Annotated in this window: 89 protein-coding genes, 5 tRNA genes and 1 riboswitch (2 of these 95 cut by a window edge); of the genes, 23 read left to right on the forward strand and 71 right to left on the reverse strand. The window is 46.8% G+C overall.

The window, feature by feature from the left end:
* From gap to uvrA, 7 genes are all read right to left on the reverse strand, one after another.
* Positions 1-720, reverse strand: partial view of a type I glyceraldehyde-3-phosphate dehydrogenase gene (gap, locus tag ACN084_RS04800; protein WP_419101770.1) — the 5' portion only. 285 nt of this gene lie to the left of the window's left edge; the window shows 720 of its 1,005 coding nt (coding positions 1-720); the start codon lies at positions 718-720; the stop codon falls past the left edge of the window.
* A 382-nt stretch (positions 721-1,102) separates the two neighbouring features.
* Positions 1,103-2,071 (reverse strand): DNA-binding protein WhiA, encoded by a 969-nt coding sequence (gene whiA, locus ACN084_RS04805; protein WP_419101771.1) that lies wholly within the window; start codon positions 2,069-2,071, stop codon positions 1,103-1,105.
* 63 nt (positions 2,072-2,134) lie between these two features.
* The gene (locus tag ACN084_RS04810) at positions 2,135-3,169 is read right to left on the reverse strand and encodes a gluconeogenesis factor YvcK family protein (protein ID WP_419106070.1); all 1,035 of its coding nucleotides are present in this window, start codon (positions 3,167-3,169) and stop codon (positions 2,135-2,137) included.
* 8 nt (positions 3,170-3,177) lie between these two features.
* Positions 3,178-4,077: an RNase adapter RapZ gene (gene rapZ / locus ACN084_RS04815; protein ID WP_419101773.1), complete on the reverse strand. Its 900-nt coding sequence runs from the start codon at positions 4,075-4,077 to the stop codon at positions 3,178-3,180.
* 106 nt (positions 4,078-4,183) lie between these two features.
* Complete coding sequence (uvrC, locus tag ACN084_RS04820) at positions 4,184-6,187, reverse strand: excinuclease ABC subunit UvrC (RefSeq protein ID WP_419106071.1); 2,004 nt, start codon at positions 6,185-6,187, stop codon at positions 4,184-4,186.
* A gap of 24 nt (positions 6,188-6,211) precedes the next feature.
* Positions 6,212-6,898 carry a lysophospholipid acyltransferase family protein gene (locus ACN084_RS04825; protein ID WP_419106072.1) on the reverse strand — a complete coding sequence of 229 codons (687 nt, stop codon included), beginning with the start codon at positions 6,896-6,898 and terminating at the stop codon, positions 6,212-6,214.
* Between the two features lie 169 nt (positions 6,899-7,067).
* Positions 7,068-9,938: an excinuclease ABC subunit UvrA gene (gene uvrA / locus ACN084_RS04830; protein ID WP_419106073.1), complete on the reverse strand. Its 2,871-nt coding sequence runs from the start codon at positions 9,936-9,938 to the stop codon at positions 7,068-7,070.
* Between the two features lie 228 nt (positions 9,939-10,166).
* Between uvrA and ACN084_RS04835 the strand changes: the two genes are divergently transcribed.
* Positions 10,167-10,850: an MBL fold metallo-hydrolase gene (locus tag ACN084_RS04835; RefSeq protein WP_419101777.1), complete on the forward strand. Its 684-nt coding sequence runs from the start codon at positions 10,167-10,169 to the stop codon at positions 10,848-10,850.
* A 99-nt stretch (positions 10,851-10,949) separates the two neighbouring features.
* Here ACN084_RS04835 and ACN084_RS04840 read toward each other — a convergent pair whose 3' ends face one another.
* From ACN084_RS04840 to ACN084_RS04850, 3 genes are all read right to left on the reverse strand, one after another.
* Positions 10,950-12,659 (reverse strand): formate--tetrahydrofolate ligase, encoded by a 1,710-nt coding sequence (locus ACN084_RS04840; RefSeq protein ID WP_419106074.1) that lies wholly within the window; start codon positions 12,657-12,659, stop codon positions 10,950-10,952.
* Between the two features lie 102 nt (positions 12,660-12,761).
* On the reverse strand, positions 12,762-14,507 hold the full coding sequence (locus ACN084_RS04845) for an ABC transporter ATP-binding protein (protein ID WP_419106075.1): 1,746 nt from the start codon (positions 14,505-14,507) through the stop codon (positions 12,762-12,764).
* Positions 14,500-16,098, reverse strand: coding sequence for an ABC transporter transmembrane domain-containing protein (locus ACN084_RS04850; RefSeq protein ID WP_419106076.1), 1,599 nt, complete (start codon positions 16,096-16,098; stop codon positions 14,500-14,502). Before ACN084_RS04850 ends, ACN084_RS04845 begins: the two co-directional genes overlap by 8 nt.
* 234 nt (positions 16,099-16,332) lie before the next feature.
* Here ACN084_RS04850 and ACN084_RS04855 point away from each other — a divergent pair, with 234 nt between their 5' ends.
* From ACN084_RS04855 to ACN084_RS04865, 3 genes are all read left to right on the forward strand, one after another.
* Complete coding sequence (locus tag ACN084_RS04855) at positions 16,333-18,939, forward strand: DEAD/DEAH box helicase (protein WP_419106077.1); 2,607 nt, start codon at positions 16,333-16,335, stop codon at positions 18,937-18,939.
* 63 nt (positions 18,940-19,002) lie between these two features.
* Positions 19,003-20,400 carry an alpha/beta fold hydrolase gene (locus ACN084_RS04860; RefSeq protein WP_419106078.1) on the forward strand — a complete coding sequence of 466 codons (1,398 nt, stop codon included), beginning with the start codon at positions 19,003-19,005 and terminating at the stop codon, positions 20,398-20,400.
* 72 nt (positions 20,401-20,472) lie between these two features.
* Positions 20,473-21,690 (forward strand): hypothetical protein, encoded by a 1,218-nt coding sequence (locus tag ACN084_RS04865; RefSeq protein ID WP_419106079.1) that lies wholly within the window; start codon positions 20,473-20,475, stop codon positions 21,688-21,690.
* Between the two features lie 95 nt (positions 21,691-21,785).
* Here ACN084_RS04865 and ACN084_RS04870 read toward each other — a convergent pair whose 3' ends face one another.
* From ACN084_RS04870 to coaE, 4 genes are all read right to left on the reverse strand, one after another.
* Positions 21,786-22,985, reverse strand: a complete 1,200-nt coding sequence (locus tag ACN084_RS04870) for a TerC family protein (RefSeq protein WP_419106080.1) — start codon at positions 22,983-22,985, stop codon at positions 21,786-21,788.
* A 170-nt stretch (positions 22,986-23,155) separates the two neighbouring features.
* On the reverse strand, positions 23,156-25,237 hold the full coding sequence (gene uvrB / locus ACN084_RS04875; RefSeq protein ID WP_419106081.1) for an excinuclease ABC subunit UvrB: 2,082 nt from the start codon (positions 25,235-25,237) through the stop codon (positions 23,156-23,158).
* A 375-nt stretch (positions 25,238-25,612) separates the two neighbouring features.
* Positions 25,613-27,322, reverse strand: coding sequence for a BCCT family transporter (locus ACN084_RS04880; protein WP_419106082.1), 1,710 nt, complete (start codon positions 27,320-27,322; stop codon positions 25,613-25,615).
* Between the two features lie 256 nt (positions 27,323-27,578).
* Positions 27,579-28,202, reverse strand: coding sequence for a dephospho-CoA kinase (gene coaE / locus ACN084_RS04885; RefSeq protein ID WP_419106083.1), 624 nt, complete (start codon positions 28,200-28,202; stop codon positions 27,579-27,581).
* Positions 28,203-28,378: 176 nt separating this feature from the next.
* On the opposite strand from coaE, the gene ACN084_RS04890 reads away from it, so the two are divergent.
* A complete protein-coding gene (locus tag ACN084_RS04890; RefSeq protein ID WP_419106084.1) occupies positions 28,379-29,059 on the forward strand; it encodes an IMPACT family protein in 681 nt (226 codons plus the stop codon).
* 71 nt (positions 29,060-29,130) lie between these two features.
* Here the strand turns inward: ACN084_RS04890 and ACN084_RS04895 are convergent, their stop codons facing one another.
* From ACN084_RS04895 to polA, 4 genes are all read right to left on the reverse strand, one after another.
* Positions 29,131-29,868: an SDR family NAD(P)-dependent oxidoreductase gene (locus ACN084_RS04895; protein WP_419106085.1), complete on the reverse strand. Its 738-nt coding sequence runs from the start codon at positions 29,866-29,868 to the stop codon at positions 29,131-29,133.
* Positions 29,869-30,083: 215 nt separating this feature from the next.
* Positions 30,084-31,550 (reverse strand): 30S ribosomal protein S1, encoded by a 1,467-nt coding sequence (rpsA, locus tag ACN084_RS04900; protein WP_419101790.1) that lies wholly within the window; start codon positions 31,548-31,550, stop codon positions 30,084-30,086.
* 299 nt (positions 31,551-31,849) lie between these two features.
* Positions 31,850-32,470, reverse strand: coding sequence for a GNAT family N-acetyltransferase (locus ACN084_RS04905; RefSeq protein ID WP_419106086.1), 621 nt, complete (start codon positions 32,468-32,470; stop codon positions 31,850-31,852).
* An 18-nt stretch (positions 32,471-32,488) separates the two neighbouring features.
* A complete protein-coding gene (gene polA, locus ACN084_RS04910; RefSeq protein WP_419106087.1) occupies positions 32,489-35,326 on the reverse strand; it encodes a DNA polymerase I in 2,838 nt (945 codons plus the stop codon).
* 94 nt (positions 35,327-35,420) lie between these two features.
* On the opposite strand from polA, the gene ACN084_RS04915 reads away from it, so the two are divergent.
* Both ACN084_RS04915 and ACN084_RS04920 read left to right on the forward strand, forming a co-directional pair.
* Complete coding sequence (locus ACN084_RS04915) at positions 35,421-35,897, forward strand: PaaI family thioesterase (RefSeq protein WP_419101793.1); 477 nt, start codon at positions 35,421-35,423, stop codon at positions 35,895-35,897.
* Positions 35,898-35,902: 5 nt separating this feature from the next.
* Positions 35,903-36,052, forward strand: coding sequence for a hypothetical protein (locus ACN084_RS04920; protein ID WP_419101794.1), 150 nt, complete (start codon positions 35,903-35,905; stop codon positions 36,050-36,052).
* Positions 36,053-36,135: 83 nt separating this feature from the next.
* On the opposite strand, the gene ACN084_RS04925 is transcribed toward ACN084_RS04920, so the two are convergent.
* Together ACN084_RS04925 and ACN084_RS04930 are read right to left on the reverse strand one after the other, a co-directional pair.
* Positions 36,136-36,741, reverse strand: coding sequence for an ANTAR domain-containing response regulator (locus ACN084_RS04925; protein ID WP_419101795.1), 606 nt, complete (start codon positions 36,739-36,741; stop codon positions 36,136-36,138).
* Between the two features lie 57 nt (positions 36,742-36,798).
* On the reverse strand, positions 36,799-37,011 hold the full coding sequence (locus tag ACN084_RS04930) for a hypothetical protein (protein WP_419101796.1): 213 nt from the start codon (positions 37,009-37,011) through the stop codon (positions 36,799-36,801).
* A gap of 98 nt (positions 37,012-37,109) precedes the next feature.
* Here ACN084_RS04930 and ACN084_RS04935 point away from each other — a divergent pair, with 98 nt between their 5' ends.
* Positions 37,110-37,442, forward strand: a complete 333-nt coding sequence (locus tag ACN084_RS04935) for a hypothetical protein (protein WP_419101797.1) — start codon at positions 37,110-37,112, stop codon at positions 37,440-37,442.
* Positions 37,443-37,616: 174 nt separating this feature from the next.
* Here ACN084_RS04935 and ACN084_RS04940 read toward each other — a convergent pair.
* A tRNA-Leu gene (locus ACN084_RS04940) sits at positions 37,617-37,696 on the reverse strand.
* A gap of 192 nt (positions 37,697-37,888) precedes the next feature.
* A complete protein-coding gene (pyk, locus tag ACN084_RS04945; protein WP_419101798.1) occupies positions 37,889-39,364 on the reverse strand; it encodes a pyruvate kinase in 1,476 nt (491 codons plus the stop codon).
* A 329-nt stretch (positions 39,365-39,693) separates the two neighbouring features.
* On the opposite strand from pyk, the gene ACN084_RS04950 reads away from it, so the two are divergent.
* Both ACN084_RS04950 and ACN084_RS04955 read left to right on the forward strand, forming a co-directional pair.
* Positions 39,694-40,284, forward strand: coding sequence for a flavodoxin domain-containing protein (locus ACN084_RS04950; protein WP_419101799.1), 591 nt, complete (start codon positions 39,694-39,696; stop codon positions 40,282-40,284).
* A 13-nt stretch (positions 40,285-40,297) separates the two neighbouring features.
* Positions 40,298-40,876 (forward strand): flavodoxin domain-containing protein, encoded by a 579-nt coding sequence (locus tag ACN084_RS04955; RefSeq protein ID WP_419101800.1) that lies wholly within the window; start codon positions 40,298-40,300, stop codon positions 40,874-40,876.
* 76 nt (positions 40,877-40,952) lie between these two features.
* Here the strand turns inward: ACN084_RS04955 and ACN084_RS04960 are convergent, their stop codons facing one another.
* From ACN084_RS04960 to ACN084_RS04970, 3 genes are all read right to left on the reverse strand, one after another.
* On the reverse strand, positions 40,953-42,413 hold the full coding sequence (locus ACN084_RS04960; RefSeq protein ID WP_419106088.1) for a glutamate synthase subunit beta: 1,461 nt from the start codon (positions 42,411-42,413) through the stop codon (positions 40,953-40,955).
* Positions 42,406-47,082: a glutamate synthase large subunit gene (gene gltB / locus ACN084_RS04965; RefSeq protein WP_419106089.1), complete on the reverse strand. Its 4,677-nt coding sequence runs from the start codon at positions 47,080-47,082 to the stop codon at positions 42,406-42,408. The genes ACN084_RS04960 and gltB overlap by 8 nt, the downstream gene beginning before the upstream one ends.
* A 732-nt stretch (positions 47,083-47,814) precedes the next feature.
* The gene (locus tag ACN084_RS04970) at positions 47,815-48,000 is read right to left on the reverse strand and encodes a helix-turn-helix domain-containing protein (protein ID WP_419106090.1); all 186 of its coding nucleotides are present in this window, start codon (positions 47,998-48,000) and stop codon (positions 47,815-47,817) included.
* A gap of 183 nt (positions 48,001-48,183) precedes the next feature.
* Between ACN084_RS04970 and ACN084_RS04975 the strand changes: the two genes are divergently transcribed.
* Positions 48,184-48,579, forward strand: coding sequence for a helix-turn-helix domain-containing protein (locus ACN084_RS04975; protein WP_419106091.1), 396 nt, complete (start codon positions 48,184-48,186; stop codon positions 48,577-48,579).
* Between the two features lie 328 nt (positions 48,580-48,907).
* Here the strand turns inward: ACN084_RS04975 and lgt are convergent, their stop codons facing one another.
* The 21 genes from lgt to ACN084_RS05080 all read right to left on the reverse strand — a co-directional run bounded on the left by lgt (position 48,908) and on the right by ACN084_RS05080 (position 67,652).
* A complete protein-coding gene (gene lgt, locus ACN084_RS04980) occupies positions 48,908-49,762 on the reverse strand; it encodes a prolipoprotein diacylglyceryl transferase (protein ID WP_419101806.1) in 855 nt (284 codons plus the stop codon).
* Positions 49,755-50,612 (reverse strand): tryptophan synthase subunit alpha, encoded by an 858-nt coding sequence (gene trpA / locus ACN084_RS04985; RefSeq protein ID WP_419106092.1) that lies wholly within the window; start codon positions 50,610-50,612, stop codon positions 49,755-49,757. The genes lgt and trpA overlap by 8 nt, the downstream gene beginning before the upstream one ends.
* Positions 50,612-51,946 (reverse strand): tryptophan synthase subunit beta, encoded by a 1,335-nt coding sequence (gene trpB / locus ACN084_RS04990; RefSeq protein ID WP_419106093.1) that lies wholly within the window; start codon positions 51,944-51,946, stop codon positions 50,612-50,614. The genes trpA and trpB overlap by 1 nt, the downstream gene beginning before the upstream one ends.
* Positions 51,947-51,992: 46 nt before the next feature.
* Positions 51,993-52,817, reverse strand: a complete 825-nt coding sequence (trpC, locus tag ACN084_RS04995) for an indole-3-glycerol phosphate synthase TrpC (protein ID WP_419101809.1) — start codon at positions 52,815-52,817, stop codon at positions 51,993-51,995.
* Positions 52,818-52,932: 115 nt separating this feature from the next.
* Positions 52,933-53,184, reverse strand: a complete 252-nt coding sequence (locus tag ACN084_RS05000; RefSeq protein ID WP_419101810.1) for an HGxxPAAW family protein — start codon at positions 53,182-53,184, stop codon at positions 52,933-52,935.
* Positions 53,185-53,307: 123 nt separating this feature from the next.
* Entirely contained in the window at positions 53,308-53,898 is a 591-nt protein-coding gene (locus tag ACN084_RS05005) for a Trp biosynthesis-associated membrane protein (protein WP_419106094.1), read from the reverse strand.
* A 10-nt stretch (positions 53,899-53,908) separates the two neighbouring features.
* Positions 53,909-55,486, reverse strand: coding sequence for an anthranilate synthase component I (locus ACN084_RS05010; RefSeq protein WP_419106095.1), 1,578 nt, complete (start codon positions 55,484-55,486; stop codon positions 53,909-53,911).
* Positions 55,487-55,583: 97 nt separating this feature from the next.
* Positions 55,584-55,976 (reverse strand): phosphoribosyl-AMP cyclohydrolase, encoded by a 393-nt coding sequence (gene hisI / locus ACN084_RS05015; protein ID WP_419106096.1) that lies wholly within the window; start codon positions 55,974-55,976, stop codon positions 55,584-55,586.
* Positions 55,977-56,001: 25 nt separating this feature from the next.
* Positions 56,002-56,763: an imidazole glycerol phosphate synthase subunit HisF gene (gene hisF / locus ACN084_RS05020; RefSeq protein WP_419106097.1), complete on the reverse strand. Its 762-nt coding sequence runs from the start codon at positions 56,761-56,763 to the stop codon at positions 56,002-56,004.
* A 98-nt stretch (positions 56,764-56,861) separates the two neighbouring features.
* Entirely contained in the window at positions 56,862-57,707 is an 846-nt protein-coding gene (hisG, locus tag ACN084_RS05025; protein WP_419101814.1) for an ATP phosphoribosyltransferase, read from the reverse strand.
* Between the two features lie 21 nt (positions 57,708-57,728).
* On the reverse strand, positions 57,729-57,992 hold the full coding sequence (locus ACN084_RS05030) for a phosphoribosyl-ATP diphosphatase (RefSeq protein ID WP_419101815.1): 264 nt from the start codon (positions 57,990-57,992) through the stop codon (positions 57,729-57,731).
* A gap of 207 nt (positions 57,993-58,199) precedes the next feature.
* Positions 58,200-58,901: a nicotinamide riboside transporter PnuC gene (pnuC, locus tag ACN084_RS05035; RefSeq protein WP_419101816.1), complete on the reverse strand. Its 702-nt coding sequence runs from the start codon at positions 58,899-58,901 to the stop codon at positions 58,200-58,202.
* A 142-nt stretch (positions 58,902-59,043) separates the two neighbouring features.
* Positions 59,044-59,181, reverse strand: a riboswitch (FMN riboswitch).
* A gap of 96 nt (positions 59,182-59,277) precedes the next feature.
* Positions 59,278-60,135 (reverse strand): tetratricopeptide repeat protein, encoded by an 858-nt coding sequence (locus tag ACN084_RS05040; RefSeq protein ID WP_419101817.1) that lies wholly within the window; start codon positions 60,133-60,135, stop codon positions 59,278-59,280.
* 187 nt (positions 60,136-60,322) lie between these two features.
* Complete coding sequence (gene rpe, locus ACN084_RS05045) at positions 60,323-60,979, reverse strand: ribulose-phosphate 3-epimerase (protein WP_419106098.1); 657 nt, start codon at positions 60,977-60,979, stop codon at positions 60,323-60,325.
* Between the two features lie 55 nt (positions 60,980-61,034).
* Positions 61,035-61,823 carry a dethiobiotin synthase gene (gene bioD, locus ACN084_RS05050; protein ID WP_419106099.1) on the reverse strand — a complete coding sequence of 263 codons (789 nt, stop codon included), beginning with the start codon at positions 61,821-61,823 and terminating at the stop codon, positions 61,035-61,037.
* Between the two features lie 5 nt (positions 61,824-61,828).
* Positions 61,829-63,217: an adenosylmethionine--8-amino-7-oxononanoate transaminase gene (gene bioA, locus ACN084_RS05055; RefSeq protein WP_419106100.1), complete on the reverse strand. Its 1,389-nt coding sequence runs from the start codon at positions 63,215-63,217 to the stop codon at positions 61,829-61,831.
* Positions 63,218-63,324: 107 nt separating this feature from the next.
* On the reverse strand, positions 63,325-64,962 hold the full coding sequence (locus ACN084_RS05060) for an RsmB/NOP family class I SAM-dependent RNA methyltransferase (RefSeq protein WP_419106101.1): 1,638 nt from the start codon (positions 64,960-64,962) through the stop codon (positions 63,325-63,327).
* The gene (gene fmt / locus ACN084_RS05065; RefSeq protein ID WP_419106102.1) at positions 64,959-65,885 is read right to left on the reverse strand and encodes a methionyl-tRNA formyltransferase; all 927 of its coding nucleotides are present in this window, start codon (positions 65,883-65,885) and stop codon (positions 64,959-64,961) included. The genes ACN084_RS05060 and fmt overlap by 4 nt, the downstream gene beginning before the upstream one ends.
* 9 nt (positions 65,886-65,894) lie before the next feature.
* The gene (gene def / locus ACN084_RS05070) at positions 65,895-66,494 is read right to left on the reverse strand and encodes a peptide deformylase (RefSeq protein WP_419106103.1); all 600 of its coding nucleotides are present in this window, start codon (positions 66,492-66,494) and stop codon (positions 65,895-65,897) included.
* A gap of 11 nt (positions 66,495-66,505) precedes the next feature.
* Positions 66,506-67,384 carry a cytochrome gene (locus ACN084_RS05075; RefSeq protein ID WP_419106104.1) on the reverse strand — a complete coding sequence of 293 codons (879 nt, stop codon included), beginning with the start codon at positions 67,382-67,384 and terminating at the stop codon, positions 66,506-66,508.
* Between the two features lie 192 nt (positions 67,385-67,576).
* Positions 67,577-67,652, reverse strand: a tRNA-Gly gene (locus tag ACN084_RS05080).
* Positions 67,653-69,094: 1,442 nt separating this feature from the next.
* Here ACN084_RS05080 and ACN084_RS05085 point away from each other — a divergent pair.
* Positions 69,095-70,288 (forward strand): MFS transporter, encoded by a 1,194-nt coding sequence (locus ACN084_RS05085; protein ID WP_419106105.1) that lies wholly within the window; start codon positions 69,095-69,097, stop codon positions 70,286-70,288.
* Between the two features lie 871 nt (positions 70,289-71,159).
* On the opposite strand, the gene ACN084_RS05090 is transcribed toward ACN084_RS05085, so the two are convergent.
* The 4 genes from ACN084_RS05090 to zapE all read right to left on the reverse strand — a co-directional run bounded on the left by ACN084_RS05090 (position 71,160) and on the right by zapE (position 72,697).
* A tRNA-Val gene (locus ACN084_RS05090) sits at positions 71,160-71,231 on the reverse strand.
* Positions 71,232-71,256: 25 nt separating this feature from the next.
* Positions 71,257-71,327: transfer RNA gene (locus tag ACN084_RS05095), tRNA-Cys, on the reverse strand.
* Positions 71,328-71,374: 47 nt separating this feature from the next.
* Positions 71,375-71,447: transfer RNA gene (locus ACN084_RS05100), tRNA-Gly, on the reverse strand.
* Between the two features lie 209 nt (positions 71,448-71,656).
* On the reverse strand, positions 71,657-72,697 hold the full coding sequence (gene zapE / locus ACN084_RS05105; protein WP_419106106.1) for a cell division protein ZapE: 1,041 nt from the start codon (positions 72,695-72,697) through the stop codon (positions 71,657-71,659).
* Between the two features lie 205 nt (positions 72,698-72,902).
* Here zapE and ybaK point away from each other — a divergent pair, with 205 nt between their 5' ends.
* On the forward strand, positions 72,903-73,400 hold the full coding sequence (gene ybaK, locus ACN084_RS05110) for a Cys-tRNA(Pro) deacylase (RefSeq protein ID WP_419101826.1): 498 nt from the start codon (positions 72,903-72,905) through the stop codon (positions 73,398-73,400).
* An 82-nt stretch (positions 73,401-73,482) separates the two neighbouring features.
* On the opposite strand, the gene ACN084_RS05115 is transcribed toward ybaK, so the two are convergent.
* Entirely contained in the window at positions 73,483-74,769 is a 1,287-nt protein-coding gene (locus ACN084_RS05115) for an alpha/beta hydrolase family protein (RefSeq protein WP_419106107.1), read from the reverse strand.
* Between the two features lie 176 nt (positions 74,770-74,945).
* On the opposite strand from ACN084_RS05115, the gene msrB reads away from it, so the two are divergent.
* The 3 genes from msrB (at position 74,946) to ACN084_RS05130 (ending at position 77,194) form a co-directional block, all read left to right on the forward strand.
* Positions 74,946-75,407 (forward strand): peptide-methionine (R)-S-oxide reductase MsrB, encoded by a 462-nt coding sequence (gene msrB / locus ACN084_RS05120; protein WP_419106108.1) that lies wholly within the window; start codon positions 74,946-74,948, stop codon positions 75,405-75,407.
* A 61-nt stretch (positions 75,408-75,468) separates the two neighbouring features.
* The gene (locus ACN084_RS05125; RefSeq protein WP_419106109.1) at positions 75,469-76,734 is read left to right on the forward strand and encodes an HRDC domain-containing protein; all 1,266 of its coding nucleotides are present in this window, start codon (positions 75,469-75,471) and stop codon (positions 76,732-76,734) included.
* A 34-nt stretch (positions 76,735-76,768) separates the two neighbouring features.
* Positions 76,769-77,194 carry a Rieske (2Fe-2S) protein gene (locus ACN084_RS05130; protein WP_419106110.1) on the forward strand — a complete coding sequence of 142 codons (426 nt, stop codon included), beginning with the start codon at positions 76,769-76,771 and terminating at the stop codon, positions 77,192-77,194.
* 302 nt (positions 77,195-77,496) lie between these two features.
* Here ACN084_RS05130 and dxs read toward each other — a convergent pair whose 3' ends face one another.
* The 5 genes from dxs to ACN084_RS05155 all read right to left on the reverse strand — a co-directional run bounded on the left by dxs (position 77,497) and on the right by ACN084_RS05155 (position 87,331).
* Positions 77,497-79,476, reverse strand: coding sequence for a 1-deoxy-D-xylulose-5-phosphate synthase (gene dxs / locus ACN084_RS05135; protein ID WP_419101831.1), 1,980 nt, complete (start codon positions 79,474-79,476; stop codon positions 77,497-77,499).
* Between the two features lie 183 nt (positions 79,477-79,659).
* Positions 79,660-80,595 (reverse strand): DNA-methyltransferase, encoded by a 936-nt coding sequence (locus tag ACN084_RS05140; protein ID WP_419106111.1) that lies wholly within the window; start codon positions 80,593-80,595, stop codon positions 79,660-79,662.
* A gap of 197 nt (positions 80,596-80,792) precedes the next feature.
* Positions 80,793-83,477: an aconitate hydratase AcnA gene (gene acnA / locus ACN084_RS05145; protein WP_419106112.1), complete on the reverse strand. Its 2,685-nt coding sequence runs from the start codon at positions 83,475-83,477 to the stop codon at positions 80,793-80,795.
* Positions 83,478-83,836: 359 nt separating this feature from the next.
* Positions 83,837-85,285 carry a class I SAM-dependent RNA methyltransferase gene (locus ACN084_RS05150; protein WP_419106113.1) on the reverse strand — a complete coding sequence of 483 codons (1,449 nt, stop codon included), beginning with the start codon at positions 85,283-85,285 and terminating at the stop codon, positions 83,837-83,839.
* Positions 85,286-85,363: 78 nt separating this feature from the next.
* Positions 85,364-87,331 (reverse strand): APC family permease, encoded by a 1,968-nt coding sequence (locus ACN084_RS05155; RefSeq protein WP_419106114.1) that lies wholly within the window; start codon positions 87,329-87,331, stop codon positions 85,364-85,366.
* Between the two features lie 150 nt (positions 87,332-87,481).
* Here ACN084_RS05155 and ACN084_RS05160 point away from each other — a divergent pair, with 150 nt between their 5' ends.
* The gene (locus ACN084_RS05160; protein WP_419101836.1) at positions 87,482-88,171 is read left to right on the forward strand and encodes a potassium channel family protein; all 690 of its coding nucleotides are present in this window, start codon (positions 87,482-87,484) and stop codon (positions 88,169-88,171) included.
* A gap of 5 nt (positions 88,172-88,176) precedes the next feature.
* Entirely contained in the window at positions 88,177-88,830 is a 654-nt protein-coding gene (locus ACN084_RS05165) for a potassium channel family protein (protein ID WP_419101837.1), read from the forward strand.
* Between the two features lie 88 nt (positions 88,831-88,918).
* Here the strand turns inward: ACN084_RS05165 and ACN084_RS05170 are convergent, their stop codons facing one another.
* Genes ACN084_RS05170 through dut form a run of 4 tightly spaced genes read right to left on the reverse strand, consistent with a single transcriptional unit; the run spans position 88,919 to position 91,524 of the window.
* Positions 88,919-89,638, reverse strand: coding sequence for a DUF3159 domain-containing protein (locus ACN084_RS05170; RefSeq protein WP_419106115.1), 720 nt, complete (start codon positions 89,636-89,638; stop codon positions 88,919-88,921).
* Positions 89,635-90,207: an asparaginase gene (locus tag ACN084_RS05175; RefSeq protein WP_419101839.1), complete on the reverse strand. Its 573-nt coding sequence runs from the start codon at positions 90,205-90,207 to the stop codon at positions 89,635-89,637. Before ACN084_RS05175 ends, ACN084_RS05170 begins: the two co-directional genes overlap by 4 nt.
* Before the next feature lie 6 nt (positions 90,208-90,213).
* Positions 90,214-91,029, reverse strand: coding sequence for a DUF3710 domain-containing protein (locus tag ACN084_RS05180; RefSeq protein WP_419106116.1), 816 nt, complete (start codon positions 91,027-91,029; stop codon positions 90,214-90,216).
* Between the two features lie 48 nt (positions 91,030-91,077).
* Positions 91,078-91,524, reverse strand: a complete 447-nt coding sequence (gene dut / locus ACN084_RS05185; RefSeq protein WP_419101841.1) for a dUTP diphosphatase — start codon at positions 91,522-91,524, stop codon at positions 91,078-91,080.
* 202 nt (positions 91,525-91,726) lie between these two features.
* On the opposite strand from dut, the gene ACN084_RS05190 reads away from it, so the two are divergent.
* A complete protein-coding gene (locus ACN084_RS05190) occupies positions 91,727-92,212 on the forward strand; it encodes a DUF3093 domain-containing protein (RefSeq protein WP_419106117.1) in 486 nt (161 codons plus the stop codon).
* A gap of 75 nt (positions 92,213-92,287) precedes the next feature.
* Here the strand turns inward: ACN084_RS05190 and ACN084_RS05195 are convergent, their stop codons facing one another.
* Positions 92,288-92,587 carry a DUF4193 domain-containing protein gene (locus ACN084_RS05195; RefSeq protein ID WP_419101941.1) on the reverse strand — a complete coding sequence of 100 codons (300 nt, stop codon included), beginning with the start codon at positions 92,585-92,587 and terminating at the stop codon, positions 92,288-92,290.
* A 420-nt stretch (positions 92,588-93,007) separates the two neighbouring features.
* Here ACN084_RS05195 and sepH point away from each other — a divergent pair, with 420 nt between their 5' ends.
* From sepH to ACN084_RS05210, 3 genes are all read left to right on the forward strand, one after another.
* The gene (gene sepH / locus ACN084_RS05200; protein WP_419106118.1) at positions 93,008-94,225 is read left to right on the forward strand and encodes a septation protein SepH; all 1,218 of its coding nucleotides are present in this window, start codon (positions 93,008-93,010) and stop codon (positions 94,223-94,225) included.
* A 33-nt stretch (positions 94,226-94,258) separates the two neighbouring features.
* Positions 94,259-95,032, forward strand: coding sequence for a hypothetical protein (locus tag ACN084_RS05205; protein WP_419106119.1), 774 nt, complete (start codon positions 94,259-94,261; stop codon positions 95,030-95,032).
* A gap of 171 nt (positions 95,033-95,203) precedes the next feature.
* Entirely contained in the window at positions 95,204-96,379 is a 1,176-nt protein-coding gene (locus ACN084_RS05210) for a hypothetical protein (protein ID WP_419106120.1), read from the forward strand.
* A gap of 40 nt (positions 96,380-96,419) precedes the next feature.
* Here ACN084_RS05210 and ACN084_RS05215 read toward each other — a convergent pair whose 3' ends face one another.
* Positions 96,420-97,646 (reverse strand): alkaline phosphatase family protein, encoded by a 1,227-nt coding sequence (locus tag ACN084_RS05215; RefSeq protein WP_419101846.1) that lies wholly within the window; start codon positions 97,644-97,646, stop codon positions 96,420-96,422.
* A 5-nt stretch (positions 97,647-97,651) separates the two neighbouring features.
* Positions 97,652-98,230 carry a DUF5998 family protein gene (locus tag ACN084_RS05220; protein ID WP_419106121.1) on the reverse strand — a complete coding sequence of 193 codons (579 nt, stop codon included), beginning with the start codon at positions 98,228-98,230 and terminating at the stop codon, positions 97,652-97,654.
* Positions 98,231-98,436: 206 nt separating this feature from the next.
* Here ACN084_RS05220 and ACN084_RS05225 point away from each other — a divergent pair, with 206 nt between their 5' ends.
* Positions 98,437-101,040 carry a DNA gyrase/topoisomerase IV subunit A gene (locus ACN084_RS05225; RefSeq protein WP_419106122.1) on the forward strand — a complete coding sequence of 868 codons (2,604 nt, stop codon included), beginning with the start codon at positions 98,437-98,439 and terminating at the stop codon, positions 101,038-101,040.
* 77 nt (positions 101,041-101,117) lie between these two features.
* Here the strand turns inward: ACN084_RS05225 and cydC are convergent, their stop codons facing one another.
* The 8 genes from cydC to ACN084_RS05265 form a co-directional block, all read right to left on the reverse strand.
* A complete protein-coding gene (gene cydC / locus ACN084_RS05230; RefSeq protein ID WP_419106123.1) occupies positions 101,118-104,783 on the reverse strand; it encodes a thiol reductant ABC exporter subunit CydC in 3,666 nt (1,221 codons plus the stop codon).
* A 213-nt stretch (positions 104,784-104,996) separates the two neighbouring features.
* Entirely contained in the window at positions 104,997-106,067 is a 1,071-nt protein-coding gene (cydB, locus tag ACN084_RS05235) for a cytochrome d ubiquinol oxidase subunit II (RefSeq protein WP_419106124.1), read from the reverse strand.
* Between the two features lie 18 nt (positions 106,068-106,085).
* A complete protein-coding gene (locus tag ACN084_RS05240) occupies positions 106,086-107,657 on the reverse strand; it encodes a cytochrome ubiquinol oxidase subunit I (RefSeq protein ID WP_419101851.1) in 1,572 nt (523 codons plus the stop codon).
* A gap of 460 nt (positions 107,658-108,117) precedes the next feature.
* A complete protein-coding gene (locus tag ACN084_RS05245; RefSeq protein ID WP_419106125.1) occupies positions 108,118-109,137 on the reverse strand; it encodes a malate dehydrogenase in 1,020 nt (339 codons plus the stop codon).
* A gap of 81 nt (positions 109,138-109,218) precedes the next feature.
* Positions 109,219-111,324, reverse strand: coding sequence for a DNA gyrase/topoisomerase IV subunit B (locus ACN084_RS05250; protein WP_419101853.1), 2,106 nt, complete (start codon positions 111,322-111,324; stop codon positions 109,219-109,221).
* A gap of 257 nt (positions 111,325-111,581) precedes the next feature.
* A complete protein-coding gene (locus ACN084_RS05255; protein ID WP_419101854.1) occupies positions 111,582-112,967 on the reverse strand; it encodes an RNA polymerase sigma factor in 1,386 nt (461 codons plus the stop codon).
* Positions 112,968-113,285: 318 nt separating this feature from the next.
* The gene (locus ACN084_RS05260; RefSeq protein WP_419106126.1) at positions 113,286-114,680 is read right to left on the reverse strand and encodes a hypothetical protein; all 1,395 of its coding nucleotides are present in this window, start codon (positions 114,678-114,680) and stop codon (positions 113,286-113,288) included.
* A 332-nt stretch (positions 114,681-115,012) separates the two neighbouring features.
* Positions 115,013-115,343, reverse strand: partial view of a PAC2 family protein gene (locus ACN084_RS05265; RefSeq protein ID WP_419106127.1) — the 3' end only. The gene runs 638 nt beyond the window's last position; the window shows 331 of its 969 coding nt (coding positions 639-969); the start codon falls outside the window, past its right edge — the gene reads right to left on this strand; the stop codon is at positions 115,013-115,015.

Raw genomic sequence — 115,343 nt, forward strand, 5'->3', positions numbered from 1 at the left:
GCCGGTGGGGGTAGGAACGCGAACTGCCAAGCCGTCAAGTTTACCCTTGAGTTCAGGAAGAACGAGTCCAACTGCTGCTGCTGCACCGGTGGAGGTAGGTACCATGTTCAACGCTGCTGCACGTGCGCGACGAAGGTCGCGGTGAGGTGCATCGAGTAGGCGCTGGTCAGCGGTGTATGCGTGGATGGTGGTCATCAAGCCGCGTTCGATACCGAACTTGTCGTTGAGAACCTTTGCCATAGGTGCGAGGCAGTTGGTGGTGCAAGATGCGTTAGAGACGATGTGCATGGTCTCAGAATCGTAATCGCTGTCGTTAACACCCATGACGAAGGTGCCGTCGATGTTCTTACCGGGTGCAGAAAGAATAACCTTCTTTGCGCCAGCTTCGATGTGAGCTTTAGCTTTGGTGCCGTCGGTGAAAAGACCGGTGGATTCGAGAACAACGTCTACGCCGAGGTCTGCCCAAGGAAGGTTTGCAGGCTCGCGCTCTGCAAGAATCTTGATTTCTTTGCCATCGACAACAAGGTTGCCGTCTTTGACCTGAACATCACTTTCGAAGGTGCCCATGATGGAATCGTACTTGAGCAGGTGTGCCAAAGTTTTTGCGTCAGTTAGGTCGTTAACTGCGACAATTTCGAATCCTGCGCCATCTTTTGCTGCTGCGCGGAAGAAGGTACGACCGATTCGGCCAAAGCCGTTAATTGCTACACGTACAGTCACTGGGAATCAAACTCCTCATTATTCAGTGAATTATTAGAGGACGGAAAGCGAAAGTCTCACTTTCTCGACCTTAGAACCTTACCTTATGTGGTTTAGCCCTAAAGTTCCTTGGGCTTCCGTCCGGTTCTATTAATATCTTACGACAAAATATGTGAGTTTGGGTGTGTTTCTGTAGTTTTATTTGGTGAATTTTTGGAAAACTCCGTTTTATCCCCAAAACAACTGTTGTTTTTCGTGCCTTTTACAGTTTTTATCCCTCAAAGAGGAATAGCAACATACACAATACACACACATCCCCACATTGATGTGTGTACCCATCCCACAAAAAACAATGGGCCTGAGGCAAAACCTCAGACCCATGAGCCCTGCTTATATCTACAGGCTACAAATCACCATGACCAGCATCTGTACCAGGAATTCCCAACTCAGAAGCACGCTTATCCGCCATAGCTAACAAACGACGAATACGACCAGCGATAGCGTCCTTGGTCATAGGCGGATCAGCCAAACGCCCTAATTCATCCAAAGACGCCTGCTTATGAGCAACACGCAACTCCCCCGCATATCGCAAATGCTCCGGAACCCTATCACCAAGAATCTCCAAAGCACGCTCCACACGAGCACCAGCCGCAACAGCAGCCTGAGCAGAACGACGCAAATTAGCATCATCAAAATTAGCCAAACGATTAGCCGTAGCTCGAACTTCTTTACGGGCACGACGTTCACGCCAACTATTCAACGTCTCATTAGCACCCATACGTTCCAACAACATGCCGATAGTCTCACCATCACGCACGACAACACGATCCACGCCACGCACCTCACGGGCCTTAGCAATAACGTCAAGACGCCGAGCAGCACCAACCAAAGCAAGAGCCGCCTCCGGACCAGGACACGTAAACTCTAACGCTGAAGAACGACCAGGCTCCGTCAAAGACCCATGTGCCAAAAACGCACCACGCATCACAGCCTCAGCATCAGCTAACGAACCGTTCACCACGGCAGGAGGCAAACCACGCACAGGACGACCTCGACTATCTAAAAGACCAGTCTGACGAGCCAATGCTTCACCGCCACTAGTGACACGAACAATATAACGGCCACCTCGTCGTAAACCACCACCAGAGACCGACGTAATCTCAGACTCACGCCCATACATCTCAGCAATGTTATATTGCAAACGCAAAGCAGTAGATTCAAGATCCACCTCAGACTCAATCACAATCTTGCCCGACACCAAATGCAAACCACTGGTAAAACGCAAAATAGTTGAGACCTCAGCCTTACGAACCGAAGACTTCGTCGATTCATAGCGGGCAAGTTCTTCTTTAACCGAAGCCGTTAGTGCCATACGGCAATTCCTCCAAAAACATATAGATGCGATGTCACCTTCATAAACAACAGTGAAATACCGCTACGACAAATAAGTTCTAAACACTTCTTGATAGGCCGCTCCAAGCTTAAGCGGGTCGTGCACGTTTCTTTCCACACTATTACGCACAGATCTCCAAAAAACCTTACCGCCCAGCTCAACCGCGACCTTATTAAGCTCATCAGGTGAGCCCATACCGTCACAATCCGCTATCACCGCGTTAAGCCTAAATTCTGGAACGTATTTACACAAAATACGAAGATGCTCAGAAGCACTCATTCCCAAAGTCTCCCGATCCTCCAGCTCAAGATTCATCACCACACAAATCTTCGCCTCAGTCTGCAATAACGCATCGCGAATCCCCGGCAATAATAGATGAGGAAGAACCGACGTAAACCAAGAACCAGGACCAAGAATCACCCAGTCAGCTTCAAGAATCGATTGAACAGACTCTTCACAAGCCTCAGCGCCTTCAGGAGTGAGCTTCACATTCTCAGCCCGAGCCACCTTAGCAACATTAACCTGACCGACAACATGATCGACCACTGGCACTCCAGCATCATCATAACGGACGTCATCGCCTTCAATCACCAACGGTTCACAAGACATCGGCAGAACCCGACCACGAGCATTCAGCAAAGCCCCAGCCCAGTCCAAACCAGCGACAGTGTCTTCAAGTAATTGCCACAAGGTCACAATCAACAGATTGCCTAAAGCATGATCTTCTAAACCACTCGAAGGATTCTGAACCGTCGAATGGAAACGACGCTGCATCACATCACGCCACGTCCGACCCCAATCAGTATCATCACATAAAGCGCTCAACGCCATACGCAAATCTCCTGGAGGTAACACCCCAAAATCTTGACGTAACCGACCAGAAGAACCACCGTCATCAGCAACCGTCACAATAGCCGTCAAATCAGAAGTCACGTGACGCAAAGCAGATAACGAGCCATACAACCCATGCCCGCCACCAAGAGCAGCAACTTTCACCGGACGATGACGACGAGAACGATCTTTAAAAGTTCTCAGATTCTCAGGTAACTTAATAGGAGCGGTAGGTAACTGATACATGCTCACTGTTATTCTCGCCCCATATCTCGATGTTGCAGATTCACATTCACATCAGGCAATTCACGGAGACGACGAGCAATCTCTGTAGAAACAGCAACAGAACGATGCTTACCACCGGTACAACCAATAGCAATCGTGGCGTAATGCTTACCCTCTTGACGATACCCCTTCAGAACAGGTTTCAGAGTCTTCATATAGTTCTCAAGAAACTCTATCGTTCCAGGGTTCTCCATCACATAGTCACGAACTGGAGCATCCTCACCAGTGTAAGGGCGCAATTCCGGAACCCAATGAGGATTCGGAATAAAACGCATATCTGCCATATAGTTCGCATCAGTCGGAGCACCATATTTGAATCCAAAGCTCATAACCGTCAGATTCAAAACACCAGGTTTGCTCGAAGAATACATCGAACGAATCACATGAGCGAGCTCATGCACGTTCTTTCCAGAAGTATCAATCACAGAATCAGCGGCTTCTTTCAAAGCCTCAAAAATCTTACGCTCACGAGCAATACCATCAACAACACGCCCTTCACCCTGTAACGGATGAGGACGACGCTGAGACTCATATCGAGCGATAATATCCTCATCTTTAGCGTCAAGGAACAACATCCGGAAGTTCACATTAGACTTACGCAAGGTATCAATAGCACTCGGCAAATCATTAAACAACGCACGTGCCCGCACATCAATACCAATAGCAAGACGCGGCATCGCATCAGGGGCACGCATCACCAAATCAGCTAGAGCCTGCAACATCTGCGGTGGGATATTATCAACAACATACCAACCCTCATCTTCGAGGACATTGGCAGCGGTGCTTCGTCCAGCCCCAGAAATACCCGTTACGACGAGAATCTCAGGACGTTTTTCCCTCACTACTTCGAGGTTATGAGTATCAACCATAGCTTTGTCTCTTTCGTCAGCTCTGAGAACATCTCCAAAACTAAAATATGTATTAGTTTACACTGATGCTACTCCTAGCTACTACCGTACATGATGAAACTAAAACTTAGCTATCTAAAAGTTCTCCCGTAGACATATCAACACCCCTCGTATCAACATCAGACTCCCCAGCCTCAACCATAAAATACTCCATAATTTTTTGAGCCAAAGCAGGACCAACACCTGGCACCTGTTGAAGCTCCTGCAACGAAGCTTTTTTGACTTCTGCTAAAGACCCAAAATAATCCAATAATGCCTGACGCTTCTTCTCCCCCAGACCATCAATACCTGATAGTACAGAAGCCACCATCGCCTTGGCACGGCGAGAACGATGAAAAGTAATTGCAAAACGATGAGCCTCATCACGAATACGCTGAATCAAGAAAAGAGCCTGCGACGAACGAGGCAAAATAATCGGAAACTCATCATCTAAAACCCATATTTCTTCTAGTCTTTTAGCAATACCCGCAACATATACACCCTCAATATTCAAATCTGCTAGGGCACGTTCAGCTGCAGCCACCTGAGCGCTCGCACCATCCACTAACAACAAGTTAGGAGGATAAGAAAATTTCGGGGCCGATTGCTCTGCGCTCGCACCGTCAGGTGAAGAGAAACTTCTTACTCCTTCAGACTTTTCGTGTAGATATCTTTTAAAACGTCGCGTAATGACTTCATACATGCTGGCAACGTCATCACCAGCATTCTGTTCAGAAATTGTGAATTTACGGTATTGGTTCTTTTGAGGTAATCCATCTTCAAAGACCACCATTGACGCCACCGCATGAGCACCTTGTATATGAGAAATGTCATAGCATTCGATACGCAATAAAGGAACGTCCAATTCCAAAGCTTCTTGAAGCTCCACCAAAGACGCTGAACGAGTCGTCAAATCTCCAGTACGACGTAACTTATGAACAGCTAAAGACTGTTGTGCGTTTTCTTCAACGGTCTCTAACAGCTCACGGCGCTCTGCACGCGGAGAGCTCGTAATCCGCACCGATGAACCACGACATTGAGAAAGCCATTGCTCTAAACGGCTCTGATTCTCAGGAAGAACCGGAACAACAATATGAGGAGGAATCTCAAACTCATTTCGTTCTTGGTCATCATGCTCTCCTGATTCCCCCAACACATATTCTCCATAGACTTGCATCAAGAGCTTCTCTATTAAGGCAGCGTCCTCTTCTTCACCAGAGCGTTCAACAATCCACCCGCGCTGAGCACGGATCTTGCCCGCACGAACAAAAAATACTTGAATCGCAATCTCTAACTCATCACCTGCATAAGCAAAAAAATCGGCGTGAGTACTATCAGCAAGAACAACCGTATTCCGTTCAAAAACCTTCTCTAATGCTAGAAGGTCATCACGCAAACCAGCAGCTTTCTCAAAATCTAGTTCAGCGGCAGCCGCCTTCATCTGCTGTTTTAGCTCAGCTATAAACTTCTCAGAACCACCACTCATAAAACGGCATAGCTGCTGCGCTAATTCATAGTGCTCCTCTTCAGAGATACGACCAATACACGGCGCTGAGCACTTGTTGATATATCCCAGAAGACACGAACGTCCTGTTTTTTGAGCACGACGAAACACACCAGCAGAACAGGTACGCAATGGAAATACTTTTAGTAGAGTCTCCAAGGTCTCTCGGATAGCCCAAACCTGTGTATACGGACCGAAATATCGGACACCTTTCTTCTTCTCTCCGCGCATAATCTGCACACGAGGGAAAGCATCTTTCATCGTAATCGCAAGATACGGGTATGTTTTATCGTCACGAAAAACGATGTTATATCGTGGCTTATATTCTTTAATCCAGGTGTACTCTAATTGAAGTGAATCAATCTCATTCTTAACAACAGTCCACTCCACCGAAGCAGCAGCATGCACCATCGCATAAGTTTTAGGGCTTAACGCTGAGACCTGCTGAAAATACGAGTTCAGGCGATTGCGAAGGTTTTTAGCCTTTCCAACATAGATTACTCTGCCATGTTCATCACGAAAACGATAAACCCCCGGCGAGGTAGGTATCTGCCCCGATGCAGGACGATAACTTGCTGGATCTGCCACACGTAACCTTTCTCTACGATAGCCTTAAACTTTTCCTCCATCGCGAGACGCTGAAGGCGAAACGTTATAAACATTTTCTCGAGCTTGTCCCGAAAGCTGAGCAATTTCATCCATGATTTTATCGGTTGTTTCTCGACGCATCTTCCCACTCATTTTTTCACCAGTGCGAGGAAAATATAACGGTTTTCCCACACGCACAGTAAAACGTCGAGGATAAACCATCATCGAGCCCTGTTTCTGAAGGCGATCAGTACCAATTAGACCAATAGGGATAACCGGAGCACCTGTCATATGCGCTAACCATGCCACACCAATTTTTCCACGATATAAACGTCCGTCTAAAGAACGTGTACCTTCCGGATAAATACCAAATACGCGATCTTCTTCTAATACCTCTAAGGCGCGCTCTAAGGCTTTCATCGATTCTGAACGATCAGAACGATTCACCGGAATAATATCAATGACTTCAAATAGCTTCTTCATGATTTTCCCGCGTATCCCCGGAGTGTTAACGTATTCTGATTTTGCCAGAAACGCCACTCTCCGAGGCATGAGAGCTGAAATAATCACGGAGTCCAAAAAAGCTAAATGGTTAGAAGCCACAATCACAGGCCCACGCTCAGGAAAGTTCTCTAATCCTGTCACCCGTGCGCGAAATACAGTTCTTAAAAGAAAAGTAATGGTCTTTTGAGTGTTCTGATATAGTCGCATCAGCTTCCCTCCACGATGTTTAGAGATTTGTTATCAACATCCCAAGACATCATATTTTCCATAGTCAGTTAGAAGAATCATAGCAACCGTAAGCTCACCTTATGCGTACATAACGTAGCATGACCATTGAAAATCAATCTCAGATATTTTGGTAACACACCCGAGAAGGTCAGTTCAACAATTCTGCTAAGAAAGCGCCGGTATGAGAACCCTCAACCGTACTAATTTTTTCGGGAGTACCTTCTGCAATCACAGTTCCGCCACCGCTACCACCTTCAGGGCCCATATCAATCACCCAGTCAGCAGATTTAATAACGTCAAGATTATGCTCAATAGTGATGACAGAGTTTCCTTTATCAACAAGCCCCTGAAGTACATGTAGTAGCTTTCGGATGTCTTCAAAGTGCAGACCCGTTGTTGGCTCATCAAGAACATAGATAGAACGCCCATTAGAACGTTTCTGCAATTCAGATGCGAGTTTAACACGCTGAGCTTCTCCACCCGATAACGTTGTAGCAGGCTGCCCTAACCGAATATAGCCTAAGCCCACATCAACCAAAGTATTCAGATGGCGGGCAATGGGAGAAAAAGCGGCAAAGAATTCAGCAGCCTCTTCAACTGGCATTTCAAGAACGTCAGCGATACTCTTACCTTTGTACAAGACCGCTAAGGTCTCGCGGTTATATCGTTTGCCGTGGCAGGTTTCGCACGGAACATACACATCTGGCAAGAAGTTCATCTCAATTTTAAGAGTTCCATCGCCAGAACAGTCCTCGCATCGTCCACCCTTGACGTTAAACGAAAAACGCCCCGGCAGATAACCACGCATTTTTGCTTCTTGAGTCTCAGCAAAAAGTTTACGAATATGGTCAAAAACCCCAGTATATGTTGCAGGGTTAGAACGAGGCGTACGACCAATGGGAGACTGATCCACGTGAATAATCTTATCGAGATGTTCAGAACCAACAATTTTTGTATGACGTCCAGGCACTTGCTTAGCTCCGTTAAGTTTCTGAGCTAATGCCGTGTAAAGAATGTCATTGACCAAGGTGGATTTACCTGAACCAGAAACACCCGTCACCGCGGTTAAAACACCGAGAGGGAACGAAACATCAATATTTTTTAGGTTGTTTTCGCGTGCTCCGCATACCTTGAGCATACGTTTTTTATCAATGGCACGACGATCCTTGGGAATATCAATGACACGACGCTTTGCCATATAGTCGCCAGTCAGCGATTTTGTATTGTTGAGCAGCTCCTCATAGGTTCCAGAATGAACGACTCGCCCACCATGTTCACCAGCACCAGGACCAACATCCACAATCCAGTCCGCTTCTTTCATGGTGTCTTCATCATGTTCTACCACGATGAGAGTGTTTCCCATGTCCCGCAATTTTGTTAACGTCTCAATTAAACGTCGATTATCTCTTTGGTGAAGCCCAATAGAAGGCTCATCTAACACATAAAGAACACCAACGAGGCCAGAGCCTATTTGAGTGGCTAGACGAATACGCTGCGCTTCACCGCCTGAGAGCGTAGACGCAGCACGCCCTAATGTCAGATAGTCTAGTCCCACATCAAGTAAGAACTGCAAACGCGCGTCAATCTCTTTGAGTACGAGGTCGGCGATGTGCGCTTCACGTTCGCTCAAAGAAAGTGAACGCATGAACTCAAGAGCCTCTCGTAGCGGCATCTCCGTAATATCGGCGATGGAAGCTCCGCCTACAGTGACCGCCAGTATCGTGCGGTTGAGACGTGCTCCCCTACAGGTAGAGCACGCAACGTTACGCATATATTGTTCGTAACGGTCTTTAGACCATTCAGATTCGGTTTCTTCGTGTTTACGTTTAATGTATGCGTAGACGCCTTCAAAACCAGAGGTATAGCGTCGTTCACGTCCAAACCGATTTCGATACGAGACAGTAACCTTATAATCTTTACCGTTAAGAATGCTCTGACGAATCTTTGCGGGAAGTTTATTCCATGGAGTATCAAGGCTGAAGTCAAGTTCCTGTGCAAGGCCTTCTAGCAAACGTATCCAGTATTCGGAGGTTGCTTTACCTTGTGACCACGGAGCAATTGCACCTTCACGAATCGTTGCTTGAGGATTAGGAATAATCAGGTCTTCATCGACTTCGAGAGTAAACCCAATACCATCACAAGCAGAACACGCGCCAAATGGGGAGTTGAAGGAGAACACACGCGGTTCAATTTCTTCCATTTGCACAGGATGATTTTGAGGGCATGCTAAATGTTCGCTAAAACGTCGTGTACGTGTCGGTGAGTTTTCATCTTCATCGACAAAGTCAATGAGCACGTTTCCTTCGCTCAGTTTAAGAGCGGTTTCGATGGAGTCTGTGAGACGTTGTTGGATGCTGTCTTTAATGACGAGACGATCTACGACAACCTCAATAGTGTGTTTATATTGTTTAGCGAGTTTTGGTGGGTCAGAAAGTTGAATGTTCTCTCCGTCGACGCGAGCGCGAGAAAACCCTTGTGCAGAGAGTTCTAGGAAGAGGTCGACGAATTCTCCTTTACGTGCTGAGACGACGGGAGATAGCACTTGAAAACGGGTTTTCTCGGGTAGTGCCATGAGCTGATCGACGATTTGTTGAGGGCTCTGTTGTGAGATTTCTTCTCCACATTCGGGGCAATGCGGGTGTCCGATACGTGCCCAGAGAAGGCGCATATAGTCGTAGATTTCGGTGATAGTTCCGACGGTAGAGCGAGGGTTTTTTGAGGTAGACTTCTGGTCGATGGAAACTGCTGGCGAGAGGCCCTCAATAAAATCTACGTCAGGTTTATCTACTTGTCCGAGGAACATTCGTGCATAGGCTGAGAGGGATTCTACGTAGCGGCGTTGCCCTTCAGCGAAGATGGTATCGAACGCTAGTGAAGATTTTCCGGAGCCGGAGAGTCCGGTGAAAACGACCATGGAGTTTCTTGGTATAACGAGGTCTACATTTTTGAGGTTGTTTTCTCGTGCACCTTGAACGTGGATATGTTCTTGGTTTTGTTGATGTGCAGTTGTCTCTGCCATGGTGTTCCTCAGTCTTAAAACTATCTATGTGTTCGAAGATATATTCTAAGTGTTTTCTGGTGCTTTGACTACTCTACGTTGCAAGAGGTGCAAAAGTTTGACGCATATAACTTCACTCATGGGGATTCTTTTTCGTCTAGGATGCTGGGGTTTTAGTTTGGAGCGGTTAGTGTCTTGGTCTGTCATAGAGCTTCTGGTAGAGCAAGTTTTCCAAGTAGACTACATACCATGACAGATTCTCTCGGTACTCTTCTTTTTTCGACTGATGATATAACGATTCGTTCGTTGTCCGTCTCGCAGATGGAAAATAATGTTTATCTACTCACCGATATTCGTAGTGGTGAGCAGGTCATGATTGATGCTGCAGCAGATGCTGAACGTCTATGTTCTTTTGCTCGTGACGTTGCATGCCATGATGTTTTAGATGGTGGCGGTTCGGCAAGGATTACGACTATTTTTACAACCCACGGGCATTGGGATCATATCCGCGCTTTAGAAGCTGTTGCTGAGAGCTCTGGTGCAAAAACGTATGCTGGGGCAGCAGATATTCAGGCTATTGAGTCCCAAGAAAATTATCGGGTACATCACGAGCTTCATGGTCAAGAGCGTTTTGAGTATTCTTCGTATCGTTTAGAAACCATTTCTTTAGTAGGTCATACCCCTGGTTCTATTGCATGTGTTCTCACGGCTGAGGGCCTTCCGACAGTTATTTTCTCTGGCGATTCTCTCTTCCCTGGTGGAGTCGGTAAAACAGATTCTCCAGAAGATTTTTGTTCTCTCTTCCATGATGTCACCACAAAATTATTTGATGTTTTTCCGGATGACACGGTGGTTCTTCCAGGTCACGGGAAGGGCACGACGTTAGGTCAGGAGCGTCCGTCTCTAGAGCAGTGGAAAGAGCGCGGCTGGTAGTCAAACACACTATGTTGTACATATAGCTGGTGGTGGAGAACCTCTTGCAAGGTTCTCCACCACCAGCTATTTGTCGTGATAGGAGTACAAACTGTTGGTTTAGAACAGTCCAGTAATTTTTCCTTCTGCGTCAAAACCGATGCGCTCAGCTGCTGGAGATTTAGCTAGCCCGGGCATGGTGCGCATGGTGCCACAAATGGCGTAAACGTATCCGGCCCCCGCTGCCAGACGCACTTCGCGTACGGGCATAGTCCAACCTGTAGGTGCGCCTTTGAGTTTGGGGTCAGAAGATATTGAAAGGTGTGTTTTGGCGATAACAACCGGAAGTTTCCCGTAACCAAGCTCTTCAAAACGACGTAATTGTTTTCGAGCAGATGCACTCAGCTCAATATCGTCTGCGCCGTATACGTTGACAGCAACTTTTTGAATCTTTTCAGCGAGGGAGTCGTTGTCATTGTAGGTGTAGGTGAGCTCATGCGATTCTTCACATGCTTGAACGACTGCTTCTGCAAGTTCTACAGTCCCTCGTCCACCTTCAGCGACGCCACGATGGATAGCAACACGGGCACCTGATTCTTCAGCGATACGCGCAATCACCTCATGCTCTGAAGGGTAATCACTAGGGAAAGCGTTGATGGCAACGACAGGTTGTACTCCGAAGCTGCGAACGATATCTAAATGTTTTTTGAGGTTTGCTGCGCCAGCTTCTACATCGTGTGGGTTCTCTTCCAGAAGCTCTGGTGGAAGAGGTTTGCCCGGTGTGATGGTGTATCGTCCAGAATGAGATTTGAGTGAACGTACAGTCACAACAAGAACTGCTGCATCAGGTTTAAGACCTGATACACGGCATTTGACGTTGAAGAAGCGTTCTGCCCCCATATCTGCACCGAAGCCAGCTTCTGTAATCACGTAATCCGCGTGTTCAAGCCCAACATAGTCGGCAAGGATTGAGGAGTTTCCTGTGGCGATATTACCAAAGGGGCCTGCGTGAATCAGTGCGGGAGTATGTTCAAGGGTTTGCATGAGGTTGGGGTGTATCGCGTCAGAAAGAATAACGGCGAGCGCACCGTCTGCTTTGAGATCTTTGGCGGTAACGGGCTCACCTTCATGAGTGTATCCGATGACGATACGGCCAAGGCGTTCTTGGAGGTCCTGCTGAGATTTTGCGAGTGAAAGAATCACCATGATTTCGCTGGCGGAAGTAATATCGAAGCCGGTTTCTCGAGGGACTCCGTCCATTCTCTCGCCAAGCCCGATGACGACGTTGCGTAAGGAGCGGTCGTTGATGTCGAGAACTCGACGCCATGAGATACTTCGGGAGTCGATGCCTAGCTCATTGCCGTGATGCAGGTGGTTATCAATCATGGCTGCGAGCATGTTATGTGCGGCTGTTACCGCATGGAAATCTCCGGTGAGGTGAAGGTTTAGCTTTTCCATGGGGACAATCTGAGAGTATCCGCCACCGGCTGCGCCTCCTTTGATACCGAACGTAGGTCCCATGGAGGGCTGTCGTAGGGTGAGCATTGCACTCTTACCAATCTGTCCCATTCCTTGAGCTAGTGAGACAGAGGTTGCGGTTTTCCCTTCACCAAGTGGGGTCGGTGTTACGGCAGTAACAACAATATATTTGGAATTGCGGGCTTGTGCGGTGTGCGCATTAGTTGTTTCGTCTAGAAGAACTTTTGCTACGTACTTTCCATAATTTTCGAGGCGGTCTTCGTTGATGCCTGCTTGTTGAGCAATCTCGTTAATTGGTTTGAGGGTTGCTTGCTGTGCGATTTCTAGGTCGCTAGGAAATGGTTGTGCCATGAGGTGTTCCTTCTCTGTTGAGAGTTTTTCTCGTCTCCTATCTTATGTTGAACATGACCTAAAACACTATGGTTCGTGAAGAACTTTTTGGCGTTGTACCGTTCAAGCTTGACGCAAAATCTCTTCGGTCTCACCTATGTCGGCGATACTGCCGTTTTCTAAAAGCACTGCCCGTTGGGCAAGGCTCGTAATACGTGCATCGTGGCTAATAATGATAACCGTTCGGTCTTTAAAGATAGCGTTCAGGCTCTGACGTGCTTGTTCTAGCTCTAAGGCAGTTGTTGATTCGTCCAAAATCACAGCATGTGGATTAGCTAAAACGATACGAGCTAAAGCAATATGCTGTATCTGCTGTTCGCTGAGGGTTACCGCGTTGTCGGCGGAGTGCTCTCCCCCAACTCGGGTGTGTAATCCGTCATTGAAGTGGTGAATCCATGAGGCACCAACAGCTTCAAGGGCGTGATACATTTCAGCCTCTGACGCTTGAGTACAGACCATATTAAGGTTTTCTGCAATAGTTCCAAGGAACAGGTGAGCTTCTTGGGTGCAAATTAGTAGTCGGGGGCGACCGTCTGCGGCCGGTGTGGTGGGGTATCGCCCGTCGCCTACTCGTTCGCCCAGAACAGCAATCTGCCCGGAAGATGCTGTCAACGACCCAGCGATTAGCCGTGCGAGAGTTGTTTTACCAGAACCAGAACGTCCAATGAGAGCTAAAGACTGTCTTTCAGGGATGTCTAGGTCAATATGGTGAATCACATGGTTATCAGGAGTGTAACCATAGCTCATCTGTTCAATATGTACCGTAGCTGTGTGAGGTACTGTTTCAGAGTATTTTTGGTGATTCTGTTGGCGACGATGTTGCTGTTGTGAGCATAGGTCAATCACCCCGCAAATACGCCCCATACTTACGGTCATTTCACGCATTCTGGTAATCCAAAAAGTCATGATTTCGACGTTGATTCGTAAAGAGAACATCAAAATTGCGGCGGTAGATACTTCACCCCAAGTAGCCCAACCGTGTTGCACACAATAGTATCCCCACAGCATGGTGAGCAATAGCGGAAGATAGTTGTTGAAGGCGTTTACCGCCCAGAACGTGGCACGCACTTGCACAAGACGGTAGGTGTCGTCATAAAAAGCGTCAATACGCTGGTCAAGTATTGTTTGACGATGTTGGCTTACACCTAAAGAGCGGATAGTCTGTGCACCTCGAACGTTTTCTGTCATGACGGTAGTCAGTTCTGAAGATCGTCCGGCAATGTTCAGCATTCCCTGAGCAATTTTGGGCAGAAAAAACCTCAAACTTATTGCGAGAAAGCATAGCATCGGGATGGTCACCATACCTAACGGCACAGATAACACAAGAATAGAGCCACAAAAAATAAAGATACGAATAATGGTGGCGGTGAGTTCTGGAATACCGCTGGTAATGATATCTCGAATAGCTTCTAAATCGTTGGTGATACGGGATACGAGGTCTCCGCTTCCGGCGTCTTCAATAGTTTGAGCGTCGAGGCTCATCGACGATTCAACCAGTTGGACACCTAAATCTTGGTGAACTCGTGTACCAATAATTTGACTTTGATAGAGCCATTGACGCGTCAACCATGCTGATATCACAACAGAGATAGCGATATATGCCAAAGATTGCCAGGGGTAGGTGCGCAGTTCCTGATTAAGTACGGCATCAACCAGTTTTCCGATATACCAAGGTGTTATGAGAGTAGCTAGCGAGGAAAGAGTAAACAGTATAAAAATCCAGGATACGCGTTGAGGTGTCGCAAAAATTGATCGAGCAACGATCTTCCATGTTGTTTGTGCCGGAGCAATGGGAAGAAGTTTAGCCATCGATCATGCTTTCTTGAAGGATTCTACGTTTTTCTGTTTCAACAGTAGTACTGACAATATAAACGCCGTGAAGATGTTCCAGAAGGCCATCTTCACAACATTCTTCTTCTAACCGGTCGAGGATGAAACGTTGGCTCGGCTCGTCCACGGAGTTAATGGGTTCGCAAAGAACCAGATGTGTTTTATTCTGTGCCAAAGCGCGAGCTAACCCTAGTCGTTGACGTTGTCCTCCTGAAAGATTAGTGCCTTCAGAGTTAATCAGACATTGAGCATAATCTCCGGTTCGTTGTGGGTCTAGCCGATGAACAATTTCTTGAGCGTCGCTGAGTTCGAGGAGCTGGCTCATACGTTCTTGAGTCATTTCTTCTGTTTGCCCCAATTGCAGATGTTCTTCTAGCGTTCCTGCAAAAATCATCGGTTGAGAGCGAGAGAGAAGAACGTTATGCGCCCCGTAGCGTTGTTGCAGTTCTTGAGTGAGAACGTCAGCAAGGTGTTCGGCACTGAGCTGATATTTTTTCGGGTTGAGGTAATGAACTCTTCCTGAAGATAGGTTACTCTCATAGTTTTGGGTCGCAGGCTTATCCCCATTATGGTGAAATGTTTTTTGGGTGCGTTCTTTAAGTTCTTCGATGCGGGAAAGTGAGACGCGAGCTTGACGCCACATGTACAAGAAAAATTCCATTGACCATACAGGTGAAACCATCATCGAGATGATTCCGGTGACGGTCACTAACTGTTCAGCAGGAATAGTGGTTACCCAGTGTGCATCGATAATTTCTCCACGAAGTGCCAGAGCAACAGCCACCATGGTCGTCATGCCAATCAGGAAGACTCGGCTAAAAGCACTCCAACTTTGCAAACGCTGATAGGAAAGCTGCGAATGACGGACTTCTACAGCGGTTTGACGGTATCGGCTCATCATTGTTTGCTGTACCCCAAGTCCGACAATAGTTCTTAGCGCACTTGAAATATCAGAAGCGTAGGAGGTGTTCACACCAACTTTTTCACGAGCATAGGCGGCACGTTTTTCAAGAAAACGAGAGATAACGGTAATAGTGACGAGTGTTAGCAGCACACCAGCGCAAGAGACCACCGCGATAAGAGGGTTAATGAGCCACAATTGAACGGCACCTAATACGATGATGCTTAGTCCGCTCATCGCCGTCATAAGAGGCTGATAAAGGTAGGCAACCGTTTTGGTGTCTTTGTTGACGACCGTAATAATATTCCCTGGGTCTGAAGTGTTTTTAAGGTGAGGAATATAGGAGCAAGCGTACCGTTTCCAGTCTCGGTCTAAGGCCGCAATATTTCTAAAGGCCGTGCCCCAACCAATATATTCGTTGGCGATCAAGAGTACGATGAGGATGCTCAAACCGGTAGTGAGTTTCCAAGCCCATGAGCTGTCCCCTTGAGCGTGGGCGCTGATGATATTCCCGATAAAGGCTGGAAGAAAAATTGTTGCTATCCCAGCAAGTGTTTCACTGACGAAAGGTAAATACCAGCGAAATGAGTTGTAGCAAACCCCCGGAGGACGAAGACGAAACGACACCTGCGTCGACGGACGGTTCTGTTGCTGCTCAGAAGATGCCACTAGAGGTTATCAACTTTCTCAAAAAAGAAGGACCGATGATTCACGTACATATGAAGTAGAACTATCATAAGGTGCTCTATGCCAAAAGAAGAAAGTTATTGTTCTTTTCCTTTTGTAACATGATGAAGTATTTCCCTCCTACACGACGGTGAGGAGTCTTATCTTTCTGCTGTTAAGCTCTCGACTATGATCGATATATTTTTTGGTGTTGTTGCGGTATAGACTAGGAAAACCATGAAAAAAATTCTTGAGTATCTCAGCCCTCAGCTAGCACAACATCCAGAAAATTATGCAAGTGCGGATTTTCGTTCAAATCCTCTATCGCCTGACGAAATATATGATGCGTTCTGTCAGTGGATTAGTTCCCGTGGCATGGAACTTTACCCCGCGCAAGATGAAGCCATTTTAGAATTCGCTCAAGGTTCTCATGTTATTTTGGCAACCCCCACAGGCTCCGGCAAATCAACGGTCGCTGTTGCTGCGCATTTCACGGCATTAGCAACAGGGTATCGGTCATATTACACAGCGCCGTTGAAAGCTCTTGTATCTGAAAAGTTCTTTGATCTCATCGATATTTTTGGGGCAGAAAACGTCGGTATGGTTACCGGAGATTCTTCTATTAATGCTGAAGCTCCAATTATCTGTTGTACCGCTGAGATTCTTGCCAATATTGTTTTACGTGAAGGTTCACAAGCACAATTCTCGCAAGTCATTATGGACGAGTTCCATTTTTATTCGGACCCTCAACGAGGCTGGGCTTGGCAAGTTCCGCTACTTGATGCTCCACAAGCTCAGTTCCTTTTGATGAGTGCAACGTTAGGTGATACTACACGTTTTGAAAAAGAGCTTAAAGAGCGTACTGGCCGTGATGTTGCGTTAGTAACTAGCAACGAGCGACCAATTCCACTGCATTTTTATTATTCGATGGAGCCTCTGCAAGAGACAGTACAAGAGCTTATTAATACGCATCAAGCTCCCGTATATATTGTGCATTTCTCGCAGATTCAAGCAGCAGAGACAGCTCAGGGGCTACTCAACGTTGCTGTGGCTACTGCCGATGAGAAAAAACGTATTAATGAGCGGCTCCATTCTTTTAGGTTCTCTCCGGGGTTTGGAAAAGTACTTCAACGCTTAGTCAAGAATGGTGTCGGTATCCACCATGCTGGAATGTTGCCGAAATACCGTCGCCTTGTTGAGCAATTAGCGCAAGAAGGTCTTCTCAAAGTAATCTGTGGCACGGACACTCTTGGTGTTGGTATTAACGTCCCTATTCGTACCGTACTTTTGACGGCGCTATCAAAATTTGATGGTAGACGCTCTCGGAAACTTAAATCGCGTGAGTTCCATCAGATTGCAGGACGCGCTGGACGCGCCGGTTATGACACGGCTGGAACGGTGGTGGTGCAAGGCCCTGAACACGAGATTGAAAACCGACGGCTTGAAGCTAAAGCAGCGGAGAAGTTTAACGGCGACACTAAACGAATGGCACAGTCCCTACGCGGTAAAAAGAAAAAAGCACCACAAGGTTTCATTAACTGGTCAGAAAAAACTTTCGATCAGCTTGTTGCTTCTGCACCTGAACCGTTAACAAGTTCCTTCGACATGACCTATTCGATGGTGCTTAACATTCTTCAACGGAATGAGAATCCTTTTATGGTGGCGCGACATTTCCTACGCCATAATCACGAGTCTCCGACCCGACAACGACAGCTCATTAAAAAAGCTCTCGGCATCTATCGAGAACTCCTTGCAGGAGGTATCGTCGAAAAATTGGATGCCCCAGACGAATACGGTAGGACTGTTCGTCTGGTGATGAGCCTTCACGATAATTTTGCGTTGAATCAGCCACTGTCTCCTTTTGCTTTAGCGTCATTATCATTATTAGATCGTTCGTCGACAAGCTATGCCTTAGATGTTCTGTCTATTTTTGAAGCAACATTAGAGAACCCTCATCAGGTTCTTCATATGCAAGAGAAGAAAGAGAAGTCTGTGGCTCTCGCTCAGATGAAAGCTGATGGGTTGGATTATCAGGAGCGGATGAACGAACTCGACCACATCAGCTATCCAAAACCTTTAGAAGATATTCTTGCACAGGCTTTTGAGACGTACCGTTCTGGTGCGCCGTGGGTGACAGAATACGATATTAGCCCCAAGTCTATTGTTCGTGATATGTATGAGCGGGCCATGGACTTTTCTTCCTATGTTCAGTTCTATTCGCTAGAACGCTCTGAAGGTGTGCTTCTCAGATATCTATCTGATGCGTATAAAGCTTTACGGCAAACAGTGCCCCAAGAAGCTCTCACCGAAGAACTCACAGATATCATCGAATGGCTCGGAGAGCTCATCCGACAAACAGATTCTTCTCTTGTTGATGAGTGGGAACGTTTAGCGTCTTCATCGACAGAAAATTTTGTGCAGCCTCACAACCACGTTATTGATGAGACTCCCCCTCAGCTCACAGATAATCCACGTGCCTTTACTGTGATGGTCCGTAACGCTCTTTTTCGCAGGGTTGAACTTTTTGCTCAGGAGCAAGAACGGACGCTCGGAGAACTCGATAGCGCTCACGGATGGGATGAAGACCGCTGGGCAGAAGCCATGGACGATTATTTTGAAGAATATGAGGATCTTTACACCGATTCTCAAGCTCGTTCTCCCCATTTATTCACGGTTGATAAAAGTGCAGAACGCACAGAGGGAACGTGGACTGTTCGCCAAATTTTCTCTGATCCTGAAGAACATCATGATTTTAGTATGAGTGCTCTTGTAGACTTAGCAGCTTCAAATGAGTTGGGTGAACCCGTAATCCGTATCCTTCACGTAGGGTTTAATCATTCGTGAGGATGACCTCTTCATCACCGTGTTTTATGTTTTATCGTTATATTTTTCTAAAGGTTGGTTCTTATGATTCTCTCATTACCATCGTCTTCACATCGGCAGGGAACAACTCATACGGTAGGTTCTTTTCACCTCATCGATCATTGGTTTGAGGTTCCCGCCACTCACGGTCTTGCCTTATCGTTAGGAATGGATGCGGCGTTAGAGCATCCTTTTGCTAAGCAAACTCTGACTATTTTTGCTCGCGAAGTCATTAATGTTTCTCCTGAGCTGACAACTTCAGTCGACGAACGTCCTCTGATGGTTTATCTCCAAGGCGGCCCAGGTGGTAAGAGTCCTCGTCCGCTTAGCGACCAAGGGTGGGTGCAGGAGCTTAGCAAAACTCATCGGCTCGTCCTTTTAGACCAGCGTGGAACAGGTCTTTCTACTGCGTTCACCGCTCAGACGATTCAGCAAGGACGCTCTATCGAACAGCAAATTGCTTATTGTGAACTTTTTCGAGCAGATTCTATTGTTGCTGATGCTGAAGTGGTGCGTCGTTTTCTTTGCGCTGGTCGGAAAGACCAGCGTTGGTCGACGATGGGGCAAAGCTATGGTGGATTCTTGACCCTCAGCTATTTAAGCTTTGTTCCTGAGTCTCTCAAAGATTCTCGTATGACCGCCGGTCTGGCACCGTTGAGAGCTTCCATTGATCAGGTGTATCAGAGCACTTTAGACCGTGTTTATGAACGTAATGAACAGTTTTATCAGTGGTATCCCGAAGATGAAGAGTTAGCTCGTCGTATCGCCTCCTTCGTGGAAGAAAACGAGGTGTATCTCCCTTCTGGAGAGCGTCTGACTGTTCCTCGTTTCCAAATGCTCGGGCAGTATCTTGGTGGTAATAGCCGAGTGCATGGATTGCATTATTTACTTGAATCTGCTTTTGCTGAAGGAACAAGCCACCTCTCAGCACAGTTCTTGAGCGAAGCAGAACAAGTTCTGAGTTTTAGGTCTAGCCCTTTGTACGCTCTTTTACATGAGTCAATTTATGCTGATGGTCCAGCTCAGGGTGGTTCGCCATCTCCTGCCCCAACAAATTGGTCTGCTGCTCGTATGGCAAAGAAACGTCCAGAATTTAGCCCTGATGCTTCAAGGATTCTTTTTACCGGTGAGCATATTTTCCCGTGGCTTTTTGAGCAAGATACCGCGTTGAAGCCGTTAGCAGAGTTGGCTGATGCATTGGCGCAGAAAGATGATTGGGGCCCGTTATATTCTCATGAACAGTTAGCGTCTAATGAGGTGCCTTTAGCGGCTGCCGCATATACTCCCGATATTTATGTGGATTATGCACATTCTATGAGTACTGCTCAGTGGGTTAAAAATACAAAAGTGTGGACATCACATACGCATCATCACGATGGTTTGGGTACAGACGGTACACTAATTTTGGGACATCTCACAAATCTTCTCGCAGACATGCGCTAAGAATACCCCCCAGCACGAGATGGCACCCACACTCCAGTAATTCACTCGCTATTTTTCCCTTTTGGAGGGTTTGTGGTCTCTCGCGCTCAATTTCTTGGCGCTTCTGCCGTTGGTGTCCTTGCAACTGCTTATCATTCGTCGTCTTCGGCGTATGCTCAAGCACCATCGCGCTTTTATCGTGCCGATGAACAAGGTATTGCCTCCGATTCTTCAGAGCCGGTCAACCACCGTATTAATGAGCTCATCGATCAGTTAGCTCAATCTGGTGGAGGTAGTATCCTCTTCCCTCCAGGAAGATACCCCGTAGACTCTTCTGGCATTGTGCTCAAACACCAAGTCTCTATTATGGGTGTTGGCGATTCCACACAATTTATGCCCGTTGGTGATTGGGAAGAGCTCGCCGGTGTTTTTCGGATTGGCGAAGATGCCATCCCCTCTAAAGAACCTGTTTATCGTACTGGCCTTCATCAGTTCAGCATTAAACCAGGAGAAGACGCGTATAAGCATCGTCAAGCTATCCCTAATACAGTTGGGATTCTCTACAATACGTTCAATGGTGATAATCCCCCAGATCCTGATGCCGCTCACCGAATTTCGGGAATTACTCTTTGGGACTTAGATATGGGCATTAAGCTCAAGGGCCCAGACGACCAAGGTTGCACGGTGTCTCAGATACGAGGACGTCGTTTTTTGAGGACAGCGCTCACCGTCGGCGATACAAATTCACCAACAGCTGCAGATAACATGTTTCATATGCTTGATTTCTCGTCAGCAAATTTGCAGCATCTTGATGCCGCAGCGATTGAAGTATACACCTCTAACTGTTCGTTCTCACAGGTTAAAAGTTGGTATTCTAAACGTTCCATGAGCTTTGACGAATCTGTTAAAGCCGGTGCCGGATACTATATTAAAGGCACTCGAAACTCCTTCAACCAGTGCGATGCCCAAGATAACGGTGGCCATGGCTTCGTTCTTTCATTAGGGAATAATTCGCTGATGAACTGTATCGCTGACTCGAATGGTTATGCAGAGAACATATCAGGTGAAGCGCAAACTTCTGAGGCTCATGGATTCCATGTTGAACGCAATGCAACAGGCACACAACTTATTGGCTGTCAGTCTTTTAACCGTACGAGAAATGACCCTGGACAATCCGTTGGGTTCTGGGCGCACGAGGGAAATACTCAGGTAACCATTATTGGTTCTGCTTTTGCAAACACCACAAGAGCGTCACAAACGGGAGCGCTTGAGACAGCACAAAAAACGTTGATTGACCCAACAACCCGATAAGCAATTATCTTTTGCGTTATCTTTCCTCAGAGATAGAGTAAAGGTGTGGGTTGCAACCTGTACAGGTTGCAACCCACACCTTTAACGATACTGCGTTAGTTTTGAATGTAGTCCTCGTGTTTACCTCGAGCACGGTGAACAAGGTCTTGATAATCTTGTTCAGAATCGATGAGTTCATCACGATATTTTTGTTTAATAGCACGCGACTTCTTAGCGTAACGTTCTAGCTCATCTTTAATCTTTGCACGTTCTTTCATAGAAGCATCCTCAGGCAATGCAAGATAACTTTCGCTCAATGCCGTCACCTTATGAATAATAGCTAGGGCTTGCCCTTTAGGCGAGTACAAAGACGCTAAGACCGTCACCAAGAGCACCCCGACGATCACTGCGAGAGAAACACCAATGGATACTTCAACCACATGGATAGGTTCACCATCATTGATAAAAGGCAAAGTATTTTCGTGAAGGGCATGTATCACCAGTTTTACACCAATAAAGGCAAGAATCAGAGATAGACCCCACGATAGGTAAATGAGACGGTCAAGTAAACCATCAATCAGGAAGTACAGCTGTCGCAGACCCATCAAGGAGAACGCCGTTGCAGTAAAGACAATATACGCCGACTGGGTCAACCCAAAAATCGCAGGAATAGAGTCCAAGGCAAAGAGTAAGTCTGTTCCGCCGATAGCGACCATCACCAGCAGCATTGGAGTCATCACTTTTTTACCGTTTTCGATGGTGAAAAGCTTATCGCCATCGTAGTGTTCAGAAGTTTTAAAATACTTCTTCGCTAAACGGATGACAATATTATTCGCTTCATCTTCTTCGTTCTCTGCAGAAATCTCATCTTTAATCAGGTTCCCTGCAGTGTAAATAAGAACGATACCAAAAATGTAGAAGAGCCAGCTCCACGTATTAATCAACGCTGCACCAGCAAAAATGAAGATTGCGCGCGCCAACATCGCAAAAACAATGCCAAACAGTAGCACCTTTTGCTGGTCTTCTCTAGGAACTTTAAAGCTCGCCATAATAATCAGGAAAACGAAAAGGTTATCAACACTCAACGCTTTTTCCGTAATGTACCCAGCATAGTATTCTGCCGCGTAGGTGCCACCATCAACTATCAAGATGAAAACACCGAAGAGGAGCGCTACACCAATATAGATAGCCGACCAAATGGCAGCTTCACGGATAGTTGGCTCATGAGCTTTACGCACATGAAAAATAAAGTCATATGCGAGAAGCAAAACAATAAAGATGAGGGTAATAGACCATTGCAGCCCACTAATATCCACGGGGAGCCTTTCTTGTGGTTGGATACGTCAAATACCACAAGTCTCTCCCGCCTCAAGGGCACATTCTCCGGAGCGACTTCTTTGGCTCTCGTGCTGACGAAAAATGATTTGTGGGATACTCCCTTGCTCTCAAAATACTCTACCGCATTTTGCAAGTTCTCTTGCACTCTTTAGGCATGACCTGCCTGTTGCATCTGACGCAATTCTTTTTTAAGTTCTTGTAGCTCATCACGAATTTGTGCAGCTATCTCAAATTGAAGGTTTTCAGACGCTGTCATCATTTGCTCAGTTAGCTCCTGTATGAGCTGCGTCAGGTCTTCAGCTGGTGCGCTCGCCAAACGATTTTGGCGTATTTGAGGGGTTGTTGCAGCTCGCGGTGTTTTAGTGATGTGCTGGTTCAGGAGTTGTTGAGTATCTTCTTCTTCGCGAGCGAGCTGGTCGGTAATATCCGCAATTTTTTTGCGTAAAGGTTGTGGGTCGATACCGTGTTCTTGGTTATAACGTTGTTGAATTTCACGTCGTCGGTTGGTTTCGTCAATAGCTACTTGCATGGACGGCGTAATTTTGTCGGCGTACATGTGAACTTCTCCGCTGACGTTTCGTGCGGCGCGACCAATCGTTTGAATTAGTGACGTTGTTGAACGGAGGAAGCCTTCTTTATCTGCGTCAAGGATGGCGACAAGAGAGACTTCTGGCAAGTCTAGCCCTTCACGAAGAAGGTTAATGCCGACCAAAACGTCAAAGCTACCTTGGCGTAGTTGTCGTAGTAGGTTTACGCGTTGGAGAGTGTCCACATCGGAGTGAAGGTACTCTACGCGCACCCCGTTTTGGGCGAGGTATTCGCTAAGATCTTCTGCCATTCTCTTGGTGAGGGTGGTAACGAGGATACGTTCGTCACGTTCGACGCGTTCTCGGATATTCGTTAGAAGGTCGTCAATTTGTCCGCGGGTGGGTTTAACAATAATCTTTGGATCGACAAGTCCTGTTGGGCGAATGATTTGTTCAACATATCCGTCGGCTTGGGATAGTTCGTATTTTCCGGGTGTAGCCGATAGATATACTGTTTGTCCGATTCTTTCAAGGAATTCATTCCATTTGAGGGGACGGTTATCCATTGCGGAAGGTAGTCGGAAGCCAAAGTCTACAAGAGTACGTTTTCGGCTCATGTCACCTTCGTACATGGCACCAATTTGTGGGACAGTCACGTGAGATTCGTCGATAATGAGGAGGAAGTCATCGGGAAAATAATCGAGTAGACAGTGTGGTGCGGAACCTGCTTCACGTTGGTCAATGTGTCGAGAATAATTTTCAATTCCGGTGCAGAAACCCATTTGTTCCATCATTTCGAGGTCATATTGGGTACGCATGCGTAGGCGTTGGGCTTCAAGAAGTTTTTGTTGACTTTCAAGTTCTGCAAGTCTGCTTTGCAGTTCCTCTTCGATACTGCGCATAGCAATTTTCATGCGTTCTTCACCTGCTACGTAGTGTGAGGCAGGGAAAACGTACATTTCTTCTTCCTCACGGATAATTTCTCCGGTGAGCGGATGCAGAGTGTAGATAGTTTCTATTTCGTCTCCGAAGAATTCAATACGGACTGCGTTCTCTTCATACATGGGGATAATTTCTACGGTATCTCCACGAACGCGGAAAGTTCCCCGGTGAAAGTCAATATCGTTTCGGGTGTATTGCATGGCCACGAATTGACGTAGCAACTCATCTCGATCGAGTTCTTCTCCTCGTTTGAGAGTCACCATTTGCTCAATATATTCTTCGGGTGTTCCGAGCCCATAGATACACGATACGGTAGAAACAACAACAACATCGCGTCGAGTAAGCAAAGAGTTGGTTGCAGAGTGGCGCAGTCGTTCTACTTCTTCATTAATAGATGAGTCTTTTTCAATAAAAGTATCTGTTTGAGGCACATACGCCTCTGGCTGGTAGTAGTCGTAGTAGGAAACAAAGTATTCGACAGCGTTATGCGGGAGCAGCTCTCGAAGTTCTTGTGCAAGTTGAGCGGCGAGAGTTTTATTATGCACCATGATAAGTGTTGGGCGTTGTACTGATTCGATGAGCCATGCTGCTGTTGCAGATTTTCCGGTGCCGGTGGCACCCAGTAGCACGATGTCTTTTTCTCCGCTATTGACGCGTTGAGTCAGTTCTGCAATCGCTTTGGGTTGGTCTCCCGCTGGCTGATATTCAGAGATAACGTTAAAGGGTGCGACAATTCGTTGGATATTTTGCGCTAGGCTCATAGTTGTTAATTTTACTGCACCTCAGTGGCTAGTGGGCATTCAGCGCTCATATTATCGTCATATTGTAGTGATTCAGTATATGTAATGTTTTTGTACCTGATTAGTTGTATAAGAATACCTGTACTATCAATGACATATTTAAGATGGAATTGAACTAAAACTATTTCGTTGAATCGCTTCAGATATATCAATATCCTCAAGAAGATACTTAAACAATAAGTTAATTCTTTAATCTCGTAAAACGTTAAACAATGATAATAATAGGGCACATAGTTAATGCTTTATATTAACTATGTGCCCTATTATTGAACGTTCTAAGACTTATCGGTTCAATATGCTCAGAACATATTCAAGCTAGATTGTTCTATAACCCAACTATTTTTTCTTTAATGAGCTTTTAGCTGATTCTTGAGAATCTTCAGTTTTTGTTTCTGGAGTAATCACAGGAATCTGACCAGTGTTAGGAACGAGAGACTCATATTCTGGTTCCGTCCCTACCTCAAACTCAGGGCGCATCACAACATCTTCAATAGAAGAGAAGTCTTCTTGAGCTCGACGATGGTATTCCTCGATAGGAAGAACTTGCTTCCACTGACGAGTCCGCATCGGAGGTAACTCCCCTGCGTCCTCACGTAGAGCACGAACGATCATCCACATCTCAAGGTAACCCAGAATCCATACAGGAAGACCAATCACAATAATGACCTGTTGCAAGAGGTTTAGTCCGTCGTCTCCGCTGGAGACAAGAATCGCTGCACACACAAGACCTATACATAAAGCCCAGAAAACGCCTTGACGTTTTGGTGCAGGGTCTTCGTGGCCGTTAGAAATAGCGTCCATGACCAAAGCAGCAGAGTCAATAGAGGTAATGAAGAAGATAGTAATCACGAGAAGTGTTAGTGCTGCAATCACGGGGAAGAAGGGGAAATGACCCAAAAATTCGAAAAGTGCGGCAGGAATATCGCCATCATTGACCACTTTTTGGACAAGAGTTCCACCGTGGTTACGTTCGATGTCAAAGGCGTTCATGCCAAAGACACCAATCCAGATGAGAGTAAATGCGCTGGGGGCTCCAAGAACACCAATTACAAATTGGCGGATAGTGCGTCCTTGAGAGATTTTAGCAATAAAGAGCCCAACGAAAGGTGCCCATGCAACGGTCCATGCCCAATAGAAGACGGTCCAAGAACCAAGCCAGCCAGTATCTGCGAAAGTATCGTTGAAGAACATCATTACAGGGAGCTTTTGAATAAAGTGGCCAGCAGATTCGATCGTTCCGGTAATTGCTAGTCGTGTTGCTCCCGTCATAAGGATAAAGAGCAACAAGGCAATAGCCATCATGATGTTAATGTAGGACAAACGCTTCACACCTTTGTCCATCCCCATTAGCACAGAGCAGATACCTGCAGCAGTGATGATGGCAATAATGGCAGCCTGTATCCACCCACCTACCGGAAGACCGTACATGATGTTCATACCGGAGTTAATCTGTAAGGCGCCAAGCCCTACGGAAACAGCAATACCAAAGACAGTAGCGATAATCGAGATTGCGTCGATGACTTTTCCGATAGGGCCGTGGATACCTTCGCCGAGCAGTGGTTGGAAGATAGAAGATACACGCGGAGGAAGTTTACGTTTATACGTAAAATACCCAAATGCAAGCCCAGGGACAGTCAGAATAACCCACATGAACAAGCCAATGTGGAAGTTTGCTATTGACAGCGCGTCAATAGCGGCAGCATCAGATTGCGGTTCAATCCCAGAATATGGAGGGTTAGCATAGTGGCTAATAGGCTCTGCTGCACCCCAGAAAAGAAGTACCGCGCCAACACCAGCAGCGAATAGCATCCCGAACCATGCAATACCGGAATATTCTGGTTCCGCATCATCGGGGCCAAGTTTGACACGCCCAAAACGGCTGCATGCGATATAGATGAGGAAGATAAAGAAAAGAGCATTCCCTAAAACATAAAACCAACCAAGATATTTAATAATAAATGATGCCGTAACACCAAAAATCTCAGCCATAGGCTTTGGGAAAACAACCATTGCCAGAGTAAAAAGCATAATAAATGCTGCTGACATAAAGAAAATAGGAGGGCTTGTTCTAAGCCCTAGTCTGTTGTGTATTTTGCTCAACACAGCAAAAACCCGGTGGATATGTGCGTACTTTGCGGCGCTCGTTGATTCCACCTCACCGCAAATTCATCCAGAGAGGACAACGTATTTAATAGTACGCATATTTTACAAAGAAATGTTAAATATGACTTTTTATTCCGACTATTTAGAGTCAATAGAAAGCATCTGACTAGGAATTATAACAATTCTATAAAATATAACACTACTGATTATTTTTGGCGTCAGAAGAGGCTAAAAGCCCCTCCCAAACCTCCAAAACACGCTGTTTAGTGTCAGCAATATCACCCGAATTGTCGATAACCCAATGAGCGACCTCTGCCCGTTGAGCGTCACTAGCTTGAGCTGACATTCTGTTCAAAGCATCCTCTCGAGACATCCCACGATACTTTTTCAGACGCTCAAGGCGTACAGGAAGATCAGCATAAACCACAATGACTTTATCAAAATGATGATATTGCCCAGTCTCTACTAAAAGTGGAATATCCTCAATGACGATAGCATCATCACCATAAATACGACGAATATTCGCAATTTTCTCTACAGCACGTTCACGAATAGCAGGGTGCATAATACGCTCAAGAGTTTCACGTAACTGCTCATCAGAAAAAATTTTCTGAGCCAAACGCCCACGATTCAACGACCCATCTTCGCACAGAATATCTGAGCCAAAAAGACGAATAACCTCGTCAAAAGTCTTCCCCCCCGCCTGCATAAGCTCACGCCCTAAAGCATCAGCGTCAACAATATGAGCCCCATAGGAGGAAAAAATCTGCGCAATAGTAGATTTTCCAGCACCAATTCCACCCGTTAAAGCAGTCCTTAACATTTTTCTCCTCTCAATCAACACACCCATACAGCTACTCTCTAACCTATCGTAACGACTATGAGTACGTGATGTTCATGTTCTACCTCATCCGCACACCAAAAACACATCTCAGAACACTACAGCCAAACATTACACAGAAAACGAGCGTTCTCATCGTGTGCAGTAAAATGTTTTAGATGCAGACAACAGACCATACTCGTGCTCACCGATACACTGTTCTAGCAAAACACGCACATGAATACCGTGCTGATCTTGAAATTAAAAGAAGCAATTTCTTGGGTTTCGCTCTTCGCGTTGAAAACGAAACCCAAGCACGAGAGTTCATTACTTCTCTAAGAAAACGCTACCACGATGCACGACACGTCTGCTCAGCGTTTGTGATTGGAGCAGATCGCGATATCCAACGATCCTCTGATGATGGAGAGCCAGCAGGTACAGCAGGAATACCGATGCTCCAAGCAATACTTGCACGAGACACGGCACAAAAAGCCCCTATCTCAGATATTTGTGTTGTTGTCGTACGATATTTTGGCGGGCTTAAACTAGGTGCCGGTGGGCTTACACGAGCTTATTCTGAAGCTGTCACTCATGTTCTTGACAGCTCAGAATTTCTTCTGCGTCAAAAACTGCTGTGTGCAAAACTTCCTGTTTCACATGCATTCGTCGGACAACGCGATCATGAAATACGACACCTAGGATTTCATATCATTGATACCGAATACGACGCAGAAAAAGCCTACATGAGCGTTGGTGTGACGGCAGAGAAAGTAGAATACCTCAAAGAATGTATTGCCCACATCAGTGCTGGCGAAGAGTCCCTCAGCTGGGACGGCTCAATATGGGTAGACACCCCGTAAAACATGACAGCGTAGAGATAAGGGTGCTCTTTGACCGCTATCATCAAAGAGCACCCTTATCTCTATATGATTTATCGGGCAGTTAAGCCACCGTCAAGGATAAATTCTGAGCCAGTTGAGTATGAAGAATCATCACTTGCAAGAAAGAGAACAGTCTTAGAAACTTCCTCTGGCTGAGCGATACGTCCCAGAGGAATAGTCTTCTCAAACTCTTTAACCGCAGCCATCGTATCTTCTTGCATAATCATCGGTGTCGCAATAACACCGGGGTGAACAGAGTTCACACGAATACCGTGATGGGCAAGTTCCAACGAAGCAGCTTTAGTCAAACCACGCACAGCAAATTTAGTATCGGTGTATCCGACTGCACCACCCACTAAGCCGTTGATAGAAGAAATATTGATAATGCTTCCGCCACCATTTTTCTTCATCAATGAAGCACCGTACTTTACTCCAAGAAATACGCTGAGCTGATTAATATTAAAAATCTTTGTATACTCATCAACGCTCACATCAAATAGTGACTTCGCCATCGTAATACCGGCGTTATTGACCAGAATATCTAAAGTGCCAAAGTGTTTTTCGGTCTCAGCAATAACACGTTCCCAATCGTCTGAAGAAGTAACGTTATGGGACAAGAACAAAGCGTTTTGACCTAATTCCTCCGCTAATTTTTCACCTTCTTCGGCATTGATATCAGTGATTACTACACGAGCGCCTTCTTCGTGGAATAAACGCGCATGAGCAGCTCCCATTCCTTGAGCAGCTCCAGTAATTAAAGCAACCTTGTTTTCGAGTTTCTTTGCCATCACTTATCATCCCTTGATATGAAAGATTTATTCGCTATGTATATTTAGCTGGCAAGAGGCGGCTTATGTCGCCCATCACTAACAAGGTGTACTATACTCCTGAACTCCCAGCTTTTTCAAGAAAAAAATAAAAGGTTGTTCTTCCTACCAGTAAGGTAGGAAGAACAACCTTTGATCAAGGACTTATGAGAGGTAAACCCCTCATAAAGACTTAATTAGTTGCCGGTGAGCTTCTTGCGAAGTTCTGCAAGAGCCTCATCAGAAGCAAGAGTACCGGACTCTGACTTGCTATCAGAGGAGTAGGAAGAAGGAGCAGCTTCAACCTCAGCAGCAGGCTCAGCAGGTGCGTTAGCAATAGCTTCTGCGTCAGCTTCAAGAGCCTTTGCAACCTGTACCTTGTGAGCTTCCCAGCGAGCCTGAGCATCAGCATACTGCTGTTCCCAAGCTGCACGCTGAGCTTCAAAACCTTCAAGCCATTCGTTGGTCTCAGGGTCGAAGCCTTCAGGGTACTTGTAGTTGCCCTCTTCGTCGTACTCAGCTGCCATGCCGTAAAGTGCAGGATCAAACTCAGTACCTTCAGGATCTACGCCCTCATTAGCCTGCTTGAGGGAGAGGGAGATACGACGACGGTCAAGATCAATGTCGATAACCTTAACGAAGAGTTCGTCACCAACAGAAACAACCTGCTCAGCCAAATCAACGTGACGAACAGCAAGTTCAGAGATGTGAACGAGACCTTCGATGCCATCTTCAACACGAACAAATGCACCGAATGGTACAAGTTTGGTGACCTTACCAGGAACAACCTGACCCAAAGCGTGAGTACGAGCAAATGCCTGCCAAGGATCTTCTTGAGTTGCTTTGAGGGAGAGTGAAACACGCTCACGGTCAAGGTCAACTTCGAGAACCTCAACGGTAACCTCGGTGCCAACCTCAACGACCTCAGAAGGATGATCGATGTGCTTCCAAGAAAGCTCAGAAACGTGGACAAGACCGTCTACGCCACCAAGGTCAACGAATGCACCGAAGTTGACGATAGAGGATACAACACCGTTACGAACCTGGCCCTTTTCGAGCTGGTTAAGGAAGGTGGAGCGAACCTCAGACTGAGTCTGTTCAAGCCATGCACGGCGAGAAAGAACAACGTTGTTACGGTTCTTATCAAGTTCAATAATTTTTGCTTCGATTTCCTGACCGATATAAGGTGCAAGGTCACGAACGCGACGCATCTCAACCAAAGATGCAGGGAGGAAGCCACGAAGACCAATGTCGAGGATAAGACCACCCTTGACAACCTCGATAACAGTACCGGTAACGACACCGTCGTTTTCCTTAACCTGTTCGATGTCGCCCCATGCGCGCTCGTACTGTGCACGCTTCTTAGAAAGGATGAGACGGCCTTCTTTGTCTTCCTTAGTTAGGACGAGAGCCTCAACTTCGTCACCAACGGAAACAACTTCGCCGGGATCGACGTCATGCTTGATGGAAAGTTCGCGTGAGGGAATAACGCCTTCGGTCTTGTAACCGATATCGAGAAGAACCTCGTCGCGGTCAACTTTAACAACTTCGCCGGAGACTAGATCGCCATCGTTGAAGTACTTAATGGTCTCATCAACGGCTTTGAGGAAGTCTTCTTCAGTTCCAATGTCGTTGATAGCAACCTGAGGAGTGTTGGTGCTCATATAGTAAAGGGCTCCAATAGGATAGATTTGGTAGGTTGATACAGTCAGGTGTCCCCCGCATACAAAACATATCTTCTGAGCCTCTGATAAAAAATATCTTTCACTCATCAGGTTCCGACGCAGTATCCACCACGAGTGGTTCACTCTGTACCAAGCGTTTATTCGGACAATTATGTGAGCGCATAGTACGCCCACACCGTTGATTCTAGGGGGTTACACCCAAGATGGTCAATCATAGCCACACTATTTCAGGTGTTTATTTCACAACAAATATGGTATGTTACTTCCCCATTGCGTTATCAACGGCTAAACATCGACTCCCACGACGACATCGGAACGTCACAAACTAGCTCATGGTAGACCTCACGACGATACTCTTTAAACCCCCTACGACAATAGTTCTTCAGAGCATATGGGCCGTCTAAAGTACATGTATGCACCCACACACGTTGCACTTCAGGTATAGCGTGATAAGAGGACATCTTCCATGCAGCAGTAAGAACATACTCCAAAAAGGCTTTACCCAGCCCCCTACCATGCACCCATTGCATCAAACCAAAATAGAGCAGCTCCACATCAGAGCCAAATTCATCATCAGAACGAGGAATAACCTGAGTATCTAACTGCGCATAGCCACAAGGAGTTCCCTCCACATAAAGAACCCATAGTTCACTGCCAACTTCGCTCAGTTCGTCGTCCCACTGCTCTCGAGACCAGCTTAAACGTTCGTACCAGTAATAAGGCCCACCAACGACGCTATACAACCAACGAATAAACTCCGGCTGAGGATACATCACCCGCTGAGCATACACGCCTTCAGGAAACCCCGAAAACTCCCCTGGATCTGAAAACATCTGTAAATAAATGACCTCAACATCCCGAGGAGAACGCGAAGGCATCGAATTTGTTATAGAAGTCATGACCAAAGAACGCTTCCCCTAATGTCCAGCCTCTTGCCAAGAAGTACCAGAACCAACCTGAACATCAAGAGGTACCAAAAGTTCCACAGCCGTGCTCATTTCTTCACCTAGAATACGGCGAGCTTGTTCAAGCTCACCAGAGGCAACTTCTAAAATCAATTCGTCATGAACCTGCAAAAGCATACGGCTCTTAAGCTTCTCATCATTAAGACGACGATAAACATTAAGCATCGCAATTTTGACAATATCCGCAGCAGTGCCCTGAATAGGAGCATTCAACGCTGCACGTTCAGCAGCCTCACGACGTTGCTTATTTGAACTGCCCAAGTCGGGAAGAATACGACGGCGTCCAAACATCGTCTCGGTATAACCATCACGGTGAGCCTGCTTAACCGTTGAACGCAAGAAACGCCCCACATTGCCAAAACGTTTAAAATAGTTCACCGTTAACTCGCCAGCCTCATCAACAGGAATACCGAGTTGTTTTGAAAGACCAAAACGAGACAACCCATACGCCAACCCATAAGACATTGCCTTAACTTTGGCACGCATCTGTGATGTCACCTCTTCAGGAGCCACATCAAATACTTCTGAACCAACAAAGCGATGCAAATCCTCACCACTTTGATAAGCCTCAATTAGCTTCTCGTCCTTAGCTAGATGCACCATAATGCGCATTTCAATCTGCGAATAATCTGCAGTTAGAAGAGTCTCATATGATGTTCCATCAACAGAATGCGGATCAACAATAAAGACCCCACGGATTTTACGTCCTTGCTCAGAACGAATGGGAATGTTCTGAAGGTTTGGTTCCGTAGAAGACAATCGCCCAGTCGCTGTAACATTTTGCTGAAAAGTCGTATGAATCCGACCATCAGCAGCCGTCGCTTTTTCTAGACCTTCAACCGTTTGTTTGAGCTTGGTAAAGTCACGATAGGTCTGCAACGCAGCCAAAAATTGCGCTCCGGCAGTATCAGGATTCACTTTAGTCATCAAATCTGCAATAGACTCAGCATCAGTAGAATACCCCGACTTAAGTTTGCGAGTCTTGGGCAATCCTAATTCCTCAAAAAGAACTCCTTGAAGCTGTTTAGGAGAGCTCAGATTCACTTCGTGGCCAATCAAACGATACGCTTCGTCAGTTGCCTGACGTACGAAAGAATCATAGTAGTCCTTAAGCTCAGAAATCTTTGCAGAATCAACGGCGATACCAGATTGTTCCATACGAGCTAAAACCTCTGCCATAGGAAGCTCAATATCCTGATAAAGCGTTAGCTGCTCATCATCAACCATCCGATAATGCAAACGGTACGCCAACTCTTGAATATGGCGAGCAACAAGAGCGCAATACTCAAAGGGGACAGAAGGTTCTAACACAAAAAGCTCTGCTTGAGGCTCCTCCGATACTGGCTCCTGAGGAAGAGAAACCCCCAAATATTCTTGGCACAAGGCATCCATCATCGTCGCAAAATCACGTTTACGGGCTGAAGGAATATACCCGCACACATAAGAACTCAGCATCGGGTCTTCAACAACCCCAGCAAGGTCAAAGCCTCGCGCGTTCAACGTCTTATAGTGCTGTTTGAGGTCGAAAAGAATCTTAGGTTGAGACTCATCTGCTAACCAACGAGCAAAAGCACTCTCTACTTCTGGGCTCATCGCAGTAAAGTCAAGCCATACGCTAGAAGCTCCAGCAACTAAAACAGCACCTAAAAGATCACGCTCATGAGCTAGGCCCGTCTGCTGAGCAGACTCAGAAACAACAGGATATAACGTCACAGCACAGCTCAAACGTTCCGGCACAGATTCTGAACGCTCCACCTGAGCAATAACATCAGTCGCCGTGTCCAAGAACTGACGTAAAACTTTATCTCCCTCATCAGAAGAGCACGTCTCAACTGTCGTATCAAAAGACAGTGCAGATACGGTCGTGCCCTGCTCCGCTGCGGCGGGGAAAACCTCACCCACACGACGGCGAATAGAATTAAACGCTAACTCATCAAAAAATTCGTCAAGACGTTGATGGTCTTCCGGACCATACTCACTCATATCCGATAACTCAAGCGGCAGTTCAAGGTCATCAACCAGACGATTCAAACGACGGTTACGACGCACATCCTCAATATGTTCCCTAAGCGCCTCACCCTTTTTGCCTTTAATCTCGTCAGCATGGGCAAAAATACTCTCTAAATCACCGTATTCATTAATCCATTTTGCGGCGAAACCAGGCCCCACACCAGGTACACCTGGCAGGTTATCTGCTTTCTCACCTGTCAACGCGGCAAGATCGGGGTACAAATGAGGAGGTACAAGATATTTCTCTTGCACAGCAGCCGCATCCATAGGACGGATACCTTTCTGCGGCCCCGTCGTCACAGGATAAAGTACCGTGACGTTATCAGAAATCAACTGAAAAGAATCCCTATCACCAGAGACAATAGATACTTGATATCCGCTCTCACAGCCAGTCTTTGTCAACGTCGCAATAATGTCGTCTGCTTCATATTCAGGAACAGTTAACCAAGGGATATTTAACAAATCAAGAAGACGCTGAATTAGCTCAACCTGCCCAAAAAATTCGAGAGGAGTCTCCGAACGTCCACCCTTATATTCACTATATTCACGTGTTCTAAATGTGCCACCCGATAAATCAAACGCAGCAACAATATGCGATGGTTCTTCACTTTTAATAAGGCTCAACAACGTTGAAAGGAAACCATGAACCGCATTTGTGTGCTGTCCTTGAGCATTAACGAAAACATCAGCTGGAGTCCCATAAAAAGACCGAAAAGCTAAAGAATGACCGTCAATCAGTAGAAGTTTTTGAGTTTTTTTAGCAGATTCTTGTGTAGTCACAGGTTCTATCCTAGACGCTTATTCTTTCTCACACCACGTTCACTCCCCCTATGTTCACTAGCACCTCAGAAAAACAAAGAGCATAATGAAGACTATGAACGAATTACCTCACGACGTACGCGCATCATTGATTGAGCATGGAATACCGGAAGATTCAGTACACCGTTTCGGTCCGCTAGGTTTAGGAGAGCTTATCCCTAAACTTGGTATCCGCTTCCTTGAACTCTCTGCAGAAAAAACTGTTGCAACAATGCCAGTATCAGGAAACACCCAACCAGCAGGACTGCTACACGGTGGCGCATCCGCAGCATTCTTAGAAACCCTTGGCTCCTTTGCCTCAAATATGGCTGTTGATGAGAAAACCATGGCAGTCGGTACAGAACTGAACATTACTCACCTACGCTCTGCCGTCAGTGGTCTTGTGACAGGAACCTGCACCGCAGTTAAACTTGGTAGAACACAGCTGGTCCACCACATTGATATTACCGACGAGAATGGAAAGCTTATCAGCAGCGGCAGAATGACTAATATGGTTGTTCCTAACATCGTTCATTCTGCTCAGAAAGGATAACGTCCATGCGGGAAAAAATTGGGATGGTCTTTCTCCTCCTGACCATTCTTGTTGCTGTTACTGCGATGCAACATGGAAGCTATTGGTGGTTTGCGTTAGCAGTCTGTAGCGCTATTACGCTATGGGGTATTGGCACAAAACCTTCACAAAAATAATTTTTTGCCCATAACACAACATGGTGGGGTTATCGCTCATTTGAAAAGCGATAACCCCACCATGATTTTATGTCTAGTAAAACCTATGATTTAGACATTTGTTCAACGATAGTCTCAGCAACTTCACGCATAGAGATACGTCGATCCATTGACGTTTTTTGAATCCAGCGGAATGCTTCTGGCTCTGTTACCCCCATCTTTGTCATAAGCAAAGACTTTGCACGGTCCACAGCTTTCCGTGTTTCAAACTGTTCTTTAATGCTTTCAACTTCAGCTTGAAGAGCCTTAATCTGTTCATAACGACTCATCGCAACTTCGATAGATGGGATGAGCTCATTTGGGCTAAAGGGTTTAACCACGTATGCCATTGCACCAGCTTCTGTGGCACGATCTACCAGCTCTTTTTGGCTAAAGGCGGTTAACAATACAACGGGAGCAATCTGTCGTTGTGTAATCTCTTCAGCAGCAGTAATACCATCCATAATGGGCATTTTTACGTCCATGAGGACAACGTCAGGGCGGTATCGCTCAGCGAGTTCAACAGCAGTCTTTCCGTTATCAGCTTCTGCGATGACGTCGTATCCTTGTCCTCGAAGAATCTCAACGATGTCCATACGGATGAGCGCTTCGTCTTCTGCGACGATAACGGTATGTGTTGTTTCCTCTGTGGAAGATGTCTTCTCTGACATACAAACTCCTAGCTCTCTGCCGACCCTTTTACTTTATAATTTTGACACGTTGCTTAGCTATCTGTTCAGCACGTGAAGAAAAAAGTCCGTAATATTCACCACTGTAACCTCATCAACGATAAAACAACCTGAAAACTGACGCAAAGGCAACTCAAAGGTCGGTAGCTGTGATGTCGTCTTAACAGCTGGTGGGTGCATTACGAACAGATGTTTAAAAATATTTTTATGTTCGTATTTCTTTTGAGAAAGAAATTCAGAAAGAGCTGCCATTATCGCGATAATTGATACCATTCTTATTAGCTAAGTTCAAACTTATAAAATCACTCAAAAAACTTAACACATCAATTAACTTGCGGGACAAAAAGAGTATGGACCTCTATAAACTCGAAAACGTCGCATACGACTTCAATCAACACGTTAGAAAAAAGCTCCCCAAACATCTAAAACACGACTGCGATACTGGAGGCGGAGGAGACAGCGAAACAGCCCTATGGGTCGCTGAACTCGTATACCAATACGCTATCTCCATAGACCCTGAACTATACGTTAACTGGAGAGAACACCAACCTATCGTCTACGGCAGCACATGGGCCGGATACCACTGCGCCGTTGAAGCATTAGAAGCAATCGACGCTCGCCCAGAAGTTCAAGCAGAGTTTAAACGTAGAGGAATCACACCTTCGGTGAAACATCTCTCGTAGACTCAAAAGATATTTCTATTGAGAATCTCACAGAGAGAAAGTTAAGCCTCAAAATTACCCTTTACAGGTTTTTCTGAGAATAGAGCGTTCTCCCCTAACACAAAATAACACCTTACCGATGGGTTGATACCAATAAAAAACCCTCTTCTACAAGAGAGAAGAGGGTTTATTGTGTGCCCAAGGTGGGACTCGAACCCACACTCCTAAGAACCGCATTTTGAGTGCGGCGCGTCTGCCAATTCCGCCACTTGGGCGCATCTGCGCTAAGAGCACTCCTCTACGATACACCATCACTACGCAAAAGTGAAATCGAAAGAGTCGAAATCATAAAATACTTTATCTAATGCCTCACAACACAACAGAAAGAAGCCCCATCCTCGCTCATAAACAGAACATAGGACAGGGCTTCTTCTCGTATCAGGATAAAACCTTAGAGAGTGACGATGCTAGGAATCTTCACCCCAGGGGCCGAGTTTCTCTTTCTCTTCAGGAAGAAGAGCACCAGCGTCATCCAAGTCACCAATACGGTGAACTTTCAACATGTTGGTTGAGCCGGCAACGCTTGGAGGCGAACCAGCCGCCATAACGATGAGTTGATTAGGCTCAGCAATTTTTTGAGCCAAAAGGTACTGGTCGACCAGGCCTGTCATCTCATCAGTGTTTGCAACGCTCGCAGCTTCTACCGCGTCTACACCCCAAAGCATTGCAAGGAATGCGCGAACCTTAGGATCAGGAGTAAACGCAATCACAGGCTTCGATGGGCGCAAACGTGCAAGACGGCGAGCCGTATCACCGGACTGAGTGAACGCGGTAATGTAATCAACATTGAGCTGATCAGCAACGTTCACTGCCGCACGAGTAATCGCGCCACCACGAGTCTTAGGAGAAGTGCCTAGTTCAGGCACGCGATACAAGCCACGTTCCTCAGTGGATTTGACGATACGAGCCATGGTCTGAATGGTGATAATCGGGTACTCGCCCACAGATGTTTCACCAGAAAGCATGACGGCGTCTGCACCATCAAGGATAGCGTTAGCGCAGTCAGATGCTTCTGCACGAGTTGGAGTGGGGTTATGAATCATTGATTCAAGAACCTGCGTTGCCACGATAACAGGCTTAGCCCAACGGCGAGCAAGTTCGATGGCTCGCTTCTGGACGAGAGGGACCTCTTCAAGAGGATATTCAACGCCTAGGTCACCGCGAGCGACCATGATACCGTCGAACTTATCGACGATGTCTTGAAGATTGTCAACAGCCTGAGGCTTCTCAACCTTCGCAATAACGGGGATGCGGAATCCTTCTTCGTCCATGATTTCGTGAACACGAGCGATGTCGTCGCCAGAGCGCACGAAAGAAAGAGCGATAATGTCGACACCAAGTTTCAAAGCGAAGCGAAGGTCGCGTTCATCTTTTTCGGTCAATGCGGGGATAGATACCGCAACACCGGGAAGGTTAATACCTTTATTGTTGGAGATAGGCCCACCAACAACAACGCGTGTTGTTACTGTCGTGTCAGTTACTTCAATGGCTTCAAGACGAATTTTTCCGTCATCGATGAGCAGGGTGTCTCCGGGAGCGACGTCTCCAGGGAGTCCTTTGAAGGTAGTACCACAGATGTCTTTGGTACCTTCAACGTCTTCGGTCGTAATTTTGAAAGTATCACCAGGTTCTAGAACTTCAGAACCGTTTTTGAAGGTTTCAAGGCGAATCTTTGGGCCTTGTAGGTCTGCCAAAATGGCAACGTTTTTACCGAGCGCTTTGCTCTGTTTACGAATGTTCTTGTAGGAATTTGTGTGAACATCGTGGTCGCCGTGGCTCATGTTAAGGCGGGCGACGTTCATGCCAGCTTCAATAGCTGCCTTAATTTTCTCCTCAGAGGAGATTGCCGGACCAATAGTACAAACAATTTTTGCGCGTCTCATGTATACAACCTTAGTAAGTTTGGGGGTGCGACAACAAGGGGGATGATAGAACATCTTGCGATAGTGCGTTCAATGAGCCACAAAAAATAACATTCCCACACATTCACAGATATTCTTAGCATCTCTCCGGGTGCATACCTCATTATACGGGCATAAACCTTCTTTTTGTCCCAGAAATGAGAAAAATAACTCATAAAACCAGCGCCCATTTCCCACAAAAACACACATCTTATTCGTTAAATGTTCCATCGCCGTTCAACTTGTTTTATTCTTGAGATATAAAAGCACCGCAAACCACGCCTTACCGGCATGAAAGAAACGTGAGACTCATGAGCACCCAAAACGTCGTTATCCTCTTCGGCTCAAACTACGGATTTACAGAACGGTACTGCCGCTGGATTGCAGAAGAACTCCAAACTCTCGACCAGTCCCCCAACATTAGCCTCAGCCCCATTGCAGAAGCCACCGACGAGCTCATCGAATCTGCTGACGTACTCATCGTCGGGGCAAGTTACCTTGGAGGGTTCCTCACCGGCGCTCCAACATTACGCAAACGCCGTGAAGCAATGCTCAAAGTTCCGCACCGCGTCTTCTTCACCGTATGTTTCAACGGTCTAGCCGTATACCCGCGTGAATACCTCGACAAACGCGTCATGAAATCTTACAAAGAAGACGTCGCAGGAAACTGCCCCACCTACCACTTCCGCGGAGGACTAGACCTCTCCCAAATGACGAAAACTCACAAAACTGTTCTAGCAGGAGTTCGCACCGCATATCGTCTCAAGCCTCACGCGAACGAATACGACAAACAGATGATTGAATCTTTCGACAATGGTGGTGGAGACTACACCAACCGTGAAGACATCTTCCCCCTCGTCGAAACAGTCGCAGGGTATCTCTCCCCCAACGTAGAAAGCTAAGGCGCGTATCCTCATGGGAGCACGTGTTCTCATCTCAGCCGGTAGCCAGTACGGATACACCACAGAATATGCACACTGGATATCCGAAGCGTTAACTAACCATGACAACACTATCAACGTAACGATTTGCGCTACAGAACAGCTCTGCGCAGAAAATATTCAATCAGCAGATATTGTCCTTATCGGAGCTAGCGACTATGGAACATTTTTGACAGGAGCAAAAACAACACAAAAATACGCTGAACTATTGCGATCAGTCCCACGCGTGTTTTTTACCGTATCTTTTAACGGGCTTGAAGGTAGTAGCCGCCAAAAGTTAGACAATATGGTGATAAAGAACTATGGCGAAACGTTAACGGAGAACGCTAAAATTTTCCATTTTCGTGGAGGACTAGACCATACCAAACTCAGCATGAAACATAAAACGCTCATGATGGGGGTACGTGCAGCAATAGCGGCAAAACCTCAACGCTCTCAGGCTCAAGAACAAATGCTTAAAAGCTTTGAACAGGGAAAAGTAAACTATTCTGACCCAATAGCTGTTAAACCGTTAGTCGAGCACGTCCTACAAACGTTAGCTACTCAACAATAACAATGTTTGTTCTCCTCTATGTGGTGGGGTAAGAGATATCTTTTACCCCACCACATAGATTTATTTATACCGTCTCTTAAAGAAGCGTAAACCCGCGATCATGAGGAGACACCGGTTCAGGTAAGAAAGTGGAACCGGTAAGATACCGCTCAACTGCGGCAGCTGTTGCACGCCCCTCAGCGATAGCCCACACCACCAGAGACTGTCCGCGGCCAGCGTCACCACAAGAAAACACGCCAGGAACATTCGTCATATAGTTCTCATCTCGTGCAACATTTGACCGTTTGTCATAGCACGCACCAATTTGTTCTTCTAAAGTTCGAGAATCTTGCCCCGTAAAACCTAACGCCAAAAACACGATATCAGCAGGGATAACATGTTCGGTACCAGGTTCAGGGACACGACGGCCATCAGGTAGGTACTGCGTCTTAGCAACTTTAAGACCTGTCAAAACACCATTCTCACCAACGAACTCCACGGTTGACGCTAAATAGCGAAGCTCTCCACCCTCCTCGTGAGAAGAAGACACCTCAAATACTTTTGGAAACATCGGCCATGGTTCACTATCAGAGCGTTCAAGCGGTGGCTGTTCACCAATCGCAAGAGTCGTAATAGATGCTGCTCCTTGGCGTACAGCCGTACCGATACAGTCAGATCCAGTGTCTCCACCGCCCAAAACAATCACGTTCTTACCGGTAACGTCAATGCTCAGTGAAGAGCTCTCCCCTGAGACAAAACGATTCGTGTCCTTGAGATAATCCATTGCCGGATAAATACCAGATAACTCAGCGCCCGGAATATCCAGTAAACGAGGAGCTGTTGCCCCTGTCGCAACAATAACAGCGTCATATCGTCGTCGTAACTCATCCCACGTAATATCAGTACCAATATTAATGCCGGGACGGAAACGAGTGCCTTCTTCTTCCATCACTGCAAGACGGCGCTCCACCACAGATTTCTCTAATTTAAAATCAGGGATACCATAGCGCAACAAACCACCAATTTTAGAGTCACGTTCAAAAACAGCAACCGTAAAACCAGCCTGTGTTAATTGTTGAGCAGCCGCTAACCCAGCTGGCCCAGAGCCCACCACAGCAACCGTCTTATCTAACATACGTGCAGGAAGAATAGGCTCAATCAGGTTCTCAGCAAACCCAGCTTCACCGATAGAATACTCAGCTTGTTTAATAGTGACCGCCGGCTGATTAATACCTAGCACACAAGAAGACTCACACGGAGCTGGGCACACGCGTCCCGTAAATTCCGGAAAATTGTTTGTTGCGTGCATACGCTCCACCGCTTCACGGGTACGACCACGCCACACCAAATCATTCCATTCAGGAATAAGATTTCCCAAAGGACACCCAGCGTGACAAAACGGAACACCACAATCCATACAACGAGAAGTTTGCTGACGAATCACCGCTTCATTTGGGTGAACCTGCACCTCACGGTAATCCATAATACGTACAGGCACAGGACGTTTAGGTCGGTCTTGACGAGTTGTTACTTCTAGAAAGCCACGAGGATTAGCCACGGGTTACCTCCAAAATCTTCTTCCACACAGCCATCGAGTTAGGGTCTTCACCTTGAGCTTGAGCGTCCTGACGAACACTCAAAACTGCCGCATAATCACGCGGCACAACCTTCGTGATACGGCGCATGGTGTCCTCTTCATCTGCCAAAAGCTGCTGCCCCAGATGCGACCCCGTATGCTGCACATGTTCTTCCAAAAGTTGGCGAACCTCTGAACAATCTGTTTCAGATAAAGCGGAAAACAATAGTTCGCCCTGCTCACGAGAATCTTTATTCACATTCTTCATGTTGAGATCTAGTACATATGCATAACCGCCACTCATACCAGCACCAAAGTTACGTCCTGTCTCACCCAAAATCAGGGTTCTGCCACCTGTCATATATTCACAACCGTGGTCACCGATTCCTTCAACAACAGCAGTAGCACCAGAATTACGCACTAAGAAACGTTCACCTACAACACCGCGGATAAACAGTTCACCGCTGGTAGCGCCATAACCGATAACGTTCCCTGCCACAACATTTTCATGAGCGATAAGAGGAGCGTTCTCATCTGGGCGGATAATAATTCGTCCACCAGATAGGCCTTTACCGGCGTAATCGTTGGTGTCACCAACCAATCGAATAGTCATTCCTTGAGGAATAAACGCACCCAAAGACTGACCAGCATGTCCTTTCAGATGAAGGTCAATCGTATCTGGTTCTAATAAGTCAGTACCAAAAGTTTTCGTCACATAATGTCCTAGCATTGTGCCGATAGAACGATCAGTATTCACCACATCACGAGTGATTTGAGTCTTCTGACGGTGCTCAAAAGTGGCAGAAGCCGCACGAATAAAATGGTGGTCGATATGAGCATCCAGTTCATGGTCTTGTTCACGGCTATGGCGCACTCCCCGACCCGCGTACTCTTCAAACGTTGAACGCAGAATAGGCGATAAGTCTAAACCGTCAGCTTTCCAATGTTCGATAGCGGCAGAAGTATCCAAAAGTTCGGCGCGTCCAATAGCCTCGTCTAGGCTTCTTAATCCCAGCTGCGCTAAATATTCACGAACTTCTTCAGCAATAAATTTAAAGAAATTGATAACATGCTCAGCTTTACCGGTGTACCGTTCGCGAAGCGTCGGGTTCTGTGTCGCAACCCCCACTGGGCAGGTATCCAAATGGCATTTACGCATCATAATGCAGCCCTCCACCACGAGTGGAGCTGTTGCAAAACCGAACTCTTCTGCACCCAATAAAGCAGCAATCATCACGTCACGACCGGTTTTTAGTTGCCCGTCAGCTTGCACAACCACGCGGTCACGTAAACCGTTAACCATCAAAGTCTGTTGAGCCTCAGCAAGACCTAACTCCCATGGTGCTCCAGCATGTTTCAAGGAGTTCAAAGGAGCAGCACCAGTACCACCATCGTGACCAGAAATAAGCACGACATCGGCTTTAGCTTTCGTTGCACCGGCAGCAACCGTTCCAACACCCACCTCAGACACCAACTTGACATGAATACGAGCCTGCGGGTTGGCACGTTTGAGGTCATAAATCAGCTGTGCCAAATCCTCAATAGAATAAATATCATGATGAGGAGGTGGCGAAATCAAGGTCACCCCAGCTGTCGCGTGACGGGTCTTCGCCACCCACGGGTACACTTTCTGACTCATGAGCTGCCCACCTTCACCAGGTTTAGCGCCTTGAGCCATCTTAATCTGAATATCTTGGGCGTGTGTTAGGTATAAAGACGTCACACCAAAACGACCAGAAGCAACCTGCTTAATAGCTGAACACCGTTGCGGGTCAAGAAGCCGTTCAACATCTTCACCACCCTCACCAGTATTCGACTTTGCACCCAAAGCATTCATCGCAATAGCCAAAGTCTCATGAGCCTCCTGAGAGATAGACCCATACGACATCGCACCCGTCGAAAAACGCTTCACAATAGAGCTCACCGGCTCTACCTCAGAAATATCAATCGGAGGGCGATCCTGCTTCAAAGACAATAACCCACGTATTGTCATCAGCTCTTTAGACTGATCATTTACACGTTCTGTATAAGACTTGAAAATATCGTAGCGCCCCGTTTTGGTTGCATGCTGCAAACGAAAAACAGTCTCAGGGTTAAACAAGTGGGAGGCACCATCACGACGCCAATCATATTCACCACCAGTTTCTAAAGTACGATGTGGAACAGCTACCCCATCTTGAGGATAAGCACGGTCATGACGGGCTTTCACTTCAGCAGCAATAACATCAAGACCCACACCATCCATCTGCGAATGAGTCCCTGGAAAATACTCGCTCACAAGACGCTCAGACAAACCCAAAGCTTCAAAAGTCTGAGCACCACAATACGAAGACACCGTAGAAATACCCATCTTCGACATAATCTTCTGCAGACCTTTACCCAAAGCCTTAATCAAGTTCTTAACAGCTTCATCCTCAGAAACTGACTCAATCTCACCATCTCGAACCAGCTGTTCCACCGACTCCATGGCAAGATACGGGTTCACCGCTGAAGCACCATAACCAACCAAAGTAGCAATATGATGCACTTCGCGAACATCACCAGCTTCAACCACCAAAGAAGCCTTCGTACGAGTTGCAGAACGCAAAAGGTGATGATGAACCGCCGCCGTCAACAGCAACGACGGGATAGGCGCCCACTGCGCATTAGAATGACGATCAGAAAGAATAATATGCTCCACACCGCGATTAACAGCGGCAGACACCTTTTCACAAATTTCACTCAGCCGAGCACGTAAAGCGTCTTCTCCCCCAGCAGGGTTATAAAGACCCCGAACTTTCAGGGCAATACCCATACCATCCTCATCAGTGAGGTGAGCAATCTTTTCCAACTCATCATTATTGATAACGGGAAAATCTAAACCAATATGACGAGTATGTACACGCCCATTACGAAGAATATTCCCATTAGGACCCACCGACGTCTTCAAGGACGTAACAAGCTCTTCACGAATAGAGTCAAGAGGAGGATTCGTTACCTGAGCAAAAGACTGCACAAAATAGTCAAAAAGTAATCGTGAACGTGACGAAAGAACCGCAATAGGAGTATCCGTTCCCATCGCGTAAATAGGCTCTGCACCATGTTGTGCCATCGGGGCAAGAATCTTTTTAAGTTCTTCAGTAGTGTACCCAAAAGTCTGTTGACGCAGAGTCATTGATGAACGAGGGTAACGAATATGTTCACGTTCAGGTAAATCGGCAAGATTGATAATGGACTCTGACGCCCATTTTTTCCATGGGTGACTATTCGCTACGCTCTTTTTAACTTCTTCATCTGAGATGATACGTTGTTGTTCTGTATCGACGAAGAACATCTTTCCTGGGCTGACTCGACCTTTCTGAACGATATTCTTCTCGTCAATATCAATAACGCCCACTTCAGATGCAAGAACAACAAGACCTTCATCAGTCACCCAGTAGCGTGCTGGTCGTAACCCGTTACGGTCAAGAACAGAACCAACCCGTGTACCATCGGTAAAGGCTACTGCTGCTGGGCCGTCCCATGGTTCCATTAACGTTGAATGATATTGGTAGAAGGCTCGGAGGTCTTCGTCCATATCCTCGTGTTTTTCCCACGCCTCAGGAATCATCATCATCATCACTTGTGGCGCGCTACGCCCAGAGAGCAACAGCAGTTCTGCAACCTCGTCAAAAGACTGAGAATCTGAAGCACCCGCCGAACAGATGGGAAATAATTCTTCGGGATTTCGTCCTAACAATGGTGATTTGAGTTGTGATTGACGCGCTCGCATCCAGTTACGGTTACCTTTGACGGTGTTGATTTCGCCGTTATGTGCGATGGTTCTAAAGGGTTGCGCTAATGGCCATGAGGGAAAGGTGTTCGTTGAAAATCGTGAGTGGACGATAGCAAGTTTTGTCTGAAATCTGGGGTCTGAGAGGTCAGGATAAAAGGGTTCTAGTTGTGCGGTGGTTAGCATTCCTTTGTACACGATGGTTCGTGTAGAGAAGGACGGAAAATATACTCCGAGCTTGTGCTGTGCGCGTTTACGTAGACGAAAAGCTTTTTGGTCTAGTTGTTGTTGTGCGGATGTTGTGTCGAGGTCGATGATAGGGATATGTCCGGTGAAGGGGGCGGCAACGGCGTCGTGTTCTTCGGGTTCTGCTTCGGCGATGAACATCTGTACGAAGTGAGGCATGACGGCGCGTGCTGATTTTCCAACAAGTTCTGGGTTGGTGGGCACGTCTCGCCAGCCGAGGACTTTGAGTCCTTCTGCGTGGGCGATGTCTTCTAGTGATTGTTTGTATTCGCTGATGTTTTCTTCGTCAGCGGGGAGGAACGCTGTTCCAGCTGCGTATTTTCCGGTTTCTGGTAGGCAGAAGTCTAGTACGGCGCGGAAGAATGTGTCGGGTAGTTGTAGGAGGATTCCTGCGCCGTCGCCGGTGCCTTCGTCTGCTCCGACGGCTCCTCGGTGTTCGAGCCGACGCAGTGCTGTGAGTGCGTGGTCAACGATATCGTGGCTGGCTTGACCGTTGATCGTTGCGACCATTGCTAGTCCGCAGGCGTCTTTTTCGTTGTCGGGGTGGTATAGCCCTTGCGCTTGAGGTATTGCGGCAAATGTTTGGAAGGGTGACGGTGGTGTGGTGGAGTTGTGTTTGCTCTGTGTTGGGGTGTGTGATGTTGGGTTTTTCAAAGGCCTTTTCCTCTCCACGGCGGGTCGTTCACATGCGTTAGGGTACGTGTGTGAGCGAGGTTTCGGTGGTGGTACGGCACAAAGTTTGATATATCCGCATCGTGTATGCGCATAGGCTCTAACTCTTGGGTGTGGGATAAGAGTTAAAGGTCTTTGAGCCGCGCCATTGCAGCGATGGGGTATGTTCCGTTTACTGATGGGTATAGGTGTTATCAGTGGTGGATTTGTTGTGGTGCAGTTGATTCCTGTGTGTGGTGGAGTCAATGTTGTTACGTTTTCACGTTCACCGGTAGAAGACGCTAGTTTTTTGGGTGTGTTCTATCTATCTTCTGGTAGTTATTGTGCCTTGTTTTGTTTCAAAAGGGGTAATTCTTCGCGTTAATGCACCAGATAGTGAGACGGCTTAGTATCTGATAGTTAAATAGTTGGATGTCTCGGATATTTTTATTTTTAGCGATAAGACGTACACAGTGAAATAAAGGCGTCTCAACAGTATTTTTTGTGATGGGCAAGACCGTTATGGAAGTCCAGAGGGTTTTAACACAGCTCATCTTTCTAGCTGGACCGTTGTGGCACAGCTTCTCCCCTGTAAGCAGTCCTCAAAATATATTGTTATCACGGGATAAGAGTATCTCGGGGAATTACTCTTTTGTAGTGTGGTGGACGTACCCTGCCCGTAATGTCTTCGGTATTTTAGAGTGAGGCTTATTTCTTACGTCGATGAGATAATACCTATTTGTAGACTTTTTTAGGTTTATTTTTGCGTATCCACTCTTCAACATCGCTGGCGCGATAACGAACTGAGCGCCCTATTTTGCAGTAAGGCAGTTGTTTTCCTTGCGAACGCCAGTTGGCGAGGGTTTTTTCTTTGAAGCCGGTTAGTTCAGATACTTGAGCCGGTGTTAGCAGCTTGGTCATTAGCAGCTCCTAAAGATTCAGCGCTATCTCTTGGGATTCCTAGAATCTTGTATATACCCACTCGTAATAGGTTGTCCACCTTTAGAGCATATTTTTTATTTTTCCTGTTTTTAGGCAGAGACAAAAACTGGAAAATTGTCTAGAAGTCTTGTCCAATAAAGTTTTTGCGTTAAGAATAGGATTGTGAATAGTCTTTCTCATACTCTCAAAGAAGCCTGCCAGAGCCTCGGTTATTCAACTCAGGAAATATCTAAACGAGCCGAAAAACACGGTTACAAAGTAAGTAAAGCTACTGCCCACAGATACATGACGGGAAAAGTTCCCGCTAAGCCTAACCCCGAAGTATTAGACGCTTTCGCAGAAGTCCTAGGGCTAGATTCCCACCAGCTACGCCTCCTAGCGCAACTTCCACCAGCAGGAGGAGAGCCTTTCATCCTCCCAGAAAGAGCAAAAGACCTCACTGATTCAGAACGAGCAGCCGTTATATCCGTTATCGATGCAATCCTTAACAGCAAAACCCAAGCAATAAAATCCCTAAACCAAAACCCTAGAAAAAGCGAAAACACCCCTACCAACTAGCAAACGATAAGATCACCAAATAGCCTATCGGGATTATACGAGCAGCAGTCCGCGAGACTCCTATAATCCTTCTTGACGAACCAACAGCAGCATTAGATGATTACCACGCGCAATGTGTTCTCGATTTTCTTCAAGAACATTGCCGTAACGGAGGGATTGCCATTGTCGTGACCCACGATTATCGGGTCATTGAACAGACCAATAACAGAGTACACCTCACCGCATCATAAAACTTCTATACCTTAAAAGACGATGTCCTGCCCACAACATATATTGTGGGCAGGACATCGTCTGGTTTTCTCCCAGAACAATATTACGGAGCTAAAGTTTAGACCCCTTGAGCCGCATCTATAAGAGCACGCTGACGAGCACGCCTCTTAGCGATGATCAGACCACAAAGACCAAGAACAATCAGCAAACCAGCAGTCCACACATGAACGCGAAGACCCAGCACATAATGAGGAGTATCAATACGCCAGAATATCTCGATAATGATACGTCCTACACCGTAGTACAACACATAGAGCCAAAAAGTCTGACCTAAAACAAGCACCGACTTACGACCTAAATACAATAAGAGCATGACACCGCAAAGATTCCATAACGATTCGTACAGAAAAGTTGGGTGAAAGAGCGTACCGGCAGGGTATTGATGCGGAAAATTTGGAGAATGAGAAGAAATTTCTAAGCCCCACGGCAAAGTAGTCGGTTTGCCAAACAGCTCCTGATTGAACCAGTTACCCCAACGTCCGCAGGCCTGAGCTAAAAGAATACCGGGGGCAACAGCATCAGCAAAGAGCGCAAAAGAAATACCATAACGACGACAAGCAATCCAAGCACCTAAAGAACCTAAAGAAATAGCACCCATAATGCCGATTCCGCCCTCCCATATCTTAAAGACGTTGAGAGGATTAACACCTGCACCAAAATAACTTGCAGGGTCAGTAATGAGCACGTGGTAAGCTCGAGCACCCACGATGCCAAAGGGGAAAGACCATAACGCGATATCCCAGATACGTTCAGGATCTTGCCCCCATGACTTCCAACGGTAGGCTGTAAGTTTCAAGCACAAGAAAATACCCACCAAAATGCATAAAGCATAAAAATGAATGGTTAGACCACCTACATGAAAACTACTAACAGATGGGGACGGAATAGAAGCCTCTAACACCGTATTATTCATCGTTCTTACCTGCTAACTGACGCATCAAAACTGCGACTCCTTCAACGCCATCAGATTCTAGAGCTTTCACAAGAGCAGTCCCCACAATCACACCATCAGCATATTGCCCGATTTCTTCAACGTGTTCACGGCAAGAAACACCCAAACCAACACAAACTGCTGGAGCGTCCGCTTCACGTAAATGCTGCACCAGTTCAGAAGCAGCATTGTTCACGGACTGGCGCATACCCGTCACACCCATGACAGAGACCGCGTACACGAAGCCACTAGAAGCACGAGAAATCATCGCTAAACGCTCGTCAGAAGAAGAAATAGCAGCTAAGAAAATACGATCTAACTGATACTTTTCGGAGGCCTCAAACCATGCGGAGGCTTCGTCAGGGACGAGGTCTGGTGTGATGATTCCAGCTCCTCCGGCTGCTGAAAGATCACGAGCGAACTCGTCAACACCATAACTTAACACGGGGTTCCAGTAGGTCATTACAACGACAACAGCAGAGGTGGCCTCAGTAATTTCGTGTACGGCACGAAACACATCTTTTAGACGGAATCCGTTCTCTATGGCGTGTGCTGTTGCCTTTTGAATAACAGGGCCGTCCATCACTGGATCAGAATAAGGGACACCTAGTTCAATAATGTCTGCACCGTTACGTCCTAACGCAATAGCAGCCTGAATGGATTCGTCAACGGTGGGGTAGCCTACCGGTAAGTAACCGATGAGGGCAGCACGTCCTTGTTCACGGCATTCTTCAAGGCGTCGTTTCAACGCCGACCCAGCTGGAGCCGGCGGAAAAGAATTATGATGTACAGAATACCGAACGCCTTCTGATAGATAATCACGATACGTCATTAGTTGTTCTCGCTCTCTACGCGCTGCGCTTCGTGCATAGCTTCTTTATTTCCAGTCACTAAAGATGATGAAGGGATGGCTTTACCTAGGCCGAACCATTCTAGGGCTGTTCCCATGTCTTTATCGCCACGACCTGAAAGACATACCACCATCACTTTGTCGGAAGCAGTTTCAGGGTCGTTGGCAGCCCATTCGTGTGCAACGCGCAGAGCGCCAGCGAGCGCATGGGCAGATTCGATAGCAGGAATGATACCTTCGGTACAGCATAGTAGCTGTAATGCGTCCATGGCTTCGGTGTCGGTAACGGGCTGGTAGCTGACTCTACCAATATCGTTAAGGTAGGAGTGTTCAGGTCCGACGCCGGGATAATCAAGGCCTGCAGAAATAGAATGAGACTCGATGATTTGTCCATCTTCGTTCTGCATCAGGTATGTCATCGCGCCGTGAAGCATGCCAGGTTTTCCAAGGTTAATGGTTGCTGCGTGGCGGTCTGTATCGATACCGTCACCGCCTGCTTCAAAGCCATAGATTTTTACATCGGGGTCGTCAAGGAAAGCGTGGAACATTCCAATAGCGTTGGAGCCTCCGCCAACGCATGCTGCGATACCGTCGGGAAGTTTTCCGGTGGCTTCGAGGATTTGTTCTCGGGCTTCGGTGCCGATGGCGTCGTGGAAGAAACGCACCATGGCGGGGAAAGGGTGTGCTCCTGCTGCTGTTCCAAGGAGGTAATGGGTGTTGTCGACGTTTGCTACCCAGTCGCGTAGTGCTTCGTTAATGGCGTCTTTGAGGGTTCGTGAACCGTTTTGAACGGCGATAACTCGTGCCCCAAGAAGTTGCATGCGTGCCACGTTGAGGGATTGACGTTCGGTGTCTTCTTCACCCATGTAGATGACGCATTCCATGCCGAATAATGCGGCGGCTGTTGCTGTTGCTACACCGTGTTGTCCGGCTCCTGTTTCTGCGATGAGACGTGTTTTTCCCATGCGTCGTGCTAGGAGCGCTTGGCCAATAACGTTGTTAATCTTGTGTGAACCAGTGTGGTTGAGGTCTTCTCGTTTGAGGAAGAAACGTACCCCGTGAGCGTGCTCTGAGAAGTGTGGTACTTCGGTCAGTAGCGAGGGGCGGTTGGAGTATTCGTGGCTGAGGCGTTGGAATTCTGCCATAAATACTGGATCATTTTTTGCAGATTCGAAGGTTTCTTCTAGCTCGGTCATTGCCATCATTAAAGATTCGGGCATCCATTGACCACCGTATTGACCGAAGTAAGGGCCGGGGGCATTTTTGAGGGATGAAGAGTTCCCTTTCAAAAAGTTATCTGCAAGTTGGTTTGTCACCGTTATGCCTCGTTTTCTGTTATAGAGCTGTTGAGTGAGTTGGGTCTTAGGCGTTCTGCTGTTGAAGGTATTGTGTACGTCCGGTGTGTCCGGCTTGTTTGAATTCTCGGACAGTGTTTTCGGGTTCTCCGGAACGAACGAGTGCTTCTCCGACGAGGACGGCTTGTGCCCCGTGTAATGCGTAGTCTGTAACATCTTGGGCTGTGGAGACACCAGATTCTGCGATGATGACAGCGTCTTGAGGGAGTAGTTGGGCTAGTTCTGCAAAGTGTGAGTTGTTGACTTCTAAAGTTTTGAGGTTTCGTACATTAACACCGATGATGTGGGCTCCTAGTGTTTTGGCGCGCTCAATTTCTTCTGGTGTGTGTGTTTCGATGAGTGCTCTCATCCCTAGTTTATGGGTGAGTTCTAGAAATTCTTTGAGTGTTTGGTCATCCAGTGCTGCGACGATGAGGAGGATGAGGTCAGCGCCGTAGGCTCGTGCTTCCCAAATCTGGTATTCGTCGATGATGAAGTCTTTGCGTAGTATGGGGATGTTAACGTGTTCGCGTACTGTTTTGAGGTCGTTGAGTGTTCCTTTGAAGCGTCGTTGTTCAGTAAGAACGGAGATGATACTAGCTCCCCCACGTTCATAGGCTTGTGCGAGGGCGGCGGGGTCGTGGATTTCTCCGAGTTCTCCTTTAGAGGGAGAGGCTCTTTTGACTTCTGCGATGACGTTAAAGGTGTTGGTGGGGCGTAGATAGTTTAGCGCTTCTAGTGCAGGTTTTTGGTTTTGGGCTTGGCGTTGTATCTGTTCTAACGGGGTATGTTTTATGCGTTCTTTGAGGTCTTCACGTACACCTGTGATGATGTTTTCTAAGACTGTTGCCATGCCAGTGTTCCTTCATCAGAAAAAAGAATAGTTATTGGTTGGTGATAGTAATTCCTATGAAATAAGCGTCCCGCCAAGTGCGAGACGCTTATATAAGAGGTCATATACGGAACTTTTAGTGTCCGGTGTATTTAGTCTTTGCCCCACCTTGACCGTAGCCGGCAGCTTTGAGAGCCCAACCGACGAATGCGCCGAGGACGATTACTCCAAGACCAAGCCAGAAAAAGAATGGATGTCCAAAGTCAAAGCCTAGTGCAGAGATGAGTGCACCGAGAATCATCACAGAGAACATTCCCCATGAAGCAACGGTATTTCCGTGGTTGGGGTATGGAATCTCTGGTGAAAGCACGATCTGCTCTTTAGCCATTGTTTCTCCTTGTACGTGTGTGTTCCTCTTTGCGGAGGAAATAAACCTATTGATGATTCTAGTCGATAGTGTCAATAACAGCTTAGATTTATGCGCTATGTTGCGTGGTTTTACCCTCTACTCTTAGCTTTCTCTTAGCTTTTTTGCCGTGGGGTCATTCCCAGCGCTGAGAGAATCCCAAGTATCAATGTCGTCTATTTCGTCAGTGACGGGTTGGGTTGTTCTATCGTATTTTCTTTTCTTCGGCCAATGTGCCAGTGCTAGGAACAGGTATAGTCCAAGAAGGGTAATGAGGATTGCGCCAAGACAAGACACCCAGGGCCAGAAGGTGATGGTGTAATCTGCTGCGACCTGCGATAGTCCGGTAGCTTTTCCTACTGGTGTTGTCGAAGCAGAAGTAGGGTCCAGGAGTACTGAAATGATGGATGCGCACATTCCAATACCAGTCAGGGACAGTAAGATGGCGACGATACGCGCAATTCGTGTAGAGGCTAAACGAATGACGAGCATGCCGGCTAAAGCTACGAGGGAGAGGGAACTTACGGCGGGGGCTGCCTCTGAACCGGCAACCTGCACTGTTGAAGCAATCAGTGCGGTGTTGATGCGAATGTCAATCCAGCTAGGTAAGGTTGCGCCGAAGGTGATACCTGCACATATGAGCGTTAGAAATGTTGTTTTAGCGAGGTTTAAACGAGTGTATAAAGAAGTCAGCATAGGTGATCTCTCAGTTATCTAGCTGTTGAGCTCGTGTAGAGAGTCTTTTCATTCCAGCTGCTAACGCAACGGCGCGCAAAGGTGCTGCTGCTTTATGACAGGTTTCTTGTTCTTCAGATGATGGGTCAGAGTCTAGAACGAGTCCTGCTCCTGCTTGTATATAGGCGCGTGTGCCTTTGAGTAAAGCGGTGCGAATAGCAATGGCCATGTCCATGTTGCCAGCAAAGTCAAAATATCCGCACACTCCCCCATACACTCCACGGCTTTGAGGCTCGTATTGGTCAATCAGTTGCATAGCACGTGGTTTGGGAGCGCCTGAAAGTGTGCCTGCGGGGAACGTTGCGCGAAGAACATCATAGGCGTCGTAGTCTTCTCCTTTTTGTGCAGTGACGGTAGAGGAGATATGCATAATGTGGCTGAAACGTTCAATCTCCATGAACTGTTCTACAGCTACTGATCCGGGTACTGCTACACGGGAGAGGTCGTTGCGTGCTAAGTCAACGAGCATGAGGTGTTCTGAACGTTCTTTATGGTCTGCAAGGAGTTCTTCGCTGAGTTTGAGGTCTTCTTCGCGGTTTGCGCCACGTGGACGTGAACCAGCGATGGGGTGTGTCGATATAACACCGTCTTTGAGGGTTACTAGCGCTTCTGGTGATGAACCAACGATATGGAAAGGCTGTCCTTCCGTGTCTTCAAAGTTGAATAGGTACATGTATGCCGAGGGGTTAGATTGGCGTAGCATCCGGTAGACGTCTAGTGGTTCTGCGTGGTTCTCTACGGTGAATCGACGTGAAAGAACGAGTTGGAATACGTCGCCGTCGATAATGTTTTGGCGGGATTGTTCTACGACGTTGAGGAATTCTTCTGTTGTCATAGAGCATTGAGTTTGGGCGAGCGTATGTTCAACGTTATTGGTGCCATGTAGTTCAGATACGGTTGAACGTTCTAAAGGTTGTGAAAGTTTATCAAGCATACGGTGGACGCGTTCGACAGCGTCTTCGTAGGCTTGTTCAACGTTATCGTCGGTACCGTTGAAGTTAATGGCGTTGGCAATCAGGGTTACGGTACCGTCAGTGTTATCGTGTATTGCCATGTCTGAGACAAGGTTAAGGGCGAATTCAGGTAGTTGAATGTCGTCTTGTGGTCGGTGTGGGAGGTTTTCCCAGTGTCGTACGACGTCCCACCCAAGATAGCCGACCAGTCCGCTGGTGAGTGGGGGAAGATGGTCAAAACGTTCGGTATGTAATGTTTTGAGGGTTTTTTGGATGGCTTCGACAGGGTCTCCGTCAGTTGGCGATCCTGCTGGTGTTTCACCTTGCCAAAATACTTTTCCTTCAGAGGTGGTTAGGGTTGCGCGCGAATAAGCACCGATAAATGAGTAGCGTGACCATTGAGCATTTTCTGCTGCTGATTCAAGTAAGAATGTTCCAGGTTGTGCTTTTCCTTCACGTAGCACCAAAGCACGGTAAAGTCCGATAGGTGTTAGTGAATCTGCCAGAATCTTAGTGTAGACAGGGATAACACGACGAGTCTTCGCTAACGTTTGAAATTGTTCAAAGCTGGGGGAAATAATGCCCATATCTTGCATCTGCGGTGAAGTCCTCTGCGTTGGTTTTAGCTGGAAGATGGTGTATCGCTATTGTAAGTCTTTTGAAGGTCTTAGCAGAACCCTTCAACATAGCTTATTATTGTGCGGCCGGTGTTGACAGGACGGTTGCAGGAAGTTCTCCCCCTGTTAAAAAACACGTCCGTTGTCCTGTATGGCAGGCTGCTTCTATCTGGTCAACTTGTAGAAGGAGAGCATCTTTATCGCAGTCTACTGATACTGACTTAACATATTGGTAGTGTCCTGAGGTGTCACCTTTGCGCCAGTATTGTTGGCGAGAGCGAGACCAGAACGTGACCCGTCCTTCGTTTAGTGTCCGTCGTAAAGCTTCTTGGTTCATCCACCCCAACATCAGTACTTCGCCGGTGTCATATTGTTGGATAATTGCGGCAATGAGACCTTGATCGTTATAGCTTAGGTTCGCTATATATTCTTCAGGTACAGTTTTTTCAGATGAGTATGAGCTGTCCATTATTCAGTTTTCCTAACCTCATTTTTTAGCGAACATCATATCCGGCGTCTCGAATAGCATCTTTAACTTCAGCGATGCTCACCTCACCAAAATGGAAGATGGACGCCGCAAGAACAGCATTTGCACCAGCTTCAATTGCGGGTGGGAAATGCTCCGGTGCGCCAGCCCCGCCAGAAGCAATGAGCGGAAGTTTTGTCACGGATCGAACAGCTTGAATCATAGGAATGTCAAAGCCTGTTTTCGTTCCGTCAGCGTCAATAGAGTTCAATAAGATTTCTCCAACACCACGTTTTTCAGCTTCGGCAACCCATTCTAAGGCGTCAATTCCGGTACTTGTTTTACCACCGTGAGTGGTAATTTCGTATCCAGAAGGAGTGTTTTCAGATTGTTTAGCATCTACTGATAAGACAAGCACCTGAGAGCCGAAACGTTCAGCAATGTCGTTAATAAGTTGGGGATTATTAATGGCTGCAGTGTTAATAGATACTTTATCTGCACCGGTCCGCAGGAGCTTATCGACATCGTCTACGCTTCGGACTCCCCCGCCAACGGTCAGCGGAATAAAAACAGTTTCTGCTGTTTTTTGTACAACGTCAAATGTTGTTTCTCTATCAGCAGTTGAGGCCGTAACATCTAAGAATGTGAGCTCATCGGCACCTGCTTCATTATATTGGGCGCCTAATTCGACGGGGTCGCCAGCATCGCGTAGCCCCTCAAAGTTAACCCCTTTAACCACTCGTCCTTGATCGACGTCAAGACATGGAATCACTCGGATAGCAACGCCCATAGAATTATTTGTTCCTTTACCTTGTTCTGTTACCTACTATGAAGGGTTGAAGCTTTCAGCTTACGAAGAAGAGCGTCCTCAACATTGTGTAGGGTGGGTTAGAGACGTGCCGCCTGTACCGGAGAGACGAGAATAGCGCGCGCACCAATATCGTATAGCTGGTCCATGATGTTATTGGTTTCTTGACGCAAAACCATAGATCGCACAGCAACCCACCCTTCTCGTTCAAGAGGCGAGATAGTCGGGGCTTCTAAACCTGGTGTGAGAGCGGATGCTTGCGGTAATAATGCTTCAGGGATGTCATAGTCGACAAGAGCATATTGGCGTGCAATGAGAACTCCACGAAGACGGCTAATGAGCCGTTCAAGTCCGTGTGTATCTTCAACTTCTTGACGGCGAATCAGTAAAGCTTCGCTGTGCATCAGCGGTTCACCAAAAGGTTCAAGACCAGCGGCCCTCATAGTGTTTCCTGTTTCAACAACATCTGCGATAGCGTCAGCTACACCTAACCGAATTGAAGATTCGATGGCTCCATCCAAACGGATTATGTTAGCTTCAATACCTTGTTCGTGTAGATATTGACGAACAAGCTGAGCGTAAGACGTTGCGATACGCTTACCAGCAAGTTCTTGAATATTCTGGAATTGTCCTTGTGGCCCAGCAAAACGGAATGTTGATTTTGCAAAGTCGAGGGCAAGACTCTCAATCGCTGATGCTTGAGAATCTTGTAGTAGGTCACGTCCGGTAATACCGACGTCGAGGGTTCCTTTACCGACGTACACTGCAATATCGCGAGGTCGTAGGTAGAAAAATTCAATGTGATGTTCTTGGTCAACGATGACGAGTTCTCTGCTGTCACGACGTTGCAGGTAGCCGGCTTCTTTGAGCATACGGCTCGCCGCTTCAGATAAAGATCCTTTATTGGGTACAGCTACACGTAACATGGAACATCCTTATGAATGGTTTTAGAGGTATTTATAGACATCTTCGAGGGTGAGGCCTTTGGCAATCATCATCACTTGAAGGTGATATATCAGCTGAGATGCTTCTTCTGCAAATTCTGCATCGCTTTGGTACTCGGCAGCCATCCACACTTCAGCAGCTTCTTCAACAATTTTTTTGCCAATACCATGCACACCACGGTCTAACTCTTCAACGGTTTTAGAGCCTTCTGGGCGCATACGAGCTTTTTCGGTGAGTTCAGCAAAGAGAGATTCAAAGTTTTTCACCTTTCCCACTCTAAGACAGTTTGTCTCAGAAGAGGCGCACCCGCGACTATAGAACAGTATGATGACCATTACTATTTTATTCACATCAGAACTAGGCAGTTTTCTGATGTGGTTACTTTGTCATAAGAGTTGAGGGTGGTAGCTTCCAACGCTGTGGAAGCGACCACCCTCAACCTCTAAAAGTATAGAACGAGTAAGTTCTTGACTTTAGGTGCGGATTCTATCGACAGTTGGGTCAGGAAATTGTGTTTCCAACGCGATTTGAGCTGCTTCACGGTTGCGAGCGCGCCACCAAACGAAGAATCCCATGAGAGTGAACCCACCGTAAAAGACATACATGAGTGCTGTTGCGTAGTATCCGGCAGACCAAAGAAGTGGGACACCGACGATGTCTACGGCTACCCAGATGAGCCAGAATTCAACCCATCCTTTGGCCATACCATAGGTGGCAAGGAGGGAACCTGTGAAGATCCATGCATCAGACCACACGGGTTCGTATGAGCCTAGTGCCCTAAAGATAGGGGTAAGGGCTGCTGTCCCTGCAAGCATACCAATGATAAGCAGAGTACGTTCTTTTGCTGTCGCCCAGGTGGGGATGACAGCAGAAGAGCCGTTGTCTTTTGATGTTTTCCACCGGTACCATCCCCAGATAGAGACGATGATGAACATGACTTGTCGTCCGGCTTGTCCTAGCATGTTGATGGTGTTGATGGAGCCGAAGAATGTTCCAAGGAATACGGTAAAGAGTAAGAGATTACCCGCTATTCCAACTGGCCATGCCCAGACTTTACGGCGCATGCCGCCCAAGGCTGAGGCTAGACCAAAAATGTTACCGAGGACTTCGCGCACTAGAAGCGTTTGATCGCCAATGTGAAGTTGTGCGTCGAAGAGCCACCGCAGAAAATCCATGTTTTTCCCTTTCGCGGAGGCTCCGGGAAGAACAAAGCGGGGTTTATCTCGTATCGAATACGCCCTTGATGTGATGAGGGCGTATTTACATAGAGTTCTTGTAGAGGCACTTTGGATATAGGAGTGTCTCTACGCCGTTTTGCTCGTGCTACCTTCCATCCAGACTGTACTGTCGGTATTGGAATTTCACCAATCAGGCTTATCGCAAAGAGTAATCTTTGAGGTAAGTTAGCGGACTATCACCGCCGGTTCGGATTTTCACCGGGTCCCGGAGCACGATGTTGTTATTGCGCTTTTGATTATTGCACAGTTTCGCTAGGAAAAACATCCGCAACTCACACGATGTTAGATATTTGTTATCTGGCGTCATATTAATTTATGTATCGTCATTTTGATGTTGTCTGCATAAATCTTCGATGGCTATTTGCACGGCTTGATAGTTGATACGAGCACGTAGCGCGTCTTCTCTAAACCCGTGCTGTTGAAAAACGTCGAGCGCTGTTTTTGCGTGAACAACAGCCACGTGAGGAGCACCAGTACTATATTCTGCGATAGCTAGCCCTTCGTAGCAGGTTCCGACCTCCCAATACGACTGGTATCGTTCAAAGATTTCGAGAGCTTCTGTGTAGAGCAGTTTTGAAGCGTCGTAGTCTCCGCTCAGTTTTTCAAGGAAAGCAAGCTGCATCAACGCTATAGCTTGTGTATGTTCTACAGCTTCTCGTGGCACTTGATAATACAACCCAATTGCTCGATGAAAATGACGTCGCGCTTGGTCGAGTTCTTGTCGATGTGCCAGCATATTAGCTAAGGTGTGCGCGTTACGTCCTGCTTCTTCAAAATATTTGATATTTTCAAAGTCGTCGATAACTTGACGGTAGCATTGTTCAGCTTGTTCTGTTTGTTCGCAACCTAAATAGATGAGTGCAAGACTCTGACGTTGAGAGGCAACTTTTTCTTGCCGCCCTAGTAGGTCAAAGAGGCTAATAGCTCGTTGAGCAAAAGGTAAAGCGAATTCGTACATGTTGTTATTGCCGTAGGCTGCAGCTAGGGCTGAGCAACAGGTGGCTTCGCCTTCTTGATCTGTTAGTTGGACAAAGTCGTTGAGAGCGTTTTCAAAGCAGAGAATTGCTTTTGGATAATCTTGTATGCGGAAGAATCTTTGTCCGTTATGGTATTTTTCCCAGGCGTAACCTAAAGGGGTATGTGCTGCTCGTCGTGCGCCGCGTTTTCCCACTGGAGAACTCCTGCCTCTGTTGTCATCTCTGAGCTGGTTCCTAGCACCCTCAAGAAATAAGGATAACCATATTTTATGGTTAGGGTAACCTGTTTTCAAGACGTGAAAGAGTCCAATATCTTTTGAGGACAGCAATCGCTCAAGAGTTGTTCAAGTCATAACATGCCCTATCGACGCGTCCCAAGGGCTATACGGTACGAGCCTTCTCTCGTAGAGCACTAATAGCAGCGGACAGGTCTTCTGCCCCGAAGACAGAAGAACCAGCAACAAAAGTATCAGCGCCAGCTTCTGCCGCGCGCACAATCGTTTCTTCGGTAATACCACCATCAACTTGTAAACGCAGCTGAGCACCAGAACCGGCAATTGCTTCTGCCGCTCGACGAATCTTAGGAAGCGTAACCTCTAAGAACGCCTGCCCACCAAAACCAGGTTCAACCGTCATTATCAGCAACATATCTAACTCGCTCAACATATCCAGATATGGCTCAACTGCGGTAGCCGGACGTAACGCCATACCAGCTTGTGCCCCTTCTGCGCGCAAAGAACGAGCTAAGCGAATAGGCGCTTGAGCGGCTTCAGCATGAAAGGTAACAGATTCACAACCCATCTGCGCGTATTCTGGTGCCCACCGGTCAGCATCTTCAATCATGAGGTGTACATCAAACGGCAAGGGTGAAACTTCACGAAGACGTTTAACGACAGCAGGACCCCAGCTAAGGTTCGGAACAAAATGATTATCCATCACATCAACGTGAACAGCGTCTGCTGAGCTAATACGCTGTAAGTCACGTTCAAAGTTCGCAAAATCTGCACTCAAAATAGAGGGGTGAATATGACAGTCCATGGTTCTTTCTTCCGTTCCAAAAGCTCTGAGCGTTCTCTGAAAAACGCCTTCAACACTACTCTATCCCACACCAGCGAGAAGCATTTTTCCGAAGCTCCTGCAGCTCATCGAAGCAATGCACAAACTCGGTGTCTTCTCCCACCACAAAAGATTTTCCAGCACCTTCAGGAATAGCACCGAGCACGGGGCACCCTAAACGCACCAAAAAATCAAGGTTACTTCGATGTATCTCTGTTGGAGATGACGGCATAGCCCCAATCAAAACCCCCGCCACGTTAAGCGAACGAACACGAAGATACTCATAGGTCAAAAGTGTGTGGTTAAGAGTTCCCAGCCCAATACGTGCCACAATTACGGCACAAGAATCATGAACATCTTCAGCTATCAAGGACATTAAATCAGCTTGATGCCCCCACCCTCTCGAATTCACGGCAGTGCCAATATCAACACTTACTCCCCCAGAACCCTCAACAATCACCACATCATAGCTATCTCGCAGTTGATGAATTGTTTTTGCGTACTCATCGAGAGAAGGCAAAACGCAACCATTTTTTTCTGCTGCCGCCACAGGAGCCATCGCATCAGGTAGACGCACCCCCTCATAGGAATCAGCACCACTAAGATACGCTGCTAGTTGAGCGTCTGCCGGCATATTGGGCTGAACCCCCGTTTGAGCAGGCTTATAGACTGCTACAGTTTTACCATGAGCAATGAGCGCAGCCGCGCAAGCTGCTGTAGCGATAGTCTTACCAACATCTGTATCAGTACCCACAATATGCACGACAGAACACTCATACCAAGGTCGGTGTCGTTCATCATTCACATGTTCTAGTAACTCAAACATTATTCTTACTCTTCATGCACCTCTGCAACAGATTCAACGAGGGCACGACCAATATGCTGTACCTCTTCTTCCGTAGCAATATAAGGAGGCATCGTGTAAACCAAATTACGAAAAGGTCGCACCCACACGCCTCTCCGAAGAGCTGCCTGTGTAAGCTCAAAAATACGAACATCCTCGTAAAGTTCAATCACACCGATACCGCCAAGAACTCTCACATCACGCACAGATGTTAAAGATCGTGCTGGCGCTAAAGAACAGTTAAGGGCTTGTTCAAGGCGAGGAATGCTCTGCTCCCAACACGACAGCGGGTATCCTTCAAGAGCTCCCGTCAACAAATCTAAGGAAGTACAAGAAGCGGCACTTGCTAACGGGTTACCCATAAAGGTTGGCCCATGCAAAAGAGCACGATGTTCAGAATCACTAATTGTTGAAGCGACGTTAGTGCTCACGAGCACTGCTGCTTGAGTCAGATACCCTCCGGTGAGTGCTTTACCGACGGTCATAACATCGGGAACAATGTCGCTCCATTCGGTAGCGAAAAATTTTCCAGTGCGTCCAAAACCTGTTGCAATCTCATCAAAAATAAGAAGGAGCTCATAACGGTCGGCAAGCTCACGCAAAATATTCAACGCATGGGGGTGGTAAAAGTGCATGCCACCTGCCCCTTGAACAATAGGTTCAACCACAATAGCTGCTAAAGAATCATGTTCTTTGGCGATGATAGCTTCCGTCGTTTTCTGCCAATGATGCTGAGCTTGTTCGTTGACGGACCATTGTTGCTGCGCGTTATCGTAAGTTGCGCGAGGAGGTCGTGGCGCAAAGAGCTGTTCTGGGATAAACCCTCTGAACTCACTGTGCATACCTCCAATAGGGTCGCATACGCTCATTGCACCAATAGTGTCCCCGTGGTATCCGCCTTCTAGAGCAAGAAAACGGTTTTTGGTGGGGCGTCCTAACGCACGCTGATATTGCACAGCAAGTTTGAGCGCCACTTCTACCGAGACAGACCCAGAATCAGCTAAGAACACGTGGTTGAGTTCCCCTGGTGCAAGACGAACAAGACGTTCTGCAAGATTAATTGCAGGCTCGTGTGTTAGACCGCCAAACATCACGTGAGAAAATTTTTCTATTTGTGCTCTCAATGCCTGGTTTAATGCGGGGTGAGAATACCCGTGAACTTGACACCACCATGAGCTCATTGCGTCAAGAACGGTATAGGTAGCCCCGTCTTCGTCTTGTAGTTGCAGTTGAGTACCTTGGGCAGATAACACTCCGTAGAGAGGTTTAGTCTCTAACGGGGCGTAAGGGTGCCAAAGCATTCCACGATCGCGATGAGCCAGAATATTTCTCAGGTTATGGGGATTGTTCTCGGTATCAGAAGTATTATTGAACACTGTTCAATTCTGCCTTGATAGCACATCCAAAACAAGCACGACAACCGAAAAGATACCCAAGATACCCCTGAGAGAACCCTGCCAGCTCAAGTCAGAGAAACAAAAATCTATTTCTTCTGAAAGAGAGCAAAGAACATCGCATCCGTTCCATGCACATGAGGCCACAGCTGAGCGGTTGTTGCCGTAGCGCCGCTCCCCTCTACAGCACAACCAACAGCACGTTCACCCGAAAGCAAAGACTGCCCTTGAGCATCTGTTAACGCAACCTCAGCTAAAGCCTGAGCCGAGTCAAGAAGCTGCACATCGTGAGCACGCAGAATATCCTGAACAATATTACGAGTTTCTGCCATATGAGGAGAACACGTCACATACGCAATCAGCCCACCAGAGCGTGTCTGTTGCACGGCAGCGTCAAAAAGCTGTTTCTGCAATGTCAAAAGTTCCGCTATATCACGGGGACTTTTACGCCATCGTGCCTCTGGGCGACGACGTAAAGCACCAAGCCCTGAACAGGGCACATCAACCATGACACGATCAAAAAGCATATTTGAACGCAGCTGCTCTGGCACATGTGGCTGAGCCTTAAGAGTCTGAGCGATAGCGCGTCCATCTCCAGTAAGCACTCGATACCGTTGAGAATCAAGAGGCTTAAGAGATTTCTCAACAAGAGTTGCTCGATGTGGTGCTGATTCATTAGCAATCAGGACACCACCACGTTCTTGAACCAAAGCACCCAACAGAGCCGCTTTACCGCCCGGCCCTGCACAAAGGTCTAACCACGCCTCATCTTTTCCAGATAATGGAGCCTGCGCTAAAGCACGAGCAACAAGCTGAGATCCAACGTCTTGAGCACGCACTGTACCTTGTCGAACACTCTCTAAACGCCCTAAATCGCCTTGAGAGTAAAGAGCAGAGCCCTCAACAAGTTCACCTTTTTGAGCACCTTTTGCTAAGGCTTCGTCTAAAGAACCTAACTGCGGTAAAGCAACAAGATTCACAATGGGAGCGAGATTATCAGCTTCTAAAAGTTTGGTAATCTCGTGAACGTCACGCCCATGAGCGACTAACGCTTGACGGAAAGCTCGCACAATCCACGTCGGATGCGAATAACTCACCGATAATTGATGCAGTTCATCCTTCGCTTCTGAAACTAAAAGTTCTTCCCATTGTTCTGGAGTTTTTTCGGAGACTCGACGGAGTACCGCATTAATGAAGTGTGCAGGTCCGCTTCCAATTTCGGCACGGGCTAACGCCACGGTAGAGTTCAACGCCGCATGCGCCGGAACACGCATCGCTAATAGCTGGTGCACCCCCATACGCAAACACGTCAGAATCTGAGCGCCTGTTTTTTCTAAAGGGCGGTCTACACAATGAGTTAAAATTGCGTCATAACGACCCTGATAACGCAACGTTCCGTAGGTGAGCTCTGTGGCAAAGCCAGCGTCACGTTGGTCTAGGCGATGTTTACGAATAGTTTGAGGTAGCACAAGGTTAGCGTAAGAATCTGAAAGCGCCACGGAATTAATGACCTCAAACGCTGTTTTTCGTGCGGGGTCTGAGGTGCGACGGCGAGCCCTTGGCGCGCTAGCGGAGAAAGCACGTTCGTGCTGAGCACGTCGGTTACGTTCACGTCCCTGCGCGTTACGGCGGGTTTGACCGCCCCCGCCACGTTTTAGTTCAGTGTTTTCTCCTTGACGAGAAGAACGAGTTGAGTATTTTTTCTGGCGAGGTTTTTCTGCGCTCATGACAGCACTACTTTCTGTTCGTTGAGAGCTTTTCCAAGTCCATGTGCCCAATCGGCAGCGTTCATCATTTTCTTTCCTGCCGGCTGCACTTGAGTCAGTTCTACACAACCATCAGAACAGCTAACAACAACTTTTTTAGCAAGCACACGTACCGTCCCGTATTCGCCTGCTGCTTTTTCGAGACTAGGTCGAACCATAGCTATTTTAATACGGTTCTGTTCTAGCATGCACCAAGCTCCCGGCTCAGGGATAACACCTCGACATCGTGCGATAATCTCTGCGGTGGTATCCGACCACGTAATTTTTCCATCACTCACATCTAATTTTGCTGCGTGCGTGGGCTGACCTTGCTGAGGCTGCGGAGCAATATTTTGTTCAATCTTCTCAAAAGTTTGGGATAGGAGGGAGCCCCCGCTAAGAGCAAGACGGTGCAGAATATCTGCTGCGGTGTCATCTCCTTGAACACGGGCAGATTCTTGCATGAAAATTGGGCCCGTATCTAACCCCGCTTCAAGGAGGAAAGTACACGAGAAAATTTCATCTTCTCCCGCCATCAAGGCACGTTGAACAGGCGCAGCACCGCGCCACAAAGGAAGATTTGAGAAGTGAAGGTTAACCCACCCATGTTCGAGTGTATCTAGTGCAGATTGAGGAAGTATTGTTCCATAAGCTACTACTGCGGCAACCTGAGGTTTAAGTGCTTGCACTTGCTCTTGAACCTCTAGACTCCAACGATTTGCCTTGATGATGGGAAGCCCTAGCTCTTCGGCTCGACGGGCAACAGGTGAGGGCGTTAGCACACGTTTACGTCCTTGCGGAGCGTCTTCTCTGGTCAGCACTCCAACGATTTCGTGCGGTGATGTCAAAAGCCCTTCTAAGGCTGTTACCGCAGTCTCTGGTGTTCCAGCGAATAAAACTTTCATACTCATACCTTATTTTTTCAGGAAAGAACTGCCAAAGGCACTACTGCTAGATTGGGTGTTGGTGCCGAATCCGGAGGAAACTCGTGTGGCTCGTTCTCGTTGGGTACGTTCAGTAATATGGTCAAAGTTAGAACTACGAATTGCACGCATCACGGTTTTACGTTCTTCTCCAACGAGTCGATCGATATAAAGATGTCCGTCGAGGTGGTCTGTTTCGTGTTGCAACATTCTGGCGAACAGTCCTTCGCCTTCTAAGACGATTGGACGGTTATTGTAATCCACGCCTGTTACACGCGCCCAGTTGGTGCGTGGTGTTGGTGAGGAAAGACCGGGTACTGATAGGCAGCCTTCTGACCCTTCTTGAGGTTCTTCTCCGATTTCTAGAACAGGATTGATGATGTGTCCTTCTTGTCCATCAATATTTCCGTAGGTGAAGAGACGTTTGGTGTTGCCAATTTGTGGTGCGGCAAGTCCCACTCCGTTGACTTCGTACATGGTATCTAGCATCGAGTGAATTAAAGTTTTGAGGTCTTTGTCAAAAACTGTTACGGGGTCGCAAACGGTACGTAGTACGGGGTCTCCGACGGTGCGGATGCTAAGAATCGGCATGTGTCTTCTTTCTAGCCTAGGTGTGTTATAGGTGTAGTGGTTGGTGTGGCAGGTGGTGGCACAACGGGCATTAGAGCTTCTGCCCCGTTTTCTGCCAGATCGCGGGTGCAGTCCCAGACGCGTTTGAGAGCGCAGAATCTATACCAGTTTTTTTCTAAGGTTACCGGATTCGCTTGTTGTGGAACGACTTGTGTTTGCCCCAGGGCAACTCCCATGAGGATAGGTGCTTTTGAGTATTCCCACGGCTTCCAGAGGTTATCTGTTTCATCACTGATATATTCTTCAGCTTTGAGTCCTGCTACGAGTTGCATGACGACTTTAGGGTCAAGAGCTTTGACTCGTCCTTTGCGGTCGGTTCCTTTAGTTTTGTAGTCGATGATACATACGTGTCCGGCGATTTCAGCGACGAGGTCGAGTGTTCCGGCGTATCCGACGCTATGGTTCCAAATAGTTACTTCAGTTGCTAGTGGGCGGGGGTTGTATATATCCCACCATTCATCGAAACGGTCTGCGTAGGCTTGTTCTCCGTTGCTAACAAGTATTTCACGGCATTCTTCGGTGTGGTGTTCTTTGCCCATTTTTGCTAATGCAACATTTTCGGCGTAGTTGTGGACGCGGTCTCCGCGGGCGGCGGCTTCGTCTCTATATCTTTCTGAGGCTTGTGCGGCATCGCGTATGATGGCGAATTTTAGTCCTGAGGATTGTGATACTCGATAGGAACGGCGGTCTTCTAGGGCTGCTTTTGCTGCCATGTATCCGTGCCATCCGCTCAAATCTGTAGCTTGTTGCCCGATGATAGTGGTAATGGAAGGAACTTCGAGAGCTCCGCCTTCAGTTCGTGCATACATTCTGCCGTGGTCGGTGTCAGATGCTAGTTTCGGCGATGTCACGTTATACCTTAGGTGTTCAAGTGATTTGATAGCTCATGGTGCAAGTTGCAAGACTTGAGAGGGGTATTTTCTGTAGGTTCAACTACTCAGATTACCCTGCAAAACTCTACTCTTTTGGAGTTGAAGCGGTCAAATTTTTGATGGTGAATAAAAGATAAGACCTCCAGATGTTTCTGGAGGTCTTATCTGCTTTGGAGCGGTTGACGAGACTTGAACTCGCGACATCCACCTTGGCAAGGTGGTGCTCTACCAACTGAGCTACAACCGCGCAACGAGTAAATACTATACACACAAAAAACGTATTGTGCAAGCTGTTCTATCAATCAACCGAGCCGACTAGTAGAACAATATTTCCTATGAACTGCTCCAATTACACATTTATCTGTAGATTCTAATGTGAAAACATAGAATGCCTATTTGTATCCCCTGATAGCTTCCTAGAGTGAGGGAGTTTTGGATCAAGTGGAGAGCATTAGGATTATGACTAGATTCTAGGCACACTAGCAAACCTTGATTAATAAGCAAATAAGATTATCGAGGCTAGTCAGTGCCACGCTTATAGTTAAAGTTAAAATACTTGCAACTCCCACAAACGCGCCCTCTACACTAGCCAACCCTTACAAATCAAACCTCTGTAACATCAGCTATGTTTTTGACAATCATCGCTAAGACAGTTTTGATACCTCACAAAATTAAGCACCAAGACCAATACATCCTTGTTTTAAATTATTTACCGCGCTTCTAAACAACACTCACAAGGAAACCGAACACTCATTGTAGCTTCCCTAAAGACAGTGAACCCTTCATGCCTAATACGGATAACACCAATACCACCCTCAAAGCCTCAGGGTGGCGCATTTAATACATTTTAAGTTGCTACTCCAAAGGCAAGAAGCTCGAAGGCCATGCGACAACTGATAAATATTGACGACGACTTAATCCAATTAGATACTGCGCCATATCATCATCGACTACAAAACAGTGGGTAGCCTATAATACACAGGCGGATAAAACCTAGATACAAGCAACCTGCGCCTTGAACAAAGCACTCTGGCTTATAACGTTCCTTATTAAAAATACCAGCAAGAAATATCCTGACAGAAAATCTAAGAGAGGCTTGAAAACTTTAAAGATGACATATAGAATCGCACAATAATTTATTATGATAATAGTCACATCTATAGAAACGAGGGGATATGAGCAAAGTCGCTCTACCGTTCTCTGGGGATTCGGACTCGACCAACCTTCTGTGCGGTTATTAGATTAGAGCCACGAAGTAATTACTTTTACTTTCAACGCCGGTGAGTTTGGAGCCGAAGCGGAACGATATTATGCAAAGGCAACAGCAGAAAAGCTTGGGGCGAAGAACCATTTTGTCAATATTCTATCTACCGTTTAAGCACTGTGTGAAGATTCCGCACTTGTGGTTATTTCGAGCTACTTTCTAGAGCAATCGTAATGGAACCGGGTAGCAAAAAATCTAAGTTGTTACTCCCCTAGTCTTGAGAGGAGCAAGGCAGAAATCATGCAACGTGACTTTAATCTGAGCATGAATATCAATACAACTTGGCGTTGTGTCATAAGCTTATCTCCTAAGCATGGAGCATGCGAACCTTACAAAGATTAAGCAGAAACCAAAGGACTAGTTAAAGTCCCTGCATAACTTACTGCTTAGCTAAGCGGGGTTCACCTAGCTAGGTTATATAGAAAATGAATCATAAAAATAAATCATTCTTATCATGGGTCGGAGAATCCGCTGGTAAAGAAATATTTACAGTGGCTTCATTATTCACTGTACTTCACTCTATTAAAGTCAATTCAATGGAATTCTCAATATTGAGAATTGTTCCAGAAATTGTTATTCTATTAGCTTCAGTGACTTTTACTAAAATATCGTATTCAAAAAAAGTCGAATTAACACTCTTTCAAGGATACACCCTAACTGGCATATCTTATATGCTAATTTTTATACTATATGTATATAACATTCTTAGCTTTTACAGTTATCTTCTATTGTTAATTTTCGCAGTTATAGGTAGAGCATTTGTTAATTTCTCACGAGAATCTTATATTCAACAGGTAATACACCATGATAATATTGGTAAACACTACTCAGCTTTATACAGAATATCGACTATTTGCGAAATAGTAGTCCCACTATCTGCAGGATATATTGTATCTCGAACATCAGGACCGTTTGGCTTGGCTATTTCCGGATTGACTATATTTCTACTTGGAGCACTCCCCTTTTCATACAAGAAAGTAGTAACAAAACGCGACAGAGAGGAAACTTCCCTCAATAAAGCTTCAATATCAACAGGCATACAAGAAATCTTAAGTAATCGACCTCTATTAGTCCTAACAATTATAACTATTGCATTTTCTTCTATGACTGCAGCATATGGCACTGGATACTATATTTTAATTGCGAATATATACAATATGCCTGCAGAAATAATTGGTATACTCATTTCAGCCGGAGCAGTATCTAATTTATTTTTTACATACTTAATCGAAAATAAGGTTGACAAAAAGTTCGATGTTATTATTCTAATATCTTCTTTACTATTACCGTTAACTTTAATAACTGCTTTATTACCAAATATATTAAATTCAGGGTACATATTTTTTATTTTAGTTCATGAGACACTTCTAGGAGCAATAGTTGTTGCGTTATCCGTTGCGAGCTATACTTTACGATCAAAAATCATTAGGCACGAAGATATGCAAGGCGTTACTATAGCCCGCTCTTTTCTAGGATCTTTCTTCATCCCACTTACTACCTTGGGATATGGTACGCTATCCCTCTGGATAGGCGTCATCCCCTCTTTAGTGTTCTTATCTGCGATATCATCAGTGATAATTCCAATTGCAATATACGGATACAGACTATCAATTCGATGACTATAGGCAATACAAATTCCACTTTTTATATTTTAAACCTCTGAGACTATCAATAGCTAAAAAACAAAAATTGCATTTTCGTCTGCACTACACGTCTACTAACCCTGATGGTTCCATATTTGAAGAGTGCAGAATTGCTGTAGACAACAATATAAAACCTATCTCCTCTGCACTTGGCAAGTAAACCCTATTGAAACTCCCCGTTCTACCATATTCATTGACTCGACATGCTACCCTGAATTTAATTTAAATAAAAGGATTCTTTTTAAGAACATTGTTCATATATAGCACAATAAATAAGTGAAACAAGAGAATATAAATACGGAGTAAATTCTGGGATAAAGATTTTTCTGGTGAAGTAAAAATAGATTTAGAATACACTTTTCTCCTTACGATTAATCTTCACAAGATGACTCCAAGCACTTTACTACCTACTAAGGTCTACTACGATGCAAAAAATAATAACGTTATCTTCAATTGATTCTTTTTAACTCAACCACCACATGAGTTTTAAGATTATATAATGAACAGAAAAAATATTTTGCTTTATTCGCCACGCTAATCACTTTAAGCTGTGAATATAGACTGACTTGTATACTGTTACAAAACCTCTCAGATTTACAGACAAAGTTTTTTCCAGTTCCTATACAGCGGGCGTGACGGAATCCGTTATAACGTAAAGAGCGCAAAAGTTAACGATGCTCTAGGCTTTCTCTCCCCCTCCTATCGCTTGATGGAGCGACCACACAGCATAAATCGCTGTTACATGTCAACGCATTGGAGTAGGTTTAGCTAATCTGGGTTAGCTTTTGAAAATTTCTTACAGGTAACACAAAACCCCAGTTCCTGTACAAGAACTGGGGTCATTTTGTGCGCGATACTGGGATCGAACCAGTGACCTCTTCCGTGTCAGGGAAACGCGCTACCGCTGCGCTAATCGCGCTTAAACATTATAAATAATGTCTGCGAGGTGAGGACGGGATTTGAACCCGCGTACACGGCTTTGCAGGCCGCTGCCTAACCACTCGACCACCTCACCGAGCCTTGCTAGAAGCTAGGGCGTGTGCTCTTTATAAGCATCATGCGAGCGGTTGACGAGACTTGAACTCGCGACATCCACCTTGGCAAGGTGGTGCTCTACCAACTGAGCTACAACCGCATATCAACACCTCAACAAAACATCTTGTATTCGGCTTGACAGGTAAATACTTTACACACTTTTTTCGCTCTTGCCAAATCGCCACACAACATGCCACGTTCCCCGTGTTTTCAAGGGAAAACAGGGGTATTTAGAGTTTTTACACCATAAATACCCCATATTTCATATCGTGTAATACATCACATTTTGGGTGTGTTGCGGTGGCGACCTTAGCCATTTCCTTCACGAGCCAACGCCGTTAAACGTGACACCGCACGAAAATACTTCTTCTGATATCCGCCATTCATCATCTCCTCCGTAAACACCTGGTCAAAAGGAACACCCGAAGAGATAATCGGCAAATCCTTGTCATAAAGACGGTCAGCAAGAACAACGAAACGAAGAGCTACTGACTGTTCCGTAATCGTCTGAACATTCTTCCACACAATACCGCTAAGACCATCTAATAATTGACGATACCGCGAAGGATGAACCACCGATAGATGCTCAATAACCGCAGAAAAATCGTCACAGGCAACTACATCGCTCCCGCTAAAACGTTGCTGAGCGCAAGATTCTTCAGCACCCAACACAACAGGCTCAGGCGCCTGAGGTAAACCACGATGGCGATAATCCTCACCATCTACCCGTAACACATCAAATTGTTCAGCAAGAACCTGAATCTCCCGCTTAAAATCTGCCGCAGCAAAACGCCCTTGCCCCAAAGCTCCAGGCAAAGTGTTCGATGTTGCCGCCAGACGAACACCAGCATCAGATAGTTCACGCATCAAACGAGACATCAACACCGTATCGCCCGGGTCATCAAGCTCAAATTCGTCAATACACACCAGACGATAAGAACTCAGCGCATCCACTGTGGAACGAAACCCCAAAGCTCCTACTAAGTTCGTATACTCCACAAAAGTGCCAAAAGCTTTTGGGTCTTCAACACTGTGCCACAAAGAGGCTAAAAGGTGGGTCTTACCGACACCAAAACCACCATCAAGATATATGCCAGTTTTCTTCTGTGAAGATGAGGAGGAAGACCCAAAAAGCCGCGAGAAAAATCCTCCGCTCTTTTGAGTAGGTGCTACCGTAGCGCCAAAAGCACGTAAGGTCTCTACTGCCTGAGCCTGACTTGGCTGACTGGGATCTGGGCGGTACGTGTCAAAAGACACCTCACCAAAACGCTCTGAAGGGCGAAATCCTGCAAGTAGTTCTTGTGCCGAAACATTTGGGCGACGTTCTATCAGGTGCGTATATGAAGCCATAGGGTATCTTCCTTGAAAACTTGGCTTGGAAACAGCAGCATCGTTGTCATACTGTTTTAAGTTCTCAACCAGTGTAATTCCTTACCTCATTAAAAACCCAACTATGACCCGCGTTACTTCATAGCACTCTTGATAAAGCACTCTCTCATTTCTAGGGTAGATACCAAGTAAGCACCACAACACAGAAAGTCATAGTACGGAAATCATGGCAAAGAAAAAGAAAAACGTAGCAACAGCTACCGCAGCGTTACAAGCACTTAGCCAAGCTGGAATTATTTTTGAGCCACGAGAATATGAACATCGTGAGGGCGAGACCTCGTTCGGTTTAGAAGCTGCTACAGCCTTAGGTCGAAGCGAACAACAAGTTTTTAAAACCCTCATGATTGCCCACGATAACAACTATGCCGTCTGTATCGTACCCGTTGCCGGAAAACTCAATCTTAAGGCGGCGGCAGCAGCTCTCGGCTGGAAAAATGCGACTATGGCAGACCCAAAAATTGCAGAACGTCGTAGCGGATATGTTGTTGGTGGAATCTCCCCTATCGGACAAAAAATAGCGCACCCCACATTACTCGATAGCAGCGCTGAAGATTTTGCAACAGTACTTGTCTCTGGCGGTAAACGCGGTCTAGACGTTGAGCTAAGCCCACAAGACTTATTAGCTATTACAAACGGCACCTACGCCAAAATTGCTCTCTCCTAATATCCCCTCAATGCAACAAAAAGGTGGGTGTTTACTCTCCTAGCAAACACCCACCTTCGATAACAGCGACGCAGAGGAACAACTATCCGAGACGAATTTTTAGCCAATCAATAACAGTATTCGTCCATTTCTGAGGATCAACATTCCACTCACGTGTATGCGTTGCTCCAAAGAACGGGATAAAGTCCACTAACGGAGATTTCATGGCAATCTCTTGAGAGCTAGATGCTGGAACATATGTATCGTCCAAAGAATGCAAAATCAGAGTTGGGACTCGAATATCACCGGGGCGGCGAGTCCAAGACATCTTCGATAGCTCAATCGGGCGTTTAAGTCCGGTAAAGATATTTAGAGCAGGTTTAGAAATCATCGAGACACCTAGCTCTCCGATACGCAATGGCAGACGGTTATATTTTGTTTGGTACTCGATGAGTTGAAGCCAATCAATAGCCGGTCCGTCTAAGACAAGAGCCTTAATTGCACGACGATGACGTGCTCTATCCATAGTCTGCAAACTAATTGCACCACCCATAGACCATCCGAAGAGGACAACGTCTTGAGCGCCATGTTCTAGAGCGTATTCAATGGCAGTATCAACATCTTGCCATTCGGTGAACCCTAAACCATAGCGGCCGTCGTCTGAAGGCGGAGCGTCACGGTCATTACGATATGAGATATGCAAAGAGGTAAGCCCTAGGCTTTGAGTCGCCTCAAGGGCGCGTAAAGTCTCTGCACGAGTTACGCCCATACCATGAACCATAATGGCCCATGTCGTAGAAGGTTTAGGAGTCGACTCTTGAGGATAATCGCGATAGCTTGCTTGAGGGTGAACCAACCAAGCAGGAGCTTCACCTACTGGCAAGTTCAGGGTAATTTCTTCAGCACGATACCCCGCAGTTTCCGGTGTTCGTGCAATAACTCCAGAAAGTCGCCCTCGAACAATTTTTGATAAATTACCAGATTCAACGGAGATGACACGACGAACCACTTTTTCTTCATACGGTTGGTAAGAAAGCACTTCACCAAGATGAGCAAAATGTGTACCACCGTCGAAGTAGAGGCCGTATTCACCGGGTGCTCGTGTAGCCGGTGTCGCGTTAAGAGTGATAGTACTAGGATGTTCGTCTTCTCTCCGTGGTTCTACAGGATAACCAACAGAAAAAACTTTAAGGTTTTCTTCAGGTCGGCTAGGTGGTACCACCACTTGTCGTGCAAAGTAGGTAGAAAGCGCGGCAGCTGATAGCATGCCGGTAGCGGTAATAGCAGCTCCTGCGAGAGCACCTGTGCGTGCTGCTTTTCGAGCAACACCGCTAATGAGTAGTAGCGAGTTATCTGATATGGCTACTTCTTGTTTTTGAGAGTCGGTCATTTTTCCTCCGCTCTTAGTTGGTTTCGTCGGTTCAACTAATTGCCACGTTAATCATAAGTGACAAACCCGAATATCAATCTACTTTAGGTTATCTTTCTCACAGTGTTCTGTTCTTTTTGTTCGACAAGACCAACATAAGCCACCACATTTGAGCAAGCAGAACGAGTAAAATTCAGATGACCGGTACTACCACACAATATCGAATACGCGAGGACATCATGAATGCTGAACACCCTGAAGTCGGAAAAATCGTCAAAGACTGGAAAACAGTACTACGCCCCGAAGAGTACAGAATATTGCGTCAAGGCGGAACAGAACAACCTTTCAGCGGAGAGTATTGGAACCACACAGGCGAAGGTATCTACTCATGTAAAGCATGTAATACAGAGTTATTCCGTAGCACCGAAAAATTTGAGACACACTGTGGTTGGCCATCATTTTTCAGCCCTTTAGCAGAAGATCGAATCCGCTATATCAAAGACTATTCTCTCGGCATGGTACGTGTGGAAGTACGGTGCTCAGCGTGCGATTCACACCTTGGCCACGTCTTCGAAGGTGAGGGATACAACACTCCAACAGACCAACGGTACTGTATTAACTCGCTTTGTTTATCGTTTACACCAACAACAACAGATTAGAATAGAAAAGAATCTATATACGGCACCTCGCATCTGAGCGTACACACAAGGTAGTGATTTTTTGTTAGATGAGTTTCGCATACGTACCGCAGCTGATAGCTGTGCAGAAGATTCATGCCCCTCATCAACAGCGCCTATCTTGTTAGAAGCCCCCGCGAGCGGTGTTCCTCCTGTCATCACCACGCAGCTTGGTCTTACCCGTGCACTTGAACGACTTAAAGCACTCACTGGCCCTGTAGCTATCGACACTGAACGTGCTTCAGGTATTCGATATGGTCAACGCGCATTCTTGATACAGCTCAAACGTGCAGGAACAGCGCCTGTTCTTATTGACCCCATAGCCTCCATAGATTTAGAACCTCTCTATCAATTCCTAGCACCGCAAGAATGGGTACTTCACGCTGCCACGCAAGACCTCCCTTGCCTCAGAGAGCTAGAACTTATCCCTCAACGTGTTTTTGATACTGAACTAGCCTCACGTCTGGCCGGATACCAAAAAGTCGGTTTAGCTTCTATGGTTGAACAGCTTCTAGGCTATACCCTCAAAAAAGAATATTCCTCGGTAGATTGGTCCTCTCGCCCATTACCCAAAGAATGGCTCGTCTATGCTGCCTTAGATGTTGAAGTTCTTGTCGACTTACGAGATGCTCTCGAAGAAGTATTGAGGGAGCAGGGGAAACTTCAATATGCTTTGGAAGAATTCGACTATATTGTTCGCACTAATCATCCGCAGAAACCACGCGATCCGTGGCGTAAGACAAAAGGTATTCATGAGCTTTCTACGCGAGCTCAGCTAACAGTTTTACGTAACCTATGGTACGAGAGAGAGCATCTAGCAGAGTGTAAAGACATTGCAGCTAAACGTCTTCTTCCCGATGCTTCATTGGTTCAAGCAGCCTTAGAGACGCCCCGAACCGTTCCTCAACTACTAAAAATTCCAGGCTTCCAAACACGAGCTTTAGCTCGTGAAGCACCGCGATGGATACGAGCCATTGCTCGAGTGCGCCAAGAAAAAGACTATGTTCCTTTCACCATTCCCTCGCAAGGTCCGCCTCCGCTTAAATCATGGGAGTGCCGTCGCCCGCTGTCTCTAGCACTCATTCAAGAAGCGAAGATTGCTGTTAATCAGCTTTCCGAGGATATAAAGATTCCGCACAATAATATTTTGACTCCTGATACGTTACGTAGAGTTTGTTGGAATTTGCCTGATATGTCCTCACCGGAATCTCTCGAGAATGAGCTCATTGCACTCGATACTCGCCCGTGGCAGGTTCAACTTACGATGCCAGTTTTGCTACCGTTATTCGAAAAGTTTCACACACCATAAACCCCATTATTCAGACTATTTTTAGGAAGAAATCATGTCAGGTATACCCCATGAAGGGATGAGTCGCCGTACTATACTCGGTAGTCTAAGCGTTGGCACCGCAGGTGTCGCCTTGACCGCTTGTGCTCAAGAGAATACACAGCTTCAAGAGGCCGAAGGGCCTCAGAAACCCACTGATATGGCATCCGTTTCTGACGTTCCGGTTGGTGGAGCCTATAAAGCTACGGCGGAAGGCGTTACCGTTATGCTTACCCAACCAAAAGAAGGGACTTTCAAGGCTTTTAGCTCGGCCTGCACACATCAAGGGTGTCAACTCAATGTACAAGCAACGATTCTTGCCTGCCCTTGCCATGCATCGCAGTTTTCAATCGATGACGGCACTGTCATCGGAGGGCCTGCACCTACTCAGCTTCCTGAATATCCAACAGAAGTAAAAGACGGCAGAATTTTTGTGGGCTAATTAAGGTACTATCTTCCTCTAGCTTTCAGAAGCTTTCTAATGATATATTCAGGTGCATTAGTAAGGTTTCCCTAAGTCCTTCACTAATACGTCCTTATATTTTTTGGCTTATGCCAACACAGAAAGGTCATCCTCATGGAGATTTTTAACCAGATTATTCAGGTAGCTACCCTTATCCTTAAGTTCATTGGCGATATCGTCAACATCTTTGGGTAATCTCTCATAACTTTAACGTTCTTGGGGTGTTGGGATACCAAATTTTGGTATCCCAACACCCCAAGAATTTTAAGGTACAGTCCTTGTTATTTCTTTGCGTGCTTGGGCTTCTCACCTTTAGTTCGCGCATAAGGAACCATCTGCCCTGCAAGCTGAGCTAAGGTATCGGCAGTAATTTTCTCAACAGTTAAACCGACGTCTTCAAAAATTTCGCCACGAGAAGCATGTGCAATAAATTCAACAGGCAAACCGACCTCATTGAGAGCAGTATCTACACCGTGCGAACGCATCACTTGACGGATTCTTGCGCCTACGCCACCGGCGCGAACGCCGTCTTCAAGCACCACCACAATACGATGTTCACGAGCAGCATCCACCACAGAATCAGCGACAGGCATGACCCATCGAGGATCAATCACCGTACTTGTCACCTGTGCTTGAGCTAACGCTTCAGATACTTCTAACGCCAAAGGTGCTAACGCACCCACTGAAACAATCAGTACATCACGTTGGCCGGTTCTCTCATCACGGTCACCGTTACGTGCCAGCACGTCTACACCGTCTTCACATCGTTCAATTGCCGCAATGGGTGCACCAACATTCCCCTTGGGATACCGAATCACGGTTGGCGCATTATTAATATTGACAGCTTCACGAAGTTCTTCTCGTAAAGTAAGTTCATCTCGAGGAGCAGCCAAATACAGACCAGGAATAAACTGCAATAACGCTAAGTCCCACATGCCATGATGGCTCGGGCCGTCAGGTCCAGTAATACCAGAACGATCTAATACAATAGTCACCCCAGCTTTGTGCAAAGCAACGTCCATCAGAAGCTGGTCAAAACCACGGTTCAGGAAGGTTGCGTAAAGTGCAATCACCGGGTGCAAACCACCATAAGCTAGCCCAGCGCTCATCGCAACAGCATGTTGCTCAGCAATACCAACGTCAATGACACGCTCAGGGTGTGCTTGCGCCATCGGCTTAAGACCAACAGGAATTAACATAGCTCCTGTAATGCCCACAATATCCTCACGTTCATCTGCGATATCTTTAATCTCTTGAGCAAAAACGCTCGTCCAAGACTGCCCGCCAGAAGAAGATAACGGCATACCGGTGTTCGGATCAATTTTGCCAACAGCATGGAACTGGTCGTCTTCATGAGCACGAGCAGGAGCATAGCCGTGACCTTTTTCAGTAATTGCATGCACGATGACTGGACCAGCAAAGTTTTTAGCAGATTTGAGAGCTTGTTCAACAGCTTCTTGGTCGTGCCCATCAATAGGGCCAACATACTTCATCCCTAAATCTTCAAAAAGTCCGTTAGGAACAACGATATCTTTTAGGCCAGCTTTCATTCCGTGTAAGCCACGATAAAGCATCTGTCCCAGAGGCCCTGTAGATTGCAACCCCCGACGCATCTTATCAAGGGTTCTATCGTAACGGCGGTCAAGACGAACAGAGTCTAAATGCTTTTGAAATTCTTGTTGTAGCTCTGCCATATGATTAGCAAAACCGCCAACAGTCGGAGCATAAGAACGACCATTATCGTTAACGATAATTACCACACGACGATTTTTATCAGCCGCAATGTTGTTCACTGCTTCCCAAGCCATGCCACCGGTTAACGCACCATCACCGATAAGAGCTACCGTATAATGCTCTGATTTTCCTTGGAGTGCGTGAGCCCGAGAAATACCGTCTGCCCAGCTCAAAGAAGATGAGGCATGAGAAGACTCAACAATATCGTGAATAGATTCGGAACGGTCGGGGTATCCCGCTAAACCGCCTTTTTGGCGTAAAGTCTGAAAGTCTTGACGTCCTGTAACAAGTTTATGAACGTAAGACTGGTGCCCAGTATCAAAAATAATGGAGTCTTCAGGAGAGTTAAAGACCCGATGAATACCAAGTGTCAATTCAACGACACCAAGATTAGGTCCAAGGTGTCCACCAGTTTGGGCAACGTGTTTAATTAAGAATTCACGGATTTCTTGAGCTAGTGTATTCATCTGATCCCGTGATAGGCTCCGCAGATCCTCAGGGGAAGAGATATTCTCTAGTAGTCCCATCTTGCTCTCCTTTAAACACCGATAGGTCGTATCTGCACTAGTTCACAGTGCCTTAGACGAGGCCCGAAATAGAAACAATAATTATACAAGGATACCCGCTGTGGTAAGGCTACAACGATTTATGAACACTAAAGCCACCAAATAGTTCGTTATTTACTGCTCGACGTAGAGCATCATAATCTTTTATGTTCTATCGACCAAACGAACTGGTCGTTGCCGAAATACCGTAAAACGCACAGGAGCAGGCACAGCCTCTTGCGATGACGGTTCAGCAGGTGGAGAGTTTTCAAAACGTTTCTGCATCACATCAATTGCTTGTTTATTCTGGTCGATGAGAATAAAACGACGGTTTAGCTCCCTCGCGGCAGCACCAGTCGTTCCGCTTCCCCCAAAGAAGTCAAGAACCCAGTCGTGCTCCGCGCTGCTAGCTTGAATAATTCTACGCAGAACACCTAAAGGTTTTTGGGTTGGGTAACCTGTTTTTTCTCTACCGGAGGGGGAAACAATCGTATGCCACCACACGTCAGTAGGTAGTTTACCTTTAGCAACTTTTTCGGGAGTTACTAGCCCCGGAGCCATATATGGTTCACGGTCAACTTCTTGATTATTAAAATAATATTTTTTAGGATCTTTGACGTAAACCAAAATATTGTCATGTTTTGTGGGCCAACGTCGTTTAGTCCGAGCACCGTAGTCATAAGCCCAAATAATCTCGTTCAAAAAACATTCTCTGCCAAATAGTCCGTCTAAAAGAACTTTTGCATAGTGAACTTCTCGATAATCAAGGTGCAGGTAAAGAGTTCCCTCTGGTTTAAGTAGACGCCAAGCTTCTTGCAAACGAGGCTCAAGAAAAGACCAAAAATCTGCAAAAGAGTCATCGTAACTGGCAATATCACCTTTAATGGTTTGATAACGCTGCCCCTGATATCCCACCCTATTGCCTTCATCAGAACGTACAGTCTTCAGACTCTGACGCTTCTGAACTTTTCCAGTATTAAAGGGAGGGTCGATGTAGATGAGCTGAAACGACTCATCTGGCAGATGTTCAATGACTTTAAGGTTATCCCCGTGTATCACCAAATTCGGTGAGTCCGCGCTCCAGATGGGTTGTTTTAGCATAAAAACTATCTTAACAGGTTTTGAGCAGGACGTTTTCTTTCCTCTCAAATGCTCATCTAAAAAACATATAATTTGGAATAAAAATCGCCAGATCATAGCTTAGTACCATCTCATACCGAGAGATACAGAAACCATGAGCTGGCGATTTCTCTTATAGAAACGCAACACTCAAGAATGCGATAAAAGAATCAGATTCTTTAGCTTTCTCTCACAAGGTTACGTAGCACATATTGCAAAATACCACCGTGACGGTAATAGTCTGCTTCACCAGGCGTATCAATACGCAAAACAGCGTCGAAGACGGTATCGGTACCATCTTCAGCAGTAGCCGTAACAGTCAGAGTTCGTGGAGTTACTCCGTCATTGAGTGCTTCAACACCAGAAATTGTGAAAGTTTCTGTTCCGTCCAAGCCCAGTGACTCATGTGATTCTCCGTCAGGGAATTGCAACGGAAGAACACCCATGCCAATAAGGTTTGAACGGTGAATACGCTCGAAGGACTCAGCAATCACAGCTTTAACTCCTAGAAGAGTTGTACCTTTAGCCGCCCAGTCGCGAGAAGAACCGGTACCGTATTCTTTGCCGCCTAAGACAACCAATGGAATACCTGCTTGCTGGTAGTTCTGCGCAGCATCATAAACGGTACTTTGCACACCATCACGAGTGAAGTCTCGGGTGAATCCACCTTCAACGCCGTCCAGTAGCTGATTCTTGATACGAATATTAGCGAAGGTTCCTCGAATCATCACCTCATGGTTACCGCGACGAGAACCATAAGAGTTGAAGTCTTTACGTTCTACTCCATTTTTGATGAGGTATTGCCCGGCAGGAGTATCAGCGGCGAAAGAACCAGCAGGAGAAATATGGTCAGTGGTTACGGAGTCCCCCAATTTGAGGAGCACGCGAGCACCAATAATATCTTGAGCCGGTTCAATGTCCATGCTCATACCCTCAAAATATGGGGGTTTGCGCACGTAGGTGGAGTCTTCGTCCCAGTCGAAGGTATTTCCGGTGGGTGTTTCAAGAGATTGCCAGCGTTCGTCGCCGTCAAAGATGGTTCCGTATTCTTTGGTGTACATCTCAGTGTCGACTGCTTCTGCAATGATTTTTTCGACTTCAGCAGGGTGTGGCCAGATGTCTTTGAGGTAGACGGGGTTTCCGTCGTGGTCTTGGCCGAGTGGGTCGTTCTCGAAGTCGAATTCCATGCTTCCTGCCAGCGCGTAGGCAATAACCAGCGGCGGTGAAGCGAGGTAATTCATTTTCACGTCTGGAGAGATACGGCCTTCAAAGTTTCGGTTGCCGGAGAGTACTGCGGTGACAGAGAGGTCATTCTCTTGGATGGCTTCGGAAATTTCAGGTTCGAGTGGACCGGAGTTTCCGATGCAGGTGGCGCAGCCGTAACCGACAACGTAGAAGCCTAGTGCTTCGAGATCCGGTAGTAGTCCAGCTTTTTCGTAGTAGTCGGTAACAACTTTAGAGCCTGGGGCGATAGAGGTTTTGACCCAAGGTTTGGCGGTAAGTCCTTTGGCCGCCGCGTTACGTGCAAGGACACCGGCTGCCATCATCACTGAGGGGTTAGATGTATTAGTACAAGAGGTGATGGAGGCGATGCAGACGGCACCATTTTTAAGGGTGAAGTGACGCCCGTCAGCCATGGACACTTCAACTTCTTGGTGTTCTTTGCCAGGTTGGGTGTAGTTGTGGATGTCTTTGCTGAATTGTTCGCGTGCGGAAGAGAGTTCGATACGGTCTTGTGGACGTTTTGGTCCAGCGATAGAGGGTACGACCGCAGAAAGATCGAGTTCGAGGTACTCGGAGTATTGAACTTCTTGACGTGGGTCGTGCCAGAGTCCTTGTTCTTTGGTGTAGGCTTCGACCAATGCGATGTGTTCTTCAGTGCGTCCGGTCAGGCGTAGATACTCTAGTGTGACCTCATCGATGGGGAACATTGCTGCGGTGGAGCCAAATTCTGGGCTCATGTTTCCGATAGTTGCACGGTTAGCTAGTGGAACTTGGCTGACGCCTTCACCGTAGAATTCTACGAATTTTCCGACGACGCCGTGTTCTCTAAGCATTTGTGTGATGGTGAGTACCACGTCTGTTGCGGTTGCACCGGAGGGGATGGAGCCGGTGAGCTTGAATCCGACGACGCGTGGAATCAGCATGGATACGGGCTGTCCGAGCATGGCGGCTTCTGCTTCGATACCGCCGACGCCCCATCCGAGCACCCCAAGACCGTTGACCATGGTGGTGTGCGAGTCGGTTCCGACGAGGGTGTCGGGGTATGCGCGTAGGGTGCCGTTGACTTCTCGTGCCATGACGGTGCGTGCCAGATACTCAATGTTGACTTGGTGGACGATGCCCATTCCTGGTGGGACAACTTTAAAATCGTCAAAGGCGCCTTGTCCCCAGCGGAGGAATTTGTAGCGTTCGCTGTTACGCTGGTATTCGATGTCCATGTTGCGGGTGATAGCTTCGGATGTTCCGAAGTTGTCAATTTGCACGGAGTGGTCGATCACCAGTTCGGCTGGTGCTAGTGGGTTGATTTTGCTGGGGTCGCCGCCGAGGTCTTTAACTGCTTCTCGCATGGTGGCAAGGTCTACGACGCAGGGAACACCGGTGAAGTCTTGCATGATGACTCGTGCAGGAGTGAATTGGATTTCGGTGTTAGGTTCTGCGTTGGGGTTCCATTGGGCGAGAGCTTGGATGTGCTCTGCTGTGATGTTTGCACCGTCTTCGGTGCGTAGGAGGTTTTCGAGTAAAACTTTCAGTGAGTATGGAAGTTTTTCTGCACCTTTGACGGCGTTGAGCCGATAGATTTCGTAGGTTGTTCCTTTGACTTCTAGTGCGCCTTTGGAACTAAAGCTATCCACAGTGCTCATGTGGGACTCCTCTCAACACTGTTATGGAAAGTTTGTGTGGTGTGGTCTCTATGTTCGTTCTCTACCTTCAGATAGTGCGTGTGTGGACGCTACCTGTAGTTTGCGTGCTGGTGTGATGCGATTCTTAGAGACACATTGACACTAACTCTTATCATTGACTAGTGTACCGTGTCACACTCAAAGTTGTTTTTCGCAAAAGAAACGTGACTAAATAGAACGTCTTTTTTCAAAAAATATTTTTCAAGACAAAAAATCGCACCCCTGAAAACTAGCGGTTTTCGAGGGGTGCGAAAGCTTCTGATTATTTAATAGAGCGACTTTTAGAATAAAAATATCAAAGAAATAGACAAAATGTGATACTATTCACCCTTGTGTGTCTTTTCGAAGACTGCAATAGACTCCACATGATGAGTATTCGGATACATGTCAAAGGCACTCAGCTGAACCATCTGCCAACCCAAAGCGCGTAAATACCCTGTATCACGCCCCAAAGACGCAGGATCACACGCAATATATATAACGCGCGCAGGGGCCAAGATATCAATCTGACGGATGACACCACGACCAGCACCTTCACGAGATGGATCAAGAATAACAACATCAGGAGCCTTAAACTCCCCTGCTTTCACCTGACGTACCGTAGATTCCAAAACCTTCCGAGCGTCACCACGACGCACCTCAATATGAGTTTTAGCAGAACGATCAGTACGAGAAAAACCATCTGGAACAGCAAAATTATATCGAGCGTTCTTATGAGTTATCGCAGACCCCTCAACACTCAAAACAGTTCCCTTAGCGCCCACGACATCAGCAGCAAGAGCGGTAAACAAACCAGCGCCAGCATAAACATCGTAAATCGTTCCGCCTTTAAGAGAACTCGGCAAAGCCTCTAACACAGCAGCGCTTAAAGTCTGAGCCGCCCAACGATGATTCTGCCAAAAACCACGAGAAGAAACTTCCCACTTATAAGTACGACCCGACAGCTCAAACGACTCATGCAAAGTCTCTTGGCCATATAAAATCACAGGTTGCGAAAGCCCCCCAGAACGGTTAACGGCAGAACAAAGAATAGAAGGCTTCACCCCAGAAAGATCTGACCACAACATCTGGCACTGCGCAAGAAGATCATCTTTCACAGAGGCAACAGATACACCATCACGCAAAGTAAAATGAACGGTACGCTCATCCGTTGAAGACACCGCAACATCAACCCGAGCAACATCAGGAATCTCTAACTCATGAAGACGTAACTGCCCCATGGCAGCATCCTCTAGCGGGCATCCTTGCACCGCTACTACCTCAGCAGAACGATAAGGACTCATCCCAATACGACCTTGCTCAGTAACAGAATAATGAATACGAGTTCGTGTCCCGTATTCTCCCCCAGGTAACTGCTGAACAACTAAGTCCTCTAATACAGAATCACAAGCGTCCATCGCACCTAAGCGAATCAACTGTTCTCGAACAATCTCACGTTTATATTCTCTCTGTACGGCAGGTGATAAATGTGTATACTCCATACCGCCCACCGGCAATCTGCCCTCTTGGGCAGCAACTAGAGCATCTGCAGGCTCCCACACACCATCACGACGGGCAGGCGCCGGCGACTCAACCGCGATAACATCGGCAAAGAAAAAACGCTCCTTCGGTCCAATACCCGTGATCCGAACTGTTGCTTCCTCACCGACTACACCATGACGAACAAAAATAACCCGTCCATGATGACGGGCAACAAAAAACCCGCCGTGAGCGACCCGTTCCGGTCGTACACGAAAAATCGCACCCACATGAAAATCTACTGTGCTCATAGCGTCCTTAGTCTTATGAATAGCCAGCACCAACAACTTTAAAGTATTGTCCCTATAAAAGGTGCCTAGCCTCAAGCATTATTGAATGATTCCTTGTTCTTGACCGACAGACCACGGAACATGAGCGATAACAACACCAGACTCATGACGCAGACGTTGAGCAAGCTTATGCACCGTTCTTCGATGAATAGAACGCTCCCACCACCGAGTAATCACGTACTCCGGTAAATACACCACCACAATATCGCGAGGAGACTGAGCTTTCTTTTGCCGAATATACTCAATCAACGGAGTGACCCTATCACGATATGGAGAATCTAAAATAGTAAGCGGAACAGGAACACCTAGTGTATCCCATTTCTTCAGTAACTCCTTCGTGCTCTGCTCAGCGACGTTAATAGCAACAGCGCTAATCGTCGAAGCTCTAGAAGCACGCGCATACGCTAAAGCACGTGCCGCCGGCTTACGTAAACGAGGAATATACACCACAGCGTGCACTCGTGAAGGAAGCGCACGAGCCTGCTCTAATGACTCTTCATCCTGAGACAACGTTAAATCCTTATCTACATAATCATAATGATGGCGAATCAATGTCATCATTCCCATCGTCAAAAGAATAAGAATGAGGCTCACCCAAGCGCCCTGAGTCAGTTTCGTCAAAAGCACCACAAGCATCGACACTGCCGTGACAACCAAACCAAAAGAAGTCACCAACACATCACGAATCAACTTACGCCGCTTAAAACGCTCTAAAGTAACACGCAACTGCTGCCAGCGATGCCTCAAAATAGCGCTCTGAGTCAAACACATGGAGGTAAAAACCCCCACAATATACATCTGAATCAACGCATTAATATCTGCACCAAAAATAAACACCAGAAGCACAGACAAAGCACCCAAAACAAGTACCGAATTCGCGTGAAGACGAGCAGAATGAAGCGCTCTCATCTGCACCGGTAGATACTTATTCTCGGCGATAGAAGAAGTCAGCAAAGGAAAACCAGCGAAAGCAGTACATGCGGCAGTCAGCAAAATACCCACCGTTGCACACCCTAGAAGAACAGGTACTAAAGAGCCGGAAAAAATCGTTTCAGCAACCTGATACAACAACGGTTTTTGTCGGAAGCCCTCGCCAACGAGACGTCCTTGAACCATTAAATATTTTTCGGGTTCTTGAACGACCACCGCACCAATCGCGTGAACGAGGAACATCACCAACAATAAAAGAGCTGAAGAGACAAACCCTGAAATCATCAAAACAGTAGCAACGTTACGTTTCTGAGGAGCCGCAAAAAACTGAGCAGAACTATTAATCGTTGACACACCAGTCAACGCAACAGCACCGGAGGAAAAAGCCCGTGCCAACAACAAAACGAGCCCTAAACCGCTCACAACGCTTTCTAAACCACCACGAGGAATCACATAATAGGTGCTACTTTCTGCCATCGCTAACGTACCGGTGTAATACTGGTAGATGCCTACCACACCGGTAAAAGCAAGAATCCCCAAAAATGCGTAGGTTGGAACCATCGAAGCTTTACTTGTAAAACGAAGCCCTCGAATACACAACCAAGTCACGGCAATAACCAACAACGCTGCAAGATAATGTTGGTGTGGCACGAGATGAGGAAAAATCGTCAAAAGATAGTGAGTAGCAGCAGATATTGCGACAGCCACAGTCAGCACATAATCCACCATAGAAGACGCGCCGTGAGCCAAAGCAGGAGTCGGCCCTAAACGGTGCAAGACAAGCTCGTATTCACCATGCTCAGAAATCTGGTTAACGTTATAACGGTATGTTCCCACCACAATCAGCAACGTCAAAGCAATACCAATAGCGACAAGAGGTGAAAAAACAAGCCCCGCAGCACCAGTTAAAGAAAGCATAAGAATAATCTCGTCTGGAGCGTAAGCAACCGACGAAACACTATCTGCCCCAAAAAGTGAAAAAGCACGGCGTTTAGGCAACGCAAGAAAACGCACGTTTGCTCGGTGCGTTGGTCGTCCCCAAATAGAACGTTTGATGTGTCCCCATACTTTGTTCACAGCCTCTAAGAGTAGCCATTTCAGAGATTAAAAAACAGCTACCCCGCCCAAAAAACACTAAAATCATCCTCAGAGGCTTAGCGTCATCACAAAAACTAGAATAGGCTATAGGTTGCACGCAAATGGCGAGGGCTTTTAGAGGAGACAAATATGCCGCATTTTGTGATTATGGGAGCAGGCCGAGTCGGTGTCATGCTTGCGCATACCCTCGAAGATTCAGGTCATACTGTTGCCGTTATTGACCAAGACGAACAAGCCTTCCGCCGATTACGTAAAGACTTCTCTGGTAAAAAAATTACTGGAGTAGGTTTCGACAGAGAAACCCTCAAACGTGCTGGCATTGAAGAGGCCTATGCGTTCGCTGCAGTCTCCTCTGGAGATAACTCGAACATTCTTGCTTCCCGAGTCGCTCGAGAAACTTTTCGTGTCTCCCACGTCGTTGCCCGTATTAATGATCCCAACCGTGCAGAGTTCTTCCAACGACTCGGAATCCCTACCGTCGCCGCAGTGCGATGGTCCACAGACCAAGTGCTGCGACGTATCTTGCCAGAACAAACCATGACAGGAGATTTCAGAGAAGCCTCAGGCCGACTTATTCTTGCAGAACTACAGCTCCACGAAGAATGGGCAGGACGACCATTTACAGATATTGAAGCTGCCGCGCAGGTTCGCATTGCCTATATCACCCGTTTCGGTGAAGGCATCCTCCCTCGTGCAGACTCGAGCTACCAGCACGGAGACGTCGTCCACGCGATGATGCGCACCGAAGATATTGGTGAAATATCTCGAGTTCTTGCTGCCCCACCTGCACAATCAACCGACGAAAACGACAGGAGATAAACACGATGCACGTTCTCATTATTGGTGCAGGTTCCGTCGGCTCTTCCATCGCAAAAGAACTCACCGCACATGGACACCACGTTCGTATTATTGACAAGAAACCCGAAGTCATTGGACGTTCTGAGTTACGCAATGCGCAATGGATTATTGGAGATGCGTGCGAGCTCTCTGTCTTTCGCCGAGCCAAACCAGAAATAGCAGACGTTATTGTTGCGGCCACCGGCGACGATAAATCAAACCTCGTGGTGTCCTTACTAGCACGTTCAGAATATGGTGTACCCCGCACTATCGCACGAGTAAATAACCCCAAGAATGAATGGCTCTTCGATGAGTCATGGGGTGTTGACGTCGCGGTGTCAACCCCACGATTGATGACGGCTTTGGTTGAAGAAGCAGTAGAAGTCGGTGACGTTGTTCGTTTGCTTCAGCTTCAAGCCGGTGGTGCAATGCTTGTAGAATACACGGTCCCTTCAGATCACCCCATCATTGGGCACACCGTATCTCAAATCCATTGGCCAGAAGACACCACGCTAACCGCCATACTACGGGATGGTGTTCCTCGTCCCCCTAGCCCCGATGAACCCATCGAAGGTGAAGACGAACTATTCTTCATCACCACTGCCGATGGCGAAGAAGACATTAAAGCTCTCTTTAGCTAAAAAGAAAACTCGTGTACAGCCTTGCCTATGCATACCGTACACGAGTTTTCTTGTTCTAAAATCTTGGCGCAGAGAACGTTAGCTCATTTTATGCGGAAAATGTCTGTTGCTCCTGAGGCTTAGAAATCACCCAGCTTATCCACAAGACCAAAGAATATAGCGGTATTCCCATCACTAAACGAGCAATACCTAACGCCGCAACAGCGTCCATCTGGTATAGAGGAACTTGCACGGCAAGGCGCACAAAAAACATCGCACACAGAATAATTGTTGCCCAATTATATGCTCGTAGGCGTTCTGGACGTTGACGCCAGGTACCTTGCTCACCACGAATATAGCTATAAAAAAGTCCCAGAATAGGCCAACGCACCACAATAGACGCACCTACAACAACACCGTAAATGAGGTTAAGATAAAGACCCGGTGTGTAAAACTCTGTAGCGCTACCTGAACGATACGAGACAATAGCACAGATGAGAACACCTATAAAACCAGATAATGCTTGCATCAAGGTATCTCGTTGTAGCAGACGAAGGAACGCAAAAATTCCAGCTACACCCAAGGAAAAATCTAAAGCGATAAAGAGCTTTTCAGTACTCATGAAGAGAATCAAGAAGACCAGCCCGGGAAGGGCTGCTTCAGCGAGACCTCGAATACCGCCTACAGCGTGAAGAACATCGACGTGTCCGTTATCTTTACGTCGTAGTTGAGTACCCGCTTGTTCAAATGCTGCACTCAAGTTCAAAGATTTTTTGTGAGCAGTTTCTGCGGTATCTTCTTGAGGCTGAGAAGGTTGTTCTTGAGTCATCGTGTTTTGTGTTTCTCTTCGTAGGCAATATGAGATGGAACGATTTCATATCGTGGGTTATACATGCGGTGAGGCGTTACCCGTTGAGAAAGCATCCCGCTGCAGCGAATATAGGTGCCAGCAACAATACCTGGAACGTTTCGTTGCCCATGCCAGATGAGTTCTAGGTAATCGCCTTCAGCAAGAGGGGGAAACTCTGGGTATAGCGGGGCAGGTGTTTTCGGATAACTGCTCACACGATATTGAGGAATATTATATTCTTCGATATCGGTGAGAGTCTCTTCAGGAGAATCGTCGTCATCGGCGATAACTTCTTGAGTTTCGTCGTCAGAATCTTCTTCAAGGACCTCAATAATGGGGATTCCCGTTAGCTGATGATAGTTAGAAGGAGCTAGCGGTTTAGAACGGCGCACTTCAAGTACGGCAGTATATCGTGGTGGCTCTGTTGGTGCAGATAACGTCACATGAACGACGCGTCCACCCACACGCGCACGAAAACGTTCCGGATAACGTTCTAAACGTTTTCGCGGAACTGATTCATGGCTAGTATTCTCTGCCGCAGTAGGCACCATTTTTTATCCTATTTCTGTGATTTCTGGTCCACGACGAGGCATTTTAGGGGGTTCTTCTTTCCCCTGAACTGATGACTGTTGTTGTGCCTGTTGTTGGGCTTCTTGAATAGAGGCAGGAACCGTCATCGGTAAAAGTTCACGAGGAGGACGAGGGTCTTGTCCGCGAACGACCACAATCGAGCGGAAGACTTCTTCCATTTCGGCGACGGCTTCTGGTTTGATTGCAGCGTCTCCGGCGAATACTCCGCGAAGGAACCAGCGAGGTCCGTCCACACCGGCAAAGCGAGCCACTCTGAAGCCTTTACGTCCATCTGGTGTTTGTGCAGAAATACGGGAGACGAGTTGTCGACCTAGCGACCCGTCAAGGATTTGCACGCTTCCGCCTTGTTCACGTACTGAGTTGGCAATTTCTTGTCGGATGTCGTCCCAAATTCCCCGTGATTTAGGTGCCGCAAAAGCCTGTACTTGTAAGGTGCCTTGACCTTTGGTGAGGGTTACGGCAACAAGTTGTTGACTTTTTTGTTCGATGTCTAAACGCATATTGAGGCCGTTGACCATTTTGATGCGCATTGCACCAAAGTCCATGTAGCCTTCTGTTTCTTGCTGTTCGGAGACATCCCACGGTCCGGCAGAACGATCATAGAGATAAGAGGTGGTGAGTTCTTCCTCAGGAGATTCTTCTGGCGTTTGAGCCGTTTCTTCGGCTTCTGATGGCGCTTTAGGCTCTTCTGTTGTGAGCTGTTCTTCTTGCTCTGTGACCTGTTCTAGGTTCTGTTGAGCTGATTCTTCGTGTTTTTTCTTTTTTCCAAACCCAAACATGTCTTTTACCTTACCTATACAGCAATTCTATGGTGTTTCCTCATTATTCTAGCGAACGCCAGTTGAGCCGAACCCTGCTTCAGCTCGTTCAGATGAGGGAAGTTCCTTCACCGCAATAAATTTTGCTTTTTCAAAGCGTTGAATCACCATTTGAGCGATTCTGTCACCACGGTTAATAGTAAATTCTTCAGTTTGGTCGGTGTTGAGTAAACACACGATAAGTTCTCCACGGTATCCGGAGTCCACGGTTCCTGGCGCGTTAACGATGGTGATACCGTGTTTGGCAGCAAGACCAGAACGAGGGTGTACTAACGCTACATATCCGTCAGGTAGCGCTAAGGAGACACCAGTAGGTATCATTTTGCGTTCGCCGGGGGCGAGGACGGTATCAATGGTAGAGCGAAGGTCTGCGCCAGCGTCGCCGTCGTGGGCATAGCATGGAGCGGGGATACCTTCATCAAGCATTTTTAGGGGTATATCAATAGATTCAGTCACAGTAGTTCACTGTACTAGAATTCTGCATCATTCGAGTACTTCGTGTGATGTCTCTCTATCTGATGGTTCTTCGGTGTTCATGGTTATAGAGTTCTTTGGTTCTTAACTCAAAGCGCCTAACAGAAGCCAGTATCACCAGTTAAATATCGCTAAGATAGTTGTCACAGCTAATGCTTATTCGATATCACTCAAAGGTTTATGTATGTCTTCTGATTCCACTGACGTTCTCTACTATGAACGGCTCTCCCCCGGTTTTGGTACGTGGCTAGTAGCTATTGGTGTGGGTTGTGCAAGTTATCTTGTTGCTGCCCCGATCAATATTCCTATTGGCATTGTGGTGGGTATTCTCATGATCCTTCTCGTCGGTGGCGTTCTTTTTGTCTCTTCTCCAAGAATCGAGATTACGCCTCGAGTATTACGTGTTGGTCGGGCACAGATTGAACGTGAATATGTGGGATACGCTGAAGCGTTTTATGGTGATGCTGCGCGAGTTGTTGCAGGTCCAGCGTTAGATGGTCGTGCTTTTATGTGTTTTCGCGGTTGGATTGAGCCAAAAGTTCGAATCCATATTGTTGATCCGGCTGATCCAACCCCTTATTGGTTAGCTTCTAGCCGGCATCCTGAACGTATTGTTGAAATTCTCAATGAGGGAAAAGACGTTCCTGACAATCCTTTAGCTGAATCTTAAGAGTTCTGCAAACACTGGGGCGGGGAAGAAACCATTGGGTTTCTTCCCCGCCCCAGTATTTAAGTGGCGCCTGTTTTAGCCTTCACAATCAATGCAGTATTGCATTCCGCCGTCTTCATGAGCGATTTGTGAACGGTGACGCACTAGGAAGCAAGAACCGCAGGTGAATTCGTCATCTTGTGCGGGAAGAACAACGACGTTGAGTTCTTCGTTAGACAAATCAGCACCGGGTAGCTCAAAACTTTCAGCTGCCGCATTTTCGTCTTCGTCAACAGCACCTGATTGCATTTCTGAGCGATGATTATTGAGCTCTTCAAATGATTCTTCGTTGTTTTCTTCGTCCTGTTTACGAGGTGTGTCGTAGTCTGTAGCCAAAGTGTTTTTCACGCTCCGTGTGTTTAGGCATACCTTCCATCGTACGTTAGGGAAGTTTCTGCAGTCTGTGGGACAGTGTTACCTGAGCTGAGTAAAGACGTATTACTTTAGTTTCCGGTAACGCGTAGCATTTTTCACGAAATATTGTCTGTTGTCTAGTAAGAAACAGCTATTTTTTGCTGTGGAAGCTATCTATTTTTTCTATTGGCTCTTATTTTGGGGGAAGAACCCTTATTTTTCGCGGTTTTCACGGGTGTAAATCTTTGAATATGTGACTTTTTTTACACCTTATGGAGAGTTTTGTGCTGGTGACCCCATATTAAAAACGTATTTTTTAGTTTTTTGAGTGGTTGTTTCCTGCGCGTTACGGGCGTCTCAGGGTAATCTTTTCTTGAACTTTATTGCCAACAAGGAGATAACATGCTTGAGCTGCGACTATCTGGTATCCATGATGACGGTGAGCACCTCGTCTTAGAATCTGTTCAGGGGGAACGTTATATTCTTCCTATCGATCAGAATCTACGGACCAGCATTGCTAAAGCTCGCCGCATTCAGCCTCTTCGCGGTCGCCCTGGCAACGGTGTTTTTGGTCCCCGTGATATTCAGGCTCGTTTCCGTCAAGGAGCAAGTGTTGAACAAATCGTTGAGGAATCTGGTTGGGAAGCAGAGCGCGTACGTCGGTATGAGTGGCCCATTATTGCAGAACGTGCCCATATTATCGCAGCAGCACGTGCTGTACGTATTTCTCCGGCAGTTCTATCTCATGGCCGTTCAGATGCTCCGGCTCTTTCCTTAGATGAGTTAATGGAGCGTGTTGGTGAAAAGTTCAACCTCCCTCTTGACGATGCTCAGTGGAGCACTTATCAGCAAGAATCTGGACAATGGAGCATTAGCGCTGATATTGAGCTAAGTGATGATGCGCAGCAGCGCATTCCGCAAACCGTCGTTTTCCCCGCACGATGGACGTATAACCCTGCAAATCAGAGCGTCTATGCGTCCAATGAGGCCGCTTATTTCTTGATGGAACGTGCAGACCCAGAAGACGCCCCAGTTCCCGGGATGATGTCTCATTCTCAGCATGACACTGCAGAAGAAGAGCCTCATACTACGGTGGAAGAATTTTCAGATATCTCAGTGCACTCTGACGAATCAGAACTTGCTAAGCGCCTTCAACAGTCTCAAACAGTAGATACTCCCCTCGAAAAATCACAGTCTCTTGACGGTGCAGGAACCCGTGACTTTGCATCTGCTAGCGAACGTAAACTTGCAGAATTGCTTGAACGCGCCCGTAGTAGCAGTACTCGCAAAAGCACTCGTACAGAAGAAGCTCTTAGTTCTTCTGAGCATCGAGAGGTGCAAGAGTCTCAGCCCACGAATGACGAAACACCTGCTGTTGAGAACACATCTGTTCGAGAAAATGTTGAGTTGCAAGAGGCGTCAACAACAAACGTTGGTTCTTCTGATGTTGAGCAACAGCACAGTGCTGCGGATGAAGGCTCTGTTGATTCATCTGAGCCTTCAGCATCTGACAGTGCTTCGAATGACAGTGCTTCGAAGTCAGAAAGTTCTTCATCTCGTTCAAAGCGTACTTCTGTACCAAGTTGGGACGACATTATTTTTGGTAACCAGCGTCGTTAAAAGTCGCCAGTCAATAATTTTAGGTATAACTGTATGAGTCATTCTTATTCCCCTAAGCATCTGTCAGATGTTGAAGAACCTGATCATATCCCTGATTTACCGACAGGTCCTAAAGTTACCGAACTTCCCCATAAAAAACATACGAGAACGGCCTTTCTTGGGTTTTTAGGGGTCTCTCTTTTGGGATTGTCTGTAGCCGCTTTTACGTTCTTTCCAATGGGCGAGACAAATATCTCTCCTGCTGGTGAGAATACAACGCATACAGTGTCAGTTTCACCAAGTGTGGATGCTACTTCTACCCCAAGCTCTACACCGTCTGTGACAGCGAGCCCTTCAGATTCTCCTACCCCATCTCTATCACCGACTCCGACTTTTTCGCCGACTCCTGAGGTTCAGGTTCCTCAAGTAACTGAAGAATTTGTTCCAGCTGAGCCGGTAGCGCCAGATGTTCCGGAGCCTATAGAAGAAGCCCCAGAAGTCGAGACTGATCCTGTTATTCCTGCTCAGCCTGTGGCTCCTGTTCAGCCGGTTCAACCTGTAGCTCCTGCTCAGCCTGTAGCGCCCGTTCAACCGGTGGCTCCTGTTCAGCCGGTTCAACCTGTGGCTCCTGCCCAGCCTGTAGCACCGGTTCAACCTGTAGCACCGGTTCAACCTGTAGCACCTGCCCAGCCTATAGCGCCCGCCCAACCTGTGGCTCCTGTGCAGCCGGTTCAACCGGTGGCACCCGCTCAGCCTATAGCGCCAGCTCCACCAGCAAACAACGTTGCCCCTGCACCGATTCAAAATCCAACACCAGGGCAAGGCTAACCCACACACGTTCAGGTTCTCTAACAGCCCATCATCAGAGATAGAGCATTCTTGGGGTATAAAGACTCATATTTTTACTCTTTATCCGTAGAATGTACTATGAACGGTAAAGTCTTAAGACTTTGCCTCAATCACTAGCACATAGAGAGAACCACCCAGATAGGTACATATATGACCAACCCTCGACATCGCGCTGATTCAACAGCTTCCGATGACTCTGAACATATAGATACATCATCAGAAGACACTGCACCATTAGAAAAGCACGAATCTGATAGCAACACCCCTGAAACAAAAAATACTCAGGATAAAAGTTCAGATGATGTATCAGCCCAGACAGAACCTATCACGGCTATCGCACAACCCGGTTATATTTATGTCACCGAAGATTCACTCCATACGGTGGAACAAGGTGCTGAAGACGATTCTCTCTCCCACCAATTGCTCAGAAACGGAACAATTTTTGAGAAGAAAAGCCTTGCCGAAAAAATTAGAGAACGCAACGAGCAACATGCTGAAGAAAAAGCTCGCAAGCAAAAAGAAGCAGAGTATCGTGCTCGTCAAGCAGCTATTGCTGGGCTAACTGCACAAAAAGCAGCGAGGCAACGAGCTATCGCAACAGGATCACTTCACGAACGAGACGTCCTCACCCAAGCAGCCGCAGAATCCACTGCCGAAACGACATCACGCAAAGGGTTAGTATTCGGTGCTCTAGGTGTAGGCGCACTTCTTCTAGCTGGTATCGCCACCGTCTACGCTTTCAACCACGGTTCAGATAGCGTTATGCCGACGAACACTCACACTGTCGAAGAACCAGCCACAACAACTCCAACACCAAGCGCTTCACCTTCAGCAACGTTCTCCCCAGCCCCCGCGCCCACTCATACAGTTAAAAAGCCTGAAGTTAAATATCTTGACCCTACTCCTGCACCTGTAACACCAGGAACTATTGAGTACGTAGACCCACCAGTACCAGAAGTTCCTATTGAACAAGCGCCACCGCCTGTTCTTGAACCTCAGCCACCTGTTATTCAAGAACCTGAGCCCAGCGTTCAGAGCGCAACCGCAGAGCCTACCCCCTCAGAAGAATCTGCCGAAAGCACTCCTGCACCTGAGCCAACAGCTCAAGAAAATACTCCCACCCAAGAGCCTACAGAAACTATTGAGCAGAACCCTACGACAGCACCAGCATCTTCATCGTTACCAGCACAGCCTCAGCCCGTTCCATCTGGGCCGTCTGCTCCTGCCGCAACACAAGATGATACGAAGAATACCGCTCCTACTGCTCCGGTAAGACCGCCAGAAGCAAATAACGTACCAACGCATGCCCCTGTGCAAGGAGGCTAAATAAATAGAGGGGAACACTTCAAAAAGTGTTCCCCTCTATTTACTGTGTAGGTAATACGCGTAATGGAACTGTTGTCTCTGTTTCTGTGAGAGAACCATGTTGCCCTACCATCTCAAATGCATGAGGTTTAGCACGACGTTTATCGTATAGGGCGATAGGTTCACGGCAAGCAATCAAAATATCACCGATGCGAGCGCGCGCATGATCTCGTACCTCAGAACCGAATAGTCCCTGTGCGCAGGCTTGTTCAGTATCAATAATCCAGGCTTTTTCTCCCCAACGTTCAGCCCAATCGTTGAGAGTTTTTTCTTTGGCAGTTTTGGAGTTGTCTTTAAGGTAGAGCTGAACCATTCGGGGTTCGCCTGCGGTAAGTCGTACGTTATCAATCAGATGTTGGTCGGCAGAATAGTCGTACCGGTGTTCGCGTTCGATATCGAGCATTCCGTGGTCTGCCGATAAAAGTAGTAACGTTTGAGCGGGGACTCTTTCTGCTAATTTTCTGAGCGAAAGATTTAGTTCTTCTAGCTGATAAAGCCATTGTGTGGAGCCTGTCCCAAAGCGATGGCCAGCTTGATCTATTTCTCCCCAATACATATAGACAAGAGATGGTTTTCGTGATGAGAGAAGACTCGTGCCAAGGGTTATTCTTCCAGTTGGTGCTTGAGCATGGAAGAATTCTCCTCCGCGTAATCCGAATTGGCTTAGCCCTGACTTTTGGTATCGGCTCAAGGAGACTGTTGCGACATTGCAATGTTTTTCGTAGCGTTCGAATACGGTGGGGTATGGTTGCCATTGATATGGGTCAATGGAGGTGTCCCACCCTGAGAGGTGGTTAACCACGGTGTCGTTTTCGGGGTTGCGTACTTCGTACCCAGCGACTCCGTGTATTCCAGGTGGTAAAGCTGTTCCAAAAGAAGTCAGTGAAGCTGCTGTGGTCGAAGGTATTGCGGAGTGTAATGTCCCTAAAGAAATAGATTTTTTCAGGTATGGCGCATACGAGGAATATTTTTGGAGAAGGTCTTCTCCTAGCCCGTCGACCATCACGACACAGATGCTACGGAATTTATGAGGATCGATTCCAGCTTGTTCTAAACGTTGGGCTAAGCCAATGGCGTCATGAGCGCCTTCTCCCCATACAGGGTGGGGGTCGGGTGTGATAGTGCGTTGTTTTACGAGTGTTCCGGCTGATTCGAAGAGGTCAGCGATAGTGGCGCTGCCGTAGGGTGCGGAAGCTGGCAGGGGTACTCCGCAATAATCTGTGAACATTGAGGTTATCTCCCTGCTTCTCGTTGCGCTTTTCTTAAGGCTTGCACAAAGTTACACGCTTGTCTCACAGATTCTTCTCCGTCAGCTGTTGAGCTAATACGTAAAGAGATATCTTCACATACCGCTAAACCTGTATACCCGTGGTTAGTTTGGCATTGAGGGTCAGGGCAATCTGCCGGTTGTAAGTCAAGGCGTTGAGCTCCTGTCCAAGCAATGTCAATGGACACTTCAGATGGAATAGTTCCGCTTTGGTATTCAGAAGAGTTCAGATATACATAGTTCGCAGATACAGATTTTAGATGTTCTATAGAAAAGCTCTCAACGCTTAGGTGTGTTGCTGTTTCATCTGGTTGGTGATGTTCGTGGTCATCGAGGTGCACTACTAGTAAATAGTGTTGGGTTAAGGCTAATACTGTGATGTGTCGGTGAATGGTACCGTGTTCAAAGTGAGTTTCTAGGTGAACTAGATGTGATTGGGGATCTTGCCCTATTAACCCATCTATTACCGCGTCTGTTGTCAGCTTTGGGTAAAATCCTAATCTGGTAATGGATTCTTCCAAAGATTTAAGACGAGGACTGCTCATATGGGTATCCCTCCAAGGTGTATAAGATATTTATTTATTGTAAACCGTACAGGTTCTAGTTCGTTGGTCATTGTTATGACATTCTTGGCTTTGGTATCCTCATGAGCGCATTTGCTGTTGTGTTGGTTCTTTCAAAGAACAGTATTCTCAGAACCGAACGGTAGAATGTTTATGACCCTACCCCGTCAGCTATTGAAGAGGTTTATATGGCCCGCCGCGGCACAACTCTGCAGGATGATTACCCTGAAGATATCGTAGAAAACATTGTCGATATTGATGTATCTTCCGAAATGGAAACGAGCTTTTTGGAGTACTCATATTCGGTGATTTATTCCCGAGCTTTGCCTGATGCCAGAGACGGTCTCAAACCGGTACAGCGACGGATTTTGTATATGATGCAGCAGATGGGTTTGACTCCTGCTAAAGGGCATGTGAAAAGTGCTCGTGTTGTTGGTGAGGTGATGGGTAAACTTCACCCTCATGGTGATGGTGCTATCTATGATGCAATGGTGCGTTTAGCGCAGCCTTTTGCGATGAGGATGCCTCTTGTTGATGGTCATGGCAACTTTGGGTCTTTAGATGATGGGCCTGCAGCATCTCGATATACAGAAGCACGTATGGCGTCTTCAGCTCTAGCGCTTACAGCAGATTTAGATGAGGATGTTGTCGATTTTGTCCCCAATTATGACAACCAATTGATGCAGCCTTCTGTTTTGCCCGCTGCTTTCCCTAATCTGTTAGTCAATGGTTCTTCGGGAATTGCAGTAGGCATGGCTACGAATATGCCTCCGCATAATCTTCGTGAGGTGATTGCTGGGGCGCGGTACCTGATTGAGAACCCTGACGCTACGCTTTCTCAAATCATGAAGTTTATTCCTGGGCCTGATCTTCCAACCGGCGGAACCGTTGTTGGTCTTGACGGTATCAAAGATGCTTATGCTCATGGTCGCGGTATTTTTAAAACACGTGCCAAAGCCACTATTGAGCAGGTTTCTGCCAGAAAACAAGGCATTGTGATTACGGAGTTACCGTATATGGTAGGGCCTGAAAAAGTTATTGAGAAAATTAAAGATGGGGTTCAAAAAAAGAAACTTCTAGGTATCTCTGATGTAGCAGACCTGACAGACCGTAAGAATGGTTTGCGTATGGTCATTGAGGTTAAAAATGGTTTTAATCCTCAAGCTGTTCTTGCCTCACTATACAAATACACTCCTTTAGAGGATTCCTTTGGCATTAATAATGTTGCCTTAGTACATGGGCAGCCACAGACCCTCGGTCTTCTAGATCTTTTGCGTGTCTACGTTAACCATCGTATTGAGGTCGTTCGCAGGCGTACAGTGTTCCGTCTAGAACAGAAGAAAAAACGTCTTCATTTAGTTGAGGGTCTTCTCATCGCGATTATTGATATTGATGAGGTCATTCAAATTATTCGTTCTTCGGATGAGAGTTCTCAGGCTAAAGCCCGTCTCATGACGGTCTTTGATTTAAGTGAAGTTCAGGCACATTATATTTTGGAGGTTCGTCTCCGTCAGCTCACAAAGTATTCTCGTCTTGATTTAGAAAAAGAACGTGATGAGTTGCTTCATGCTATTGCAGAATTAGAGGATATCTTAACGCATGAGAAACGGTTACATACTGTTGTCTCTGATGAGTTGCAAGAAGTAGCAGATACTTATGGGACAGATCGACGCACGATTCTGACCTCAAAAGATCGTTTAGCTGAAGAAATTGCTCAGGCAAAGAGCTCTTCTAACCAGAAGATTGCACGCGGTAGCCTAGCCTTAGAAATTGCGAATGACCCGTGTTGGGTTCTTCTTTCTACAACGGGGCGTATTGGTAGAAGTACGCCGTATCCTGATGGTCTTGTGGCACTCACAGATTCAACAAAACGTCTCAAACATGATGCGTTAGTTTCAGTGATTGCTACTAGTGCCCGTTCTGAGATAGCAGCAGTTACCTCATTAGGGCGTATGGTTCGGGTAAACGTTATGGATCTTGCTGTTCTTGAGAATTCTCAAGGGACACCAATACTTTCTAGTGGCGTTCCTTTAGACGAGATTGTTTCGTTAGGGCGTTCTGAAAAGATTGTTGGGTTGGCTCCGCTTCATCAAATTATTGCTTTAGGCACCGCTCAAGGTGTTGTTAAACGAGTTAATCCTGATTACCCGCTCAATGCTGATAGCTGGGATATTATTGCGCTTAAACCTAAAGATCAGGTTGTCTCGGTGGCAGTATGCGCACATGAGGATGATGTTCTGACGTTTGTGACAGAGCAGGCGAAGTTATTATGTTTCACAGCAGATAAGGTACGTCCTCAAGGCAAAGGTGGTAGCGGTATTGCCGGTATCAAACTAGCTGAAAAAGACCGTGTCATTGCTTTTGGTGTTACGCCTTCTCATAGTGATGCTGTTGTTATAACAGTTGCTCAAGGCGGTACTGAAGATAGCGCAAAAGTCACAGAACTTGAGCAGTTCCCTCAGAAGGGACGCGCCACCGGTGGCGTTCGCTGTCACCGTCTCTTATCGGGTGAGTCCTCTTTGAGGTTAGCTTTCGTTGGTCGCGGACCATTAAAAGCTGTTAGCCCTGCAGGTGTAGCACGAGCTGTTCCGACGGAGTTTTCTGCTCGTGACGATTCAGGTATCCCTCTCACCCAGTCTATTGCTACGGTAGGTTCCTCATATCAATACACTCAATGGTTGTTGCCGAACTCTGGAACAGAAGCGAACAGTAGTTTTTCTGGAGCAGAACAAACCTCCCAGAAAACTTCAGGTGAAGCTGAATTATCTCTTGAAGGAACACTCTTCTCGTAGAAAATAACGTGTTGTGATACAAGAATGCCGTGGCTGCCCATGAAGATGAGTGGCCACGGCATTCTTGTATCTACGGGTTAGGGTGATAGTTCAACAATACGGTCGCAGGCTTCAATATCATCTCGTCGATGAGAGACTAAGACGACTGCTGGCGGTATTTGAAGACCGGAACCAGGCTGAGCGACATGTTTCATCGTGGCCGCATCTATTTTAGTTCCACGAGACACTTCTGCGATTAGAGCACGTGCTGCTGGGGCATCTAGATGTGCGGTCGGTTCATCCATCAAAAGAAGTGGAGACTGTGTCAATAAAGTGCGAGCAATCGCGATACGTTGACGTTGTCCGCCAGAAACATATGAACCTCCCGCGCCAACGGGCGTGTTCAGCCCCTCAGGTAGAGAACGCACAAAATCTCCTAGCCCCACTCTATCTAAAACAGAGTACATTTCAGCTTCACTAGGGCGGTTCTTCGCCGAAGCTGCTAATGCTAGGTTATTCGCGATAGAAGATTCGAAAATGTACGCGGATTGTGGGCACCAGGCCGCATACCCCCGTAGATCCTCACTGCTTAGTTGTTCTCCGTTGACGCTAATAGCACCATTTTCTACGGGTAAGAATCCTAGCAATGTTGCTAAAGCAGTTGTTTTCCCTGCACCAGAGACACCAGTAATACCAAGCCATTGCCCAGAACGGATGGAGGCATTAAGTCCCGTGAAGACAGGCTCTTTCATGCCAGGCCAACGGGTTGCCACATTTTCCATGGACAAGGTAATCGGGGTGCCTAAACGTTGACGAGTTTGGGCAACATCTGTGGTAGTATGCTCCGCTGAGTTTGTTTCGACGAGGGGGCGCATCCGTCGTACGAGTTCGGCTAATGCGGGCCATCCTCGGACTGCTTCGATATGTCCGGCAGTGCTTTCTCCCATGGCAGTACACATCAAAAGGATAATTGCAACTAGCGGCCCAGTTAGTTCTCCAGAACGAACTTGTGCCCAGGTGATGACGATGGTTCCTATCGCAGCACCCCACCATGTCACGATGGTCAAGGCATGCCCAAAACCGCTAGCTTTTGACCCTGCAAGGATTGATTCGACGTTACGTTGGTCTTTTTCTTTGAATGCTGCAGCAGCTAGATAGTTCAGGCCGTTAGCGCGAAGGTCTGCCGCAGCGTCAAGAGTTGAGACCCCTAAACGTAATAATTCTGAGGTTGAGAATCGGGCAATAGCGTCAGCGCGATGATCAGTGTATCGAACCAATGCTGGTATGACCAGCGTAGAAATAACTGCTGCACACAGAACGATGGGAGTAGCTATAGGAGCAACACTCAACGTAACGACAACAGCCAAAATCATCACCGTCACGTGAGAGCCAACAGGAAGAATGACTCGTGGTAAGGCGTCTCGTAGTTCGTCAATATCGCCAACAAGACGGTTAAGAATTCGGTCTCCACGAAGAAGCGAACGTAAAGATAGTACGGTTCGTCCGGCAGAGTCCCAAGCTCTCACTCTTAAAAAGTTCGCTGCTTTGAGCACAAGGTCATGTGTGCGTAAACGTTCTACATAACGAGTGCAAGCTCGCCCAAGTCCAAAGAAGCGTACTCCGACGATGGCGACCATGAGGTACATAATGGCAGGCTGTTCTGCGGCTCGTACGATGAGCCAGCCAGAAAGTGCCGTCAGCATAATAGAGAATGATAGAGCTAAAGCAGATAAGATAATAGGCATCAAGCTCTGCTTGAAGGTGATACCTGTCAAGGAACGTATATCTTTGAGCGTTTGAAGAACCGAGCCACGTGGCTGTCGGTACCTTAAAGAATGGGGTCGCTGAGTTTTCTTCTCGGGTGCTGTCTGAGGATTCTCAGCTGAATGTTGCCGTAAGGATTCTTTAAAGCTTTCGACGTCCCATCCCATAGAGGTGCTACGGCTCATAGTCCACGATGTTGCGGTTCCTCGTTCATCAGTTGTGGCGTCAAGACGGAAATCGGTGCGTCGTGCAAGGTCTTCGTCGTGAGTGACGATAAGTAGTGTAGCGCCCGTGGTAGCTAAAGCAGCTAACGAGATATTGACGCGGTCTGATGCGATTGCATCAAGGTGGGCTGTTGGTTCATCAACGAGAACGGTAACCTTTTCGCCGATTCGTTCTAATGCGTCCACACGAGCCAGTGCTCGCGCAATGGCTAGACGGCGCATTTGGCCGGCGCTCAAAGATTCTGGAGCGAGGTCGGCGAAATCTTCTAACCCCACAACCCGTAGGTATTGACGGTATCGTTCACGTCCGCGTGCGGATAGAGAGAGAGGGCCGGTTTCGCTCAAAAGTTTGAGTACGGCGGCAAAGTCTTCTTCGCTATCAACGACGGCGGGGAATCCGTAAAGTGCAACTTCGTTAATCACTGAGGTTGCGATAAAGGCCGGTGATTGGCTCACCCATACGATAGATCCGGTGCCACGTACTTCACCGCTGACCTGTAGGGGTTTGCGAGAGCCAGTAGGGATTAGCCCGTCAGCTACGGCACCGTTGATAACCCCCAATAAGGTAGATTTTCCGCAGCCAGAAGGTCCGGTAATGCTGACGGTACTTCCATGCGGAACGGTAAAGCTCACGTCGTGTAGAACTTGGCTTCGTCCGGGATATGTGACGCAGACGTTTTGGATGCTTAGTTCTTCTCCGTCAAAGAACGTTTTCTCTTCGGGGAGAGGACGGTCGATGATACTCTGGGCACGTCGTAGAGCAGCTACGCCATCCTCAGATTGATGGTAGGCGCTACCTACGTCGCGTAATGGCTGATAGCATTCGGGAGCTAAAAGTAATGCTAGTAGTGCCACATCCAGACCCATATTTCCATGGACTAGTCGGACACCAATCAGTACCGCAATGACCGCGATAGAAATGGTGGTGAGTAGTTCAAGCCAAAAAGATGAAAGAAACGCTGAGCGTAGTGTGAATACTGTTGTTTTACGGTACCGCTCCCCTAGTTCTGCTAGAGCTTTTGACTGGGCACGAGCACGTCCAAGCCCAACGAGAACGGGTAGGCCTTTGACGAGTTCAACGATATGGTCAGACAGACGCAGTAGTTCTTGTTGAGCTTTTTCAGTATCTTTTTTCGTGGTTTTGCCGATGAGCACCATGAATACTGGTATTAGGGGCAATGTTGCGATGATGACTATTGCGGAGGTTAAATCGTAGAACCCTAAGACGCAAAGAATCATAATCGGTGTTACCGCGGTGCTAACAAGTGCGGTGAGAGTTTTTGTGTAGTAGTCGTCGATAGCGTCGAGGCCTCGAGAGATGAGCACTGCTGTTCCGCCAGTACCGTCTGGGGTGTCTACTCCTCCGGTGGCAAGGACTCTTTCAATCAGTTGTGCACGGATAGTTGATTTTGTTCCGGTGGCTGCACGTTGAGCGAAATAGCTCAGCGCCCAGTCGCTTGCTGCACGTAATACTAGTGCGATGAAAGCAACGAGTAACAGCATCATAACGGTTGGTTTTTGCCCGAAAGTTGCGAGCCAGATGCCGTCTAGGTGTGCCTCAGCATTACCACCAAAGATTGCTTGCTGACGGTCGTAGTCGCTGGTAAAGATTTGATTCCGGTGTATTGCAGCATAGGTGAGCCTAGCCATATAGGCGATGGCTGTGCCGAGGACAGCGGCAAAAAGGACTGTAGCACTCGTTTTTATGATGGTGATGAGCGCAAAGATGCCGAGGTTGGTTGTGGCGTTAGGCCCCAGTGGAGGACGCTTATCCATAGATAACGATGAACTTTCAGGTATGAAGATTTCGATAGATGTTCTTTTTGAAGTCTACCTTTGAAAAATATATTTTTCTGGTGAATGGGCAGAAGGTTTTATTGTGATGTCAGTGATGAGTGATAAATGAAAGCGGGTGCGCCTATGATTCATAGGCGCACCCGCTTAATCTTGAAGTAGCGTTTTAGGCGCTATTTCTGAGCCAGCAGTGTTTTAGTGGCTTCCTTTAGACATGGTTGCTAGGTCAGTAGCGTCATGTGCATCGGGGATATGTTCTACGGTCAGACGTTTACGGAACATGTAGTATCCCCATGCCTGATACAAGATGATGAAAGGCAACATCAGACATGCTAGCCACGTCATGATCGTCAAGGTATAGGGAGAGCTTGAGGCGTTAGCGACGTTCAGGCTGTAGGCTGGGTCCAATGTTGAGGGGAAGACATTGGGGTATAGCGCTAGGAAGATAGCTAGAGCACCAGCCGTGATGAACAGTGAAGTTCCGACAAAGGTCCAACCTTCACGTCCTGCACGTGCTTTGAGGTATGCAAATGCGCAGCTAATGACAGCAAAAACAACCATGACCCAAGAGAGTATTCCGGCGCTAATACCGGTGAATTGTAGGTAAAGCACCCAGATAACGCAGGGCAGAACACCTAATGGCATGAGCCGTACTAGTGTTTTACTCGCACGGTAACGCACTTCTCCGTCTGTTTTGAGGGCGATAAAGGCAAGCCCTTGTAGATACGAGAAGAGGACAATTCCGAGTCCACCGATATAGGTGAAGGGGTTGAATATCCAAGTGAATGCTCCAACGACGTCGCCGTTTTCGTTGATGGGCAGTCCGGTTGAGGTGATTCCAAGGAGTGCACCGACGAGGAAGGCGAGGAAGAAGGAGGATACGGAGATGGATGCGTTCCAGAAGTTAATCCACTTTTCTGTATTCTGTTTTCCGCGGTAGTCGATAGCTACCACTCGTAGGATAAGGAATACGAGCGCTAGTGTGAGTGGGATGTATAGCGCGGAGAAGAGTGAGGCATACCAGAAGGGGAAGGCTGCAAAGGTTGCGGCACCTCCGGTTACAAGCCAGACTTCGTTTCCGTCCCAAACAGGACCGATGGTGTTGAGAAGAAGTCGTTTTTCTTTTTCGTTTTTTGAAAAGACTTTTGACATCATCATGCCGACACCGAAGTCAAATCCTTCGAGGATGAGGTATCCAATCCAGAATACGCCGATGATGATGAACCATATAGTAGGAAGCAGAGGCTGGTCAGCGAAGATGTTCATAGTGTTCGTCCTCTCTTCTTAGTATGCAAACGCGAGGACGTCGCGTTTTTCATCGTGGTTGGTGTCTTCGTCGTCTTCGAGTAGTTCAGGCATGGATGCCACGATACCGGAGCGGACGTATTTGGTGAGCAGGTATATCTCAACGATTGCGAGGACTCCGTAGAGTAGTCCTAGCGTAATCAGCGAGAAGAGGATGGTTCCTGCTGATACTTCTGGTGAGACACCGGCGGCGGTGAACATCATCACGGCGGTGTCGCCTTGGAAGTTTGGTGCAACAACGAATGGTTGACGTCCCATTTCGGTGAAAATCCATCCAGCGGCGTTGCCAAGGAATGGGAACCATAGTGCTACAAGCTGTAGGTTCTTGATGCCGTTGGATGCGGGAACTGTGCCGGTACCGTTTTTGCGGGTTATCCATAGCGCGTAGATAGCCATCAATGCGCTCATACCACCGAGAGTGAACATGCCACGGAAGCCGTAGTAGGTAATTTCAACCAGCGGTGTGTATTGAATTTCTTGTCCTGCGTACTCGCCGTAAACTTCTGGCTGGTTAGGGTAGTGAGTTCCTAGCTGTTCGCGGTATTCCTTGAGGAGGGTTTCGACGCCGGGTACTTCTTCTGTGAAGTTTTCGTGAGCAAGGAAGGAGAGCAGACCAGGAATTTTTAGGACAGTATGGATATCTGCACAGTTCTGGCTACCGGGGTTGGTGCTGTAGGAGAAGAGGGAGAACGCGGTGGTGTCTTCGCAGGCGGCTTCTGCAGCTGCCATTTTAAGTGGCTGTTGTTGAATCATCAGCTGGGCTTGTGCGTGGCCGGTGAAGGCGGTTCCGAGGAATCCGACGAGGGCTACGATTGCGCCGAAGCGTAGGGCGTAGCGCCAAGCGTGAAAATCTTCTTTGTCGCGAATGCCTTCAGCGCGTTCACCGATGACGACTTTTCCGTCAACGACGGTGTCAATTCCGTCTTTACGGCGTTTCCAAAGATGCCACCAAGAGATACCGACGAGGAAGGCTCCACCGACGAGTAGTGCACCGGTAATAACGTGTGGGACGGTGAGTACCGCGGTGATGTTAAAGAGCACGGCGAGAATGTCGGTCATGACGGGGCGTCCATCAACCATTTCTACGCCGACGGGGTGTTGCATCCAAGAGTTTGCTACAAGGATGAAGTATGCAGAGATCCAGGTACCGATAACGGCGATGGTGATAGTCCATGCGTGAATTTTAGGTGAGAGTTTACCCCAGCCGAAGATCCACAGTCCGATGAAGGTGGATTCGAAGAAGAAAGCGAAGAGGCCTTCCATTGCTAGGGGAGCACCGAAGACGTCGCCGACGAATCGTGAGTAGTTGCTCCATGCCATGCCGAATTGGAATTCTTGGACGAGGCCTGTTGCGACGCCCATAGCAAAGTTAATGAGGAAGAGTTTTCCCCAGAATTTGGTGAGACGTTTAAATCGTTCACTTCCAGTTTTGACGTATTTCCAGTGGAAGTACGCGACAAGAGGGCCGAGACCTAGTGTCAGAGGCACCATGAAGAAGTGGTATACGGTGGTGATGCCAAATTGCCACCGTGCTATAAGTAGTGGATCCACTGCTTGTATCCTTTTATAAACCTTAATGTGTGAGCCGTGAGTTGTTGAGACTCACGCTTTATCACATTTAGATTACGATGTGTTGCAAGGTTTGTCTTATAGTCGTTTACACCCTGTCATTTACTCTTTTAGGTTGGGGACTTGACGTTGCTCTAAAGGTTATTTTCACAGTAAGCACTTTTTACGTTTTAGGCTTTTTTCAATAATTGACAGCGCTCCCCTAAGTATCAACATTTTCCCTAGTCAAATAGTGTTATTTGGGTGCTTCAAAGAATTTTTAGCCAATGAGAAAAAGTAGATTTGAAACTATCTCGTAAAGATTTTCCAGCCATATATTGACACCTTTATACAATCTGTCATGAAACACCATAAAGAATAGTGGTGATTTTTTTCATAAAAATTATTACACTTTATCTCTACTCAAACACCAGCGTGTCGCAAAGCAAAAGGACGCAAGCACTTATCCACGCGGACCAAGAAGCCCTAAACGAGCAACACTTTCGCGCTCTAAAAATAATTCATCGACAGAACGACGCACATACTCTCTCGAGAACTCATCTTCTAACAATCCCGGAATAATCTGCCACTGCCCACGAGAACACAACACAGGAAAAGAACAAAATACCCCAGGAGCAACACCATAAGAGCCGTCACTAGCAACAGCCATAGACGTTTGAACAGGCTCTGAACCCAGCCAAAGACGCATGTGTTCAAGCATTGCAGAAGCAGCGGAAGCGGCTGAAGAAGACCCTCGCTTTTGAATAACCTCCGCACCACGATCAGCAATGCGAGAAATAAACTCCTCCTCAATCCATTGCATTCCTTTACCTTGCTGTTTTAGTGCGTCAACTACAGCTATGCCGTCAACCATCGCATGAAAAATATCTGGATATTGCGTCGCAGAATGATTACCCCAAATACTTACACCAGCAATCTTTTGCACTTCAACCGCTAACGTCTTCGCAATCATTGACTGCGCACGCTGATGGTCTAAGCGAGTCAATGCACTAAAACGGCTGAGCGGAATATCTGGAGCAAAAGAAGAGCAAATCAAAGCATTAGTATTCGCAGGATTCCCCACAACTACTACCCGAAGTTGAGAAGAAGCCTGTTCATTAAGCGCTTGACCCTGCACCGAAAAAATACCGGCATTAGCTTCTAGAAGATCAGCCCGCTGCATACCTTGAGTACGAGGGCGTGCCCCTACCAATAAAGCGATATCTGTTCCATCAAATCCTTGATAAGGATCATCATAGATGTTGATAGAAGAAAGATGCGAAAAAGCACAATCTTCCAGTTCCATAGCCACCCCCTCAAGCGATGACATCGCTTGAGGTAGGTCTAAGAGATTGAGCCGAATTTTTGTGTTAGGGCCGAGCCACTCCCCTGAAGCAATACGAAAAAGTGCGGCGTACCCAATGTTCCCAGCAGCTCCAGTAAGTGTTACTGTGACGACATTGTCAGAATATGAAGAAAGCATAACACCATACTATAGTGTTATAGCTCACTATCATAGCGGTTGAGGTTAAATACCTCGCCAAGTCCTTCTAACCAGAATCTCCTAAACATCAATCTGATCATCAGATAATTTATGGGCACTGTTAATAATGAAATCCTTACGTGGAGCAACCTCTGAACCCATCAACAAAGAGAAAGCCTGTTCAGCAGCTTGCGCATCCTCAATACGAATACGACGCAACATTCTATGGCGAGGATCCATCGTCGTCTCCGCGAGCTGGTCAGCATCCATCTCACCCAACCCTTTATATCGTTGAATCGGCTCTTTATAGTTCTTTCCCTCATCTTCTAAACGGCGCAACAGTTCTTCTAACTCACGTTCAGAATACGTATAAATCATCTCGTTAGCCCGTCCACGATGGATGACTTCAACTCGATGCAACGGAGGCACCGCAGCATAGACCCGACCGGCTTCAACCATAGGGCGCATATAACGATAGAACAAGGTCAAAAGCAAAGTACGAATATGTGCGCCGTCAACGTCAGCATCCGTCATCATCACAACCTTGCCATAACGGATACTTTCGACATCAAAGGTTCGACCAGAGCCTGCACCAAGAACCTGAATAATTGCGGCACATTCAGCATTAGCTAACATATCCGTCAGTGAAGCTTTCTGAACGTTCAGAATCTTTCCGCGAATCGGCAAAAGAGCCTGATAACTTGACGAACGAGCCAGACGCGCTGTTCCTAGAGCAGAGTCTCCCTCAACAATAAAAAGTTCAGAACGAGCGACATCGTGAGAACGACAATCCACAAGTTTCGCGGGCATAGAACTTGTTTCTAAAGCATTTTTTCGCCGCTGAGTCTCTTTATGAACTCGCGCTGAGATACGTGATTTCATCTCAGCCACAACTTTTTCGCTCAAGGAATGAGCCTGCTGTTTATCAGCACGAGCTGTCGCTTTAAGTTTCTGGGCTAGTTGAGTACTCACAATTTTCGAGACAATCTGACGCACCGCAGAGGTACCAAGAATCTCTTTTGTTTGTCCTTCAAATTGCGGTTCCGCTAAACGAACAGTGAGTACCGCTGTCAGTCCAGCAAGAATATCGTCTTTTTCAAATTTATCCTGAGCACCAACTTTATATTTTCTGGCATTATCACTCAGATGTTTTCTAAAGGTCTTCAAAAGCCCTTGTTCAAAGCCTGTTAGGTGAGTGCCGCCTTTAGGGGTAGAAATAATGTTAACGAAAGAACGAACAGTCGTGTCATATCCAATCCCCCACCGCAGGGCAATATCAACTTCACATTCACGTTCCACTTCTTGAAGCTGAGAATGCCCTTCTTCATCCAGAACAGGAACAGTTTCAGTAAAGGTGTCACGCCCTTGAAAACGCCAAATATCTGTCACAGATGAATCATGCCCAAGATACTCAACAAATTCAGAAATACCACCATCATGGTGGAACACTTCTTCGTAGGTGTCGTGTTCGCCTGGAGTGCCAGCTAGCCGACGTTCATCACGAATGGCGATGCGTAGACCCGGAATGAGAAATGAGGTTTGGCGAGCACGCTGAGCAAGTTCCTGATAACTGAACTTTGCATCTGGTGTAAAAATCTGTGGATCAGCCCAGTAGCGTACGCGGGTTCCGGTCACACCTCGTTTAGCTTTGCCAATAACAACTAAGGAATCGTTTTCTTTTTGTGAAGGGGTAAAAGACGCTTGTGGTGTTGGTGTCCGCCCGTCTTTAAACACTCCAGGGATGCCGTGACGGAAACTCATTTGGTAGGTTTTCCCACCACGGTCTACTTGCACATCTAACCGGCTTGATAAAGCATTAACAACGGAAGCGCCAACACCGTGCAGACCGCCAGAGGCAGCATAGGAACCTCCACCGAATTTTCCGCCAGCATGGAGTTTGGTGTACACCACTTCCACACCGCTCAGTCCGGTGCGAGGTTCGATATCGGTCGGGACACCTCGCCCGTCGTCACGAACTTCTACTGAGCCATCACGGTACAGAACAATGTCGATGGATTGCCCGTATCCGGCAAGAGCTTCGTCTACAGAGTTATCAATAATTTCCCAGAGGCAATGCATTAAACCACGAGAATCGGTTGAACCGATATACATACCGGGGCGTTTACGTACGGCTTCGAGCCCTTCGAGGACGGAAAGGTTTCGAGCGGTATATGAAGAGGTTGCCACGGTGTTCTCCCTAGTTGAGCAGAGTGGTTACTGACCTACCCATTTTAGGTTCTTTATTCTTTCTATGCACCTTGAAATTTTTTAGGCGTTTCGGATTTGTGTGCTCTTTTCGTATATGGATAAAAGCCGGTGGCTATCCACGAATAGGATAGCCACCGGCTTTTATCTCAATGAGGTAAGAGGTTTGAAGGTGCTCAGCTATGAAGTACTTGATGTTTCGTAGCTCTAGCAGATTGCTAGAGCTTCATCTTTTCTTCCTAGTCTAGGTAATCTCGTAGTACCTGAGAACGTGATGGGTGACGAAGTTTAGACATCGTCTTAGACTCAATCTGACGGATACGTTCACGGGTTACACCATAAACTTTACCGATTTCATCGAGAGTTTTAGGCTGCCCATCTGTCATACCAAAGCGCATGGCAACTACTCCTGCCTCACGTTCAGACAAAGTGTCTAAGACAGAATGAAGCTGTTCTTGCAATAGTGTAAAGGACACTGCATCAGCAGGTACAACGGCCTCTGAATCTTCGATCAAATCGCCAAACTCTGAGTCTCCGTCCTCACCCAAAGGCGTGTGCAAGGAGATAGGTTCACGTCCGTACTTCTGTACTTCAATAACCTTCTCTGGAGCCATATCGAGTTCTCTACCTAGCTGTTCAGGGGTAGGTTCGTGACCTAAGTCCTGAAGCATCTGACGCTGCACACGAGCCAATTTATTAATGACTTCAACCATATGTACAGGAATACGAATGGTGCGCGCTTGGTCAGCCATTGCACGAGTAATAGCCTGGCGAATCCACCATGTTGCGTATGTTGAGAATTTAAAACCTTTAGAATAATCAAACTTTTCAACAGCACGGATTAGACCGAGGTTTCCTTCTTGAATCAAGTCCAAGAACAGCATTCCTCGTCCGGTGTAACGTTTCGCTAGAGATACAACCAAACGTAGGTTTGCTTCAAGAAGGTGGTTTTTGGCACGACGTCCATCGTGGATGACCCAACGAAGTTCTTTTTTAAGCTCACGGTCCATTTGTGGGTTTTCTTTGAGCTTATGTTCTGCGTAAAGTCCAGCTTCAATACGCATCGCAAGGTCTACTTCTTGCTCAGCGTTCAGAAGAGATACTTTACCAATTTGTTTGAGATAATCTTTGACGGGGTCAGCGGTTGCGCCGGGTGCGATAACGCGCTGGGCAGGAGCGTCGTCTTCATCATTTGACGTAAGAACAAAGCCGTTACGCTTAGCAGCAGTTTCTTCGGTCTGCTTCTTTTCTTCTTTTTTGGCGTTCTCTTCATCATCGACGTCCTCATCGAGGTCATCGGTGTCTAGAATCTCATCGCTGACGTCGATATCGAGTTCTTCGGCGTCGATGTCTTCATCAAGAATTTCGTCTTCTTCGTTCGCAGCTTTTTTAGAAGTTGCTTTGGTTTTTGCGCTCTTTGTAGTAGAAGTTTTCTTAGTTTTGCGCTGAGCTTTAGGTTTAGTGCTTTTAGTTTCTTCTACAGCAGTAGCTTCGTTAGGTTCTTGAGCAGCCTTAGCAGTTTTAGCGGTTGTTTTAGTCCGAGTAGTTTTTTTCTTTTGAGCAGTAGCGGTTTGTGTAGCGTTTTCTTCCGCTTCATCAACCTTCTTACGTGCAGCAGGTGACACAGAGTACCTTTCTATTTGACAGACTACAGACAGTGGGAGTGCCTTGCAGTCAAAACACCTAAGACCCTGTCAAGTCTGCTCATAATGATAAGCAACATTGAACGAGGGTTCTACTTTAGATAACAATGATTATCTGTAGATTATTCCAACTCGTTGATACTGTCTTATCGCAGACTCGTACGGGGTCAGTAATAGAGTATGTCAGATATTTATGGCTCCTTGCGGTAGGTTATCGGTGTGGCGTTGATTCTGTTTTTCATAATTCGCACCACATAAACTCAGATTTCAGCTCTATTGTCAAGAGTTTTTAACGTTCTTCTATATTCCTTTTCCTAGCCATGGTGGAAGTTGTTCTATATTTTTAAGAAATACCTGTTCGTAAGGAAGCTGTTCTTTGGCCCTCCGGACGTATTCGCGGGCTTTACTGCATTGTCCAGTAGCCCAACTCCCCCACCCTAAAACGATATAGGCTTGTGCCGTCTCTGGCTGTTCGTAGACGCGAAGAATGAGAGCACAGATAATTTCTGCAGCAGCAATTCTTTGTGTATCGGGTCTTACACGATGCTTTCCAAGGAGTACCGAAGCAAATTTTTTAAGTGAACGGTCTATTATGTCGGTATTCTGGGTTTGAGAAGATTCGTTCCTCTGTACCATGAGTTTTTGAGCCGAGACAAGGTATTGTTCGTACCCAAGCGGGCACAGAATATCGTGATCAGAGGAGTTCTTATAGGCGTTGGATAATTGGTGATAGAAAGAAGTTGTTTCTTCAAGGCCTAAAGCGACTGTATAGATAACGGATTGTGCGCTCAGCTCCGACGTTAGTGTTGCGCCGAGGAAAGCGATCAGATGTGGGTCCAGTGTTTTTCGTATAGCATCAGCAAACTCGGCTGTTTTTCTGTGCTGGTATTGGGTGGAGACTTCTATAACTTGTTGGAGGGCATGATTCCACAAAACATTTTCAAAGTATTTTTGTGATAGAAAATCTTTTGCATAAGTACTATCTGAAGCTTTGATATACCGAATGTATTCATTGAGCCATAGCACCATTTCTCCTTCCCACCAGTTCTTAGTTTCGAGGTCACAGCTGTGTTCCAAAGAGGGTAAATAGTATTTTTGTGCTTCTGATTCACAAGGTGCAACAGAAGAGCCTGATAGTAAGAGGTTAAGGTAGACGTCGGTTCGTTGCACTTCATCAATGAGCCCGCTTAATGTCAGTTTTTGGGTCAGAGGATGAATTGACCAGTATGAGACTTCGCCAATGTAGAGGACGTCTAAGAGGGTTTTTCCATGCGTAGAAGCAGATTCTAAACCTGCCTGTTCCCAGTATGCGCATTGTGTAGATGCTATTTGGTCAGATTCAATTTCATCGATATGTGGAGGTTGATTCAGATGATGTTCTAACTGTCTTCTGCGAGTAGGGGTGTTTGGTCCGAAGATAGCTAACAAAAAATGCGGTACGTTTCCCTCAGATAATGAGTTTTCAGAAAGCGTCTGAAATAGATGAGATATCAAAGAAACGGATTCTTTGTGAGTGCGTTTTTTCTTGTGGTCGACGCGAGCTAACGGGCCAAGTGTTTTGTCAGCGAGGACTAATACGAGGGAGTCTTCGGGCCAATAGCCTAGTTGATGCACAATATATGCCACGGTATGGGCAGCGGACCCAGGATGTGGAGCTAAAGATTCTAAAAAGTGAGGGTTATGTGAAGATGCCATCTCTCCATGGTCTTCGAGATAGGTACGTAAATGCACTAGAGATAAGAAAACTGTGGATAACAGTTCAGAGGTGAGGCGTTATCCATCCGTTGAGAATACAAACAGCCTTCGCTGTCTTTTCGATAATCCAGATGGTGGTTTACGGTCGGGCAGGAGAGGTAACAAGAATGCGTTAAGCGCAGTCACTAGCCCTCGCATCATACCCAATGCCGAAGGAGAGTTAAGGAAAAATTTTAGAGTTCTGTATCGTTAGAGCACCACAAATTTTTCGTATCAAAGCCTCAGCCATATAAGCGATATTTTCACTTTATGCGCACGAGAGCAGGTGTCATTTATGAGGTTCTCGGCGAATCCGGCTTATCGGCGTTCGACGAGTCAGAAGAAGAACGTTCCCCTAAATTTTCAAGATATTTTTCAATCTCTTGTCCTATTATTTCACGATCAAGTAAAGAATCATTTTCTTGAATATCTAACTCCAGCATGTTGAAAGGATAATGCTGCATATATTTGTCGTACTCTTCTTCAAATTTTTTAACGAGGAACGCAATTTCGTGATTATCTTTGAACATCTCGTTAATACTTCTTTGAGCTTGCCCTGAGGCAACTACCAATTTTTCAAGAGGTAAAGATAATTTCGAAACCAAAGTTATATGTTCCATGGCA

The sequence above is a fragment of the Rothia sp. P7208 genome (assembly GCF_048512915.1).
Lineage (GTDB): Bacteria > Actinomycetota > Actinomycetes > Actinomycetales > Micrococcaceae > Rothia.

Excerpts from the sequence above, each read along its gene's own strand:
- whiA (WP_419101771.1), bottom strand. The coding sequence starts at position 2,071 with ATGGCACTAACGGCTTCGGTTAAAGAAGAACTTGCCCGCTATGAATCG.
- ACN084_RS04810 (WP_419106070.1), bottom strand. The coding sequence starts at position 3,169 with ATGTATCAGTTACCTACCGCTCCTATTAAGTTACCTGAGAATCTGAGA.
- rapZ (WP_419101773.1), bottom strand. The coding sequence starts at position 4,077 with ATGGTTGATACTCATAACCTCGAAGTAGTGAGGGAAAAACGTCCTGAG.
- ACN084_RS04825 (WP_419106072.1), bottom strand. The coding sequence starts at position 6,898 with ATGCGACTATATCAGAACACTCAAAAGACCATTACTTTTCTTTTAAGA.
- uvrA (WP_419106073.1), bottom strand. The coding sequence starts at position 9,938 with ATGGCAGAGACAACTGCACATCAACAAAACCAAGAACATATCCACGTT.
- ACN084_RS04835 (WP_419101777.1), top strand. The coding sequence starts at position 10,167 with ATGACAGATTCTCTCGGTACTCTTCTTTTTTCGACTGATGATATAACG.
- ACN084_RS04840 (WP_419106074.1), bottom strand. The coding sequence starts at position 12,659 with ATGGCACAACCATTTCCTAGCGACCTAGAAATCGCACAGCAAGCAACC.
- ACN084_RS04845 (WP_419106075.1), bottom strand. The coding sequence starts at position 14,507 with ATGGCTAAACTTCTTCCCATTGCTCCGGCACAAACAACATGGAAGATC.
- ACN084_RS04855 (WP_419106077.1), top strand. The coding sequence starts at position 16,333 with ATGAAAAAAATTCTTGAGTATCTCAGCCCTCAGCTAGCACAACATCCA.
- ACN084_RS04860 (WP_419106078.1), top strand. The coding sequence starts at position 19,003 with ATGATTCTCTCATTACCATCGTCTTCACATCGGCAGGGAACAACTCAT.
- uvrB (WP_419106081.1), bottom strand. The coding sequence starts at position 25,237 with ATGAGCCTAGCGCAAAATATCCAACGAATTGTCGCACCCTTTAACGTT.
- ACN084_RS04880 (WP_419106082.1), bottom strand. The coding sequence starts at position 27,322 with ATGTCAGCAGCATTTATTATGCTTTTTACTCTGGCAATGGTTGTTTTC.
- coaE (WP_419106083.1), bottom strand. The coding sequence starts at position 28,202 with ATGTTAAGGACTGCTTTAACGGGTGGAATTGGTGCTGGAAAATCTACT.
- ACN084_RS04890 (WP_419106084.1), top strand. The coding sequence starts at position 28,379 with ATGCAGACAACAGACCATACTCGTGCTCACCGATACACTGTTCTAGCA.
- ACN084_RS04895 (WP_419106085.1), bottom strand. The coding sequence starts at position 29,868 with ATGGCAAAGAAACTCGAAAACAAGGTTGCTTTAATTACTGGAGCTGCT.
- rpsA (WP_419101790.1), bottom strand. The coding sequence starts at position 31,550 with ATGAGCACCAACACTCCTCAGGTTGCTATCAACGACATTGGAACTGAA.
- ACN084_RS04905 (WP_419106086.1), bottom strand. The coding sequence starts at position 32,470 with ATGACTTCTATAACAAATTCGATGCCTTCGCGTTCTCCTCGGGATGTT.
- ACN084_RS04915 (WP_419101793.1), top strand. The coding sequence starts at position 35,421 with ATGAACGAATTACCTCACGACGTACGCGCATCATTGATTGAGCATGGA.
- ACN084_RS04920 (WP_419101794.1), top strand. The coding sequence starts at position 35,903 with ATGCGGGAAAAAATTGGGATGGTCTTTCTCCTCCTGACCATTCTTGTT.
- ACN084_RS04925 (WP_419101795.1), bottom strand. The coding sequence starts at position 36,741 with ATGTCAGAGAAGACATCTTCCACAGAGGAAACAACACATACCGTTATC.
- ACN084_RS04930 (WP_419101796.1), bottom strand. The coding sequence starts at position 37,011 with ATGGCAGCTCTTTCTGAATTTCTTTCTCAAAAGAAATACGAACATAAA.
- ACN084_RS04935 (WP_419101797.1), top strand. The coding sequence starts at position 37,110 with ATGGACCTCTATAAACTCGAAAACGTCGCATACGACTTCAATCAACAC.
- pyk (WP_419101798.1), bottom strand. The coding sequence starts at position 39,364 with ATGAGACGCGCAAAAATTGTTTGTACTATTGGTCCGGCAATCTCCTCT.
- ACN084_RS04950 (WP_419101799.1), top strand. The coding sequence starts at position 39,694 with ATGAGCACCCAAAACGTCGTTATCCTCTTCGGCTCAAACTACGGATTT.
- ACN084_RS04955 (WP_419101800.1), top strand. The coding sequence starts at position 40,298 with ATGGGAGCACGTGTTCTCATCTCAGCCGGTAGCCAGTACGGATACACC.
- ACN084_RS04970 (WP_419106090.1), bottom strand. The coding sequence starts at position 48,000 with ATGACCAAGCTGCTAACACCGGCTCAAGTATCTGAACTAACCGGCTTC.
- lgt (WP_419101806.1), bottom strand. The coding sequence starts at position 49,762 with ATGAATAATACGGTGTTAGAGGCTTCTATTCCGTCCCCATCTGTTAGT.
- trpA (WP_419106092.1), bottom strand. The coding sequence starts at position 50,612 with ATGACGTATCGTGATTATCTATCAGAAGGCGTTCGGTATTCTGTACAT.
- trpC (WP_419101809.1), bottom strand. The coding sequence starts at position 52,817 with ATGGCAACAGTCTTAGAAAACATCATCACAGGTGTACGTGAAGACCTC.
- ACN084_RS05000 (WP_419101810.1), bottom strand. The coding sequence starts at position 53,184 with ATGGCTAAAGAGCAGATCGTGCTTTCACCAGAGATTCCATACCCCAAC.
- ACN084_RS05005 (WP_419106094.1), bottom strand. The coding sequence starts at position 53,898 with ATGCTGACTTCTTTATACACTCGTTTAAACCTCGCTAAAACAACATTT.
- ACN084_RS05010 (WP_419106095.1), bottom strand. The coding sequence starts at position 55,486 with ATGCAAGATATGGGCATTATTTCCCCCAGCTTTGAACAATTTCAAACG.
- hisI (WP_419106096.1), bottom strand. The coding sequence starts at position 55,976 with ATGGACAGCTCATACTCATCTGAAAAAACTGTACCTGAAGAATATATA.
- hisF (WP_419106097.1), bottom strand. The coding sequence starts at position 56,763 with ATGGGCGTTGCTATCCGAGTGATTCCATGTCTTGACGTCGATCAAGGA.
- hisG (WP_419101814.1), bottom strand. The coding sequence starts at position 57,707 with ATGTTACGTGTAGCTGTACCCAATAAAGGATCTTTATCTGAAGCGGCG.
- pnuC (WP_419101816.1), bottom strand. The coding sequence starts at position 58,901 with ATGGATTTTCTGCGGTGGCTCTTCGACGCACAACTTCACATTGGCGAT.
- rpe (WP_419106098.1), bottom strand. The coding sequence starts at position 60,979 with ATGGACTGTCATATTCACCCCTCTATTTTGAGTGCAGATTTTGCGAAC.
- bioD (WP_419106099.1), bottom strand. The coding sequence starts at position 61,823 with ATGTTTGAGTTACTAGAACATGTGAATGATGAACGACACCGACCTTGG.
- ACN084_RS05060 (WP_419106101.1), bottom strand. The coding sequence starts at position 64,962 with ATGAGCGCAGAAAAACCTCGCCAGAAAAAATACTCAACTCGTTCTTCT.
- fmt (WP_419106102.1), bottom strand. The coding sequence starts at position 65,885 with ATGAAAGTTTTATTCGCTGGAACACCAGAGACTGCGGTAACAGCCTTA.
- def (WP_419106103.1), bottom strand. The coding sequence starts at position 66,494 with ATGCCGATTCTTAGCATCCGCACCGTCGGAGACCCCGTACTACGTACC.
- ACN084_RS05085 (WP_419106105.1), top strand. The coding sequence starts at position 69,095 with ATGAATCATAAAAATAAATCATTCTTATCATGGGTCGGAGAATCCGCT.
- zapE (WP_419106106.1), bottom strand. The coding sequence starts at position 72,697 with ATGGCTTCATATACGCACCTGATAGAACGTCGCCCAAATGTTTCGGCA.
- ybaK (WP_419101826.1), top strand. The coding sequence starts at position 72,903 with ATGGCAAAGAAAAAGAAAAACGTAGCAACAGCTACCGCAGCGTTACAA.
- ACN084_RS05115 (WP_419106107.1), bottom strand. The coding sequence starts at position 74,769 with ATGACCGACTCTCAAAAACAAGAAGTAGCCATATCAGATAACTCGCTA.
- msrB (WP_419106108.1), top strand. The coding sequence starts at position 74,946 with ATGACCGGTACTACCACACAATATCGAATACGCGAGGACATCATGAAT.
- ACN084_RS05130 (WP_419106110.1), top strand. The coding sequence starts at position 76,769 with ATGTCAGGTATACCCCATGAAGGGATGAGTCGCCGTACTATACTCGGT.
- dxs (WP_419101831.1), bottom strand. The coding sequence starts at position 79,476 with ATGGGACTACTAGAGAATATCTCTTCCCCTGAGGATCTGCGGAGCCTA.
- ACN084_RS05140 (WP_419106111.1), bottom strand. The coding sequence starts at position 80,595 with ATGCTAAAACAACCCATCTGGAGCGCGGACTCACCGAATTTGGTGATA.
- acnA (WP_419106112.1), bottom strand. The coding sequence starts at position 83,477 with ATGAGCACTGTGGATAGCTTTAGTTCCAAAGGCGCACTAGAAGTCAAA.
- ACN084_RS05150 (WP_419106113.1), bottom strand. The coding sequence starts at position 85,285 with ATGAGCACAGTAGATTTTCATGTGGGTGCGATTTTTCGTGTACGACCG.
- ACN084_RS05160 (WP_419101836.1), top strand. The coding sequence starts at position 87,482 with ATGCCGCATTTTGTGATTATGGGAGCAGGCCGAGTCGGTGTCATGCTT.
- ACN084_RS05165 (WP_419101837.1), top strand. The coding sequence starts at position 88,177 with ATGCACGTTCTCATTATTGGTGCAGGTTCCGTCGGCTCTTCCATCGCA.
- ACN084_RS05170 (WP_419106115.1), bottom strand. The coding sequence starts at position 89,638 with ATGACTCAAGAACAACCTTCTCAGCCTCAAGAAGATACCGCAGAAACT.
- ACN084_RS05180 (WP_419106116.1), bottom strand. The coding sequence starts at position 91,029 with ATGTTTGGGTTTGGAAAAAAGAAAAAACACGAAGAATCAGCTCAACAG.
- ACN084_RS05190 (WP_419106117.1), top strand. The coding sequence starts at position 91,727 with ATGTCTTCTGATTCCACTGACGTTCTCTACTATGAACGGCTCTCCCCC.
- sepH (WP_419106118.1), top strand. The coding sequence starts at position 93,008 with ATGCTTGAGCTGCGACTATCTGGTATCCATGATGACGGTGAGCACCTC.
- ACN084_RS05205 (WP_419106119.1), top strand. The coding sequence starts at position 94,259 with ATGAGTCATTCTTATTCCCCTAAGCATCTGTCAGATGTTGAAGAACCT.
- ACN084_RS05210 (WP_419106120.1), top strand. The coding sequence starts at position 95,204 with ATGACCAACCCTCGACATCGCGCTGATTCAACAGCTTCCGATGACTCT.
- ACN084_RS05215 (WP_419101846.1), bottom strand. The coding sequence starts at position 97,646 with ATGTTCACAGATTATTGCGGAGTACCCCTGCCAGCTTCCGCACCCTAC.
- ACN084_RS05220 (WP_419106121.1), bottom strand. The coding sequence starts at position 98,230 with ATGAGCAGTCCTCGTCTTAAATCTTTGGAAGAATCCATTACCAGATTA.
- ACN084_RS05225 (WP_419106122.1), top strand. The coding sequence starts at position 98,437 with ATGGCCCGCCGCGGCACAACTCTGCAGGATGATTACCCTGAAGATATC.
- cydC (WP_419106123.1), bottom strand. The coding sequence starts at position 104,783 with ATGGATAAGCGTCCTCCACTGGGGCCTAACGCCACAACCAACCTCGGC.
- cydB (WP_419106124.1), bottom strand. The coding sequence starts at position 106,067 with ATGAACATCTTCGCTGACCAGCCTCTGCTTCCTACTATATGGTTCATC.
- ACN084_RS05245 (WP_419106125.1), bottom strand. The coding sequence starts at position 109,137 with ATGCTTTCTTCATATTCTGACAATGTCGTCACAGTAACACTTACTGGA.
- ACN084_RS05260 (WP_419106126.1), bottom strand. The coding sequence starts at position 114,680 with ATGGCATCTTCACATAACCCTCACTTTTTAGAATCTTTAGCTCCACAT.